Here is a 98,604-nt window from a genome sequence, read left to right as displayed (position 1 = left end):
CGAGCCGCTGTCCAACCTGGACGCCAAGCTCCGCGTGCAGACCCGCGCCCAGATCGCCCAGCTCACCCGCCGCCTCGGCACCACCACCGTGTACGTGACCCACGACCAGACCGAGGCCATGACCATGGGCGACCGCGTGGCCGTGCTCAAGGACGGCCTGCTGCAGCAGGTGGACACCCCGCGCAACCTCTACGAGAAGCCGAGGAACGTGTTCGTCGCCGGGTTCATCGGCTCCCCGGCCATGAACATCTTCCGCGTGAAGACCTCCGCCGACGGCCTGCACGTGGGCAACACCGTGCTGCCCGTGGAGCGCGACGTGCTGGCGAAGGTGGGCGAGAGCCTGGACCTCGGCGTGCGCCCCGAGAACCTCGAGATCACCGACGGCGCGGGCCTCGAGGTCGAGGTGGACACCGTGGAGGAGCTCGGCGCCGACGCCTACGTCTACGGCCACACGGACATCGACGGCGAGGAGCGCATCATCACCCTGCGCACCGTCGGCTACACCGCCCCGGAGAAGGGCGCCCGCATCCGCGTGGCCCCGCAGATGGAGCGCGTGCACCTGTTCCACGCCGAGACGGGCGATCGCCTCAACGGCTGACACGCCGGCGGCGGTGCGCAGGCGCCGCATGCCGACGCAGGGCGAGGGCGGGCGTCCCGAGGATCCATGGGGATCGTCGGGGCGCCCGCCCTCCTGTGTGGTGGGGGGGTGGTGTTCGCCGGGTTCCGGGCCGCAGGCCTCAGATGGTCGAGCCGGTGGGGTCTGAGGTGGTCCCCTCGCGGGGCGCGTCCTCACCGGCGCCGTCGCCGTCGGCCGAGTCCTCGGACTCCTGCCCGGCCAGGGCCCGCTGGATGCCGCGCTCGAACACCTCCGCCGGCTGGTCGCCGAGCAGCGGCTTGCGGTCCAGCATGAAGGCGGGGGTGGAGGAGGCGCCGAGGGCGTAGCCGAGCTGCTGGTTCTGGGCGATGGCCTCCTTCGCGTCCGCGGAGTCCATGTCCGCGGAGAACCGCTCGGTGTCCAGGCCGAGCTCGTCGGCGAGGTCCACGAGTGCCTCCTCGCTGAGCTGATCGGCAGAGCGCGCGTGGCCGTCCGCGAACAGGGCGTGGTGGTAGTCCAGGAACCGGTCCTGCCGGCCTGCGGCCCAGGCGGCGCGAGCGGCGCGGGCGGAGTCCTTCCCGAAGATGTTGAGGTCACGCCACTCGATGCGCAGGGTGCCGTCCTCCACGTGCTTCTGCAGCGCCGTCATGGTGTCCGTGGACCACGAGGCGCAGTGGCCGCACTGGTAGTCGCCGAACGCCACGAGCACCACGGGGGCGTCCACGCGGCCCAGGGCGAGCGGGTCCTTCGGGTCCCGGCGCTCGATGAAGTTCGGGGAGGTGTCCTCCGTGGCGCCGACGGCGGCCCGCACCGAGCCCGGGTTGCCCTGCAGGTCCGAGGTCACCGAGTGGAGGCCGAGTCCGATCCCGACGGCGGCGAGCAGTGCGGCGGCGGTGCCGGCCAGGGCGCGGTGTGACAGGGAGACGGGCATCGGTGGACCCTTTCGGATGGACGGTGAAGGACGGGTCCAGTCTTCCACTCGCCCGGTGGTGGCGGCGGACGTGTCAGCCCACCCCCGAGTGCCGAGCCAGAGACTTCGGCCCCTTCAGGGGTGTGCGAAGGGGCCGATTCTTCTGGTTCGGCGCGCGGGGGGCGCGTGGGGCGCATGGATCGGCGCAAGGGGGAGGCACGCGCGAGGGCGGTCCGTGCAGGGAGGCAGGGCCATTGAGCAGCCGAGGTTGACAACTCGCCCGCACGTCAACCATAGTTGACGCATGACCACCTCGGGACACCCTGACCCCACACCGGCGGACCCCGCCAGCAGGACGGACCTGGCCGCCGTGGCCGCCGATGTGGCCGACCCGCAGCGGGGACTGCGGGCAGTGGCCGCCCTGCGCCGCCTCGCAGACGAGCTCGAACTCAAGCAGGTCGAGGCGGCGCTCGCCGCCGGCCTCGGCTGGCCCGAGATCGCCGCCGCGCTCGGGGTCACCCGCCAGGCAGCCCACAAGAAGTTCAGCCGCCGCGTCAGCACCGAGCTGCGCCGACCCCGAAGGACGGAGACCCGATGACCCGTGTGACCGACGCCGTCAGCACCCTGACCGAACACCTCGCCGCGAAGCCCGCCGCAATCGCCCGCACCCTTGCGGCCGCGCAGGACATCGCCGGCTCCGCCCACCTCGAGGCCGACGCCGCCGGCCGGGGCGCCGTCTCCCTGGACGACCTGCTCGTGGCCTTCGCGCAGATCGGCGGGCCCGTGGGGCAGGCGCTCGCCGCCCAGGGGCTGACCGCCGAGTCCCTGCGTGCCGGCATCCGCGACCGCGACGCCGCGGACCTGTCTGCCTTGGGCATCACCCTGCCGCCGGCCGGTGAACCGGTGGCCGTCCCCGGCCGCCTGGACCCGAAGCGCTCCTTCCGGCTGGACGCGGAGGCCGCACGCTTCCTGGAGAAGGCCGCCGGCACCCCGGCCGGGATGTTCGCCGACCTCATGGACCACCCCTCACGCCGCCCGGCCGCAGCCCTGCGCGCTGCCGGGGCGGACCTGCACGCCCTGCGTGCCGCGCTCCCGCCGGTCGGCGAGGACCAGGCCGAGGACAACTCCCCGGCCGCCCCGATCCCGGGCCTGCTCGACGGCCTGGCGGAGACCACCCGCCGAGCCGAGCGCTGGGTGCCGCTGTCCCCGGAGCGGGTGCGGGACGTCGTCGTGGCAGAGGAGTCCATGAAGCCGCTGCTGATGCCGGGGATGGACGATGTCCTCGTGGCGCCGGGGCTGCTCAACGTCACGCGCAAGGGGCGTGAACACGAGTACCGCCGCGTCCGCGACGCACAGGTCGGTGAGGCCCGGGAGGTCGCCTGGCAGATGTTCTGGCCCGGTGGCGCCAAGCCCGACCAGGGGGACACGGACGAGCGCGGCTCCTACCTGCACGTGCTCATCACCCCGGCCGACGGGGGCACCCTGCTCACCCTGACCCGCGGCGTGCGCGGCATCGGGCGTCTGGGCAGGATCGCCGGCGCGGCCGCCACGGTCTTCTCCGGCAGCGCGAACCGCAGCCTGCTGCGCGGGATCGTGGAGCAGGCCCGCGCCCGGGACTGACCTGCGGCCCGTGGACGCCGCCTGACAGCTCGTGGCGGAGGGTCCTACCCTGTGACCCATGACCCGCCCGACCCCCGCCGCGCGACTGGCGCTGTTCTTCGCGACGGCGGTCGTGGCCGGGGCGACGATGCCCGTGCAGGGGCGGCTCAACGCGCAGTTCGCGGCGGAGTCGGGGGAGCCGGTGCTGGCCTCCTTCGCCTCCTTCACCGCAGGCTTCCTGGTGATCCTGGCCGTCACCGTCCTCACCGGACGGGGCCGGCGCGCTCTGGCCCGGGTGCCTGCGGCGCTGTGGTCCGGGCAGGTGCGCCCCTGGCACTTCGTGGCCGGGACGGCAGGCGCCTGCGTGGTGCTGGCACAGTCCGGGTCCATCGGGACCATCGGCGTCGCCGTGTTCACGGTCGCCCTGGTCACCGGCCAGCTGATCGGCGGGATCCTCGTGGACCGGCTGGGGTGGAGCCCTGCCGGCGTCCGGCCGCTCACCGCCCGCCGGGTGCTGGGGGCGGCGCTGGCCGTGGCCGCCGTTGTGCTGGTGGTCTGGCCCCGGCTGGGGGAGGCCGGCAGGCTCGGCCCCGGCTGGCTCCTGCTCGCTGCGATCCCCCTGCTGATCGGCCTCGCCACCAGCGGGCAGCAGGTCCTCAACGCCTGGCAGGCCGCCGCCTACGGATCCGTGCTGCCGGCCACACTGATCAACTTCCTGGTCGGCGCGGGCGTGATCGGCCTGGTGCTCGTTGTGCAGGCGGCGGCCGCCGGCGTCCAGGGCGGGTTGGTCCCCCAGTGGTGGCTCTACCTCGGCGGGCCGCTGGGGTGCGTGTTCATCGGCTTCAGTGCGATCCTCGTGCCCCGCGTCGGTGTCTTCACCGCCACCCTCGGGCTGGTCTCCGGCAATCTGCTCGGCTCTGTGGTGGTGGACGCCCTCGCCCCGACCGGCGGGGCGCAGATCACCGTCCTCACCGTGGTCGGCACGTGCGGTGCCGTGGCCGCCGCCGCGCTCGCCGGACCCGGGAGGACCCGCGCGCCGCAGGCAGATCCGCTGCAGGAGCGTCCGACGGGCCGAGACCGTCCCGCCGTCCCTGCCGGACCGGACGACGGCCCTGGCAGGTGAGCGCATGCCGGCCGTCGGCACGCTGAACCCTTGCGCCGGGGGCGCGGGTTCCCGACGACGGCCGCGCACCATGCGGCGGCCGACTCTCCGTCCGCCTCGCTCAGGGGAGCAGGAAGTCCACGGCTGCCGCCAGGGCCTGCCGCACGTCCTCCGGCTGCAGGCTGTCCGGCGCGAGACGGCGCTCCACCGTCAGGGTGTGCATGAGCATCAGCAGCAGGCCCGCCGAGTGCGTGATCTGGGCGGCGGGGACGTTCTCGAGGGCGCGGTGCCTGCGGATCAGGTCGGCGAGGAAGTCACGGCGCCGGGTGGTCAGGTCCCGGTAGGCGGCGCCCACCGTGGGTTCCCGCAGACCCGCCGCCTGGAACTCGTGCAGGAGCGAGGCCCAGGCTCCGGAGGTCGTCAGCACGATGTCCGTCAGGGCGTCCGCCATGCGCTCCACCAGCGCGTCACGAGGCATGCCGGGGTCGTCCAGGGCGTCGGCCATTCCCGCCATGGCCTTCACCGTGACATTCTCGAACTGGGATGCACATGCCGAGGCGAACAGGTCCGGCTTCCCTGTGAAGCTGGAGTACACGGCCCCCTTGGTGTACCCGGCCTGCGCGGCGATGCGGGCGAGGGAGGACCGGGCGTAGCCGTCCTGCTCGAACGACCGTGCAGCCTGCTCCAGGATGGCCGCGCGGACGTCTTCACGGCGGGGTCGGGTGGCCATGCTAGCCTTTCGATTCCGATGGTATTGAATACCGTTGGTACTGAATGCCGATGGTATTGAATCTGCCTCGACCTGGCAAAGAGGATCCCGTCCCCATGCACACTGACACCGAGACAGCCGCCGGCTCCCCGCCCTCCGACTCCTCTCGAGACGATCTGCCCCTGTCCACCCTGGTGGCCCAGGAGCTGACCCTGCGCACCGTCCGGGGGCCCGTCTTCGGCCCGGTGGACCTGGTGCTGCCGCCGCAGACCCATCTGGCCGTGCTCGGCTCACAGGGCACCGGCCGCTCGGCCCTGCTGCTGGCCCTGACCGGCCGACTCGACGGCGTGAGCGGGGACCTCGTCCTCACCGGAGGTCCCGTGGACGTCGCGCTGGACAGCGCGGAGCGTCCCGCCTCACGGGCCTACCGGCCGGAGATCGACGCGTCCCGGCATCCCCACGCGCTGCGCTCCCTCACCGCCGTCGCCCGTGTCACGGACCTGGTGGAGCTCGAGCCGGCACTCACCGTGCGCGAGGCGGTGGACGAGCGCTGCCTGCTGGACGGCGTCCGGCGTCGGGCAGGCAGGGAGCGTTTCGCCCTCCTCGCCGAGGCCGTCGGCCTGGGAGTGGACTCGGATGCGGAGGTGGGGGAGCTCTCTGCGCTGACCCGGGCGCTGATCGCCGCGCTGCTGGCCTGTCTGCGCCCGTCCCGGCTCGTCACCTTCGACGACGTGGACGCGTCTCTGACCGTGGACGAGCTGACCCACCTCTACTCCGCCATGGACATCCTCAAGGACCACGGGCACTCGTTCGCCGTGAGTGCCGTGGCCTCCGCGCCCACCCCGCGCGACGCCGTGATCCTCACCCTGCACTCTTTCCGGGAGAACTGATGCTGTTCCGCTACGAACTCCGTCGATTCCGCCGCGGCCTGCCGCTGCTCGCCCTGATCTTCGTCGTCCTCGTGCCCGCGCTCTACGGCGCCCTCTACCTGTCCGCGAACTGGGACCCCTACGGGAAGCTGGACCGTCTTCCGGTGGCCATCGTGAACGAGGACAAGCCGGTCAAGCACGAGGACACCACCCTCACCACCGGCGCGGACATGACCGAGAAGCTGGTGGAGGACAACGACTTCGACTGGCATGAGACCACCCGTGAGGACGCCGAGGAGGGCCTGCGCGACGGGCGCTACTACCTCATCCTCGAGATCCCCTCCGATCTCAGCAGCAACCTCATCAGCCCTGACGGGGGCGGGACGCCGCAGCAGGCCGAGATCACCCTGCGCCGTGACGATGCGAACGGCTTCGTGATCGGCTCCGTCACCGCGTCGAGTGAGGCGAAGGTGGAGGCGGCGGTGAACCGGTCCGCGATCGAGGCGTACTTCGAAGCCGTGTTCGACAACCTGAACGAGCTGCGCGGCGGCATGTCCGAGGCCGCCGACGGTGCCGCGGAGCTGAAGGAGGGCACCACCTCGGCACGGCAGGGTGCCGCCCAGCTCGATGAAGGCCTCGCCGACGCCAAGGACGGCTCGTCCCAGCTGGTCTCGGGTGCCGGAGAGCTGGCCACGGGCGCCGGGGAGCTCGCCGACGGTGCCGACCAGGCCTCCGCCGGCGCGGTCCAGCTCTCGGACGGAGTCTCCCAGGCCCAGGACGGTGCCACGCAGCTGAGCTCCGGTCTGGGCGAGGCCCGGGAAGGCTCCCAGAAGCTGGCCTCCGGTGCCGGTGAGCTCGCCGAGAAGGCCCCCACCCTGCGGTCGGGAGCCCAGGACCTGTCTGACGGCCTGGGCCAGCTGCAGACCGGTTCGGCCGAGCTCGCCGACGGCGCCTCCCAGGTGGCCGACGGCACCCAGAAGCTCCATGACACCGTGGTGCCCCGCCTGAACACCGTGATCGAGCGCCAGGAGGCCGTGGCCGCCGATGTCGCGGCCGTGGACGAGGGCGTGCAGCGCGTGGGCGCTGCGTCCGGGAAGGGCGAGGAGGGCGCGTCGGCGCGCATCGCCGAGGCCCAGGCCGCCCTGGCCGAGCTCGGCGAGGAGGACCCCGACCTCGCGGAGTCGGAGCAGTACGCCGCGCTGCAGAAGGCGCTCGTGGGCGCAGACGAGCGCGTCACCGAGGTCAATGACAGGGTGCAGGAGGTCGCGGGCCTGTCCGCGGCCGCCGACGAGCGCGTGCAGACCCTCGTCGGCGAGAACGCGGCCGCGCAGGCCAAGAAGGACCTCACGGACCTCAACAACGGTGCCCACGCCGTGGCCGACGGTGCACAGACCCTGCAGGGCGGCATCGGAGAGGCCAAGACCGGCGCCGACACCCTGGCGGACGGGGCTGGACGGTTCGCGGACGGCCTCGAGCAGCTCGGCGCGGGTGCCACCGAGCTCGACCAGGGCCTGGGGGCCCTCCAGGACGGTGCCGGGTCGCTGCAGAGTGGGCTCGGCGAGCTCAAGGACGGTGCGGACGAACTCGTCGAGGGCAACGCCTCGTTGGCCGACGGCGCCCATCAGCTGGAGGACGGCGCCACGCAGCTGCAGTCCGGAGCCACGGAGCTGGACAGCGGCATCGGCGAGCTCAAGGACGGCTCCTCGTCACTGCGTTCGGGGCTGAACGAGCTCGAGGACGGTGCCGGTCAGCTGGCCACAGAGCTCAAGGACGGCGTCGAGCAGATCCCTGCGCTGACCGAGGCCGAGCGGGACGAGGCGTCGCTCGTGATGTCCCGTCCGGTCAAGGCGAACATGGATGTGGAGCACTCCGCCGAGGTGTACGGCCGCGGCATGGCGCCGATGTTCTTCTCCATCGCCCTGTGGGTGTTCGGCATCGCCGCCTTCAACATCATGCGTCCGGTGAGCGCCCGGCTGCTGGCCGGACGCCGGAACCCGCTGGCCCTGACGCTCGCGGCGTGGCTGCCGGTGGGCCTGGTGGCGATGGCCGGCAGCCTGGTGATGCTGGGTGCCACGGTGCCCCTGGGCCTGGAGCCGGTGCATCCCGTGCGGGCGGTGGCGCTCACGCTCCTGGTGGCCGCGACGTTCTCCCTCATCGCGCATCTGATCCAGAACGCGCTGGGCACGCCCGGTTCCGCTGTGCTGCTGGTCCTGCTGATCCTGCAGCTGGCCTCCACCGGCGGAACCTATCCGTCCGCGGTGCTGCCGGGCTTCTTCCAGGCGCTGCACCCGTTCATGCCCATGACCTACTCGATCGAGGCGTTCCGGGTCGCGATCTCCGGCGGATCCGATCAGCACTTCTGGACGGCGTGGACCGTGCTGCTGGTGATCGGTGCCGCCGCCCTGGCCCTGGACATGCTGGTGGTCCACCGGCGCCGCAGGTTCCGCATGAAGGACCTGCACCCGGCGCTCCAGCACTGACGCCAGGGCGGCCGGGCCCTCAGCCCGGGTCCCCGGTGGGCGCCGCCAGCGTCAGCCACCGCTCGTCCACCACGAACCCGAGCCGCTCGGAGGCGCGCCGGATCGCGGCGTTCTCGGCTGCCCCTCCGGTGCGGAAGACGGTCACGGCAGGCGAGGGGCCCTCGTCGGGGGACGCGGGGAAGGCGAGGGCGAGCATCGAGGCGGCCTTGAGGGCCGTGCCGAGCCCGTGCCCGCGCAGGTCCGCACGGACCACGGTGAAGTCGACCTCCGCCACCGGTCCCTCGAGGTCCACGTAGGTCATGGCCGTCAGCGCCCCGTCCGCGGCGAAGAGCCCGAACGCGCGGCGGACATCGGTCGGCCGGGCCGACTCGGCGGTCATGGGGGCATGCGCGGTGGCCGGCCCGCCCGGGTAGTCACCGGCGGTGGCGGCGTCCAGGGCCAGGGCCGCGGGGACGTCGTCCGAGGTCAGCTGCCGGAACGCGCCCAACTCCTTCACGACGGCGGCCGCCTCCTCCCAGCGTCGCCGCGCCTCGTCCGTGGCCTCCGCCCGGGCGGCCCAGGACTCCTGCGCCACCGTCCAGCCCTCGGCGGTCAGGGCGGCGACGTCGGGATGGTCGGCAGGCAGGATCCGCGGAGAGGTCATGGCTCGAGCGTACGGGGGCGCCGCCAGGGCGACGTCCCAGGCTGCGGTGCGCGGCCGTCGTCGGGAAGCGGCCGACGCGGGCCGGGAGGCGTGGCACGCACGCATGGGGGACACTGGTGGCTCACCCGACAGCACGGACACGGAAGGGACCGCCGAGGCATGCAGCTGGACCTGATCGTGGAGAACGCCCGGATCATCACCGGCGACTTCCACCGCCCCACCGCCACGAGGCTCGGCGTGTGGAACGGCGTGTTCGTGGGCGTGGACGAGCGCATCGAGGGCCTGGACGCGGCGGTCCGCGTGGACGCCGGCGGACAGGTCATCACCCCCGGGTTCAACGACGCCCACGCACACTCCGTCTGGTTCGGCCAGTCCCTGCTGGAGCTGGACCTCGAGGGCCTTCAGAGCGCGGACGCCGTCTACGCGGCCATCGAGGAGCGGGCCGCGCAGCTGGATCCCGGCCTGTGGGTGGTGTGCACCGGCTACAACCCGGACGAGCTGACCGGTCCCGAGCCGGAACGCGACGGCCTGGACGCGGCGGCGAAGGGCCGTCCGGTGCTGCTGCGCCACAGCCACGGCCACGCCTACACCGTCAACTCCGCCGTGCTGTTCATGGCCGGCATCCCCGAGGGGATCCATCGGCAGCCCGAGGGCGGCGAGATCGTCACGGACGCGGGCGGACGGCCCACCGGCGTGCTCAAGGAGACCGCCATGTCCTCCGTGAACCGGCTGCTCCAGCCGGAGTCGGACACGTCGATCGCCGACGCGCTCGAACGGGCGTCCGCGGCGTATGCGGCCGACGGGCTCACGTCCGTCACGGACGCCGGTGTGGCCGGCGGCTGGATCGGCCACAGCCCCCTGGAGTTCGGGGCCTACCAGCGGGCCAGGGACGCCGGCATGCTCAAGACCCGCTTCCAGGCCATGGTCACGCTGGACGCCCTGCACCCGGTGGCCGGCCATGCCGACGACGGCGAACGCGTCACCCTGGACGCCGGCCTGCGCACGGGCCTGGGCGACGAGTGGCTGCAGGTCGGCCCGGCGAAGGTCTTCGCGGACGGCTCGATCATGAGCCGCACCGCCGCCATGACGCAGGAGTACGAGCACTGCCACCACGTGTACGGCTACCTGCAGCAGGACGCCGCGCACATGCGCGCTTCCACACTGGCGGCCGCCGCGGCCGGCTGGTCCCTGGCGCTGCACGCCCTGGGGGACGCCGCCGTGGACTTCGCGATCGAGACGATCGAGGAGGCGCAGCTGTCCTACGGCCGTCCCCGCATACCGCACCGGATCGAGCACGGCGGCGTGGTCCGGGACGACCAGATCCGGGACATGGCCCGGCTGGGGATCGTGCTGGCCACCCAGCCGAACTTCATCGCCGCATTCGGCGAGGGCGAGGAGGAGCGACTCGGCGCGGAGCGGGCGAGGCTGTCCTACCCGGCCAAGCGCCTGCTGGACGCCGGCATGGTCCTGCCCGGCTCCTCCGACCGCCCCGTCACCCACGGTGCCCCGCTGCGCGTGATGCAGGACTTCGTGCTCCGCCGGTCCTTCGCAGGCCGTGAGTTCTCCCCGGCCGACCGCATCACCGCCGCCGAGGCCCTGCACGCCTACACCGTGGGCTCGGCCGTGGCCACCGGGTGGGGCGGCCGCAAGGGCCAGATCCGCCCCGGCCAGCTCGCCGACTTCGTGGTGCTCGGCGCCAGCCCCATGGAGGTGCCGGCCGAGCAGATCGGGGACATCGAGGTCGTCGCCACCGCCGTCGGCGGGGTCTGGGTGCACGGCGGGCTCTGAGCCGCCGGCCCGCCCGACCGGGCCGCCGGGGTCACGCCTGAGGGAACCAGGCCCGTCCGACCGTCACCTGCGTGCCGCGCGGCAGGTCGGGCTCCTCGCCGCGGGCGATCCGCTCGCACGCCGCGTTCATCCGCCGCCAGGCGTCCCTGTCCCGCTGGTGCCGGCGCAGGCCGCGTCCGCCCGGAAACGTCCCGGACCCCTGGGTGTTGCCGTCCGCGTGCCAGGTCAGCGACCACTGCCGCTGCGCGCTCCGCCCCGGCCCGCGCCTGACGCCGACCAGCCGCACGGTGTCCACCAGCGCGCTTCGGACGGTGTCGTCCACGGCCTCCAGCAGGTCGGCCGAGCCGCTGTCGCAGGCATCGCACCCGCAGTCCGGCTGCACGTCAAGCACCACGTCCGTCGTCCCCCAGGCGATCCGCAGGGACGGCGGGACGGCAGTGTCCGGTGAGCGGCCGTCGTCGTCCCCCTGCTGATTCCCGACGCCGGCACTCGCCTCCGCCTCGGACCCGTCCGTCTCGCAGAGGTACAGGGGGAGGGCGCCGGCGGCGCCCGACGGGGGATCGACGCGCATGAGGCGGTCCACCGGGGCGGGCGGGCCCTCTGGCCAGTCGGGGACCGGCCGGGGCGTGAGCTGCTCGGCTCGGGCCCCGTGCTCCACCAGCACCTGCGCCCAGAGGCGGGCGCGCGCGTGGACGATCCCGTAGCGCTCAGGGTCCGTCACCTGCGAGTACTCGCCGGGCGCAGGCTCCCGTGCGCCGGGGTGCGGGTCCGGCCAGGACGGCATGTCCATGCCGGACCAGCGCCGGTCCACCTCGGCCTGCACCTGCTCGATCTGTGCCATGGGCCGAGCATAGACCTGCTGACACGCCTCGGGGCTGAGCCGTGCGCGGTCCGCGTCCGGCCGGCATGCGTATACAGTGTTCGGCGTCACGTTTCTCCGCCCGGCCTTTCCGGGGCGGCGGGTCCTGCACAGGCCCGGGCCGTGAGCACCGCCCCCGGCCCGCTGCGTGCGGGCGGGGAGGGCGTGACCACCACTCGTATCCCGTCCGCACGGACGTCCGGCGCCTTCCGAGGAGGAAGGGCGGCCGGACCGTGCGGCTGTCACCTAGGAGGCCCCCGTGATCACCGACGGGCTGCTCATGATCGGCGTGGTCGCCGGCGTCGCCGGACTGCTGATCGTCCTCGAGAAGACCACCGGCTGGAAGTTCTTCAAGTACGTCCCGGCCATGGTCCTGATGTACCTGACCATCACCCTGCTCAACACGCTCGGCGTGTTCGGCGAAGCGGACAACGAGGCGCGCGACGCGCTCAAGGAGCTGCGCGTCTTCCTGCTGCCGGCGATGGTCTTCCTGTTCCTGCTGCAGTGCGACATCAAGAAGATCATCCAGCTCGGCCCGAAGCTGCTGATCACCTTCTTCGTCACCGCGGTGTCCATCTTCGCGGCGTTCATCCTGTCCTTCCTGATCTTCCAGCCGCTGCTGCCGGAGGGCTCGGACAAGGCGCTCGGCGCCCTGCTGGGCTCCTGGACCGGCGGCTCGGCGAACATGGCCGCCGTGCAGGGGATGGTCGGCGTGCCGGAGTCCGCGTTCGGCATCGCGCTGATCACGGACACCGTCATGTACTCGGTCTGGCTGATGCTGATGTTCTCCGCCGTGGTGTTCTCCGGCGCGTTCAACCGCTTCACCAAGGCGGACACCGCCTACCTGGACCGGCACATCCAGAACGCCCAGGTGGAGAAGGGCGCCATCAACCTCACCAACCTGGCGGGCCTGACCTTCGGCAGCCTCCTGGTGTCCGCGGTGGCCCTGCGCCTGGGCTCCTGGCTCGAGGAGGCCATCCCCTCCATCGCCGACGCCGTGAACGCGACCTCGTGGACCATCATCATCGTCTCGGTGCTGGGCCTGATCATCGCCCAGACCAGGCTGGGCAAGGTCGCCGGCTCGCATGAGGTCGGCACCCTGATGCTGTTCATGGTGATCGGCCAGCTCGCCTCGGGCTCCGACTTCGCCGCGATCGCCGAGGGCGGCTGGTTCCTGCTGGCCGGCGCCGTGGTCCTGCTGATCCACGCCGTGCTCATGCTGATCTACGCGAAGCTCACCAAGACCGACCTGTTCTCCGTGGTCGTCGCCTCCGTGGCGAACGTGGGCGGCATGGCCTCGGCCCCGGTGGTCGCCGGCACGTTCTCCCGTCACCTGGTCCCGGTCGGTGTGCTCTTCGCACTGCTCGGCTCGATCCTGGGCACCTGGATCGGCTACGGCGGCGCCCAGGTCATGATGGGGCTCTGACCATGGCGACGACGGGTTCCCACAGGATCGTCCGGGTCACCGCCCGGCTGCACGCCTGCCCCCTGCTGCGTCCGTTCGTGACGGCACAGCGTCGCACCGAGGCCGTGGCCTACGCGGTCTGCGAGGTCCAGCTCGCGGACGGCACCGTGGGCCAGGGCACCGCCGCGGAGACGGTGGCGGTCACCGGCGAGAGTGCGGAGTCCGTCGTCGCGAACCTCACCGGCCCGCTGCGTGCGGCGGTGGAGGGCGTCACCGGCACGCCGGACGAGTTCGCGCAGCTCGCCCGGCGGGCCGTGGACGGTGCGTCCTCGGCCCGCGGGGCCCTGGACGTGGCCGTCTGGGACGCGATCGGCAAGGCCGAGGGCCGTGCCGTGGTGGAGCTGCTCGGCGGCTCGTTCGACCCGGAGGCCGCGTTCGACTCGGACATGACCGTGTCCCTGGAGGACCCGGAGACCATGGCCCGCCACGCCCGCGAGGCCGTGGCGGACGGCTACCGGATCCTGAAGGTCAAGCTCGGCGGGGACACCGCCGAGGACGTGGAGCGCCTGCACGCGGTGGTCGCCGCGGAGCCGGGGGTGCGGCTGCGCGTCGACGCCAACCAGGGGTGGTCCCCGGAGGGTGCCGTCACCATGCTCCAGACCATGCACGACGAGGGGCTGCCGATCGAGGTCGTGGAGCAGCCGGTGGCGAAGGCGGACCTTCAGGGCATGGCCCTGGTGCGCCGCGAGTCGCCGTTCCCGATCATGGCGGACGAGTCCGTGTGGACCGCCGCGGACGCGCAGCGCGTCCTGGCCGCCGAGGCCGCGGACATGCTGAACATCAAGCTCGCCAAGACCGGCTCCCTCGGCGCGGGGCTGAAGATCGCGCAGCTGGCGCAGGACGCAGGCGTCACCTGCATGGTGGGCGCCATGATGGAGCCGAAGATCGGCATCACCGCCGCCGCTCACCTGGCGTTCGCCAGCCCGTCCATCACCATGGTGGACCTGGACCCGCCGGCCTGGTTCGCCTCCGAGCTGCCGGCCGGCGGCATGGTGGACGACGGCCGCCTGCGCCTGCTCGGCGGCCCCGGCCTCGGCCTGGACATGCTGCGCCCGGAGGACGACCCGCACCGCGGCTGAGCGGCGGCCGGTTGGGGTCTGCTGATAATCGACGGTTCGTCACCGGATCGCGGAGAATCTCGCAGGTCTGGTGACGAACCGTCGATGATCCGGGGTCACGGTGTTCGCGTTCGGCGCGGGCGAGGGCGATGAGCACGGTGGCGTCGAGGAGGACGGCCGTGCGGACCCGGGAAGTCCGCAGGTGGAGTCAGCGCACGACCTCGTCCGCATCCCCGGTGATGCCGAGCTTCTCGGCCACGTAGTCCACGTCCTTGTCTCCACGGCCGGAGAGGTTGACCAGGAGCATCTGGTCCTTCGGCAGCCGCGGGGCGATGCGCAGGGCGTGCGCCACGGCGTGCGAGGACTCCAGGGCCGGGACGATCCCCTCGGTGCGGGACAGGCGCTGGAAGGCATCGAGCACGGCGGCGTCGTCCTCGGCCACGTACTCCACGCGGCCGAGCTCCTTGAAGCGGGCGTGCTGCGGGCCTACGCCCGGGTAGTCCAGGCCGGAGGCGATCGAGTGCACCGGGTCCGGGGTGCCCTCCTCGTCCTGGAGCACCAGGGTGGACATGCCGTGGAGCATGCCGGGCACGCCCTTGCCCATGGTCATGGCGTGCTCGCCCTTGGCCTGGGAGCGGCCGCCGGGCTCGACGCCGATCAGGCGGACGTCTGAGTCGTCCAGGTAGGCGGTGAAGGCGCCCATGGCGTTGGAGCCGCCGCCCACGCAGGCGATCACGGCGTCCGGCAGGCGGCCGTAGCGCTCGACGATCTGGCGGCGGGACTCCCGGCCCACCACGGCCTGGAAGTCCCGGACGATGGTCGGGAAGGGGTGCGGTCCCACCACGGAGCCGATGGCGAACAGGTACTTCTCCGGGTTTGCGGCGTAGACGGCGAAGGCCGAGTCCACGGCCTCCTTCAGAGAGCGGCCCTCCCGCTCCACGGAGACCACCTTCGTGCCCAGCAGGCGCATGCGCACCACGTTCGGGTGCTGCTTGGCGATGTCGACGGCGCCCATGTGGATCTCACAGTCCAGGCCCACGAGCGCGGCGGCGGTGGCCAGGGCGACGCCGTGCTGGCCGGCGCCGGTCTCCGCGATCAGGGACGTCTTGCCCATGCGCTTGGCCAGCAGCGCCTCGCCCACGCAGTGGTTGATCTTGTGCGCCCCGGTGTGGTTCAGGTCCTCGCGCTTGAGCACGATCCGTGCGCCGCCCAGCTCGTCCGAGAGGCGCTCGAGCGGGGTGAGGGGCGAGGGGCGGCCGACGAAGTCGCGCAGCAGGCGGGCGTACTCGGCGTAGAACTCCGGGTCCTGGCGGGCCTCGGCGTAGGCCTCGGCGACCTCGCGCATGGGGCCGGCCAGTTGCGGCGGCAGGTGGGCGCCGCCGTAGGTGCCGAACATCCCGTCTTCCGAGATGTCGAGGTCCGGGGTGTGGACGAGGTCGCAGGCCTCGGCGAGGGTGGTGGGCTCGGGCTGCTGGTCGGCAGTGCAGGGATCGGTGACGGTCATCGTCGGTGCTCCTTCGTGTGCGGTCCACCCGGGCCGGACATGGAAGAAGCCGCCCGAGGGGACGGGCGGCTTCGGTGCTTGCGCAGGGGAGAGTGCCGCCCTCAGGCGGTCCACCACTGCTGCTGCGTCTGCATGGCAGTGAATCTACTCCTGACCCGGCGGCTGCGCGGAATATGGGACGAATGTGTCTCACAGGGTGGCCCGGGACGTTCGGGTGTCCGGGGTGCCGGGTGGGCCGGGGGCTGCGCGGCGACGCGTAGCCTGAGCGAACGGGTATCGAGAGGAGAGCGTCATGTCAGGGCATGAGCCGCCGTCGAGCACCGGCAGGCAGCAGCCGGAGCCGGGGTCGCCGTCGGAGTCGGGGTCACCGTCGGAGCCTGTCGCCGGCCCTGCCGGCCCTGCCGGCCCCGCTGGCCCTGTCGATTCCGAAGGCCCCGGGACCCGCCGCCCTGCGCGGCCGGTGGCCTGGGTGTGGCTGGCGGCCCTGCTGGTCTTCGCCGGCGCGCTGGGCTCCATGTTCGTCGGCACCGCCGCCCCGCCACCCGAACCTGGTCAGCCGGGCACCAACGGTCCGCCCGCGCTGTGGATCGGAGTGTTCCTGGTCCCGGTGGCCGCACTCCTCGCCGCAGCCGCCACGCTCGTCAGCCTGCTCCGACCGGGACTGCGGTGGTCCGGGGCGGCGGGCGTGCTCGGCTTCGCGCTCATGGCGTGGGTGATGAGCATGGACCTCGTCGCGGACTCGCGCACGCTCGGCCAGGTCCTGGTGCTGACGGCGGTCGCCTGCTTCATCGCCGCGACCGTCCTGGCGTTCCGTGCCCGGCCGCTGCCGGTGCGGGGCCGGCGGCGGGGCTGAGACGTCCTGCGCTGTGGCCTGCGCTGTGGCCAAGTGGTGAGAACACACCGTCATGAGCCGCGAGATGCGGGGGTGAGGGGGTGTGTCCTCACCAGTAAACGAGGTGATGGGGGTGTGTCCTCACCAGTAAACGAGGGGCTTGCCTCAACGAGGGGCTCGGGGCCTGACGACGACGGCCCCCGCCTCCGCCGGTCGGCTCAGCCCTCTGAGACGGTCGCCTCGCGCGTGGACTGCAGCCGCGACTGGCGGGCGGCGAGGCGCTCCTGGCGCTCGCCGAGGCCCTCGCGGATCGCCATGAACAGGGCGATCAGGCCGACGGTGAGCAGGATGTGGCCCAGGCCGGCGATGCCCGGAATGGCGGCGGAGGTGTCCGCCGGGGACTTGCCGTCCAGAGTCAGCAGGCCGCGGATGAGCATCATGACGATCGTGACCGCCAGGCCGGCGTTGTACACCCAGAAGAAGACGGTGAAGGACCGGCGCGTGTGGAGCGTCAACACGGCGTCCAGGGCCAGGACGATCAGGAACATCATCATGCCCAGGGCCAGGATGTGGGTGTGCATCAGGCTCAGCTCGGACTCCACGCCGAGGTTGCCGGTCAGCTTGGTGAACTCGCGGTAGAAGACGCCCGCAGCCAGCCCCAGCGTCAGCCAGGTGGCGGCGGCGTAGAAGGACTTCATCATGCCTCCCACGCTAGGCCGCGGCCTGCCCGCGGACATCAACCGTTCGATGGGTGCCCGCGCACGTCAACCGTTCGATGGGTGCTGTACGGCCCTTCCCGCCGGCCCCCCTGTTGGCGGCCCTCACTGCCGTGGCCCTTCTCTCCGTGCCGGTCCGACTGCCTGCCACAGCGCAGGCGGGCCGCACGCCGCTCAGCGCAGCCGGATGACCATCTTGCCGGTGTTGCCACCCTCCAGCAGGTCGATGAACGCCTGCGGGGCGTTCTCGAGGCCCTCGCGGACGGTCTCGTCGAACCGCAGGGTGCCGTCCTGCAGCCAGCCGACGGCCTGGCCGAGCCACTCCTCGGTCACGTCCAGGTGGTCGGCCACGATGAACCCTTGCAGCCGCAGCCGCTTGCCCACCGCCTGCACGAGGTTCCGCGGTCCCGGAGCCGCTTCGGTGGCGTTGTACTGGGAGACGGCGCCGCACATGGCGACGCGGCCACCCACCGTGAGCGCGCCGATCGCGGCCTCGAGGTGGTCTCCGCCGACGTTGTCGAAGTACACGTCGATGCCCTCCGGCGCCGCCTCCTGCAGCATTTGCCGAACGTTTCCGGACTTGTAGTCGAACGCCGCGTCGAAGCCCAGTTCGTTCAGGCGCTCCACCTTCTCGGCGGAGCCTGCGGAGCCGATGACCCGCTCGGCGCCGAGGGCCTTCGCGATCTGCCCGACGGCCGAGCCCACGGCCCCGGCGGCACCGGAGACGAACACGGTGTCCCCGGGCTGGAACTGCGCGATCTTTGTCAGGCCCACGTAGGCGGTCAGGCCGGGCATGCCGAGCACGCCGAGGTAGGCCGAGTCCGGGACGTCCCGGGTGTCCACGGCCTGCACGCGCTCGGCCTCCACCACCGCGTGCTCGCGCCAGCCGAGCTGGTGCAGCACCCGGGTGCCCACCGGCACGTCGTCGCTCCGGGAGTCCACCACGGTGCCCACGGCGCCGCCGTCGAGCGGGTCGTCGATCTGAAAGGGCGGCACATAGGACTTCACGTCGTCCATGCGGCCGCGCATGTACGGGTCCACGGACATCACGTCGTTGGCCACGAGAACCTGGCCGTCCTCGAGGGCCGGCACGTCCACGGTCTCGAGCCGGAAGTCCTCAGGCGTCGGGGCGCCGTGCGGGCGGGAGGCCAGCACGATCTGCCGGGTCTGCGTCGGGATCTGCGCGGTGAGGTCCTTGTCGGAAGTCATCCTCTGACTCTGTCAGGCGTGGGGCGGGCTCGTCGACCCTCGCGAGGCAGACGTCAACGGGAACCTCGGCATCGCCGACGCCGAGGACATCGCGGCCGTCGTCGTTGTGGGACGCTGCGAGACGTTGCGGGAACTGGTGAGGACACACCCTCACCGGCGCCGGATCAGGGGACGCAGAGGGTGTGTTCTCACCACAAAGCTGAGGGACAGGGCGGCGGATGCCTCGAGGGACAGGGCGGGCACCTCAGCGGCCGCAGGCTCAACGGCCGCAGCCCTCAGCGGCCGGTGGGCGGCGGCGGGCGCCAGTCCATGATCCTGTGCAGCGGCTCCTCCACGCGGGAATCGGGGAGCATGCGCAACGTCAGGTTCCTCAGGGCCGCGGCGCCGGGCATGCGCAGGTGCGCGACGGTCCCGAGGGTGCGGGCCAGGCGCGCCATCTCGCGGATGCGGGGCTGGCGCAGGGTGTCGTACCGGTCGAGGGCGCGGCGCAGTCGATCCGAGTTCACCAGGCCGGGCGGGTCGGTGAGCAGGTGGTCCAGGCAGATCGCGAGGGTCGCGGCGTCCTCGAGGGCCTGCGCGCCGCCCTGGCCGAGGTTCGGGGTCATGGCGTGCGCGGCGTCCCCGATCAAAACGAGGCGGCCCTGGGAGAAGGTCGGCAGGTCCGCGGCCAGCTCGGTGGCGCGCGTGAAGTGCATGTCCTCCGGGTCGGTGGCGGAGATCAGCTGCGGGATGGGCGCGTGCCAGTGCGCGAAGCGGTCGGCCAGGCGGGACAGCAGCTGGGTCGAGGGCAGGTGCCGTTCGTCGTCATGGCGGTGCACCACCGAGTTGGTCTGCACGGCGAACCAGTAGGCGCGGCCGTCCGCGAGCGGGGCGAAGCCGAACCGGGTGCCGTCACCCCAGGTCTCGCCGGCCGCCGCGAGGCCGTCCGGGCCGGTGAGGTCCACCGGCTCGCGGGTGATGGCACGCCAGGCGGAGTAGCCGGCGTCCTGCAGGCCGGGATCGTTGGGCCAGGCCCGGCGCACGGCGGAACGGGACCCGTCCGCGCCGACCACCAGGTCGAACGCCCAGGTGCGGGCCGCCCCGTTCCCGTCGGTGAAGCGGACGGTGCCCGCCGTGGACACGGAATCCACCCGGCAGCCCAGGCGGATCCGCCCGGCGGTCACCTGGGAGGCGAGCATCAGGTGCAGCTCCTCGCGCGGCATCACGCGGACGCGGGACACGATCTCGGAAGGCAGCAGCGTCAGGGTCCGGCCGTCCGGGGAACGCTGTGCCGCCACGTCCGAGCTCACGGTGTAGGGGTGCTGGGCGAGGGCGTCTGCGTAGCCGAGGGACTCGAGGGCGCGCAGGGCGTTCGGGGCCATGGTGATGGCGGTGCCGCCCGAGCGCAGCGTGGGGGAGGACTCGAGGACGACCACGTCCGCGCCACGTGCCTGCAGGCCGGCCGCCAGGGCCAGGCCCCCGATGCCGGCCCCCACCACTGCGATCCTCATGGCATGCCCTCCCCTCGTCGTCTCCGGTTGGCGACCGTCTCTGCGCTGACCGGGGCGTCGTCGTCCGGCGGGGCGGGGTCCCCGTCTGGGATGGACTCTACCGCCGCCGGCTGGGACGGGCGGCCACGCGGCGCGCACGTGGGCGCATAGCCTGGGCGCATGAGCCCCCTGCGCTTCCCCGCCCCGCTGCGTCCCGGTGACCGGATCGGCGTCACGGCGCCTTCGGCCGGCGTGGGAGAGGGCGCCCGGCGGCGGTTCGAGGTGGCCGTCTCCTGGCTCACCGCCCGGGGCTTCGAGGTGGTCCTCGGCGACTGCCTCGGCGTGGACCGGTGGGTCTCCGCCCCCAGGCGGCAACGGGCCGCCGAGTTCACGGCCATGCTCTGCGACCCGCAGATCCGGGCCGTCGTCCCGCCGTGGGGCGGTCCCGGCACCGCGCTCGACCTGCTGGACGAGCTCGACTGGGACGCGATCGGCGCCGCCGAGCCCACCTGGGTGGTCGGCTCCTCGGACTGCGTGGCGCTCATGGTGCCGCTGACCCTGTACGCCGGACTGCCCACCCTCCACGGGGACAACCTCATGGACACCCCCTACGAGGTCCCCGCCGGCCTGGCGCACTGGACACGGCTGGCCACGGCCGAGGGCGGCCCGGGTGGGCGGCGGATCGTCCAGCGCGACAGCGGCGTCCAGGGCTTCTGGGCGCCCCTGGAGGACGCCCACGCCCACGTGTGGCGGGACCAGCGGGCGGCGTCCTGGGAGCTGTGGGCACCGTGTGCCGCGTCCGGGGAACGGCTTCCCGACGACGGCACCCGCCCCCGCCTGGACGTCACCGGCACGCTGGTCGGCGGGTGCATCGAGGTGCTCTCCGCCATCGCCGGGACGCCGTACGCGGACGTGCGCGCCTTCGCCCGGGAGCACGGTCCGCTGGTGGTCTACGTGGAGGCCGCCGAGGCGGACGCCTTCACCGTGTGCCGGCAGCTGCACACCCTGCGCCTGCACGGCTGGTTCGAGCAGGCCGCGGCCGTGCTGGTGGGCAGGACCCTGGCCCCGGACTCCGGCTCGGGGACGGAGCGGATGACCCAGCGGGAGGCGGTCCTGGACGCGCTCGCCGGGGTGGCCAGCGCGGACGGCGGGCCTGTGCCGGTCGTGTTCGACGTGGAGATCGGCCACGTGCCCCCGCACCTGCCGCTGCTCAACGGAGCCCGCGCCCGGGTCCAGGTGGATGAGATGCGGCACGTGATCACCCAGTTCTGGTGAGGGCCCGCCGCGCGGCACTGCTCTGCCCTGGTGCGTGCCGGGCCGGTTCCCCGCATGCTCGCCGCCGCGCTCGGAACCTCATGGACCGCCACAGCTAACCTGGTGGCATGAGCGAGAAGACCGCCCTCACCGTGTACGGCGCCGACTGGTGCCGTGACTGCCTCCGCACCAAGCGCCAGCTGGATGAGCTCGGGGTGTCCTACGAGTACATCGACCTCGTGGCCGACCCGTCCCGCGCCGACGAGGCCCATCGGATCTCCGGCCGCACCAACATCCCGGTGGTCGTCTTCCCGGACGGCACCCACCAGGTGGAGCCGCGCAATGAGGAGACCGCCGCCAAGCTCGAGGAGCTCGGCCTGATCTGAGCAGGCTCCGCCTCGGCCCGGCCGCGCGCCACACACCGGACGCTTCGTACCCGACGCGGTGCAGCCGTTGCTGCCTCCGACGTGCTCGGACCACAGCCGCGGCACCCTCGTCTGCATCGGCGGACCGACCCGCCACTCATCCTCTGGTCTGATCCGGGCCCACCGAGGTTCGCCCCTGGTGCCGATGCCGCCGCGTTCCCCGGTGAGGATGCTGGAGGCATGACTTCGACGCACTCCCGCACCAGTCCGACCATCACCCCCTCCACGTCCACGGCGCCGGTCCTCACCGCCCGCGGTCTGACGAAGTCCTACGGCTCCGTCCACGCCCTGGCCGGCGTGGACTTGGAGATCGGCCGTGGCGAGTCCGTGGCCGTCATGGGGCCCTCGGGCTCCGGCAAGACCACCCTGCTCCATGTGCTGTCCGGCATCATCGCGCCGGACGCCGGCAGCGTCCGCCTGCACGGCGGCGATCCGCTGGAGATCACCTCCCTCGGCGAGGGCGAGCGGGCCCGTCTGCGCCGCGAGCGCCTGGGCTTCGTGTTCCAGGACGGCCTCCTGCTGCCCGAGCTCACCGCCGTCGAGAACGTGGCCATGCCGCTGATGCTGCGCGGCACCGCCCGTGCCGAGGCCCAGCAGGTGGCCGCGTCCTGGCTGTCCGCACTGGGTCTGGCCGGCATGGAGGAGCGCCGCCCCGGCGAGCTCTCCGGCGGGCAGCGGCAGCGGGTGGCGATCGCCCGCGCCCAGGCCGGCGAACCGGACGTGGTCTTCGCAGACGAGCCGACCGGCGCCCTGGACTCGGACACCTCGTCCTCCGTGATGGACGCCCTGATCGACTCCACCGTCTCCCGCGGCCGCACGCTCGTGGTGGTCACCCATGACGACGACGTCGCGGCCCGCTGCGGCCGCCTCGTCCGCGTCCGGGACGGCCGGATCCTCGACGACGTCCGCCGCCCGGACGCCGCCGCCCACGGGGAGGTCACCCGATGAACCGCGCCGTGCTGTCCCTGTTCCTGTCCCGCCTCTTCGCCGACCGCAGCGTCTGGGCCCTGCCGGTGGCCGCGTTCGCGGTGGTCACGGCCCTGACCCTGGGCGTGGCCGGCGGCGTCCACTTCTTCTTCACCCTCCAGCTGCCCGAGGACGGGGTCGCCGGCATATACCGGATGCTCTCCGGGTTCGCGCTCGTGCTGCTGCTGTTCCCCCTGACCTCCCTGGCCGGCTCCGCCGCCCGACTGCTGGCCCGGCGCAGGGATGAGCGACTGTCCTCCCTGCGCCTGCTCGGCGCGTCGAGCGCCACCATCACGGGCCTGGCCGTCGCGGAGGCGACGGTCCTGGCGGCGGCCGGTGCCGTCGTCGGGCTGGCCGGGTGGGCGGTGCTGGTGCCGCTGATCGCCCTGCTGCCGTTCGCCGGCGGTCAGGTGGGGATGGCGAGCCAGTGGATCGGCGTCCCGCTCACCCTGCTGGTGCTGGCCGGCGTGGTCCTGCTCGGCGCGCTCTCCGCACTGCTCGGCCTGCGCCGGGTGGCCGTCACCCCGCTGGGCGTGCGCACCCGGCAGCGCCCGCGCCGGGTGGTGTGGGTGCGCGTGCTGGTGGCGGTCGGCGTACTGGTCGCCGCGCAGGTCGCCGCCACGGTGATGGGCGCCGCGCAGGAGGTCGCCGTCGCGGTGGCGCTGGCGATCGCCGCGATGGCGGCACCGATGCTGGCCGTCCATGCGATCGGACCGTGGGTGCTGGGCGTGACCGCCCGCCGTCGCGTGCGCCGCGCGAAGAGCGCCGAACGCCTGGTGGCCGCCCGGCTGGTGCTGGAGGACCCGCGCCTGGCCTGGCGTCAGGTGGGTGGCGTGGCGCTCACGGTCTACATCGGCACGGTGGGTGCCGCCGGCTTCGGCATGGCGAATGCGTTCCAGGCTGACGGCGCCGCGTTGACCGCGAGCGAGCGGCACCTGACCGCAGACCTGGGCACCGGTGTGCTCGTGACCATGGTGGTCTCCTTCCTGCTGGCCGCCTGCTCGGTGGCGATCTCGCAGGCGGCCCAGCTGCTGGACCGCGCGGACCTGCACAGCGGCCTGGTGATGGCCGGAATGGACGTGCACACCGTCCATGCGATGCGCCGCCGCGCCGTGATGTCCGCCCTCGGCACGGTGCTGGTGTTCAGCCTGGCTGCGGCGCTCATCTCGGCGGCTCCGGTGATCGGTGCGGCCGCGGTGTTCGCTCCGGTGTCCCTGGTCACCGCCGTCGCCTGCCTGGTGGCCGGCGTGCTGCTGGTCCGCGGCGGCGTGGAGGTCACCCGTCCGGCGTTGCGCCGCAGCCTGACGGCGCACGGGCTGGCGGCCTGACCGGCACATTGCGTCGAGTGGGCAGACATTCCACGTTTCCGCGGCGAAAGGTGGAATACCTGCCCACTCGACGTCGAAGCAGAGGTGCACGCCGCTGCAGCGGGCGGGGTCCAGGCGTCAGGCCCGCGGCACCCTCTTCACCCCTCCACTCCAGGACGCGAGCACCACGGCGGCCAGCGCGCCGAGCGTGCCCACCACGGTCCACGCGGACACCGCCGCGCCGTCCACGGGGGCCACGGTGTCCAGCAGCAGCGAGCCGAGCAGCTGCCCGGCCACCAGGCCCAGCGTGGTGAGGAACGCGCCGATCCGCGGGACCAGCAGTGCCGAAACCCCGATGAACACGCACCCCAGCGGGCCGCCCATGTACATCCACCACACCGCCGGCAGCGGCCCGGACGCTCCGGCCACCACGGCCTTGCCCAGGTAGATCAGCCCCAGCAGCGCAGTGCCGGCCAGGAAGTTGATCAGGGTGACCGGAATCGGCGAGCCGTAGGCGGCGGACTGCCGGCCGTTGAACACCTGCTGCACGCTCGTGCCGAAGCCGGCCACCACCGGGATCGCGGCCATGAGCAGCCACAGGAGGCCGGCTCCCTCCGCGGCACCTGCGTCCGCACCCGCTCCGCCCGTGTTCGCTGCGCCGCCGAGCGCCTCACCGAGCTGCGGCCACACCACCACCAGCACGGCCGCCAGCGCCAGGGCCGCACCCATCAGCCGGCGCGGACCGATCCGCTGCACACCCGCCGGGGTCAGGCCGAGCCGGTCCACGCCCATGCCGCCGACCACCTGCCCGGTCACCATCGCCACCGTGAACACCGCCACCCCGATCACCGGGATCGTCAGCGACTGTGTGAAGACCAGACACGCACCGATGAACCCCGCGGAGTAGTACCACCACTTCACCTGCCCGCGGCGCAGGGCCGGCAGCACCTCGCTCGCCGCCCGCCGCCCGGAGGGCACCAGCAGGGTCACCAGCACCATGGCCGCCAAGCCGGAGGAGAAGGACATCAGCGCGGCCAGGATCGGGTCCTCCACGGCGCTGGAGAGGGCCGAGTTCACCCGCCCCTGCAGCGGAGTGACGGCGCCGGCCACCAGGGAGAGGGCGAACAGGACAGCCATGAGGGTGCGGGGCGAGGCGGAGGCGCGCGCCGTCGTCGTGGTCTGCTCAGGCAAGGCCGATCCTCCTCACCAGGCCGGCGGTCCCCGCCGGATCCAGCACGGCCACCGGGTGCGGTCCGGCGGCGGTGAGCCGCCCGGTCAGCTCCCGGCTCTCGACGACGGCCCCCTCCCAGGTGCGTCCGTCGGGGCTGAGGCGTCCCCCGAGCAGGCCGCCGGCGGCGAGGACCGCGTTGCCGTAGGACAGCCGTTCGAGCATGGTCGCGTCGGCGAGGGTCCATACGCCGGTGAGCCGGGCGTCCAGGCAGGCGGCCTCGAGCTCGCGGGCCTGGTCGGCGAGGAGGTGCAGGCCGGTCTCGTCCCCGATGTTGACCAGCAGGACGCCGGCGGGGGAGAGCAGGCCCAGCAGGTCGGTGTAGAAGCCGCGGCCGGCCCGGTGGGGTGCGGTGTCGGCGCCGGCGTCGATGTCCAGGACCACGGCGTCGAAGCTGCGGCCGGCCAGGGACGGTGCGGCGTCGCGGGCGTCGGCCACCAGGGAGGTCAGCGCGGTGCCCTCGGGCAGGGGCAGTTCGGCGGTGACGAAGGAGACGAGCTCGCGGTCGATGTCCACCACGGTCTGGGCGGAGCCCGGGCGGGTGGTCTGCACGTAGCGGGGGAGTGTGAGGGCGCCGGCGCCCAGGTGAAGGATGTCGATCGGTTCCCCGGGCGGGGCCAGGACGTCCAGCACGTTGGCCATGCGCCGCAGGTACTCGTACCGGATGTGGCCGGGGCGGGCGAGGTCCACGTGGGACTGGATGTGCCCGCCGATCTGAAGGACGTGGCCGCTGCCGTGCTCGTCCGGGCGGATGCGCGCGAGCTCCCCGGAGACACCGAGATGGACCGAGCGCGGCGCGGAGGACCCGGGCGGCGGCGCGGAGGGGCTGGAACTGGGGGCCATGCGGACCAGTATGGACCTGCGGCGGGCACGGCGACCATCTCACCATGCGGCCATGATGTCCATAATATGGACTCGCGTGCGGGTGGGAAGGTCGCCCGTCCCACTATGGGAGGCATGAACACCGCAGCAACCGCCACCATGACCCCGCAGGCCACGGATGCCGCCGCCGCGCTCACCGCGGCTGGGGTGTCCTATGAGGAGTACCTGACCGGCGTGGACGCCGTCCCGGGCATCTTCGCCGTGGCCGCTGACGACGCCGCGATCGCCCAGCTCGGCCTGGACGCCGTGGCCTTCGAGGACAACCTCCTCTACGTGGGCGCCGCCCCGACGTCCCTGCTCGGACGTGACGTCCGCGGGCACTTCCACTCGGGCCGCACGGAGAGCTCGACCCTGCGCCGCAGCCTTGCCGCGCTGCTCTTCGACGAGCTGGACCTGGCCTTGGTCCCGCGGTCGCCGGGCTCCCGCACCGTGAAGTTCGCCCTGACCCCGGACGCCGAGGACCGGCTCACCGCCTGGATGAAGGAGCACCTGACCGTCTCCACCGTGGCCGTCGACGCCGGGGATGTGCACGCGGTCGTCGGCGAGGTGGTCGATGAGCTGGAGCCGCCGCTGAACCTCAAGGGCGTCGCCCATCCGTGGGAGGCCCTGATCGAGAAGCGCCGTCGTCTGACCGCTGAGGCCCGTCCCTCCGCGACCCTCTGACGTCCTCGGCCCCTTCCGCCTCGCTCCTGGAGTCGTTGCAGGGCAGGCGGGAGGGGCCGGTCGCCGTCGTGGGCCGGGTCAGCGCCTGAGGCGTCGCTTCGGCGTGGTGAGCAGACCGAGCCCCACTCCGAGGAGGATGGTCGCCGCCCCGAGCGCCTGCACGGGCGAGAGCAGCTCACCGGCCACGAGGGCTCCGAGGATCGTTCCGGCCAGCGGGTTGAGCAGGCCGAGGATGCCCACGGTCCGGGCCGGCAGCCCGGCGAGGCCGCGGAACCACAGCACGTAGGCCAGGCCGGTGCAGATGAGCCCGAGGTAGGCGAAGCCGAGGATCGCGGGCAGGTCCAGCGCCGGAGGAGGCCCCTCGACGAGCAGGGCGGTCGGCGTGAGCATCACCCCGGCGATCGTCAGCTGCCAGGCCGTGAACGTCAGGGAGCTCACCGGGGGCTTCCACTTCTTCGCGAGCACGTAGCCGAGCGAGGAGATCAGCACGGCCACCAGCGCGGCCACCACGCCGATCACGTCCAGCGTGGCGATCGCCGAGCCCGCCAGCAACGCCACCCCCAGGATCCCGACGACGGCCCCCACGTACGCCATGACCGGCGCCTTCTCCTTCAGCAGCAGCCGTCCGAGCACCACCATCACGAGCGGGCCCGAGGCCATGAGGGTCGCCGCCACACCGGAGGGCAGGCGTGCCCCGGAGGTGTAGACGAGCACGAAGAACAGGGCCATCGTGATGAAGGACAGGACCGTGGACCGCCACCACCACTGGCCCTTCGGAAGCTGCCGGGTGAACGCCAGCAGGAGCAGCCCGGCCGGCAGGGAACGGATCGCAGCGCCGGTCAGCGGCATGTCCGCGGGCAGCCACTGGCGCGTCACCACATAGGTGGAGCCCCACAGCACCGGCACGATCGCGGTCATGAGGATCAGGCCCAGCGGGCTGCGGGTGGTGGACATGGGCGCCAGATTATCCGGGACGGCTCTCCGGGCGCTGTGCCGGAGACTTTCGTGAGACCGTCGTACTCCGTCGCCCTACGCTGGGCGGATGGAGACCGACTGCGTGTTCTGCGCGATCGCGGCCGGCGAGGCCCCGGCCCATGTGGTGGCCGAGGCCGACCACGCGATCGCCTTCCTGGACCTCAACCCCGCCGCCGACGGTCACACCCTCGTGGTGCCACGGCGCCACGTCAGCGAGCTGTCCCACGTGCGAGCCGAGGAGGGCGCGGAGATGTTCGCGCTCGCCGCACGGATCTCCGGCGCGATGCGCGGCACCCTTGCCCCGGCGGTGAACCTGCACCTGGCCGACGGCGCCGAGGCCGGCCAGGACGTCCTCCACACGCATCTCCACGTGATCCCGCGGTCCTTCGGGGACGGTGTGGTGCTCCGCTTCCCGCTGGACCGTGACGCTGCGGCCCTCGAGGCGTCGGCTCAGCGGCTGCGGGACCTGCTCGGCTGACGCCAGCCCGCGGCCGCGGGCTCAATCCCCACCGGCGTCGCCCAGCTCTGCCACCGGTAGTCCTGGCTCACCCCGCCTGCTCCTCCGAGTACTGCCCGGCTCGCACGCCGGCGTAGACGGACTCGGGGGACTCGTCGAGTTCGACGGCCACGGAGTACACGAGGTAGTCGATCGCGCTGGAGAACCCGCGCGCCGCATAGGGGCCGGGGAACGCGTCGAGCCGGGACCGGAAGTACGCGGATCCGGCGCCCTCGCTCAGGGCGTGCAGGCACTGGTAGGTCAGCAGCTCGAGCTGGCCGGGCTGCCCGTCCTCGCCCTTGGGTGCCACCTGCAGGAACCGCTCCTTCACGCCGGGCCACACCTCTTCGGGGCCGAGGTGGATGCCGGCGCCGATCGCCGCCACCAGCCCGTCGGCCACCTTCGCCATCTCCGGGTATACCGGGTCGTCGGCAGTCAGCGCGGAGGCCTGCTCGGCCAGGTCCTCCGGCCACTGGTCCTGCTCGGCGAGGTCGGCGATGAGCGAGCGCAGCTTCTGCTTCTGGAACGGCGTGGTCATGCCCTCGAGCCTATCCGCGGCCCCTCCCGACGACGGCACGCATCCCCGCCTCCGCTGTCACCTTCCGGCGGAGGTCGCCTTGCTGGGTCCTTCTCACTGCCTGAGAATGCCCTCGGCATCCGTTTCCGGGCACCCCTCACCCCTTCCCTGCACAGCGCTGACATGGGAAGAGTGGGGCACCCCAGGCGACGTCGGGCACCCGGCCCGGGTGCCGTCGTCGGGAAGAACCGAAGGAAGGATCCTCACACCATGACCTCTGTCCTCTTCGTCGTCTCCGCCGCGGACGGCTGGACCCTGAAGGACGGCTCCGTCCACCCGACCGGCTACTGGGCGGACGAGCTCGCCACCCCGCACCGCCTGTTCCGCGAGGCCGGCTGGGACGTCTCGATCGCCACGCCGGGCGGCGTCACCCCCACCGTGGACGAGGCGTCCCTGGGCGTCATGGGCGGCACACCGTCCCAGCGTGAGCAGACGAAGGCGTATCTGGAGCAGATCGGCGCCGAGGTCGACCGACCGTTGCGCCTGGAGGACGTGGACGAGGCGGAGTACGACCTCGTCTTCTACACCGGCGGCCACGGCCCCATGGAGGATCTCGCGCACGATCCCGCCTCCGGCCTGCTGATCGCCCGACGCATGGACGCCGGCGCCCCGATCGCCTTCCTCTGCCACGGCCCGGCCGCCGTGTTCGCGTCCAAGGCCCAGGACGGGACCATCGCCGTGCGCGGCCGCACCATGACCGGCTTCTCGGACGCCGAGGAGAAGCTCGTGCCCGCCGCCCGCAAGGCCAAGTGGACCCTCGAGTCCCAGCTGAAGCACAACGGCGTCGTCTATGAGAAGGCCGCCATCCCCATGCGTCCGCACGTGGTGGTGGACGGGAACCTCTACACCGGCCAGAACCCGGCCTCGGCGCAGCCGCTCGCCGAGCAGCTGATCGAGGACCTGGACGCGGTCGGTCGCTGAGCCGCGCCCACGGTGCGGGGGCGGTCAGACGACCGTGTAGCCGCCGTCCACGAGGTAGTAGCCGCCGGTGATGAAGGAGGCCGCGTCCGAGAGGAGGAAGCAGGTCAGGGCGGAGACCTCCGCGGAGGTGCCCAGGCGCTGCATCGGGTGCTTGGCGGCGATGGCCTCCATGGCCTCGGCGTCCAGGTTGGCCTCGAGCAGGGGAGTGCGGATGTAGCCCGGTCCCACAGCGTTGATGCGCAGCTGCTGCGGGCCGTACTCGGCGGCGGCGTTGCGGGTCATGCCGACCACGCCGTGCTTGGCCGCGGTATAGGCGGCACTGTTCGGTGCGGCGACCATGCCGTGCACGGAGGCCATGTTCACGATGCCCGACTCCTCGGCGCCGGCCTCCAGCATGGCGGGGATCTGGTAGCGCATGCCGTACAGGACGCCGTTGAGGTTGATGCCGATGACCTTGTCCCAGGCGTCCAGCTCGGTCTCTCCCACCGGTGCCGGCGGGCCGCCGACGCCCGCGTTGTTCACGGCGTAGTTCAGCTTGCCGTAGGTGTGCACGGCGAACCGGACGAGGTTCTCATTGTCCTCACGGGAGGACACGTCCGCCACGAAAGCGACCGCGGTGCCGCGGGCGTCCGTGATCTCCTGGACGACCTTCTGTGCGTTCTTCTCGTCGATGTCCGACACCACGACCTTCGCGCCCTTGACGGCCAGCTCGTGGGCGATCGCGGCGCCGATGCCGGAACCGGCTCCCGTCACGAGGGCGACGCGGTCTGCGAACGGCATGTGGGTCATGGAAGATCACTCCTGTCCTGCCCGGCGCGGGCAGCTGTTCGGGGATGGTGGTGCGGGCCTGGATCGGCACCCGTGCCGCCCACACTGGCCGTTCACCGGGGCGCAGGCCAGCAAGGACCGGCGGACGGGGGAGATCGTCACCGGACCGTCACCTGCGAGGCAGGTCGGCGGGCTGTGGATGAGGGCATGGGCTTATCGTGTCCGGCCTCGTCTGTACTGTGCGCGGCATGGACACAAACCCTGTGTTCGTTGACTCACCAGCATCCTGGTGTGCTTCCCGTCCTGGAGTGACAATGACCGTTTCCCGTTCGCCCCTCTTCGTCCTGACCGGCGGCCTGGCCGCCCTCGCCCTGCTGGCCGGCTGCGCCGATGCGGACACCACCGCCGCCGCGGATTCCACCCCGACGGCGGCCGCCTCCTCCTCGTCCCAGCCCGCCTCCGCCTCTGCCTCCGAGTCCTCGGACGATGCAGAGAAGACCAAGGCCGACACGTCGAAGGAGGCCGACGGGTCGAAGAAGGCCGCGGCCAGCGAATCGGCCGCAAGCGAGTCTGCGGCGGAGGAGTCCCGCCGTGCCGAGAAGGAGGCGGAGGAGAAGGCCGCCGCCGAGTCCAGCGCCGCCGCCGAGGCGTCGCGCCAGGCGGAGGAGTCCGCCGCCGCCCAGAAGGCCGCCGAGGAGGAGGCTGCGAAGAAGAAGGCCGAGGAGGAGGCTGCTGCCAAGGCAGCGGCTGAGGAGCAGGCCAAGAAGGAGGCGGAGGAGCAGGCCGCCGCTGAGGCCGAGGCCGCCGCGGAGAAGGCCGCTGCCGAGAAGGCTGAGCAGGAGCAGGCGGCGGCCGAGAAGGCTGCTGCGCCGGCTGCTCAGGCCCCGGCACAGTCCGTCTCCGGAACGCAGGCGGCCCGGAAGGCACAGTCCTATCTGGAGTTCATTGCGTTCTCTCGTCAGGGTCTGATCGAGCAGCTGGCGTACGACGGGTTCACCACGGCCGAGGCCACCCACGGTGTGGACAGCCTGACCGTGGACTACACGGCGCAGGCTGCGAAGAAGGCCAAGAGCTACCTGGAGTTCATGGCCTTCTCCCGCTCGGAGCTGATCGATCAGCTGATGTTCGACGGCTTCTCCGCTGAGCAGGCCGCTGCCGGCGCCAGCGCAGTCGGCCTCTGACGTCCAGGTCTGCACAATGTCCGAGGGTGGGTCTCCGTGAGGGGCCTGCCCTCGGCCGGGCCCAGGCGGGGTGCGGCGTCTGGTGCTGGGAGAGAGCCGGTCCTACATTGAGCGCATGGAGACAACGCAGAACACCACCCCAGCGCCCCAGGGTGAGCAGAAGGTCGTGCGGGCCGAGCGGGAGGTCGCCGCGCCGGCGGCCGACGTCTTCGGTCTGATCGCGGACCCGGCAAAGCAGCCGGAGTGGGACGGGAACGACAACCTGCAGGAGGCCGCCCCGGACCAGCGGGTCCACGAGGTCGGCGATGTGTTCGTCATGACACTCACGAACGGGCAGGACCGTGCCAACGAGGTGGTGGAGTTCGAGGAGGGCCGGCTGATCGCCTGGAAGCCCTCTCTCGTGGGAGAGCCTCAGCTGGGCCACCTGTGGCGCTGGGAGGTCATCGCGGAGGGCGACGACCGGTGCCGCGTGATCCATACCTATGACTGGACCGGGCTGGTGGACGACCCGAAGCGTCAGGCGCGTGCCCGTGCCACGACCTCTGACAAACTCATGGCCTCCGTGGAGCGGCTGGCCGCAGTGGCCGAGTCGTTGCGGGCGTGAGCTTTCGATCCGGCGTGTGTGCGTCGGACGGCGGAAGGCCCCGTCACCGAGAGCGGCTCGGTGACGGGGCCTTCGGCTGTCACGGGTTTCGGCGAAAGGTCAAGGGACAGCGCGGACGCCGGTCAGCCGGCGGGGTCGCTGTCCTCGCCAGGGGCTCCGCAGCCCCAGGCGCTGGGGTTCTCCACGCAGTCGTCGGCGACGTTCCGGGTGACGGTGCGGAAGATGTCGGCCTGAAGCGGGTCCGACTCGCGGGTGATCGTCCCATCGATCGGTATCCATGTTTGGCCACCGTCCAGGGAGTATTCGCCCATGTACACGGTGCTGAGGGTCACCGTGTAGGTGCCGGTCTCCTCGAACTGGTGGCTAGTCGCCGTCTCTACGTTGAACTCGGACTGGCTCGACCCGGCCACCTCGGTCGTGCGGGTCGTTCCGTCGCCGTAGTCCCAGTGGTACTCGATGGGCGTGGCACGAATCAGTGCAGGCTCACCGTTCAAGGTCGAGTTCTGCAGGATGTAGATCGCATCCGTGTAGAAGTTCGTGTGGGCGTGACGGATGCCGCGCCCGCCGTTGTCGGCGTGCAGGCGGGGCGGCACGGTGATCAGCCCCGCGACGTCGTTCAGGTCGAAGGACTCCTGCCCCGCACTGGGGACCACGTTGCCGTCTTCGTCGACACAGACGCGGGGTCCGTAGACGATCGACCCTGCCTTGTTCTCCTCGATCCTGGTGTTCACCTCCATGCGTCGGATCCAGCGCCGGCCTTCGCCACAGAACGTCTTCAACTGGTAGTTGCAGTCCCGGAGGTCAGGTGTCATCAGCTGGTCCTGGTAGCACCCGTCGACGTAGGAGACCTGGATGTGACTGGGCTTCTTCTTGCTCTGAGACTTCTTGGCGTAGCCGTTTCGAGCTGGTCCGTTCGAAAAATCGGCTCGACCGTCGCTCTTGCAGTCTTGTCCCACGAGGAACTTCTTGTTGTGGACCTTTGCGTCAATCTCTCCCTTCTGGCACTTCGGAAAATTGGTCTCGGCGAACGCAGAGGGGGCGGCCGTCATCAATGCCATGGATGCGGTCAGTGCGACGAGAGTGAGAGTCGTAGCAGCGAAGGGTTTACTCATTTTCTGGACCGCCCGGCGCAGTGTAGGTCACATCCCAGTGCCCCTTCTCTGGGTTGAAGCGAACATCGTTGTACCAGGGGTCATCTTTGAACTCCGGCGTGGACCCTTCCTTGACGATCCCACCATTCTCATCGAAGTGAGTGCTCTCTCCCAGGGTGATCAAGGAGGTAAGCGCCAAGGCGCGTTTCTGTGGATTGTCACCGCCAACCTGCGAGGAGACCACTTGCGGCTTAGACCCTGTATGCCACTGACCTTCTGCGTAGAGCGCCTCAAGCTCCGACGCGTACCGGTGGCAGTATGCGCAGTCCTCAGACGAGACTTCGAGCATTGGGCCCGCATCACCAGTTTGCTGCAGGTAGTAGAGGGTGTCCCACCAATAGGCAACGGCAGCAGTGCCTCCTTCGTGGGTCTCCTCCTTCATCTCCTCCGGCATCTGCGGCTTCGGCACGTTCTGCGCCGGGCCGTCCTCGGAAGCGGGGACGTACTCACCGTCGTCGGAGCCGCCGCCGCTGCCGCCGGCCTCGGTCGAGTCTGCATCGCTGGACGTGGCGTCGCTCGCCTCGCCGGACTCGGGCCCACTCGGCTCTGCGGGGCCCTCCTCAGGCACGTCGGACTCGGACCCCTCTGAACTCGACCCCTCCGAGTCGGTGCCGTCCGAGGCGGAGGCGGGTGCCGTCGTCGTGAGTGAGGAGGTGGCCTCCTCCTCCGGGTCACCGCCGGCGCAGGCCGTCAGGCCGAGCAGAAGCGCCGCGGACAGGGCGAGCCCGCGGGAAGGTGCGCGAAAGCGCATGAGAAACCCCTCCAGATGTCTCATTCAACAGTTGACGCCACCTGCAGGTCCGCTGATCCCCAACGTCCCCCGACCCCCTGGTCGGCGGTGACTCGGCTCACAGTGTAGGCAGACCCGCCAGGACACCTGCGAGTCGTCCACAGGCCGCGTCGGCATACTTCACCCCATGGACCTGCTGCATGCCCTGATCGCCCTGGGCTTCATCGCTCTCGGCGCCGTGCTGCAGCGGGTCGCCGGCATGGGCGTCGGCATGATCGCCGCGCCCACGCTGTCCCTGCTCGTCGGCCCGATCGCCGGCGTCACACTCTCCAACGTGGCCGCCTCAGTCGCCGCACTGATCCTGTTCCTCATGCTCCGCCGGCACGTGGACTGGCCCAGGTTCCTGCGGCTGGCGCCGCTGCTGATCGCCGGCTCCTTCCTCGGCGCCTGGGCGGTGGCCTCCCTGGACCACGGATGGCTCGAGATCCTGCTCGGCACCTGCATCCTCATCGCCATCGCCGCCGCCCTCGGTCTGCAGCAGCGGTTCACCCTCACCGGCAACAGTGCGGTCTACGGGTCCGGAGCGGTCGCCGGGTTCATGAACACCACCGCCGGGGTCGCCGGGCCCGCGCTCGCCGTCTATGCGGTGGCCGCCAAGTGGGAGCAGCGGTCCTGGGCAGCCACCCTCCAGCCGACCTTCCTGCTCGCCAACCTCACCTCGATCGGCACCAAGGCCCTCTTCGGCGCCGCCGTCCCCGGGGACGTGCACGTTCCCTGGCCGGTCTGGGGCGCCGTCCTCCTCGGCGCGCCGCTCGGCATCCTCATCGGCTCGCGCGTCGCCCGACGGGTGGACCCGGCCAAGGCACGTGTCCTGGCGCTCTGCATCGCCTCCGCCGGCGGTGTGCTGGCGGTCGTTCGGGGTGTGGGAGAACTCGTCGGCTGAACACGGCCCGGGAGTGATCGTCGCGCTCGGCCCGTCCGTTTCGTCTGGCACGCCGCGCCCTCGAGACGCCCCGGCCCTGGTCCTCACAGGTGTATCCGGCTCATCCGAATCCAGGGTGTAGTCGGGGTCTGAACCCGCCGGTCTCGAGCAGGGATCTGGCGATGTAGTTGGTCAGGTTGCGGAACCCCAGCGCCGAGCCGCGCAGGTGCTCGAGCCTGCCGTTGATCGCCTCGGTGGGCCCGTTGGAGGTGCTGGGCCGGTCGAAGTAGGCCAGGACGTCGGCGGCGCGCTTCTTCAGCGTCCTGCCGAGCTTGGTGATCTCGACCAGGGCCTTGGGGACGCCGGTGCTGATCGAGTCGATGAGCCGGGCCATCAGCTCGCGGCCGTGGCGCCGGTTCTCGTGGCGGTAGGCGGCGATCATGCGCTGGTAGACGCTCCAGGTGACCTCGACCTCGACGTGGGCGTCGTCGGCGAACAGGGTGTCCAGTCGGTCCTTCTGCTTGTCGTTGAGCAGGTCGGCGCCGGTGGACAGGGTCCGGCGGGCGGCATAGAGCGGGTCGCCCTTGCGGCCGCGGTGCCCACAGATGGCCTGCTGAACTCGCCGTCGGCACTCATCGAGCGCCTCGCGAGCGAGGCGCGTGACGTGGAAGGGATCTAGCACGGTCACCACGTCGGGCAGTTCCTCGACGGCGGCGGTCTTGAACCCGGTGAAGCCGTCCATCGCGACCACCTCCACGCCGTCGCGCCACTCCTGCGGGCGGTCGACCAGCCAGGTCTTGAACGCCTGCTTGGAGCGTCCTTCGACCATGTCCAGCAGCCGTGCCGGGCCGGTGCCATCTCGCACTGGGGTGAGGTCGATGATCACGGTGACGTACCTGTCGCCGCGACGGGTGTGCCTCCACACGTGCTCATCGACCCCGACGACCTTCACCCCCTCGAAGCGGTGCTCCTCGTCGATCAGCACCCGCTTGCCCTCGACCAGAACGGCGTCGTTGGCGGTGTCCCAGGCCACCCCGAGCCCCTCGGCGACCCGAGCCACGGTCAGGTGCTGGACCACGATCCCTTCCAGCGCCCACCGCAGAGCGCGCCGAGACAACTTGGCCCGGGGCTCGGCCGCGGCGGTGGTGTCCTGGCGCCACACATACCCGCAGCCGCTGCAGCGGTAACGGCGCACGACGACCTCCAGCGTCGTGGGCCGCCAGCCCAGTGGTTCGTGGGCAAGCCGTCGGACCACGGTGTCACGTGGTCTCCCTTCGCAGCCGCAGCGCCGGCACCACTGGTCGGGCTCGACCACCTGACAGGCCAATACGGCACGATCCGGCTCGAGTCGCTGCCCGGTGACAACGAGGCCGAGTTCGTCGAGGCGGCAGAAGGCAGTCAGGTCGGGGCTGGCGAAAGCATCAGCGCGCCCGCCGACGGTAGCGTCGTGCACGTCGAGGTCTTTCGGGCTGAGTGTGCAGGAGCTCTCATCCTCGGGAGACCTCGACCCTCACCCCGACACCGACGCGCCGGCCCGCCGCGCGACGTGCGCTACGCCCTCATCTGGGAAGAGCCTCCGAACCTACCGGAGTCCGAAAGTACCGCGGTCCGAAACTATCTGATGCGCATCTTCTACAATGAGGATGCGCGTATGCACATGCATTCGCACACGCACACTCCTTGGACGCCGTAGCGAGCTTCCGGGCAGACGGTCGCAGACGTCGCCCCCCCTGGCTCGTTTCCCCGCCCATCAAAAAATGAACGACCGCGGACTAGCTCGGATCAAGGCGACATCCCCTCAGCGTCATGACGCGCTTGTGATGCAACTGAATATAGGAAGCTTAGAGATGACGCGACCAGGACAGACCACCACGACTTCGCACGAAGCGATCGATGCGTTCAAGAGAATCGTCGGCGACGAACATGTACTGACCTCTGAGCGTGCCACGATGCCATTCAGCAAAGGCTATCGATTCGGCGGGGGACCAGTCTTCGCCGTGGTGCGCCCCGGCACGCTGGTCGAGATGTGGCGGGCGCTGCAGGTATCCGTCGACAACAACCTCATCGTCATCCCGCAGGCATCGAACACGGGCCTGACTGGTGGATCCGGCCCCGGCTTCCAAGACTACGATCGCCCCATTGTGATCATCTCGACTCACCGCATCGATGAGGTGCACCTCATCAACGACGCGCGCGAGGCGATCTCGCTCGCGGGCACCCCGCTGACACACCTGACCGACGCGCTCGCCAAGCACCAGCGCGAGCCGCACTCGGTGATCGGGTCGACATCAATCGGCGCCTCGGTCATCGGCGGCATCGCGAACAACTCGGGCGGCAGCCAGATTCGCAAGGGTCCGGCATTCACGCGCGAAGCGATCTTCGCCCGCGTCAACGACGACGGCAAGGTCGAGCTGGTCAATCACCTCGGCATCTCGCTCGGAGACGACCCTGAGGTCGCACTCGACCGTCTACAGCGTGGCGAGTGGTCTCCCGAGGATGTCACCCCAGCTCCCGAAGACTCGAACGAGACCGAGTACGCCGAGCACTTGCGCAAGATCGTGCCTTCGCCTGCTCGCTACAATGCGAACCCCGAGTACCTGTTCGAGGCTTCCGGCTCGGCCGGCAAGCTGATGGTGTTCGCGGTGCGCACCCGCACCTTCCCTCGCGAAGTGCACCCGACCGTGTTTTACATCGGCACGAACAACACGCACGAGCTCGAAGAGATCCGTCGGTTGTTCCTCGAAGCCGACATGCCGCTGCCTATCTCTGGTGAGTACATGGGCCGCAGTGCCTTCGACTTGGCCGAGAAGTACGGCAAAGACACCTTCGTCTTCCTGAAGTTCATGAGTCCAGCGCTGCAGACGCGCATGTTCTCGTTCAAGACGTGGGCCAACGGCTTGTTCTCGAAGATTCCCGGCATTGGTCCGACCTTCGCCGACACGGTATCGCAAGCCATGTTCAGCGTGCTGCCCAACCAGCTGCCCAAGCGCATGATGGAGTACCGCAACCGTTTCGAGCATCACCTGCTGCTCACCGTCAGCGAGTCGCAGAAGGCCGCGAGCGAGAAGATGCTCAAGGAGTTCTTCGCAGAGCCCGAGCACACTGGTGAGTTCTTCATCTGCACGTCTGATGAAGAAAAGAGCGCGTCGCTCAACCGGTTCGGCGCGGCCAGTGCCGCCACTCGCTACGCCGCGTTGAAGCGCCGGCACATCGCAGGGCTCATCCCCATCGATGTGGCCCTGCGTCGCGACGATTGGAACTGGCTCGAGGTGCTGCCGGAGGAGATCGACGACCAGCTTGAGGTCAAGGCGTACTACGGGCACTTCTTCTGCCATGTGATGCACCAGGACTATGTCGCCAAGCAGGGCGTGGATCTCGAGGCGCTGCACGACCGCATCCAGCACCTGCTGGAGGAGCGCGGCGCGAAGCTGCCCGCCGAGCACAACTACGGTCGCATCTACAAGCTGCCGGAGTCCATGGAAGAGCACTTCAAGGAGCTCGATCCGACGAATACGTTCAACGCCGGTATCGGCGGCACGTCGCCGCACAAGGACTGGGCCTAAGTCCCCAAGGTAGCGCGACGCCGTGAGAGCCTGAGCGATGTCTTATCCATCTCGGGTGGACCTAGGTGTAAGAGGTCATGACGTTGTTGACTCGGGCCGGGACCAACGAGGCCGGCGGGGCGTTCCCGCAGGAGGTATGAGGCCGATGGACTCTTCTATGTCTGTCAAGCCGTCGTCGGCGCCGCGTGGAGCGCCTCGAGAGTTCGATAGATCCGACGGGCGAGGTAGCGCTTCAGGCAGCGTCGGATCTCTTTTGTCGTGCGCCCCTCAGCTCGCCGTCTGTCAACGTAGGCGCGTGTCTCGGGGTCGTGAACCATCCGGGTGACCGTGGCCATGTGGAGCGCGCGATTGAGCCTTCGATCGCCTCCACGATTCAGCCTGTGGCGAGTCGTGTTTCCCGACGATGCAGGGATGGGACTCACGCCGGCCAACGCCGCGAAGGCAGCTTCGTCACGCAAGCGCCCACGGTGTGACCATGCTGAATAGGCGACTGCGACGGTCACGGGCCCGACGCCGATCACGTCCAGCAATGGGGCAGCTTTGCTCTGCCGCAAAAGCTCCTCGAGCTGCGAGCGGTTGTCAGCGAGCTCAATGTCGAGAGCACGAACTCGCTTGGCCAGCCGGTGGGCCTCGGCTCGTGCAGCCGCGAGCTCGAGGTCCTCAACTCGAGTGCGCCAAGACGCGACCTCGGTGATCTGCCCGTTTGTCAGCGGCTTCCGCGCATCGAGGCCAAGATCTGCGGTGCGCAACAGGGCGGCGAGAGCGTTGACGCTGGCCGTGCGCTCCGAGCTCATGTTCTCCCGCGCGCTCGTCAGGACGCGTAACGCGGGACGCAAGCCGGCATCGGCGCGGGGATGGCGTAGCCGGTCGTCTTCCAGCGGCAGGACAGAACCGCCGATGCGGTACGCATCGAGGGGATCCGACTTACCAATGCGATGATGTGTCCGGGCATCCATCCGGGCTGCCTCGGCGACTTCGTAGCCAGCGTCGGTCACGACTCGTGCGAGCCGTGCGCCATAGGTAGCGGCGCCTTCGATCACCCATAGAGCGGTCAGGTCCGCGCCAATGAGACGAGAGACCCAGGCCACGGCGCGCTTCAGGCCCGCGGACGTCGTCGGGAACTGCTTGGCAGCGATTTGCTCGCCGGTGGCTGCAGTCAGGACCGCGAAACTGTGGTTGCGGGCATGGGTATCCACCCCGATGACGAACGGGCGGGTATGCGCGACGATGGCCATGGCGGTTCGTATTTCCTTCCAAGTACAGGACTGATGACGCGGCCGCTACGGGCTGGCGCGAGCATGGATGGAAGTCACTTCGGGGCAATACTGTGATGAGTCACGACCTCGCCGAGAGGACGAGGACGGACAGTCTTCTGATCAAGCCATCGGAGTGGGCCGGGCGAGCGCCGGCCACCCCACGCCGGAGCCGGACATGTCCATCGAAACGCACCCGATAGAGGCGAATAGTTGTAAGAGCCACGGCCTCGGCGCGGAAGCAGCACGACGCTCACCTTGCCAGCCAGTTCCAGACCAGCCGCCCCAAGACTCACAGTAGTTGTAGTGGTTCACCCACACGGCCAGCGCCTCACGCCGTCAGCTGACCCGCGACGGCCGGCACACCGGCGAAATCCTCGCCACCGGCCACATCGACGAGCCGGCCCGCCGCGCGACGTGCGCTACACCCTCATCTGGGAAGAGCCGTGTATCCGGCTAGCGTGAGAGGTGGATCACAGTCACCGCGGATCATGGAGGAGAAGCCGATGCGTGCGTCCAGGACCACATCACTGACCGCCCTGCTCGCCGCCGGAGCCCTCGCGCTCACCGCTTGTGGCGGAGCCGACGAGTCGGACCCGGATGAGGGAACCGCCACCGAGGCCTCGCCGTCTGCCGCCTCGCCCAGCCAGAGCGAAGGAGAATCCGCAGGGGACGAGTCCGACGGGACCGAGCCCACCGGGGACGAGTCCGCCTCGGCCACCGAGGCGTCCGAATCGGCCGACGACGCCTCTGAATCCGCCTCGCCGTCCACCTCGGAGACAGGCTCCGCCGACGCTTCGTCTACCGACGCCTCCTCTACCGAGGCCGGTCCGAGCCTTTCGGAGGATCCTCCGCGCTGGTCCTTCCCCCTGAACGTGGAGGGCTGGGAGACCTCCGTGATCGACAAGAACGGCATCAACCAGCTGCAGAACTCCCAGGGCTGCCGGTTCACGTCCTCCCAGAACCGCGTGCAGCCGGACCCGGACCAGAGCCCACGGGACGCCAGCCAGGACCTTGCCGAGGAGTTCGAGCAGGGGCTGTCCAGGCAGGCCGCCGAGACCGACTTCACCTATGGCGAGGCAGAGATCCACCTGTTCATGGACGCCGGCACCACGGACGCGGTCAGCCTGTCCGGCACCTACGCCAACTCCCAGGGCCAGGAGTTCGAGACCACCTTCCTCGCCCGCGTCATCCCGGAGCAGCAGTCCTGGGTCTCGCTCCAGTACGCCTGCCCCGCGGACGCCTACGACGAGGACGAGATGGCCGAGCTGTTCCGGTCCACCCAGCTGGACAGCACAGACCCTGCCCCGTTCAAGGACTGACTCGCGGACCAGGGGAGGGCGCCGGGCCGCTAGGTTGATTCCGCCCCACACCTGCTGCGAGAGAGGTCCGCGGAGTGAGCGACGTCCCAGAGCCTGCCCCCGAGCTCCGCCAGTCCGTGCTGGCCACCCTGCGCCGCCCCGGCTGGCTGCGCACGGAGGTCCTCGCGGGTCTCATCGTGGCGCTGGCCCTCATCCCGGAGGCGCTCGCCTTCGCGGTGATCGCCGGTGTCGACCCTCGCTACGGACTGTTCGCGAGCTTCATCATGGCGGTCACCACGTCCGTGCTGGGCGGGCGCCCGGCCATGGTCTCCGCGGCCACCGGTGCCACCGCGCTGGTCCTGGCCCCGCTCGTGGCCTCCCACGGCGTGGAGTACATGCTCGCCGCGGTGGTCCTGGCCGGCGTCTTCCAGATCCTCTTCGCCCTCGCGGGCATCGCGAAGCTGATGCGCTTCATCCCCCGGTCTGTGATGGTCGGGTTCGTCAACGCGCTGGCGATCTTCGTGTTCTCCGCCCAGCTCCCGGAGCTCATCGGCGTCCCCTGGGCGGTCTATCCGCTCACCGCGCTCGGCTTGGCGGTGGTCGTCGGGCTTTCCCGCCTCGGCCCGAACGTCCCGGCGCCGCTCATCGCGATCGTGGTAGTCACGGCCGTCGCGGTGCTCGGCGGCATCCAGATCCCGGCGGTCGGCGACAAGGGCGAGCTGCCGCGGTCCTTGCCGTTCTTCGTCCTCCCGGACGTTCCGCTCACCGCGGAGACGCTGCGGACCATCGCCCCGTCTGCCCTCACGATGGCCCTGGTCGGGCTGATCGAGTCGCTGCTGAGCGCCAAGCTGGTGGACGACATCACAGACACCCGCTCGGACAAGACCCGCGAGTCCTGGGCGCAGGGTGTGGCCAACGGCATCTCAGGCCTGTTCGGTGCGATGGGCGGCTGCGCCGTCGTCGGGCAGACCCTCATGAACGTGAAGGCCTCCGGTGCCCGCACGCGTGTGTCCACGTTCCTGGCCGGGGTCTTCCTGCTCGCGCTGATCCTGCTGCTCGGGGAGTGGGTGGCCCGCATGCCCATGGCCGCGCTGGTGGCCGTGATGGTCTACGTGTCCGTCACCGCCTTCGACTGGCACTCCGTCCGCCCATCCACGCTGCGCCGCATGCCGCTGTCCGAGACGGTCGTCATGGTCACCACGGTGGTCGTCACGGTGGCCACCCACAACCTCGCCCTCGGCGTGGGCGCCGGCGTGCTCGTGGCCATGGTCGCCTTCGCCCGCCGTGTGGCCCACCTCGTCCGAGTGGAGCGGGTCCTGAAGGACGACGACGGCCGCACCACCGCCGCCTACACCGTCACCGGGCAGCTGTTCTTCGCCTCCTCCAACGACCTCTACACGCAGTTCCACTACGCAGAAGACCCGGCGCACGTGCAGATCGACCTCACCGGCGCGCAGCTCTGGGACGCCTCCACCGTGGCCGCCCTGGACTCGGTGCTGGAGAAGTACGACCGACGCGGGACCGCCGTCGAGATCGTCGGCATGGACCCGGCGAGCCGTCGCCTGCGGGAGCGGTTCGGGGACCTGCTGCGCTGAGCCGGGTCCCGGCACGGGAGGGCGCGCTTCCTCCCTGCAGCGAGGCGGCGATGTGACGATTCGCCCCGTCGTTCCCTATGGCGAACCGGGCACTGACCGGGGAGAATGGCTCCATGACCGCACAGACCGACATCGAGGCGCGCTGGACCGCGTACGCCAAGGACTTCACCGCCGTGGTGGACCAGGTGACCGACTGGCACGCGCAGACGCCCTGCGCCGAGTGGGACGCCGCGCAGCTGCTGGAGCACATGGTGACCGCGCAGCGCGACTTCGCGGCCCGCAACGGCCGTGAGGTGCCGATCTTCGACGGCTCCCGCTCCATGGACCGCCGCGTCCAGTGGATCAAGCACTCCGCCGCCATTCAGGCCCTGGCGGGGGACAAGAGCTTCGTCAACCAGACCATGTCCACGGCCCTGGGCCAGTCCACGGTGGGCGACGCCCTGCTGCGCTTCCACGGCTTCGACCTGGTGGTGCACCGCTGGGACCTGGGCCGCTCCCAGGGCATCGACGTGCAGTTCACGGACGTCGAGATGGACCGACTCGAGGCCACCCTGGACGCGTTCGGGGACCGCGCCTACACGCCCGGCATTCTCGCGGAGCCGGTGCCGGTGGCTGAGGACGCCTCCCGGCAGCAGAGGCTTCTGGCCCGCATGGGCCGCAAGGGCTGACCTCGCTCCCTTCACGACGACGGCCGCTCGCCTCCCGGCGGGCGGCCTCCGTGCGTCTGAGGGCCGGTCCCGCCCGGTGCGGGGAGACCTCGAGGGCAGGTCAGCGGCGGATGCGGTCCCAGAAGTCCGCGACGCGGCGCTCGATGTCCTCGACGATCCGCTCGAGGGCCTGCCAGTCCGCCTCGTCCGGGTCTCCCACGGGCCAGTCCTCGTAGTGCACGTGCTCGAACACGGGGCAGTCGTCCCCGCAGCCCATGGTGATCACGTAGTCGGCACTGCGGACCTTCTCGTCCGTGAGCGCACGGGGCTTCAGGCCCTCGACCTCGGCGCCGTGTTCGGTCATCACCTGCGCGACGTTCTCGTGGACGGCCTCGGCCGGGCGGGACCCGGCGGAGTCGACGTGCACCAGGCGGCCGCCGAGCTGCTGGAGGAACATGGCGGCCAGCTGGGAGCGGCCGGCGTTCTGGACGCACACGAACAGCACGCGCGGCACTCGGGCCGTCGCGCTCGGCGCGGTCGCCTGCTTCTGCCTGTCCATGTGCCCTCCCGCCTGTCGGTCCGGCGCCGGTTGTCCTGCCCGTCGGTCCGGAGCCGAGGGGCCGTCCTCAGGCTATCCAGAGCATGCGGAGCCCGCGGCCGTTCGAGCCGACCGCGTCCGGCCGGTGGTCCGGGGCGGGCGTCAGGCGCCGGGGAGCAGCTCCTGCACCAGGGCCTCCACGCGCCGGCGGATCTCGTCCCGGATCGGACGGACGGCCTCGACGCCGAGGCCGGCCGGGTCCTCCAGCACCCAGTCCTCGTAGCGCTTGCCCGGGAAGAACGGGCAGGTGTCCCCGCAGCCCATGGTGACCACCACGTCCGAGGCCTGCACGGCCTCCGGGGTGAGGACCTTCGGGGTGTTCGCGGAGATGTCGATGCCCTCCTCGGCCATGGCCTCCACGGCCGCGGGGTTCACGCTGTCCCTCGGCGCGGAGCCGGCGGAGCGGACCTCGATCCGGCCCCGGGACAGGTGCTCGAGCCAGGCGGCGGCCATCTGGGAGCGGCCGGCGTTGTGGACGCAGACGAAGAGGACGGACGGGCGGGCGGTGTCGGCGGTCATCGGGAGACCCTCCTGGGGACGGTGGGATCGGCGGGGAAGAGGCAGCGCCCCGCCCACATCGAGACGTACACCAGGGCCACCAGCACGGGGACCTCGATGAGCGGGCCGACCACGCCGGCCAGCGCCTGACCGGAGGTCACGCCGAAGGTGCCGATCGCCACGGCGATCGCCAGCTCGAAGTTGTTGCCGGCGGCGGTGAAGGCCACCGTGGCCGAGCGGGCGTAGTCGAAGCCGGCCGCCTTGGCGGCCAGCAGCGAGCCGCCGAACATCACCACGAAGTACGCGAGCAGCGGCAGGGCGATCCGGGCGACGTCCCACGGGCGCGTGGTGATGGCCTCGCCCTGGAGGGCGAACAGCAGCACGATCGTGAACAGCAGGCCGTAGAGCGCCCAGGGGCCGATCTTCGGCAGGAACGTGTCCTCGTACCACTGGCGGCCGCGGGCGCGCTCGCCGATCAGCCGGGTGAGGAAGCCGGCCAGCAGGGGGATGCCCAGGAACACCAGGACGGAGGCGACGATCGCCCAGAAGGAGAACCCGGCCGTCGTCGTCTCCAGGCCCAGCCAGCCGGGCAGGACCTGCAGGTAGAACCAGCCCAGCAGGCCGAAGGCGAGCACCTGGAACACCGAGTTCACGGCCACCAGCACGGCGGCGGCCTCGCGGTCGCCGCACGCGAGGTCGTTCCAGATCAGCACCATGGCGATGCAGCGGGCCAGGCCCACGATGATCAGGCCCGTCCGGTACTCCGGCAGGTCCGCCAGGAAGATCCAGGCCAGCACGAACATCAGCGCCGGACCGACCACCCAGTTCAACAGGATCGACAGCCCCATGAGCCTGCGGTCCGCGGTGATGCGGGCGGTCTCGTCATACCGGACCTTGGCCAGCACCGGGTACATCATCACGAGCAGGCCGAGGGCGATCGGCAGGGACACGTTGCCGACCTTCAGGGAGTCCAGGGCCTCGTCCAGGCCCGGGACGAGCCGGCCCAGCAGCAGCCCGGCGGCCATGGCCAGCAGGATCCAGGCGGGCAGCCAGCGGTCGAGGAAGGACAGGCGCGGGACCTCGGCGGCCGCACTCGGCGTGCCGCCGGAGTGCCGGAGCGGGGCCCGGTCCGGCGCGGAGCGATCCGGAGTGGAGGTCATCGGGGATCCTTCGGTGACGGGGCGGTGGTGACGCACCCACAGTACACATCGATGAGCGTCGATGTATTGTGGCCCGCATGACCTGCTGCCGACCCGCCGTCCGTGAGCTCTCGGCCGAGCAGGCCGAGGCGCACGCCGCCGTGCTCAAGGCCCTGGCTGACCCCATGCGCCTGCGCCTGCTCTCCCACCTCGCCGCCCAGGACTGCGCCGCCGTCTGCTCCTGCGACCTCGTGGACCGGCTGGGCATCTCCCAGCCCACGGTCAGCCACCACATCAAGCGCCTGGTGGACGCCGGCCTGGTCACGCGCGAGAAGCGGGGGCGCTGGGCGCACTACACCGTGGTGCCGGAGGCCTTCGCACCCCTGCGCGAGGTGCTCTCCTTCGGCTGAGGGGTCGCGCATCCTCCGGCCCGACGGACACAATGGCGTCCATGAGCGAGAACTCCGCCGCAGACCTGAACGCCCTGCTGTCCGCCCCGGCCAAGGAGGTCCACGCCGAGGACGCCGTGGCCGCCGCCCTGTCCCAGGACGAGTCCCTGGCCGGCTGGACCGTCCGCGAGGGTCGCCTGCACACCGCCTGCCAGACCCCGGACTTCGCCTCCGCACTGATGACCGTGAACCAGATCGCCGCCGCCGAGGCCGCGGACCACCACCCTGACCTCGAGTTCGGCTGGGGCCGCGTGGCCGTGTCCCTGGTCAGCCACGACGTCTCCGGCCTCACCTCCCGCGACCTGCGCATGGCCCGCACCGTCTCCCAGATCCTCGCCGGGGAGGGCCTGACCGCGGAGGACCACGCGTGAGCGTCCCACCGCAGGACCACCTGCTCGCCGCCTACGGCACGCTCCGCCCCGGCGAGCCGAACGAGCACATCATGGAGGGCATGGACGGCACCTGGACGCCGGCGCTGATCCGTGCCCGGCTCTACCCCTCGGGCGTCGGCCGTGCCGAGGGCTACCCCGGCGTCGTGCTCGACCCCGCCGCGGACCCGGTGCCCGTGCAGCTGTTCGCCTCCGCGGACCTGCCGGAGCAGTGGGACCGCCTCGACGACTTCGAGGGCCCCGGCTACCGCCGCGTCCCCGTGCAGGTCGAGGTGCCGGTGGAGGAGGAGACCGTCACCGCCTGGATCTACGAGCTCGTCCCGGAGGCCGTCCCCGCCGAGGGCTGACGTCCGGCGGAGTCTCAGCCGTCCCCGTCGGCCGACCCAGCCGGACGGGACGGCGAGGAGCCCTCGGAGGGTGAGCGGCCGTCGTCGTGCCCCTCGCGGGCCTCGTCCCGCTGCCGCTTCCAGCGGCGTGCGGACCACCAGGTCAGCGCGAGGACGGCGACCCAGGCCAGGGCCACGATCACGCCGTTGACCACGCCCGGCTTCGCGATGAACGCGCCGATCGACACCAGAGACACCTGACCGGGGATCGAGCCGAGCGTGGAGGCGAGTGCGAACGTGCCCAAGGGAACGCCCACGGCGCCCGCACCGTAGTTCACCGGCCAGTAGGGCAGGCCGGGTGCGCAGCGCAGGGCCATGATCGCCAGGAACCCGCGCTCTTCGAGGGCCTTGTCGATCCGGTGCGCGTGCCGACCCAGACCCTTCATGACCACCTGGTGGCCGGCGAGCCGGGCGATGCCGTACGCCCCGACCGCCCCTGCGGAGGCCCCCGCCACGGACAGCAGCGACCCTGCGAGGGGACCGAAGAGCAGGCCGCCGGCCACGGCCATGATCGTCACCGGGATGGGCGTCAGCGCCACCACGGCGTAGGCCCCGACGAACACGAGCCCGGACCACGCCCCGTAACCGTCGAGGGTCTCGCGCAGCTCGTCCAGCTCCGGCAGGCGCACCGTCAGGGCCAGCCACAGGAACACGGCCGCCACCGCCACGAGCAGGACGGCACGCAGCACCGACTGTACGTCGGGGCCGGAGGAGGGGTGCGGGGTGCTCACAGCACGTCATCCTCCCCCATCCGGGCCCGGTTCTACTCCTCCTCGGACGGTGTGAACAGCATGTCGGCCGGGAAGAGCCCCTCGTCCTCCGCGTCCGCCTCGTGCATCCGGACCTGCCGGTGCAGGTGCTCCATGCGGGCATCGAGCTCGTTGGCGACGTCCGCGGCCGCCGTGAGCTCGGTGACGATGTGCGGCGGGATGTCCCCGTCGAACTTGTAGTTGATCTTGTGCTCCAAGGACGCCCAGAAGTCCATGGCGCTCGTGCGGAACTGCACCTCCACCACCACGAGCTTCACCCCCGTGGAGAAGTGCACCGGCACGTGCACGATGCAGTGCAGGGAGCGGTAGCCGTTCGCCTTGGGCTCGGCGATGTAGTCCTTCACCTGCAGCAGCTCGATGTCCGGCTGGGCGGTGAACAGCTCGAACACCCGGTAGACGTCCGCGCTGAAGGAGACGACCACGCGGGCGCCGGCGATGTCCGTGATCTCCGTGCGCAGCTCGTCCAGGTCGAAGGTCAGCCCGCGGGCCGTGGCCTTGCGCAGGATCGACTGGGCCGACTTCACCCGGGTGGCGATGTGCTCGATCGGGTTGTAGTCGTGCAGGTGTGTGAACTCGTCCTGCAGCACCTCCAGGCGGGACTCCACCTGGTTCAGGGCGGAGCGGTACTCGAGGTCGAAGCGCTCGAACTCGGAACGCATCGTGTCCAGCGCCTGGGCCACCGCCGGCGGCAGCCGCGTCAGATCCGAGACCGGCGTGCCGCTCAGCGGCACCAGGGTGGAGCCGGGGGCAGCGGCGTCGCCGGCCGGGGGCTCGTCCGGCTGCGGTACGGGAGAGGGCATGGTCTCGAGGGTACTGATCGAGTCTGCGCTGTCGCTGGAGGTGGGCGTCGCCTGTGGAGAACCGGGGCGGTCCACGACGACGGCGGCTCGCCCTCCGCGTCCGGCCCGCCGTGGGCGCTCGGCCGGCTCAGACGAAGACCTTGCCGGGGTTCATGATCCCGTGCGGGTCGAACACGGCCTTGATGCGGCGCTGCAGCCCGTCCTGGACCTCGCCGAGCTCGGCGGCGAGGAAGTCGCGCTTGAGCAGGCCGACGCCGTGCTCGCCGGTGAGGGTGCCGCCCAGGTCCAGGGCGGCCCGGAAGACCTCGCCGGCGGCGTCCCACACGTGCTGCGGGATCTCGCCGGAGCCGCCCACCCCATCGGCCTCGCCGAACACGAGGATCGGATGCAGGTTGCCGTCCCCGGCGTGGGCCGCAGTGGGGATCCGGACGCCGGTGCGGGCCTCGATCTCACGGATCTGCGCGAACATCTCGACCATCGTGGTGCGCGGCACCGCCACGTCCTCCACCAGCGGGGTCCCGAGCCGCTCCAGGGCGGGGAAGGCGCTGCGGCGCAGGGCGACCAGGCGCTCGGCCTCCTCGGGGGTCTCGGCGATGCGTCCGGTGCCGCCGTTGGCCACAACCAACTCGAGCATGCGCGCGCCCTCGGCCGCTGCGCCGGGGCCGTCGGCCTGGATCAGCAGGAACGCGCCCTCCTCGGGCAGGTCGGCGCCGTCCGGGCCGGCGTAGTCCTTGATCGCGGCGAGGGTGGCCTCGTCCGCGAGCTCCATGATCGCCGGCACCAGGCCTGCCGTGGTGATCGCGGCGGCGGTGGCGGCGCCGGCCACGACGTCCGGGAAGAACGCGCCGAGTGTGACCACCTCGCCGGGGACCGCCGGGCGCAGTGCAAGGGTGGCCTCGACGATCACGCCGAGCGTTCCCTCCGAGCCGATCATCAGGGCCGTCAGGTCATAGCCCGTGACGCCCTTGACGCTGCGGTGGCCCATCTCGATCAGCGAACCGTCCGCCAGGACCACCTTCAGGCCCAGCACGGCCTCGCGGGTCACGCCGTACTTGGCGCAGAGCAGGCCGCCGGCGTTCATCGCGATGTTGCCGCCCACCGTGGAGATGTCCTTGGAGGCCGGGTCCGGGGCCCACCACAGGCCGTGCTCGGCCAGCGCGCGGTTGAGGTCGCCGTTGAGGATGCCCGGCTCGACCACGGCCAGACGGTCCGCGGGGGACACCTCGAGGATCCGGTCCATGCCGGTCAGGTCCAGCACGAGCTCGCCGGCGCCGGCCACGGCCCCGCCGGCCAGCCCGGACCCCGCTGCACGGACGACCAGCGGGGTCCGGGTCTCGTCCGCGATGCGGCACACCGCCTGCACGTCCTCCACGGACTGCGCGTGCACCACGGCCAGCGGGTCCGCGCCGGAGCGGTGGCCGGAGCGGTCGGTCCGCGCGGCGGCGAGGACCTCGGCGGCCGTGTCCACGCGGCCGGGCAGGGACTCGGAGAGGCGGGTCAGGACGTCGTCGGGGGAGCGGCGGTCGGTCTGCATGGGTCCAGTGTGACCCATGACATGGCTTTGACTTGCGCGGGCGAGGGCTCCGACACCGAGTCGTCGGCTGGGGGGTATTGCGCAGGTCACAGTGTTCGCCTTGAATGGCGGCTACATGTCAGGCCGTCGAGGAGCACCCCGCCCCGACGCCCGAGCACCGACCACTGATCCGAGGGAGCCGCTCTTGCCCACGCTGCGCACCACCGACCTCTCCGCAGACCTCCGCGCCGACCACCTCGCCCGCCTGAAGGGCGCCGGTCCGGACGCGCCGCTGGACGTGCTGATCGTCGGCGGCGGGTCCTCCGGAGTCGGCGCGGCGTTCGACGCCGCCACCCGCGGCCTGGACGTGGGCATCGTGGAGGCCCGCGACTGGGCGTCCGGCACCTCCTCGCGCTCCTCCCGCCTCATGCACGGCGGCCTGCGCTACCTCGAGATGCTGGACGTGAAGCTCGTCTACGAGGCGCTGCGCGAGCGGGACCTGCTGCTGACCAAGACGGCCCCGCACCTGGTGCGGCCGCTGCGCTTCGTCTTCCCGTTCTTCCACAAGGTGATCGACCGCGGCTTCATCGGCGCCGGCGTCACGATGTACGACGCGATGCAATCCCTGGGCCGCAAGCGCGCGGTGGCCGGCCACCGCCACCTCACCCGCCGCTCCATGGCGGCCACCATCCCCGCGCTGGACGATCAGAAGATCGTCGGTGCCGTCGAGTACGCCGATGCGCAGTTCGACGACGCCCGCCTGGCGATGATGCTCGTCCGCTCGGCCGTGGACCACGGGGCGCTCGCCGCGAACTACACGAAGGTCGTCTCCTACCTCCGGGACGGGGACGGCCGCGTCTGCGGCGCCCGCCTGCGCGAGGAGATCACGGGCGAGGAGTTCGACGTCCACGCCCGCGCCACGGTCCTGGCCGGTGGTGTCTGGACCCAGGAGCAGCAGGATCTGGCCGAGGCCGAGGAGGGACTGGAGGTGCTCGCCTCCAAGGGTGTCCACATCATCGTGCCCAAGGACCGGATCGAGGCCGACCCGCACACCGGCGTCATCACCAAGACGGAGAAGTCCGTGCTCTTCCTGATCCCGTGGGACGAATACTGGGTCATCGGCACCACGGACACCCCGTGGAAGGAGGACGTGCGGCATCCGGCTGCCACTGCGGACGACATCGACTACGTGATCGAGCACGCCAACGAGATCCTCAAGGAGCACCTGACCCGGGAAGACGTGATCGCCACCTACGCCGGGCTGCGGCCGCTGCTGCAGCCGGTGAAGACGGCCGACGACGGCGGCTCCACCAAGATCTCCCGCGAGCACACCGTCACCGAGGTGGCTCCCGGGCTCACCGCGGTGGCCGGCGGCAAGTGGACCACCTACCGCGCCATGGCCGAGGACGTCATGGACTTCGTCACCCGCGAGACCCATCCGACGCGCCCCAGCCTCACCGAGCACATTCCGGTGCTGGGCGGCCTCGGCTACGCCGAGATCGCCGAGCAGGCGGAGCAGATCGCCGAGGACTACGGCTTCGACGAGGTGCGCACGGACCGCCTGCTGTCCCGCTATGGCACCGTCCTGCGGGACGTGCTCGCACTGATCGACGCGGACCCCGATCTGGGCCGGCCGCTCGAGGCGGCGCCGCGCTATCTGCGTGCCGAGATCGTCTACGCGGCCCGCGCGGAGGGCGTGGTCCGACTGGACGACGTGCTCGAGCGCCGCACGCGCCTGTCCACCGAGGTCCCGGACCGCGGCGTGGCCGCCGCCGATGAGGTCGCCGCGATCGTGGCAGCCGAACTCGGCTGGGACGAGGCCCGCCGGGCCGCCGAGGTGGAGCGCTACCGGGGACTCATGGACGCCCGCCGGCGCGGCGAGCAGACGGACTCGGACGCGGCGGCCGCCCAGGCGCTCGCGGCTGCGGACGCGGACCCCACCGACTGACCTCGGCCCGCTCCCTCAAGTGGGGAGGCGGGGCCAGTGGTGCCGCGGCGGACCGCCGCGTCGCCGCAACACTCCCGAACCGACACAAGGACTGAACATATGGGAACGATCTTCCTCCACGAGATCGCGGGCACGGCCATGCTGCTGCTGCTCGGCGTCGGCGTCGTGGCCAATGTGACGCTGACGAAGACGAAGGGTCACGGCGCCGGCTGGCTGCTGATCAACTTCGGCTGGGGCCTCGGTGTCTTCGCCGGTGTCTACGTCGCCTTCTCCACCGGCGCCCACCTGAACCCGGCCGTCACCGTCGGCCTGCTCGCCAGCGGTGCCGCGGAGTACGCCCCCGGCATCGCCGTGACCTTCGGGCACACCGTGGCCTACCTGGTGGCCCAGATGATCGGCGGCTTCCTCGGAGCCGCCCTGGCCTGGCTGGCCTACCGCGACCACTACGCGCAGGAGGAGGACCCGGCCACGATCCTCGGCACCTTCGCCACCGGCCCGGAGATCCGCAACCCCGTGTGGAACATGATCACGGAGGTGATCGCCACCTTCGTGCTGGTGTTCGTGATCCTCATGTTCGGCAACACCCCCTCCGGCCTCGGCCCCCTCGCGGTGGCGCTGCTGGTGCTGAGCATCGGCGCCTCCCTCGGCGGCCCCACCGGCTACGCCATCAACCCGGCCCGTGACCTCGGCCCGCGCATGTTCCATGCCGTCGCACCCATCCCGAACAAGGGCGGCTCGGACTGGGGCTACGCCTGGGTGCCGATCGTCGGCCCCCTCGTCGGCGCCGTTCTGGCCGGCCTGGCCTCCATGGCCTTCGCCGCCTGAGGGCCCCGCACGCCTGAAACCGACCCCGAGCTTCGAAGGAGAAGCCCATGTCCGCTGACAAGACCGACAAGTACGTCCTGGCGATCGACCAGGGGACCACCTCGTCCCGGGCGATCGTGTTCGACCACGACGGCACCATCGTGTCCCTGGGGCAGATGGAGCACAGGCAGATCTTCCCCAGGGCGGGCTGGGTCGAGCATGACCCCATGGAGATCTGGAAGAACACCCGCGAGGTGATCGGCCAGGCCCTGTCCCGCGCGGACATCACCCGCGACGACCTCGCAGCCGTCGGCATCACCAACCAGCGCGAGACCGCGGTGGTGTGGAACAGGAAGACCGGCAAGCCCGTCTACAACGCGATCGTCTGGCAGGACACCCGCACCCAGAAGATCTGCGACCGCCTTGCCGGAGACGACGGCGACGACAAGTACAAGGAGCGGGTCGGCCTGCCTCTGGCCACCTACTTCTCCGGGCCCAAGGTCACCTGGATCCTGGAGAACGTGGACGGTGCGAAGGAGGCCGCGGAGAACGGCGACCTGCTCTTCGGCACCACGGACTCCTGGGTCGTCTGGAACCTCACCGGCGGCAGGAACGGCGGTGAGCACGTCACGGACGTCACCAACGCCTCCCGCACCCTGCTGATGAACATCGACACCCTCGACTGGAACGAGGACATCGCCGCGGACATGGGTATCCCGATGTCCATGCTCCCGAAGATCGTCAGCTCCTCGTCGGACCAGATCGGCACGGGAGGCCCGCACACGCTGATCAAGGGAGTGCCGATCTCCGGCATCCTCGGCGACCAGCAGGCGGCGACCTTCGGTCAGGCCTGCTTCGAGGAGGGCCAGGCGAAGAACACCTACGGCACCGGCAACTTCATGCTGATCAACACGGGCGAGGAGCTCGTGCACTCGGAGAACGGCCTGCTGACCACGGTCTGCTACCGGATCGGGGACCAGAAGCCGGTCTATGCCCTCGAGGGCTCGATCGCGGTCACCGGCTCGCTCGTCCAGTGGCTGCGGGACAACCTCGGCCTCATCAAGGACGGCCCCGAGATCGAGAGGCTCGCCGAGGAGGTCGAGGACAACGGCGGCGTCTACCTGGTCCCCGCCTTCTCCGGCCTGTTCGCCCCGTACTGGGACTCCTCGGCCCGCGGTGCGATGGTCGGCATGACCCGCTACGTGAACAAGGGTCACATCGCCCGCGCCGTGCTCGAGGCCACCGCCTTCCAGACCCGCGAGGTCATGGACGCCATGAACGCGGACTCCGGGGTGGACCTCACCGAGCTCAAGGTGGACGGCGGCATGGTCAAGAACGAGCTGCTGATGCAGTTCCAGGCGGACCTGCTGCGCGTGCCCGTCGTCCGGCCGAAGGTCATCGAGACCACCGCCCTCGGCGCCGCCTACGCCGCCGGCCTGGCCGTCGGATTCTGGGAGTCCCAGGAGGAGCTCGCAGAGAACTGGTCCGAGGACACGCGCTGGGAGCCGCAGATGGACGAGGAGGAGGCCGAGCGGCGCCTGCGCCTCTGGAAGAAGGCCGTCGACCGCACCCGCGGCTGGATCGACGAGGACGTGGACGCTCTCCAGGAGAGCTGACCGACCGGCGCACGGGGCAGGGCCGCCGCCGCGACCCGACCCCGTCCGGAAGGGGCGACGACGGCATGCCCGGTGCGTGCCGTCGTCGCCCCTTCCGCTCTCCGCCTGTGCGGAGGCCCCGCCCCGGGGCGCGGCGGGCGGCTTCGTATGATGGAGACGATGACCCCCACGAACGCCGCCCCGCCCAGCCCTGCCCACCGTTCCTCCTTCGAGATCGAGACGCTCACGGCCCAGGACGCCTCGCGCACCACCGTGGAGCACGTCGCCGGCGTGCTCGCCGAGGCCTTCGCCACGGACCCCTTCACCACGGGGCTGCTGCCCGGCGACTCGGACGGCCATGCGGCCCGCCTGTCCGTGAAGTTCGTCCGGATGATCAGGTCCATGCTCGCCGAAGGCTCTGACGGCCTGCCGTGCGGCGCCGTGGACGTGGCCGTGGATCCGGCCGACGGCTCCGTCCTGGGCGTCGCCCTCTGGGAACGCCCCGGACACTCGGACCCCACCTGGCGCGACCAGCTCAGCCGCGTGCCCACCTACGTGCGCACCCACGGCGCCAAAGCCTGGGACGCGCTGCGCACCACCGCCGCCTGCGACCGCGCCCGCCCGTCCGAGGACCACTGGTACCTGACCGAGCTCGGCACCACCCCGGCCGCCCGGGGCCGCGGGGTCGGTTCCGGGCTGGTCAAGCACCGCCTCGCCCACGCGCGGCGGCAGGGGGTGGGCGTGTACCTCGAGTCCTCCACCCGGGACAACGTGCCCTTCTACGAGAAGCTCGGGTTCGAGGAGGTCGAGACGATCGGGACCAAGGGCACGAACGACCTGACCGCCATGTGGCAGAAGGACTGAGGCGCATGCAGCATCCCGTCCCCGACTACCTGCGTGGGGTCCTGGAGTCCATCCGCCACCTGGAGCACGGAGAGGTCGCGCAGTACATCCCGGAGCTCGCGCAGGCGGACCCCCGTCCCCTGGGTGCGGCCGTGGCCACCGTCACCGGCCGGCTCCACTCCGCCGGTGACGACCGGACCGAGTTCACCATCCAGTCCATCGCGAAGCCGTTCGCCTACGCCGCCGCCCTCGCGGACCGGGGTGTGGAGACCGTGGACCGCTTCGTGGGCCTCAACCCCTCCGGCGAGGCCTTCAACGAGCTGTCCCTGGAGGCGGAGTCCAAGCGGCCGGACAATGCGATGATCAACGCCGGCGCGCTGGCCACCCACCAGCTGCTCGTGGGACCGTACGCCGGGCGTCAGGAGCGCATCGACCGTGTCGTCTCGCTGATGTCCACGCTGGCCGGCCGGCAGCTGAGCATCGACCACGCGACCTTCGAGTCGGAGATGAACTGCGCGGACCGCAACCTGGCGCTGGCCCACATGCTCCGCAGCCACGGCATCCTGCACGACCGCGCCGAGGACATCGTGGCCGGCTATGTGGCGCAGTGCTCCGTGAGGGTCACCGTGCGGGACCTGGCCGTGATGGGTGCCTGCCTCGCCGCCGGCGGTGTGCACCCCCTCACCGGTGAGCGCGTCCTGGGCTCCCTCGTCACGCGTCAGGTGCTCTCCGTGATGTCCGCCTCCGGCATGTACGACGCCGCGGGCGAGTGGCTGACGGACGTGGGCATCCCGGCCAAGTCCGGCGTGGCCGGCGGGGTCATGGGAGCCCTGCCCGGGCAGGTCGGCATCGGCGTGTACTCGCCCCGCCTGGACGAGCACGGCAACTCGGTGCGCGGCATGGAGTTCTTCCGCCGCCTCTCCGAGGACCTGAACCTGCACCTGATGGAGGCCGACCCGCTGGGCGCCACCGTGGTGCGTTTCGTCCGCCGTGAGGACGACGCCGTCCGCCTCCACCTGCAGGGCGTGATCCGCTTCGGCGGTGCCGAGGCCGTGCAGGCGGCGCTCGTGGAGATCAGCCAGGAGCGCCCGGAGCGTGTGGTGGTCAGCTTCGAACGCGTGGACCGTGTGACGGACGTCGGCCGCCGCATGGTGCAGGAGGGCATCCGTCGCCTGCGCGAGGACGGCCTCACCGTGGATGTGGAGGATCCGGACCAGCTCTTCTGAGACCACCCTCACGACCCTCTGTGTTCTCGCACGCGAGGGGTGTTGTTCACCTGCCGTTCATGTCAGGATGGGGGGCCATCGCTGTCCCCGACCCTGCGAGAACCACCATGCAGCTCACCCTGAACCACGCCGTGCCACGCCGCCGTGCCTCGGCCGGGCCCCTGACGCGCTGGTTCGCGCAGCCCACTGTGGCCTCAGGCGTGCGCTGGGCGCGGCCGCCGAAGAGGACGTCCACGGTGAGCCTGCGCGCCCTGCTGCGCGGCCGCCGCAGGGACCCTGCCCCGACCCGTCTGGCGCGCACGGCCTGGCTCGGTGCCGGGCTGCTGCCGCTGGCCGGCTGCGCCAGCTCCTTCGTGATCGGCGCGTCCAAGGGCACCCCGGTGTTCGAGGGGACCTCCTACCGGGGCGGCTTCGAGGCCGGCTGGGGCAACGTCCTCAACCAGCCCGCCTATTTCACGTGGTGCTCGAACGCGGTGGTCGCGGTGACCTCCCTGGTCCTGGCCGCAGCCCGGCGCGCTCCCCGCTCGGACGCCTTCTGGGCCGTCCGCGCCGCCGGACTCGGCTCGGTGATGGTCACGGGGCTGGTCTACAACACGGTGCTGCGCGGCCACGGGCAGGACACCCTGCTCTACCGTGCCAACGACGCCGTCCAGCACGTGGTGAACCCGCTGCTCGCCCCGGTCGTGTGGGCGGCCTTCGACCCCCGTGGCCAGCTCAACCGCCGACGCCGGCTCCTCGCCGCCGCCCTGCCTCTCACCTGGACCGGGGTCACCATGGCCCGTGGCCCGCGCGTGGACTGGTATCCGTATCCGTTCCTGGACGTGAAGCGCTACGGCCTCACGGCCGTCTCCGGCGTGCTCGCCGGCATCCTGACCCTGTTCTCCGGGCTTCTCATGGGCCTCACCGAGGCGGACAGGCTCCTCTCCGCGCACCGCGGGGACCGCTGAACGCCGGCCACGGCCGGGGCGTGCGCACGGGGGTCCGGGCGGAGGTCCGGCCCCTGGCGTGCATGCCGCCGCGGCCGGACCCCCGCCCCGTCAACGTCAGGCCGGGAAGACGTCCTCGATCGGGGTGTCGCCGTCCACGTACTCGACCTGGCGGCCGATGCTCTCGCCCGAGGCGAGGGCCGCCACGATCGTGCGGGCCACATTGCCGCGGGAGGTGGCGGAGGAGTCCGCCACCTGTTCGCGGGAGGGGTTTGCCGCGATCCGGCCGGTCGGCTCGTCCAGCGTGAGGGCTCCCGGGCCGAGGATGGTCCAGTCCAGGCCGGAGCCGCGCAGGTGCTCGTCCGCCTCGGCCTTCGCCTGGGCGTAGGCGTGGAAGTCGTCGTCCTCCGGGACTCCGTGGTCCAGGGAGGCACCCAGGTAGGAGACCATCACGTAGCGGTCCACGCCTGCGGTGCGCGCGGCGTCCATCGAGCGGATCGCGGCGTCCCGGTCCACAGCCGTCGTGCGGGCGGGGTTCCCGCCGCCGGCGCCGGCCGACCAGACGACGGCGTCCTTCCCGTCGAAGGCGGCGGCCAGCTCGGTCTCGTCCGCCTGCTCCACGTCCAGCACCAGCGGCTCGGCGCCGGTTGCCCGGACCTCGTCCACGTGGTCCGGGTTGCGGATCACGGAGGTGACGGTGTGCCCGGCCTCCACGAGCAGGGGTGCGGCGAGCAGGGCCACCTTGCCGTGGCCGCCGATCAGGATGACATCGGCCATGATGAAGCCTCCTTGAGAAGTCGATTGCAGGTGTCCCGCGTGCAACGGGCCTGCCGGTCCCTTCATTCCCCGCCGGCTCAGCTCTCCGCCTGACCGTGCCTCCAGTACCCCATGAAGGAGACGTGGGTCTTGGGGATCCCGCCCTCGCCCACACACAGACGGCGGAGGCCGCGCACCATGGCGGACTCGCCGGCGAGGAAGACGTAGGTGTCCGGGCGCTCGGCACCGGAGACCGGGTCGACCTCCGCGATCGTCCACTCGCGCTGCCGGCCCTCGGCCGGCGGGGCCTCCGGCATGACGGCGGCCGTCTCGCCGTGCCCGTGGCCGCGCAGTCCCAGCAGCGCCGCCACGCGCCCGTGGGCCCAGGACCCCTGGGGCAGGTCCGTGCCGGAGGGGAGGTCCCCCCGCCCGTCGGCGACGCCGCGATGTCCGAGGTGCAGGCGGACCCGGCCGTGTTCGGCGACGGCGAGCGGGCGGGAACGGTCCCAGGGCTCAGGCACGGCCAGGCGCTCGGCGATCAGATCGGTGTGGCCGGTTCCGGCGGGTAGCTCCAGGACAAGGTCGGCCTCGCCGTCGAAGCCGCCGAAGGGGTCGGCGAGCTCCTCGGCCACGGACAGCAGGGCCGGGACCGCGGTCTCGTCTCCCACGGCCAACACACGGCGTGCGCCGGTATCCCGCCACCCGGTCCACGCAGGTGCCTCCGCGCCGGGCACGAGGACATTGACCTCGTCCCCGGCGGAGACGGAGCGCGCCCAGCGCAGTCCGGGCCCCTGGTGGGGGTCGTCGGGGGCGCCGTGCAGGACCACATCCAGGGTGAGCGAGGGGACAAGGCGTCCGTCCAGGCGCACACGCCCGGCCGAGCGCACCGTGTACGTCCGCATCCAGCCGCGCTCGGCTTCGGGGATCGCCAGGAATCCGCTGCGGAACCCGTGGGACAGGTCCGGGTCCGCGGAGACTCCGCCCGGCGGCGGGACGAGGACCTTCACGTAGGCGTCCCGGCGAGGCCGGGAGCCCCGGTAGAGCTGATGGAGGTCCGGCGCCCCCGGGGGCAGGAGCCCGAGCAGCTCGGCGCTCGCCCGTTCCAGGTCCGTCCCTGCGAGGACGATGCGGCGGAAGCCTCGGCAGGGCTGCTCCACGGACACCACGCGGGTGTGGGCGACGGTCATGCCTTCGGTCATCGGTACTCCTGTGCGGTGGGGGAAGCGGGGGCGGTGCGGGGCGGCAGACGGTCTCCGATGCCTCGAGGCAGCACCACCGGGTGTCCGAGCAGCGGGTCCGGCATCACGTCGGCATCCAGCCCGAAGACGTCGGCGAGGACCTCGGGCACGAGCACCTCGGCGGGGCGCCCGGCGGCCACGACCTGCCCCCGGACCATCGCCACGAGGTGGTCGGCGCAGCGGGCGGCGAGATTCAGCTCGTGCAGGACGGCCACCACCGTGGCCCGTGGCGCGGCGGCCGGTGGGGCTCCGGCGGTCTGTGCGGGGCCGTTGTCGGCGGGTCTGCTGGCGTGGGGTCCGGCACTCTCCGGTGGTGCCGCGGATCGCGGGTCCGGCAGGAGCCGGACCAGGTCCAGCACGTCCACCTGGTGGGCGAGGTCGAGGTAGCTCGTCGGCTCGTCGAGCAGCACCACTGGGGTCTGCTGGGCGAGCACGAGGGCGAGCCAGGCGCGCTGGCGCTGCCCGCCGGAGAGGGAGGTGACCTCACGGTCGGCGAGCTCGGTCAGCGCCGTGCTCTCCAGGGCCGCGGCGATCGCCGCATCGTCTCCGTCCCCGCGGCCCCCGAGAAGGCCGCGATGCGGGTGGCGGCCCCGGGCCACGAGTTGGGCGACCGTCATCCCCTCGGGCGCTACCGGATGCTGGGGGAGGAGGGCCACCGTGCGCGCGTACTCCCGTGCTCCGGCCCCGGACAGGTCCTGGCCCAGGACCTCGATGTGTCCGGCCCGCAGCGGCAGCTGCCGGGTGAGGCCCCGCAGCAGCGTGGACTTGCCGCAGCCGTTGGCCCCGATGATCGCGGTGGTCGCCCCGGCAGGCAGGTCCAGGTCGATCGGACCGACGACGGGCGGCGCGGAAGCCGGGCCGTAGCCGAGTTCCACGCCGCGCAGGCGCAGGCCGACCGTCGGGGTGTCCGGGTCGGTGCGGGCGGTGGTCATGCGCGTCCTCCTCTTTCACGGCCCTGGCGCAGCAGCATCCAGAGCATCAGTGGGGCACCGGCGGCACCGGTGAGCACTCCGGTGGGCAGGCGGGCGCCGTCGAACAGCAGGGCGGTCGTCTCCGCGGCCAGAAGGTCGGCCAGGACCACCATGGCGGCACCGGCCAGCGCAGAGCAGGTCAAGGAGGGACGGCCGCCGGTGAGGAACTGAGCCGCCGGGCCGGCGAGCAGCGCCACGAAGGCAAGCGGCCCCACCGCTGCGGTGGCGGCCGCCGCGAGTCCGGCGCCGACGATCAGGGCGGCTGCGCCCGTCCGCCGAGGCCTCGCCCCCAGGGCTGTGGCCGTGGGCAGGCCCAGATCGACCGGAGCGAGGGCGCGGTGCAGCAGACCGGCGGCAGGCAGGAGCAGAGCCGTCGCCGCCGCCAGCAGCGCGATCCTCCCCCAGGTCACACCGTTCAGGGAGCCGGCCAGCCAGACGGTCGCCGCCTGCAGGTCGTGCTGGGACAGGGATAGCATGGTGCCGGCCACGATCGCCTGCCCGGCCGCGCCGACGGCGATGCCGGCCACGATGAAGCGCTCCCCGCCGATCGACCGTGCAGCCAGGAACACCGCTGCTCCCGCTGCCAGGGCCCCGACGAGGGCGGCCGCCGAGCGGGCGAGGTCGGAGCCCCCGCCCATCTGGGCGGCAGTGGCCGCGAGCCAGGCCACGACGGCCGCGGCCGCCCCGGTGGTGACGCCCAGGATGTCCGGGGAGGCCAGCGGGTTGCGCAGGGTTCGGCGGTAGAGCGCCCCCGAGGCGCCGAGGGCCGCACCGGCGAGCATGGCGGCCACGGCGCGAGGGAGCTTCTCCTCGAGCACGATGAAGCTCGCCCCCGCGATCGTCTGGCCGGACAGGATGCGCACGAAGTCGGCGGGGGTCACCTGATAGGCGCCCCAGAGCACTCGCAGAGCGGCGAGGACGAGCAGCGTCACGCTCAGGCCTGCCACGGCCGAGCCGAGCCGGAGCCGGTCCGCCCGCCGCATGCGGGACACGGCACGGTGGGCCGACACGCCGGTTCCGCATGCCGCGGTCACAGAGGAGCGGGGCATCATGCGGCCACCCCGGTCCGACGGAGCAGGACCAGCAACACCGGCACACCGATCAGCACGGTGGTGACGCCCAGATGCACCTCGCCCGGTGCCACGACGGTGCGGCCGAGCAGATCCGCGACGATCACGAGCACGGCGCCCCAGAGGGCGCTGCCGCAGAGGAGCATCCGCGCGCCCTGCGGACGGAGGCGTCGCAGGGCGTGGGGGACCACGAGACCGACGAACGCCACCGGGCCGGCCAGAGCGACGGCGGCGGCGGTCAGCACCACGACGGCGGCGAGCAGCACGGCGCGCACGTGCCCCGGCCGGGAGCCGAGTCCGTGGGCGAGGTCCTCGCCCAGGGCCAAGGCGTCCAGGCCTGACCCCACCGCGATCGCGGCCAGCACGGCGGCGAGGATCACGGGGGCCAGCAGGAGGGCCTCGGACAGCTCGGCCCTGGCAACGGTGCCGATGCTCCAGAACCGGAGTCGGTCCCGCACCGCGGGGGACAGCACCAGCAGGGCGGTCGTCACCGCGGTGGTCCCGGCGGTGACTGCGGCGCCGGCGAGCACCAACGCGATGGGAGACGGTGCCCCCGGCGTGCCGCCGATGCGCGTCGCCGCGGATGCGCAGGCGTAGACGAGGGCGGCGGCGCCGGCCGTCCCCAGCGCGGCGAGACCCAGCGTCGCCGGGGCGGAGGCGGGGACGCCGAGCGCGAGACCGATCGCCATCGCCAAAGAGGCTCCGCCGGACAGGCCGAGCAGCCCCGGGTCCCCGAGCGGGTTGCGAGTGGCGCCCTGCAGGCAGGCACCGGCCACGGCCAGGGAGGACCCGACCAGCGCTGCGGTGACGGTGCGGGGCACCCGGGAGGCGACGGCGGCGGCGTCGATGCCTCCGGGCAGGGGCTGTCCGGAGAGCATCGCCGTCAGGGTGCGCAGGGCCGTCGTCGGGTCCACGGTGCGGGCGCCGAGCGCCAGCCCGGCGACCGCCGCCACCGCCAGCAGGCCGAGCGGGAGCACCACGGGCAGGACGGCGGCAGCCATCGGCACGGCCGAGCGGTTCCGGTGCTCTGTCGTTGGGGCGACGGAAACAGGGGTCATGGGCGGCGTATCAGCCCTTCGAGGCCGCGGCGGCCTCGGCGAGGGGCGGGACGATCTCCTTCAGTGCATACGGGATGGACAGGGGCGAGATCGCGGACACGGAGAGCACCTGCTGCTCGTCCACCTGGAGGACCAGCCCGCCGGACTCCACCGCCGGGATCTTTCCGAGCAGGGGGTCGGACTCGATGTCCTTCCGCACGTCTTCGGACGCGGCCCAGGAGACGAACACGTCCGACTCCAGCTCGTCGGCCCGCTCAGGGGACCAGGTGAAGAAGAACTCCTGGTCCTTCGGCGAGTTCTTTCGCACCACCTCTGCCTGCTCCATGCCCAGCAGTTCCAGGAACTTCGGGCGGTTGTCCACATCCGTGTAGATGCTGATCTGGTCCGCCGCGGCCGGGTCGATCGTGCCGTACACGAACGTGGCGCCCTTCAACGCCTCATGCTCGGCACCGGCCTCGGCGATCTGTCCCTCCAGGTCGGAGACCAGCTCCCTCGCCTGCTCCGCGCGGCCCAGAGCCCGGCCGATGATCTCCGTGGACTGCTGCCACGAGGTGCCGAACGCCGGGACGTCCTTCGGATAGGCCACAGTCCGGGCGATCTTGGACAGACGGTCGTAGTCCTCCTGCGTGATCCCGGAGTAGACCGCCAGGATCAGGTCCGGCTTCACCGCGGCGATCGCCTGCACGTCCAGGCCGTCCGCCTCGGACCAAGTGGTCGGGCGCTCTGCGCCGTCGATCTTCTCCAGGGCGGCGTCGAACCAGTCGGTGGACTTGTTGCTGTTGCCCCCGAACTCCACGGCGGCCATGCCCACCGGCACCACGCCGAGGGCGACGCAGACGTCCTGGTTGACCCAGGAGACCGTGACAACGCGCTGCGGTGCCGCCGGGATCTCGGTGCTGCCGTAGACATGCTCGATCGTCACGGGGAAGGTCTCGGCGTCTGCACCGGACGAGGACGACGCGGAGGTGGTGGAGGAATCCGAGCCGCCGGCCGGGCCCGTGGCGCAGGAGGCCAGGAGCAGTGCCAGGCTGGATCCGCCCGCGCCCAGGAGGGTGCGGCGGGAGAGCTGGGAGGAAGACGGCACGGAGAGAGCCTTTCTCTGGGGCGGTGCCCCGTCGTCGGGCGACGGCGGGGGTGCGGACACGGCGTCGGCACGCCCGGCCCCCTGGGAGTAGGGCCGTGACGTGCCGACGACGCTCACGGGTCGGCTCTGTGCGGCGGCTGGACGAGAGCCCGCCGACGGAGCCAGCGGCACTCGAGTTCGATTACGGAACATCGATATGCCCTAATGCGGGAGGTTAGCCCACCCTAAGTTCTCCGGACAACCAGGACTCACCGCAGATTCTCCTGGCAGTTGCCTGGGAGGGGCTGCGCGGGCCCGGCTGCGCTCGCCGGGCGCCGGGCACCCGGCGCCGGTCCCGGGGGCACGTATGGCAGGCGTCCGGCGTCCGAACGGATACCGTGGACCTGTGAGTCAGCAGAACACCTCCTCCGCCGGCGGCGATCAGCCGCGCCCCGCCGACCACGGTGCGCGGGTCGCCTCCATGTTCAACGGCATCGCAGGCCGCTACGACCTGATGAACCTGGTCATGACGTGGGGGCAGGAGCCGCGCTTCGTCCGCCGCACGGTGGACCACGCGCACATCCCGGCCGGCGGCCGCGTCCTGGACCTGGCGACGGGCACGGGGGACATCGCCCTCGAGGTGCTGCGCCGAGACCCGGACGCCCGGGTGGTCGGCGTGGACTTCGCCCCCGAGATGATGGAGGTCGGCCGCGCCCGGCCGAACGGGGACAGGGTCGAGTGGGTCGAGGCCGACGCCATGGACCTGCCCTTCGAGGACGAATCCTTCGACTCCATCACCCACGGCTACCTGCTGCGGAACGTCGCCGACATCCCGACCACGCTCGCCGAGCAGTTCCGCGTGCTGCGTCCCGGCGGCTGGATGGCGGCGCTCGAGACCTCTCCGGCACCCGACGACGTCTTCAAGCCCTTCTCCACCTTCTACATCCGGAACGTGGTGCCCCGGGTGGCGAAGATGATCACGAAGACCCCGGAGGCCTACGCCTACCTCTCCGAGTCCAGCCGTGCCTTCAAGTCCCCGGCGCAGATCGCCGCGCTGCTGGAGGACGCAGGCTTCGTGAACGTGGGCCACGAGACCTTCCTCTTCGGCACCCTGGCCGTCCACTGGGCCATGAAGCCGGTCGTCTGATGAGATGCACAGGATCCGACTCGGCGATCTCGGTGATCACGGCGTAGGATCGTCGCGACGTGGACAGATAACGGTTTCATCACAGACAATTCCGTCATAGGGTGACCGCACCGTCGAGTCCCCGTTCCCCTCCGCCGAAGGGCGGCCCTCTGCCCCATACGAAGGAGCCTCCAGTGACCGAGCCTCGGACCGTCGGCACCCCCACCTCTGTGGCCGAGCTGCAGGAGATCCTCCCGAAGCTGTCCCACCCGGACGGCTCGCCGGTGCGCGCCCTGGTGGTGGACGACGAGCCGATGATCGCCGACCTCATGTCCATCGGCCTGTCCCTGTGTGGCTGGGAGGTCGTGGTGGCCCATGACGGCGCGACCGCTCTGGAGAAGAGCAAGGAGAAGCAGCCCGACGTCGCCGTGCTGGACATCATGCTCCCGGACTTCGACGGGTTCGAGGTGCTGGACCGCCTGCGCGCGTTCTGGCCGGACCTGCCGGTCATGTTCCTCACCGCGAAGGACTCCACGGACGACCGCATCTCCGGCCTGGCAGCCGGCGGCGACGACTACGTCACCAAGCCGTTCTCCATGGAGGAGGTCCTCATCCGCCTCCACCGCCTCGTGCAGCGCTCCGGTCTGATGGCCGCAGCCAACGAGGTGATCGTGGTCGGCGACCTGGTGATGAACACCCGCACCCACGAGGTGACCCGTGGCGGCGACCTCATCGACCTGACCGCCACCCAGTACAACCTGCTGCAGTACCTGATGCTCAACGTGCGCACCGTGCTCTCCAAGTCCCAGATCCTCGACCACGTCTGGGGCTATGACTTCGGAGGCCGGGCGAACATCGTGGAGCTCTACATCTCCTACCTGCGCAAGAAGATCGACGTCGGCCGTGACCCGATGATCCACACGGTCCGCGGCGCGGGCTATGTCATCCGACCGGCCTGAACCGGTCCCGGGCACACCGACCGCCCCGGCCCCTGAGCGCAGGCGGGAGGCGGGGCGGCCGCAGTCCCTGGCGGTTCGCATCTCGGCAGGGCTCGTCGCCTTCGTCACCCTGGTGTTCTGCCTCTACGCGGTCTTCACGCTGAGCGTCGCCGAGCAGACCATCCGGGACAGGATCGCAGAGGATCTGGGGGCCACGCTGCACCGCGCCTGGGTGCAGCTGGAGCACCGTGGACCCACTGCCGGGTTCAGCGCGCCGCTGTCCGCCATGGGCGCCGGGACGCCCCTTCCCACCGGTGCCGGCCTCGAGTCCGGCACGCTGGTGACGATCGCCGCGGAGGAAAGGCTGTCCGATCGCTCCGGGCGGAGCGTCGACGGCTACATCCTGGATGCGGTGGGCGGCCAGCGTGCGCTCACCTCGAAGGAGAGGCGTGAGCTGATCGATGGCCTCGCAGACGGCCCGGTGGAGGAGGCCACCGAGGTCGACTTCGAAGGGGCGGCCTACATGGTTCAGGGGAAGCGTCTGTCCCCCGCCGTCGCGGCGGCCTCCGGGGGTCGCTTCCTGGTGGTGGGCGTCCCGATCGACAGCCAGCTCAAGGTCCTCAACGACAGCCGCGTCGGCACCCTCGGCAGCATTGCGGTCGTCATCATCGTGGTGGCCATCGGCTCCTGGGCGTGGGTGCGCCGATCCCTGGGGCCGCTGGCGGACATCTCTGCCAGCGCGAACGCGGTCTCCGCGCTGCCGGTGGGCACACCGGGGGTGCATCTGGCGGACTATCGGGTGCCGGAGTCGGCCAGCCGCCGCGAGGACGAGATGGCCGTGGTGGCCTCTGCGTTCAACCACATGCTCACCTCCATGGACGAATCCCTCGACGAGCGCCAGCACCTCGAGGACAAGCTCCGCCGCTTCGTGGCGGACGCCTCCCACGAGCTGCGCACCCCGCTCGCCTCGATCCGCGGCTATTCGGAGATGATCGGCTTCACCGAGCCGCTGTCCGAGCGGGGCCGTGAGTCGCTGAACCGGGTGCTGGCGCAGTCGGACCGCATGACCCGGCTCGTGGACGACCTCCTCTTCCTGGCCCGCATGGACCGAGAGGAACAGCGCCGCCTCGCCTCCGGAGGGCCCGGCGACACCGAACGCCGCCTCGTCTCCGTGGCCGAGCTCGCGGTGGACGCCGTCGCGGATGCCCGGGCCGCTGCGCCGGACCACGAGTGGGACGTGGAGATCTCGGAGGAGAAGCTCTCCCAGGGCCCCAAGGTCTGCGGTGACCTATACCAGCTCGAGCGCGTGGTGGGCAACCTGCTCTCCAATGCCCGCAAGCACACCCCTGCCGGCACCACGGTCTGGGTGTACGTGGACGTGGTCCCGTTCCCGGAGGCCCCGTCCGGCAGGGGCGTGCGTCTGGTGGTGCAGGACGACGGCCCCGGAGTCCCCGAACAGATCATGCCCGTCCTCTTCGACCGCTTCATCCGCGCCTCGGCCGCCCGCGAGCCGGTGGAGGGCTCCACCGGCCTGGGTCTGGCGATCGTCAGGGCCGTGGTGGAGGCCCACGGCGGCACCATCACGGCGGACTCCGAGCCGGGTCGCACCCGCATGGTGGTGACCCTGCCCGCCGTGGACGACGACGGCACTCTCCGCGGCTGACCCGGCCGTGCCGCAGCCGGCCCCGGCTGCCGACCGCATCGGTCAGCGCATGTCCTGGGCCGCTGCGATGACGGCCTCCGTCAACCGGTCCAGCGAGTCCGGTCCGGAGTTCCAGCGCTGCCAGTGCAGCTCCACGTCCATGTCCCCGAGGTCCGGGATGGTCGTCAGTTCCGGGTGGGTGCCCTCGAGCACGCCGGCCGGCATCTGGGAATCCGGGATCATGCCCCAGCCCAGGCCGCCGGTCACGGCGCGATAGTAGGCGGTGACCGAGGGGATCAGATGGTGTGGGGGAGTGCCGAGGCCGGCGCGGACGAGCACCTGGTGCTGGAGCAGATCGCGCACGCCGTAGTCCACCGCCGGGAGCGTGGTGAGGTCAGGGGTGCCGTCCTCCCTCCGGTGCAGGTCCGCGAGGAATCGGGTGGTCACTGCGTGGTACCGCATGGTGCCCAACGGGACCACCACGCAGCCGGAGACCGGCTCCGGGACCGCCGTGACCACCGCCATCACGGTGCCGGAGCGCAGCAGCCGGGCCGTGTGGGCCTGGTCCTCGGCGTGGATGTTGAGGACCACGTCGTCCCAGGTGGCGGCCCGTTTGAGGACCCCCAGGAACCAGGTGTCCAGAGAGTCTGCGTTCACGGCGATCGGCAGACGGGTGCGGCCCTGCTCGCCCACACCGAGGGTGCTGAGGGCGTCGTCCTCCAGCGCCAGGACCTGACGGGCCAGACGCAGCATGTGCTCGCCGGCCGAGGTGGCCTGCACCGGCACGGTGCGCGTCAGCAGGACCTGGCCGACCTGCTTCTCCAGGGCGCGGATGCGCTGAGAGAGGGCGGAGCCGGAGATGCGGAGGGAGGCGGCGGCGGCGTCGAAGGTGCCTTCGTCGACGGCGGCGGCGAGGGCGCGCAGGTGGTCGGAGTTCACACGAGCACAGCCTACGCCAAGGTCTGAAGGACAGCTTCAGAACCTGAAGGATTCTGCGCTGGAGGCGGTTGCCGAGGCGCTCCTACTCTCTTCCCGTGACCATCTTCGCCACCGGGTTCCTGACCAACCTCGCCCTCGTCGTCGCCGTGGGCGCGCAGACTCTGTTCCTGCTGCGCCAGGTCGTCCGACGAGACCGCGTGCTGCTCTCGCTCGGCATCTGCCTGGCCGGTGACATGATCCTGCTCGCCGCCGGAGTCGCCGGCGTGGGAGTCGTCGCCGACGCTGTGCCGTGGCTCATCCCCGCGATGACCGTGGCCGGCATCGCCTACCTGCTCTGGTTCGCCTTCGCCTCCCTGAGGTCGGCCTGGAAGGGACAGACCACCCTCGCCTCCGCGGCCGCCGAGGCCCAGCAGAACGACCCGGAGCACGCGCCCTCCCTCACCGATGTGGTCACCCTGACGGGCCAGCTGCCGGTCATCGACAGCGAGATGCTCGCCGCCCACCGCTCCGGACACCTCACCGAGGACGGCACCGTCCACCGGGCCCCGCGCTCCGGTGAGCCGGCCGAGCCCGCCCGCCCGTCCGTCGTCGTCAAGCCCTCCGGCAGCGGCTCGGTGGCCGTGCAGGCCACGCCGAAGGTCCGGACGGTCGCCCTCGACACCCCGCAGACCCCGCTGGGCAAGGCGATCATGCTCGCCCTGTCCGTGTCCCTGCTGAACCCGCACGCGATCCTGGACATGGTCGTCATGCTCGGCACCGTCTCCCAGGCCTACGGAGACGGCCGCTGGCTGTTCGCCGGCGGTGCCATCCTCGCCTCCACGCTGTGGATCGTCCTGTTGGGCTGGGGCGGCACCAAGATCGCCCCGTTCATGAACTCGCCGAAGATGTGGCGGATCGTGGACTCCGTGGTGGGCGTGCTGATGATCGGCATCGCGGTGAAGATCACCTTCACCCTGTTCTGATCCCCGCGGGTGTTGAATGGACGGCATGCCCGCCGCTGACGTGAACGACGCCCAGGACCCCGCCGGACCGGACGTGCAGACGATCCGCGTCTCCGCCGTGGTGCTGCGACGCCCGGACGGCCGCACCCTGTCGGTCCGCAAGGGCGGCACGAGGATGTACATGTTCCCCGGCGGCAAGCCCGAGCCCGGAGAGACGCCACGGGAGGCCGCCGTGCGCGAGGTGGCCGAGGAGACCGGCATCCGCCTGCGCCCGGACGAGCTGACCTGCCTGGGCGTCCACGAGGCAGCCGCCGCCAACGAGGCCGGCTTCCGCGTGGTGGGTCACGTCTTCGCCCTCGCCCGTCCGCTGGCCGAGCACGAAGCCCCGGTGAAGGCCGCCGAGATCGCGGACCTGACCTGGCTCGACCCCGCCGCCCCCGAGGCTCCGGACGGCCACGGGCTGGCTCCGCTGCTGCAGTCCGTACTGCGCGGCATCGCCGGCTGAGGCCCGGGTCGGCAGCGGAGGGGCCTGCCGCCGGCTCAGTCGCGGGCGCGGCCCTCGGTGAGGGGCTCGTCGTGCTCCATCGGCTTGTCCGAACGGCGGAAGACCATCGCGAGGACGGCGCCGGAGAGGTTGTGCCAGATGGAGAAGACGGCGGCAGGCAGGGCGGCGGCGGGGGAGAGGTACTGGGCGGCCAGGCCGGCGGCGAGGCCGGAGTTCTGCATGCCGACCTCGATGGACACCGTGCGGGCCGAGGGCCGCGGCAGGCCGCAGAGGTGGGCGCCGGCGTAGCCCAGTGCGTAGCCGAGGCCGTTGTGCAGGACCACCGCGAGCAGCACCAGGAAGCCGGCGGAGAGCACCGTCTCGGCCGAGTTGCCCACCACCGCGGCGGCCACCAGGGAGATGAAGAGGACCGAGATCCACGGCAGCGCCGGCAGGACGATCTCCACTGCGCGGCGCAGCAGCATGCGGACGATCAGTCCGCCGAGCACGGGCAGCAGCACGATGTTCACGATCGACATCGCCATGGCGCCGGCGTCCACGTCCATGTACTGGCCGGCCAGCCACAGGGTGAGCAGCGGGGTCAGCAGGGGCGCCAGGAGCGTGGAGACGGAGGTCATGGTCACCGAGAGTGCGGTGTCCGCGCGGGACAGGTAGGCGACCACGTTCGAGGCGGTGCCGCCCGGGGCCGAGCCCACGAGGATCACGCCCGCCGCCAGTTCCGGCGGCAGCTCCAGGATCAGGGCCACGCCCAGGCCCAGCAGCGGCATGATCGCGTACTGCGCCACCACGCCGAGCAGGATCGGCAGCGGGCGCTTGAAGACCAGGGCGAAGTCCGGCCAGGTCAGGGTCAGGCCCATGCCGAACATGATGATCCCCAGGAACAGGTTGACCTGCGGGATCAGCTGCTTGGCGGCCTCCGGTGCCAGGAAGCCGATCACGGCGGCAGCCAGCACGAGCAGGGGGAAGACGCTGACAGCGAGCCGGGCCGAGCGGTCCTCCGCGGCTCGCGAGCGGGTGGCGGTGGCGGTGCTCATGCAGACCACTGTAGGTCCGGGCCGCGCCTCCGGCCGTGCGCGCGGATCGACGGTTCGTCACCGGATCGCGGAGAATCTCTGCGATCCGGTGACGAACCGTCGATTATCAGCGCCGGGGGATCAGTCCTTCTTCGCGCGCAGCGCCTCGGACCACTTCAGGGCCTTGCCGGTGCGCAGGATGGAGCGCTCGTAGATCTTCGCCGCGAACCAGATCGCCAGGGCGGTGGACGCGATCAGGATGCCGAGGGAGAGCAGGTGCTCCCACATCGCCCCCTGGTCCAGGAACACCCGCAGCGGCGTGGCCACCGGGGCGGAGAACGGCACCAGGGCCATGATCCGCAGGGCATCCGGGTTGTCGTTGAAGAAGATCACCGCGAAGTACGGGAGCATGATCAGCATCATCACCGGCATCGAGGTGGAGCCGATGTCCTCCTGGCGGGAGACCAGGGAGGCGGCCGCCGCGTACAGCGAGGCGATCATCACGAACCCGATCGCGAACAGCAGCACGAACCACAGGATCGGTGCGCCCAGGCCGTCCAGCGGCAGGACCGCCTCGTTGACCTGCATGCCCAGCAGGAGCACGCCGGCGATCAGCGCCACCTGGAACAGGGCCATCGCGGAGTTGCCGATCACCTTGCCGGCCATCATGGCCTTCGCCGGGATGGCGGCGAGCAGGATCTCCACCACGCGGGACTGCTTCTCCTCGATCACCGAGACCGCGATCTGCTGGCCGTAGGTGATGGCGATCATGAAGAACACGATGCCGAAGCCGAAGGCGATCAGATACTGCAGACCCGGATTCGGGGCGTTCGGGTCCAGCAGTTCCACGGACGGGGAGACGGAGAGCGCCTCCACCAGGCCGGTCGGCGCGGAGTCCAGGCCGATCACGGCGATGCCCGCCGGACCGGCCTCGTCCGGGATGACAGCGGCCTCGACGTCGCCGGCGCGCACGGCCTGCTTCGCGGCGTCCGGCGAGTCCACGGTCTGCGGGTCGTAGGCGTCGCCGAGGGCACCCACTGCCTGGGAGGTCTCCGCGGTCACGGCCACCTTGTCGCCGCTACCGTCGCCGCCGAAGAGGTCGCCCAGGCGCGGGGCCAGCAGCACGGCAAGCAGGAGCAGGCCGAGCATGATCGCGGTGGTCACCACGAACGCCTTGGACATCATCTTGGCCTTCATCTCGCGGCCGGCCACCAGGCCGACGGCGGTCCAGAAGGGGGTGCGGCCGGCCTGCGTGCCGGCGCCCGAGGTGCCGGTTCCGCCTGCCGCGGGTCGGTCGTCGTGGGTGAGGATCTGGTTCTGGGTCGAGGCGTTCATCGGGTGACCTCCGTGAAGATCTCGTGCAGGGAGTGGCGGACGGTGCCGAAGCGGGTGACGGTGCCGCGGGCGCTCGCCTCGCGCAGCACCGCGTTGGCGGCCTCCGCGTCGTCGGCCCGGAAGCGGACGTGGCCGCCGTCGAAGCTGGTGACCTCCACGCCGGACTGGGAACGGACCCAGCCGGTGTCCGTGCCGGCGATCAGTTCCCATTCGGTCTCGGCGTGCTGCTCGATGAGCTCCTGGCGGGTGCCGTTGGCCACCACGCGGCCGTCGGCGAGGATGACGAGCTCGTCGCAGAGCCGCTCCACCACGTCCAGCTGGTGGGAGGAGAACAGCACCGGGACGCCGGTGTCCGCGGTCTCGCGCAGCACCTGCAGGGTGGTGTCCACCGCGTGCGGGTCCAGGCCGGAGAACGGCTCGTCCAGCACCAGGGCGTTCGGTTCGTGCACCAGGGCGGCGGCCACCTGGGCGCGCTGCTGGTTGCCGAGGGAGAGCTCCTCGAGCTTGTCCTTGGCGCGGTGGTTCAGGTCCAGGCGCTCGAGCAGGTCTGTGGCGCGGGCCTTGGCTGCCTTCGCGGAGGAGCCGTGCAGGCGGGCCAGGTAGACGAGCTGGTCGATCACCGGCATCTTCGGGTAGAGGCCGCGCTCCTCCGGCATGTAGCCGATGCCGGCGCGGTAGGCCGCCGTGATGGGGGCACCGTCCACGAGGATCTCGCCGGAGTCGTGGGAGAGCACGCCCAGCAGGATGCGCATGGTGGTGGTCTTGCCGGCACCGTTGCCGCCCACGAAGCCTGTCATCAGGCCTGGTTTGATGTCGAAGGACAGGTCGTGGAGGACGTGGGTGCCGCCGTAGGACTTGTTGAGGTCTCTGACGCTGATCATGTCCGCCACGTTATGTGCCGCGGACCACCCGGCGGATCCGCCCGGCGGGGGAGATCTGCGACGTCGGCCTGCAGGGGCGGCCTCCTCCTGCTGGGGGAGGAGGCGGGTCGGGGCAGGGCGTCGCCCCGGCGGCGGGAACGGCCCCGGGTCAGTCGGCGAGGCCGTGCTCGAAGGCCCAGATCACCGCATGCACGCGGTCCCGGGCCTGCAGCTTCATCAGCACGTTGGACACGTGGGTCTTCACGGTGGACTCGCCCACGACCAGCTCCTGCGCGATCTCCCCGTTGGACAGCCCGCGCGCCATCAGCCGCAGGATCTCCGTCTCCCGGGCGGTCAGCCCCGCCGTCCCGACGGCGGCACTCGCCTCCGCCTGCCCCGTACCGGGCTCCTCGGCCGGCGCGGGCATGGAGGCCGGCGCGGGCATGGAGGCCGGCTCGGAGGGGGCGGCCGCCCCGTCCTCGGCAGGGACGACGGCGGGGGTGTCCGCTGTCCCCGCGCCCTGGGCGCCGGTGGCGAGGCGGGCGAGCACGCGGCGGGTGACCTGGGGGTCCAGCAGGGCGTCTCCGCGGCCGAGCACGCGGACGGCCTCGATCAGCTCCTCCGGTCCGGCGGACTTCAGCAGGAAGCCGGAGGCGCCGGCGGTGAGGGTGTCGAAGAGGAAGTCGTCCCGGTCGAAGGTCGTGAGGATGAGGATCGCGGCGCGGGCGTCGGACACCGCAAGGGCCCGGGTGGCCTCGATGCCGTCCATCACCGGCATCTGCACGTCCATGCAGACCACGTCCGGGTCCAGCTCTGCGACCTTCTCGAGGGCCTCGCGGCCGTCGCCGGCCTCGCCGACCACCTCGAGGCCGTCCTCCGAGCCGAGGATCGCCGCGAAGCCGAGGCGGATCAGGGGCTGGTCGTCCACCAGCAGGACGCGGATGCTCATCGGGTCTCCTCAGCGGATGCGGCGGGTGCAGCGGATGCGGCGGATGCGGCGGGTGCAGCGGGTGCAGGGGCGGCGGCCCCGACGGTCGGCACGGTGGCGCGCACCAGCCATCCTCCGGTGGGCTTGGGGCCGGCGTCCACCGTGCCGCCCACGGAGTCCATGCGCTCGCGCATGCCGCGCAGACCCAGGTGGGTGCCGGGGACCAGGGGCCGGCCCCGGGTGCCGCGGCCGTCGTCGGACACCTCCAGCTCCACACGGTCCTCCTCCGTGCGCAGGCGGAGCGTCACGGCCGCCCGGGGGCCGGCGTGCTTGCGGGCGTTGGTCAGGCCCTCCTGGGCCACACGGTAGAGGGCCAGCTCGGCTGCCGGCGGCAGCGCCGGGGCCGGCCCGATCCGTTCGAGGACCACCTGCTGCGTGCCCGTGGAGCGGGCCTTCTCGGCGAGCGTGTCGAGGTCGGACAGACGGGGCACCGAGGCGACGGCGCCGTCGTCGTCCCTGAGGGTGTGGACGAGGGACTGGAGCTCCCGCACCGCCTGGCGGGAGGAGTCCTCCACGCCCTTCAGGTGGCCGGCGGCGGCCTCCGGGTCCTTCGCCTGGAGCATGCGGGCGGCGCCGGCCTGCACGCCCATGGCGGTGACGTGGTGGGCCACCACGTCGTGCAGCTCGCGGGCGATGCGCACCCGCTCCAGGGACACCGCCTGCTCGGCCAGCTGCTCCTGCTGGGCGCGGATCTCCGCGTGGGCCCGCTCCAGCTCCTGCCGTTCCATCGCCTGCTGCCAGGCGCGGTCGCCGAACATCCACGCACCGGAGAAGTACGCGGCATTGATCGTCCACTGGATCAGCAGGAACGCGAAGTACGCGTTGACGCCGCGCTCGCCGGCCGTGCCCGAGGAGAAGCCGAGCACGGAGGCGATCAGCAGCCAGGACGCCATCGCCGCCACGATCGCCAGGCGGACCCAGAAGGCGCGGCGCCGGTCCGGGCACCAGGCGCCCACCGTGTAGAAGCTCATGAACAGCAGCACCTGGGAGGCGTACATCTCCACGCCCACCGACGAGGCCAGGGCGATGTAGGCGGCCGCGTAGAGCACGGCCACCGTCATGGGGGCGCGGCGGCGGAACCCCAGCAGCAGCGCGGCGGCGGCGCCGGTGGCAGCCACCACATGGACGGAGGACCGGTACACGGCGTCCATGCCGGCCCACTGGCCCAGGTAGGCCATCTCCACCGAGACGATCGCCAGGACCGCCGCGATGATCATGTCCTTGCGCAGCCAGCGCTCCGGCAGGGTGCGGGTCGGGCGGTCGGGTGCCGGCGCGGCCGCCGGGGACGTGCTGTCCGCGGCGGAGGCGTCGTCCGGTCGCGGGGAGGCTGCGGTGGGGACGGACATGACCTCCACCCTAGGCAGGAGCCGGGCCGAGCACCTCCGCCTGCAGGGGGAGACGTCGCCTGGAAGGACAACGCCCAGCCAGAAGGAGCCCACAGTGCGTCTGCTCGGGAGTCCGCCGTCAGTGCGTGGACCTGCGGACCTGGGAGGATGGTCGCCGTGACCGAGCATCCTCAGCACCCCCTTCCCGACGACGGCCCCCGCCCCTCCGGCTCCCGGCCCGCCCCGTCCTCGCCCCGTCACGCCGCCTCCGGCGGCTCCGCGGCGGCGGGCGGATCGGCGTCGCCCGGGGAGCGGCCGACCGTCGGGGATGGGCCGGCCGCCGGCACGGCGACGGGCACCCTGGTCAGCCTGGGCGTGCTCGTGGACCCGGCGATCCCGGACCTGGGCCTGGAGGTCCTGAAGGCCGACCTGCACGCCACCTACCCGGACCTGGAGTGGCAGGTCTCGGCACTCCCGCACCACCTGGATGACGAGGAAGGCGACTCCCTCGACCTGCTGGAGATCGTCCGCGACCGCATGCTGGACGAGGGCTGGGACCTGGCGGTGGCGGTCCGCAACGAGCCACTGGAGCAGGGCAAGCACACGCTGCGCAGCCAGGTGTCCCCGGCGCACGCGGTGGGCGTGCTGGCACTGGAGCTCGTGGAGGAGCCGGTCGAGGCGGCGGTGGCCCGGGTGGTGGGCAAGATCCTCGGCCTGGACACCGACGAGGACGGCGACGCCCCCACCGAGTCCGAGCGGCGCGCGGCGTCCCGGGCGGCCCGTCAGCTGGCCACGGACGTGGAGGACCGCGGCCGCGAGGTCCCCCTGCTCTACGCCTGGCGCGTGGGCGCGGCGAACCTGAGCCTGCTCTGGCAGACGATCCGCGCGAACCGCCCCTGGATGCTGGCGGCGACGCTCTCGAAGTCCCTGTCCGCCGCGCTCGCCGCGGGCTTGCTGACCCTGATGACCACGGACCTGTGGATGCTGTCCGCGGAGTACAGCGGCATCCAGATGGCGCTGGTCGGCAGCCTCGCAATCCTGTCCGTGACGATCTCGATGATCGTGGGCGCGAAGCTGTGGGAGAAGCCGCGCCGCAAGGGCGAGCGCGAGCAGGTGATGGTCTTCAACATCGCCACGGTCATCACGGTGCTGATCGGCGTCCTCGTCCTGCATGCCGCCTTGACGCTGCTGTCCCTGGTGGGTGCGCTGATGTTCGTGGACGACACGGTCTTCGAGGAGGTCACCGGGGACCCGGCCACGTTCTGGCAGTACTGCAAGCTCGCCTGGTTCATCGGCGGCCTGGCCACGATCGGCTCGGCCCTCGGCGCCGGCCTCGAGGACGACGACGACATCCGCGAGGCCATCTTCACCCGCGGCAGTGCCGGCTGACCCGGGCAGACACGGGCGAGGGGCCGTCGTCGGGAATTCCGCTTCCCGACGACGGCCCCTGCCGTGTGCGCCGACCGGCCGCCCGTCAGACGGAGGCCAGTCCCTCGACCGGCGACATCCGCGTGGCCCGGCGGGACGGCATCACCGAGGCCAGCAGGCCGGCCAGTGCGGCGACGCCGACGATCAGCAGCAGCTCCAGCCACGGCACGGCCGGCGCCACCACGGAGCCGCGGCCGAGGCTGTCCATCAGCTCCCCGAGCAGCAGCTGCGAGCCGGCCCAGCCGTAGAGCACGCCAAGCGCGCAGCCCAGCGCCGCGGCCACGGCCGCGATCAGCACGGCCTCCAGGGCGATCATGGTGCGCAGCCCGCCCTTGGTCAGGCCGAGGGCCCGCAGCAGGGAGTTCTCGCGGGTCCGCTCGATCGCCGAGAGGCTCAGCGTGTTCGCCACGCCGATCAGCGCGATCACCACGGAGACGGCCAGCAGGGCCACCACGATCCACAGCATGGTGTCGATGATCTGGGCGTACAGCGCGCGCATGGGGGCGCCGCCGGTCACCGAGCCCGGGTCCACGTCCGCGGCGCGGGCGACCTCCTGGGTGAGGTCCTGCAGGCCGGTGACCGGGACGTCGTCCGCGGTGGCGACCAGCAGGCGTGGGGCCATCGTGGCCTCGCCGCCGTCCGACGCCTCGCCGGTGACGGCCTTGCCGTCCCAGCCCAGGGACTTCGCCTCGGTGTCGGTCATGTAGACCTCGGACTCCAGGCTGTTGGCGCCCACCGGGTGGAGGGTGGCCTCCTTGCCGGCGACCGTCACGGTGACGTCGTCCTCGACCCAGCTGGGCGCGAGCACGGTGCCCTCGTCTCCGAGGCGGGACATGCCGTCCCCGGGCAGGCCAGAGATCACCTGGCGCAGGCCGTCGGCGTCCACGGCGTAGGCGGGGGAGCCGTTCTCGGTGGTGCCCACCGGGGTGGCCACGGTGACGGCCTGGACGTCGGCGAGGTCCCCGACCCGCTTCGCCACGGCCTCGGCGTCCGCGTCCGCGGCGAGGGTGACGGAGAGGTCCACGGGGTACTCGGTGTCCAGGGCGGCGTCCGTGGACACCTGGGCGGTGCGACCGCCCACCAGGAACAGGGTCACCAGGGTGGTGCCGATCAGCAGGGCCGCGGCCGTGGAGGCCGTCCGGCTGCGGTGGCGGACCGCGTTGACGGCGGCCAGGCGGCCGGGCACGCCGGCCGGGCGGGCCAGCAGGCCTGCGGCGGAGACCGCCGGCGGCACGAACACCGTGGCGAGCATCAGCATGCCGATGAAGGACAGCATGCCGCCGCCGATCGCAGGGACGGGCGACTGGCCGAAGGCGCCCCAGAGCATCAGGGCCGTGCCGCCGAAGAACAGGACCGCGCCGAGGACCGTGCGCACCGCGCCGCCGCGGGAGCGGACGGTGACCTCCGGGACCGGCTGCAGCGCTTGCAGCGGGGAGACCCGGGTGGCCGCGAAGGCCGGGGTCAGGGAGGCCAGCACGGCCACCAGCACGCCCACGCCCGCGGCGATCAGCAGACGGACGGGGTCCGCGCCGAAGGTCAGGGTCGAAAGGTTCAGCGGATCGCGCAGCAGGGGGATCGCCACGGCGGCCAGGCCCACGGCCAGCAGCGTGCCCAGCACGGAGCCGATCAGGCCGACCAGCAGGCCTTCGAGCAGCACGGAGAGGCGGACCTGGCGCGTGGAGGCGCCGAGGGTGCGCAGCAGGGCCAGCTCACGGGTGCGCTGGGCCACCAGCACCTGGAACGTGTTGGCGATGACCAGGGCGGTCACCAGCAGGGCCAGGGCCGCGAAGCCGCCGAGCACCCAGGCGAACACGTCCGTGCCGCCGGAGCTGTCCGCCAGCTGGGCGCGTACGGCCTCGTCCGGGGTGGAGACGGTGGCGTCGACCTTCTGCCCGTCCAGCAGGGACTGCAGGCGCTGCTGGACGGCGCCGGCGTCCGCGCCGTCGTCGAGGCGGAACAGCACGGCGGAGGCGGACGGATCAGGGGAGGTCCCCTCGGCGGCCGTCTGGCGCACCTCCTCCACCAGGGACTGCGGGCCCCAGGTCTGCGGCAGGGCGGACAGGCGCGGGTCGGCCGAGGGCTCGGCCAGGCCCACCACGGTGACCTGCACGGCCTGCGACTCCGGCCCGTCGGACTCCAGGGAGAACTCGGAGCCGAGCGTCAGGCCGAGGCGGTCCGCCGTGGTGGTGTCCACCACCACCTGGCGCGTGTCGGCCTCTGGGGTGCGGCCCTCGGCCAGAGTCATGCCGGCCAGGTCGGCCTGCTCGGGCAGCGGGGACAGGGCGGAGAACTCCCCGCCGTCCGGCGCGGTGGAGCCGGAGCCGTCGGTCTTCGGGGTGTCGGAGACCTGCACGTAGTCGGTCTCGGCGGCGTAGGCCTCGGCCACGCCGTCGACCTTCGCAAGCTCGCCGGGTTTCGCGGCGGTGCCGGTGAGGCGGGAGAGCGCGACGGCCGGAGAGTCCTGCTGGGAGTCGGCGGTGCCGCCGGGGACGGCCACCAGGTCCGCGTTGGCGTAGGTGGCGCCGAGGCTGGCGCGCAGGGTGGCCTGCGCGGAGGAGGAGACCACGAAGGACGCGGCCAGGAACAGGGTGCCGATCAGGATGGCCAGCACCACGGACACGTAGCGCCGCGGGTGGGTCCGCAGCTGGGAGAGTGCGATCTTCAGCATTGGGGGCACCTCGTCACTGCAGCTGGGCCAGGGCGGTGGCCACGGCATCCGGGGTCGGCTCGAGCAGCTCGCCGGCGAGGCGGCCGTCGGCCAGCAGGACCACGCGGTCCGCGGAGGAGGCGGCCACGGGGTCGTGGGTGACCATGATGACGGTCTGTCCCATCTGCCTCACGGACCGCCGGAGCAGGGCGAGGACCTCGGTGCCGGTGGCGGTGTCCAGGTTGCCGGTCGGCTCGTCGCCGAACACCACGTCCGGGCGGGTGAGCAGGGCACGGGCCACGGCTACGCGCTGCTGCTGGCCGCCGGAGAGCTCGGAGGGTCGGTGCTTGAGGCGTTCGGTGAGGCCGAGGGTGTCCACGATCTCCTCCATCCACGCCCGGTCCGGGGAGGTCCCGGCGAGTTCGAGCGGAAGCAGGATGTTCTGTTCCGCGGTGAGGGTGGGGACGAGGTTGAAGGCCTGGAACACGAAGCCCACCCGGTCGCGGCGCAGGCGGGTGAGCTGGCCGTCGTCGAGGCCGGTGATCACGGTGTCCCCGATGGCGATGGTGCCGGAGGTCGGCACGTCCAGGCCGGCGAGGCAGTGCATGAGGGTGGACTTGCCGGACCCGGAGGGGCCCATGATGGCGGTGAACTGGCCGGCGGCGAACTCGACGTCCACACCGCGCAGGGCGTGGACCTCGGTGTCTCCGCGGCCGTAGGTCTTGGTCAGGCCGTGTGCGGAGACGGCGGTGCGGGCAGGTGCGTCGGCGGGTCGGGGGAGAGTGCTTGAGTGGCTCATGGTGTCCACTGTGCCGCCCCGGCCCCGGTGGGTGGATCCCCCGGGAGGAGGCATTCCGGACCGGTTCGGGTCATCCCCTGGGATGACCCCGCACGGAACCGGGGCAGGAGCGCGGAGTCTGGGAGAATCGTGGGCATGAGATCCGATGCCCGCGCGAACCGTCAGGACCTGTTGGAGGCGGCCGAGGCGCTGTTGAACGTGCACGGCCCCACGGTGTCCCTGCGTGAGGTGGCCCAGGAGGCCGGACTGGGCGTGGGCACCCTGTACCGGCACTTCCCCACCCGCCGGCACCTGCTGACGGCGCTGCTGGGGCGGATCATCGAGCAGGTGGACGCGATCGTGGCGGACTACCTGGAGGAGCCGGGGCGTCCCGACGACGGCCCGGTCGCCTCGGACCCCGACCGCGCCACGACGCGGTGGCACCGCTTCGCCACCGAGCTGGTGAAGGTGAACCTGTCGGTGGCGGCCGCCTCCCTGGACTCGCTGAACTGCAAGGACCTTCCCAGCGAGGAGATGATCGACGCCGCCGAGCGGACCCTGACACAGCGAATGGAGGACGCTCTCGTCCGGGCGAGGACGGACCGGCAGGTCTCCGAGGACCTCACCGGGGAGCGGTTCTTCCTCGGCCTGCTCACGGTGTCCCGGCCGCTGGTGTCCCAGGAGCGCTGGCTGCTGCCGGGCCAGGAAGACTGGATGCTCAGGACCTACCTGCGCGGGCTGCGGCCGCCGGCCTGACGCGCATCGAGCCGGGCGGAGATGCGGGCGGTGACCGCCCCGACGCCCACGGCCAGCACGATGGCCACCACCATGCGAGCCGTTGACGGCACCGGGACCACGAAGGTCAGCACCATCAACGCGACCGCCGCCGCGACCAGGCCCGAGAAGCACGCGATGGTGCCGTGGTCTGCCGCATCGGCCGGTGCCGTCGTCGTGGGCCGCTGCGCGGTGCTCCTCATGGGTCCTCCTTCGGGTCTGCCGGCGCGGTGCCGGACTCACGGCGTGGTGCCGGGCTCGTGCAGACCAGTCTGCTCCGCTGCGCCGGCAGCGCGGCACCCTCGTCAGGATGAACTCTGCGCGCCGGGGGTCGTTCTGAAGTAGGAAGCCGGGACGCGGCGAGGAGGCGGCGCCGGCTGCGGCTGACGGACGGGGCGGCCGCCGCGCTCAGGGGCGCACGAGCCCGGCGCGGTAGGCGCTGACCACGGCCTGTACGCGGTCCCGGGCCTGCAGCTTCGCGAGCACACGGCCCACGTGGGTCTTCACGGTGGCCTCGGAGAGCACCAGCTCCGCGGCGATCTCCATGTTGGACGCCCCCTGCGCCATGAGCACGAGAACCTCGCGCTCGCGCGGGGTGAGGGTCTCGATCGCCTGCCGCTCCACGGCCCCGTGCTCGTCCACCGCGTGCTCGGCCTGCAGCCGCGGTGCCATGTGCTCCAGCAGCCGGCGGGTGGTGGACGGAGCGATCACGGCGTCGCCCCGGTGCACGGTCCGGATCGCGGCGAGTAGTTCCTCCGGCGGCGCGTCTTTGAGCAGGAATCCGGAGGCGCCGGCCTGGATGGCGTCCAGGGCGTACTCGTCCAGGTCGAAGGTCGTCAGCACCACCACCCGTGGGGCGTCCGGCTTGGCCAGCAGCGCCTCGGTGGCCGCGATGCCGTCCATCTGCGGCATACGCACGTCCATGAGCACCACATCCGCCCGGGCGACGGCCGGCGAGCCCACGGCCTCCCGGCCGGTGGAGGCTTCGGCCACCACCTCCAGGTCCGGCTGCGAGCCGATGAGCATGGCCAGCCCGGAGCGGATCAGCTGCTGGTCGTCCACGAGAGCCACATGGATCGGTGGGAGGGGTGTTGGGGCGGCCATGGTCCCCTCTTTGCTGCTCATAGTGCCGAGTATCTCAGGGGCGTCGGACGGCGTCGTCGAGGAAGCCCTTGGTGGACGTCGGGGAGGGCGTGGGGGCGTCGGGGTCGTGGGGCTCTTCCGCGGTGACGCCTTCGGGTCCGGTGGGCGCCGGGGTCTGGGTGGACTCCGGCAGTGGGACTGGGCCCTGTTGCGCGTCGGGGACCTGGTGGGTGTCGACTCCGTCGCCGTCGGCGTGGACGATAGCCCGGCGGTCCAGGCGGGAGACGGTCATCAGGTGTCCCTTCGGCATCTCCAAGCACTGGCCGGTCGCGTGCAAGATTGTGCGCGGGCGTTCACCGTCGTCGCGATACGTGAGGGTCAAGGTGAGTTCGAGGTCGGGGTGGTAGCCCTGGTAGAAGGCGGGGCCGGCTCCGCTGCCCCAGTCTTCTTCGGGGCGGGTGATCCAGCCTTGTCTTTCGGCCTGGGTGCGGACGGAGGCGCCTACCTTGCGCGCGACCTCCTCGTCACGGACGTCCACCTCGACGATGCCCTTGATTCTGGTCAGTCGTGGCCGTTGGAGCGGGCCGGCGGTGAGCTGGCACGTCTCTTCGCGCAAGGTGTAGATCGTCTTGGCTCCCATGGAACGGGCCAGGTCGGGCAGGTCCTTCTCCACCGTCTGCAGCTGCCGGGCGGAGAACTTTTCATTCTCCTGCTCGGAGCGGTCCGCCTCAGGCGGGGGCCAGGGGGCCGGAGTCTGCGACGATGCCGGCGCGGACCCGTCGGTGTCGGCTGGAGTAGGCGGTTCTGTTGAGCTGCAGCCCATGGCGAGTCCTCCGATGAGTGTGATGCTGCCGATCCAGGCTAAGGGTTTCTCAGTGGAAAACGCGGTCATAGGGAACCTTTTTGAAGTCACTCTGGTTTTTGATGCCCTGGTCCTCGAGGGCATCGTGGAAGAGGCCGTTGTCCCCGGCGTAGAGGGTGACATCCTCGCCGTAGATGAAAGCAGTCGCATTCTTCACTGCGGTTGATTCTTTGGCGAGAACCGCATTGTGCCCCCAGGTCTCTTGGTATTGGACTCGTCGTCCGTCCTCCATGAGTCCGGCCTCGAGTCGGACGGCACCCATCAATCGGTCAGGGTGCCCGCCGGTGAAGAGTCCACCGCCGTTGGCTCCTCCGCCCAGGTCCTGGGCGATGGCGATCTTGTCTGTACGAGACTGAATCATGGCACGGTGGGCGTGGGGGCTGGCTACATCCGCCGTGGAGGCAACGTCGTGGCCGGTCCCCGCCGGTGCCATGTAGAGGACCTTGTCCGCCGTCAGACCTTCTCGCTCCGCGGTGCCCTGCTTGGACGCGCCAGCCGAGTGCGCAACCCACGTCTGCGTCGCATTGACGGCCTCGCGGTCGATAGCACGGTCGAAGGCCGACTGGCTTGCCGCGTCCCGCTCCGCGAAGTCCGGGGTGGCGTTGTCCGAGATGAGGGAGCCGAAGGTGTCCTCTCCGGTGTGAGGATCCGTTTTCCCGGGGAACTGGCCATCCGCCCAGTAGATTTCCACCGTGTCTGGACGGCCCTGACCCATGGCGTTGACGACCTCGTTGTAGTTGCCGACGGAGCCCATATCGGTGTGGGTTCCCGGGGTGAACGCCACGACGTTTTTGGTCTCTGCGGAGAGTCTGCCGCGGATCGTGGAGATCTGCCCCTCACCCTCCAGCGAGGCGCTCAGCACGCGATATTCATCGCCCGTGGTTCGGCGGTCGTCTGCGTAACGGTCGCGGTCGTTCTGATACGCCCTCCACGCATCGTCGAGGCCATCCTTCTGAGCTTCGAGCCGGAGGCGTTCGGTGTGCCACTCACTTTTGTGCGATTGAAGCTTGTGGACGTTTCCGGGGCCGGGATACAGCTCCGACCACGAGGGCTCATGCTTATATGGTTCGAGCTGGTCTTCGACTTTATGTCGAAGACCAGCCACGGTGATCTCGTTGACGATTGCCCGCTCTTCGATGGAGACCCCGTTGAGATTGCCGAACACGTAGGGGTACGTCAGCAGCAGTCGTTGCCGGTCGGCCGCCAAGAGGGACTCCCAAGCGCCTGCCACCTCGTCAACGCCCTGTCGCAAGTGGTGGGGATCATGGGCTTCGATGGCCTGTTTCATCCGTGCCTCGGGCGAACCGGGAGCGGGGTGCTCGGGGAGGCGGTTGTCCACGAGTTTTTCGGCCAGGTCGGGATTCTCAGTGAGCCACCTGCGGAGCTGCGCTGCATTCATCGCGGCCAATTCCGCGGCGATCCACGCGGGATCCCGCGTTCGCATCGCGACGTCGACAGAATCGGCGAGTCCGGACCAGTTCAGACATTGGCGGAAGCCCCCCCTGCCGGCAGGCAGGTCCGCGTTCTCTCCACCGGAGATGCCCTGCAGAGTGGCGGCGTAGTCCTGCTGGACTGCGGTCCAGTCGGTCTCCAGGACGATGACATCCTCGTTGTAGTCCGTGACCCTGGCCGTCACGGAGGAGATCTGCTCTGGATCGCCGGAGCTCAGTGCCGCGGTGCGTGCCAACTCGAGTGGGCCTGCCTGCAGAAGGAGGAAGGTGCGGCGCACCAGGAGCCCGTCCACGGCGTCGGCAAGTGTCGTGGTGGCGATTGCTGCATCCTTCAGGGCGGCATGCCATTCATCGAGCGGTGCCTCGAGGAGGTCCAGTCCTACCCAGACCTGTTCCTGCGTACCTTCGTGGTGATAGGAACTGTGCAAGCCCTTCCAGGAATCCTGTGCCTCCTCGAACCGTTCCTTCACGTGGCGGCTCTCGGTGTCCATGGCATCGGCACCGTTGCGGAGGGCGGAGGTCTCGACGTCGATCTCGGGCAGTGTGTGCAGCGGCGGGATGCTCATCGTCGCGCCCAGCTGTCGGTGATCGAGGCGGCTTCAGCAGTGCTGACGGTCTGCTCGGCCTTCGTGGACATGTCCTGATCCATCGAGATGAACGAGGCAGCTGCCCGCGAGACCTGGTCGATCTGGTGGTAGATCGTCTCCGCAGCAAAGGACCCCAATCGGTCGCGCGCGGCCCAGAACTCGGCGAAAGCCGCCTGCGCTGCAGCGGCCGTCCCGAAGGCCCCGGCCACGTCCTCACCGCCGTCGACGGCGGCGGCGGCTGCCTCGTCGAGGCTCCGCCCGGCCTCCACCGCACCCGTCAGGGCCTCATGGACGTCCCAAGGGACGATCTCCACCTTGAGCACGGCAAACTCCCCTCTGTCGTCTCAGCGGGACTTCCCGTGGGCCCCTCTGTCGTCGATGCCAGTTTTACACACTTCTCACGGTGTGCGCCGTCCTCGCGGTCATCTTCGTAGAGCGGCCAGACGCCGACGTCACTGCGCCTCGTAGGGCAGGCGCGCGGTGACCCGCCAGCCCACGCCGGTGGAGGGCGGGCCGGCCTCGAGGGTGCCGCCGAAGAGGCGGGCCCGTTCGGCCATGCCGCGCAGGCCGTTGGCCGTGCCGGCGGTGCCGGGTGAGGCGGCGGCGCCGTGGCCGTCGTCGTCCACCACAAGCTCGAGGCCGTCCGCGGTCCAGGTCTGGGTGATCCGGGCCCGGACGCCCGGTCCGCCGTGGCGGAGGGTGTTGGTCAGGGCCTCCTGCGCGATGCGGTAGGCCGCCAGTTCGCCGCCGGCCGGCAGGTTCCTCCGGCGCTCGCCGACCGACTGCATCGTCACCTCGAGCCCGGACAGGCGCATCGTCTCGGCCAGCGTGTCCAGGTCCGCCAGGGTGGGCTGGGGCCGCAGCGGCGCGGCCTGGCTCTGCCCGCTTCCCGGCGACGGCCCCGCCCCCTGCGCGGCCGCACCCGGCGCCGCCGTGGGGTCGGGGCCGGGGGCGGAGGCGTCCGACCCTGCGGGCACGTCCGTGTCGGTGGCGGGGCGGAGCACGCCGAGCAGGGCGCGCATCTCGGCCAGGGCGGAGCGGCCGGTGCCGGAGATGGTCTCCAGGGTCTGCACGGCGATCTCGGGCCGGGCGGCGGCGGCGTAGCGGGCGCCGTCGGCCTGGGAGATCATCACCTGCAGGGAGTGGGAGACGATGTCATGCATCTCCCGGGCGATGCGGTTGCGCTCGTCCGCGGCGGCGAGCTCACGCTCCTGCTGGGCCTGCACCTCCAGCCGGTGGGCCCGGTCCTCCGTGGCGCGCACGGCGATCAGGCGTGTGCGGACCACGTCGCCGTAGGCCCAGGCCGCCAGGACCACGGCCGCGCAGGGGATGGCGATGGCCAGGGCGATCAGCGGCGCCTCGCTGCTGGCCGGGACCCCAGCGATCATCGTCATCCGGGGGAACCAGCCGGTCTTCACGCCGCGGGCCACGGCGCCGGCCAGGGCGATGGCCAGGACGATGAGGGAGCCGCGGCGGCTGAAGGTGGCGGCGGCGTGGTGCACGTACATGGGCACCACGATCAAGGAGAGGCTGAAGTCGGGGCCGATCAGCAGCATCACCAGACACAGGGCGACGGCGCAGCGGACCGCCGCCACCGGGGCGCGGCGGCGGAACGCCCAGGTGCTCACGAGCGCGGCGTCTACGACGGCATCGATCATCACCAGCGGACCGGGGGTGTCCGGCACGCCGAACATGCCGCCGCCGGGGGCGAACATCAGGTAGGGCATGGCCACCTGGAACACCAGCATCGTGCACGCCACGATCACATCCGAGGCGAACGGGTGCTCGCGGTGGAATGCGTCGATGCGGCGCAGCGGGTTCATGGTGTCCAGCGTAGGAGCGACGGCGGGGCCGGCACGTCAGACCACGGTCTGATCCCACCCCCACTGCGCTTTCGTTCGCGAAACCGTCGAGTTCCGAAGCGCTTTCGTTCGGGAGACCGTCGAGTTCTGGAGCGCTTTCGTTCGGGAAACCGTCGGAATACTGGCCCCTCGCCGGCAGAACGGGTCCGCCCGCGGTGACCGGCCCGTCCCCACTGCGTTCAGGGCGCGAGCGACCGCACCACCTCGGCGGCCGGGACCTGCCGTGCCTTCTGTGCGCCGGTGCCGGCCCAGAGGTGCACGGCGTCCAGGTCCATCGCCGCTGCGGCGGCCTTGCGCAGGGCGCCGGTGAGGACGTTGACCTCCGGGTAGGCCGCCGGTGCGTCCGCGAACTCGGCCATGAAGGGCACGGTCAGCCCGCGGGCCCACCGGCCGGTGAACGCCCGGGTCACGGTGGTGTCCGCCCACCCCGGAGCGCTTTCGTTCGGGAAAGAGTCGGGTTCTGGAGCGCTTTCGTTCGGGAGACCGTCGGGTCCCGAGGTGGTTCCGTGCAGGAGACCGTCGCGTTCCGCAGCCCGTGCCAGCCCCGCCCGGTGCGCCGCCGACGTCCCCGCCTCCGGGGTGCGCAGGAACGCCGTGCCGGCCTGCACGGCATCCGCCCCGGCCTCCAGAGCCGCCCGTGCCTGGTCTGCGGCGGCGATCCCTCCGCCCGCGATGAGCGGCACCGACGGGCACGCCGTCCGAACCTTACGGACCACCTCCTCCAGGGGCGCGGTCCCCGGCTCGGCTGCCGGGTCGAGCGTGCCTCGGTGCCCGCCGGCGTCCGGCCCCTGCACCACCAGCAGCCGCGCCCCGTTCCCGACGGCGGCCCGCGCCTCCGCCTCGTCCGTCACCGTGACGCCGGGGGCCACTCCGGCGTCGACGAGCCGCGCGAAGACCTCCGGGCCGGGCAGACCGAAGGTGAAGGTCACCCACGGCCAGGCCTGCTCCTCGGCCAGCGCCAGGAACTGCTCGAACTGCGCCTGCTCCGACTCCGGGTCCGGGGTCGCCTCCTCCGCGGTGGGCACCGCAGCGCCGAGCCTCGCCGCCACCGGACGCAGCCGCTTGGCAAAGGCCGTCACCTCGCGCCGCCGGGCCGCGGCGGCGCGCCCGTCCCGGGCGGGCACACGGGTGTTCACGGCGTCCGGGACGAAGAGGTTCACGCCGAGGCGGAGGTCGGCGCCGTCGTCGGGACGCATGTCAGGGGAGGAAGGGCCCGCCCCAGACCGCCCTGCTGACGACGGCTGCGCCGCCTGTCCGAGCAGCGCCCGCGCCTGTTCCACCTCGGCGCGGACGGCGTCCGGCGTCTTCATGCCGCCGGCGAGCATGCCGGAACCGCCGGCACGGATCACGGCCGCGACCAGCTCGGGCGTGGACGGCCCGCCGGCCATCGGTGCGGCCACCACCGGGACCGGCGCCGCGGCGAGGGCGGCCAGGGCGGGGAGACCGGAGTCCGGTGCAGGGAAAGTCTGAGGCTCGCGCATGCCGCCACGGTAGGCCGCCGTCGACAGCAGGGTCCAGGGACCGAGACGGAGAGCGGGACACCCGCGCCCGTGTTGCAGTTACAAGTGAAAACCCGTTAGGGTGGTGCGCCGACAGCAGGAAGGAGGTCTCGCATGACCGGCATGCTGACGCGAGACAACATCACCATTGACGACGTGGACGTCCAGCTGGCGGTGGAGACTCCTCGACCCCAAGGGGCCACTCTGGTCCTCCGTGGGCCGGACGGCAGCGAGATCGAACTTCCGGACCGCATCCAGAAGATGTTGCTGGGGACGCTCGCCGCCGTGGCCGAGACCGGTGAAGCGTCGGTCGGACGCGTCCCGGAAGAGCTGACCAGCACTGTTGCCGCGGAGATGTTGGGCGTATCTCGCCCGACCCTCATGAAGTGGGTCGGCGAAGGGCGCATCGCCAGCTTCAAGGTGGGGAGCCATACCCGTTTCAAGCGCGGTGACGTCTTCGCTCTGCGAGAGGAACGGGCAAAGGAGCGTCGTGCGGCGTTCACCGCTCTGCGTGAAAGCGACCAGGATTGGAGCTGAGGCGCGAACCTCCTGCAGGGGTGCGGTGCAGGCATCGCACCCCTCAGTGGTGAACACGGACCGCTGGGGATCCACATCATGACGCGCAGAGTACTTGTGGACGCGAATGTGCTGGTCAGCCGCACGACGCTGGACTGGTTGCACTTCTTGCGTGAGTCCAATGAGGGCATGTTCCAACTGCACGTCACGCATGACATCCAGGCGGAGGCGATCCACGCGCTCCGACGCAGCCATCCCCGCAAGGAGGGTGGAGCGATCCGCGATCGTGTGGAGAAGATCAGCGGCATGATGGACGAGGTCCTGGCGGACTTCTCAGGCGTCCTGGACTTCACTGGTACGGATGAGCATGACTACCACGTCCATGCTGCGGCGGTGGCGGGGCGTGCTGATCTGGTGCTCACCTACAACGCGCCGTCCGACATCACGACGACCCCGGACCTGGAGCACTACGACGTCATCTCACCGGACGACTTCTTCATCCTCGTGACCGACTCGAACCCACACTGCCTCCTGCCCCTCGTCAAGATCCAGTTCGACTACTGGTCGAAGAAGCCCGGGCACGCCCAGCTTGACGATGCACTTCGGAAGGCAGGATGCCCAGAATTCGCACAGAGGGTGCGGCAGACCCTCGGCAGACTGGCCTGACGTGGAAGCCGGCGCAGGTCTGCCTATTTCTCGTCGTCATCGTCGCCCGCATCCGCCCCGCAACCTTAGAGGAGGACCACCCATGCTCGCCCTGCTGGCCTGCCTGCCCGTCCTGCTCACGCTGATCCTGCTCACCCGCCCGCTGCCCGGCTGGGTGGCCCCTGCAGCCGGCACGGTCAGCGCGCTCGTCCTCGGCGCCACGGCCCTCGGCACACCCGCCGCCGAGCTCGCCGCCCCGTTCGCCCGCGGTTGGCCGATCCTCGTGGAGGTCCTGGCGATCATGGCCGGCGGCATCACCCTGGCCCGCGTCATGGAGCGCGGAGGCGGGCACGCGGCGCTCGGCCGATGGCTCTCCGGCGGCACCGGGCCCGGCCTGGCCACCGCGCTGATGATGGTCCACGGGGTGGTGCCGTTCCTGGAGTCCGTGACCGGCTTCGGTGTGGGCGTGATCGTGTGCCTCCCGCTGCTGATCACCCTCGGCTTCACGCCGTTCCGTGCCGCGTGCCTGGCCCTGGTCGGCCTGTCCGTGAACCCGTGGGGCTCCATGGCGCCGGGGGCCCTGCTCGGTGCGCAGCTCACGGGCCTGGACTTCCGTCAGTTCGGCATGGCCACGGCGGTCTTCAACGTCATCCCCGCGGTGGCCGCAGGCGTGGTGACGGCGCTGATCGTGCGCGGCTCCCGCGCGGACCGTCACGACGACGGCCCCCTCCTTCCTCTGTCCGCCCTCCTGACGCGGTGGCTCCCCGTGACGGTGGCTTCCGCCCTGGTCTACGCGGGCCTGCTCCTCGGGGCGAACGCCCTGCTGGGCACCCCGCCCGCCGGCGCCACGGCCGGCCTGGTCATGGCGCTGGCCTGGCGGGCCCTGCTCGGGCGGCGGTCTGCCCGCGCCGCGCGGAACGGCGCCTCCACCGCCGCGGGGCACCCGGGCGAGGGCGGCGACGGTGGGGGAGCGGCCGTCGTCGGGACGCCGGGGCTGCCGCTGCGCGAGCTGACTCCCTACCTGGTGCTGATGGCCGGCACGATCGCCGGCACCGCGGCGAAGGCCGCCCTCCCGCTGGGGGCGCTGGGGCCGTTCCTGCGCTCGCCGGCCACGTGGGCGCTGCTGGGCGCGGCGATCGGGGTTGCGGTGCTGCGCCTGGACGCGGACCGGCGACGGCTGGTGGGGCGGGAGACCGTGCGGCTGTGGGTGGCCACCGCCATCCCCACGGCCCTGTACATCGCCTTCGGCTATGCCCTGACCGGCGGTGGGCTCGCGGAGGAGATGGCCCGCGGACTCGGCGCCCTGGGCGGGGTGTTCCTGTGGCTGTCCCCGTTCGTGGCGGGCCTGAGCGGGTACGTGACCGCGTCCGCCACGGGGGCGAACGCGATGTTCGCGCCGCTGCAGGCGAGCACTGCGCAGGCGCTCGGCGTCTCGCCGCTGTGGCTGACGGCCATGCACTGCTCGGCGGCGAGCTGGGCGGTCATCACGTGCCCGGCGCGCATCGAGCTGGCCTCACGCCTGGCGGGCGCCGAGCACCGCGAGGGCACTCCGGGTCTGCTGCCGACGCGCCGGAACCTGGTGGCCGTGGCCGGGCCGACCGTGCTGATCACCCTGGCCGTCATGGCCGCCGCCACCGCGCTGCTGCTGCCGCTGGCCGCGGGGTGAACGGCTCGCGCCACAGAAGGGCGACGGCCCGTGGAGCCGGGCCGCTCCGGCCCACGCCGACTCCCCACTTTCGTCGGTGCCGCGCCCGCCCGCAGCCCACCTAGGCTGGAGCCCATGATCACGGTGATGGTGGTGGACGACCAGGAGCTCATGCGCACGGCCCTGGAGCACTTCGTCTCGCTCGCGGAGGACATGCGGACGGTGCCCGGCGCCGCGGACGGCAAGGCGGGCCTCGAAGCGGCCCGCACCCACCGCCCGGACGTGATCCTCATGGACATGCAGATGCCGGTGATGGACGGCGTGGCCGCCACCGAGGCCGTCACCGCCGAGCTGCCGGACACCAAGGTCCTGGCCATCACCACCTTCTCCTCCGAGCAGTACCTGGTCCCCGCCCTGCGCGCCGGCGCCGCCGGCTACCTGGTGAAGGACGCCCCACCCACCGAGGTGGTGGACGCCGTCCGCAAGGCCCATGCCGGGGACGCCGTGTTCTCCGCCGGGGTGGCACGGGACCTCATCGACGCCGTCACCTCCGCCGGCCCGGAGGCCTCCGCCTCAGCAGACCCGGCCGAGCCGCTGCAGGACTTCGAGCGCCTCACCGCCCGCGAGCTGGACGTGGTCCGCGAGCTCGCCCACGGCTCCTCCAACGCGGAGATCGCCTCCGCCCTGTTCCTCGCCGAGGCCACCGTGAAGTCCCACCTGGGCCATGTGATGGAGAAGTGGGGTGTCCGGGACCGTGTGCAGGTCCTCATCCGCGCCGCCCGCGCCGGCCTGGTCGAGATCGGATGACCGCCCCGCCCGCCCACAGCGGCACGTCCCGGATCCTTCGCATGAGTGCGGATCCGGCCCCGGCGTCCCGGCTGCCCCACTGGCTGCAGGCCGAGCCGGTCCGCCGCTGGATCCGCATCACCGTCATCACGGTGTGCCTGCTGCTGATGGGCGTCGACCTGCTGACCACCGTCCTGGAAGAGGTCTGGGGCATCGGCATGGACAGCACTGACCTGGCGAAGGAACTCGAGGTCGACCCGGCCGATCTGGAGCCGGTGATCAGCCCCTACGCGGACATGGTCGTCAACTGGGCGCCGGCGCTGCTGACCATCCTGGTGATGCTCCAGCCGAGCGTCGGCGCCCTGACGACGCTGCTCTACATGGCGCTGTTCGTCGCACTGTCCACCCGGCTGGACAACAACCTCGTGGACGTCTTCGCCCCCATCGCCGGCGCCGTGTTCGTGGCCCCCGTGGTGGCCCGCTATTCTCGACGGCGCTTCGCCGTGGGCATCGGCATCGCCTACCTGGCCCTGCTGGCGGTCGGCCTCGCGGTGTCCCCGTGGGACCCGGAGGGCGTGGACATGGTGATCCTCACCGGCCTCGCCGCCTGCACCACCGTCCCGGCGCTGATCATCCGCCGGGCTCGCCTGCGCGCCCGCGCACAGCAGGCCGCCCTCGAGACCGCGGCCCAGCGGGAGCGCGAGGCCGCCGAGGCGGAGCGCCAGCGCATCGCCGCGGAGCTGCATGACGTGGTGGCCCACGGCCTCACCATCATCTCCATGCAGGCCGCCATGCTGCAGACCACCGAGGACCCGGACCGCCGCCGCGGCTCGGAGCAGGCGATCGAGAGCGCCGCCCGCCAGTCCCTGGTGGACCTGCGCCGCATGCTCACCGCGCTGCGCGGCACGGACCGCAATGCGGCCACCGTGGGCGCGGACGGCGTCCAGGACCTCTGCGCGCGGATCGAGGAGTTCGCAGGCCGGCTCGAGGACGCCGGCTTCCGGGTGGAGCGGGACCTGCGTGACCTGGAGGACCTGCCGCCGTCCCTGGAGTTCACGGTGCTGCGCCTGCTCCAGGAGGCCACCACCAACATCCTCAAGCACGCCACCGCCGGCGGCCTGGTGGTGCTGCACTCCGCCCTGCACGACGGGCACCTGGACCTGGAGGTCTCCAGCCCGCTGGACCAGTGCGCCGAGTCCGGCGAGAGGACTGAGGGGGAGCCGGAGCGTCGCCGTCGCCGCTGCGTTCCCTCTGGCTTCGGCCTGGCCGGCATGCACGAGCGCGTCGCCGTCTTCGGCGGCCGTCTGACCGCCGGCCCGGACCTGGACTCCGAGCTCGGCCTCCGCTGGGTGGTCAGCGCGGAGCTGCCCACCCGCTGAGGCGAGTTTTTCCGGAAGGCGGGCGGCCGTCGTCGGGAAGCACCACCGGTTTCCCGACGACGGCCCCCACCGGAAGGCTCCCGACGCACCGGGGCGTCGGGAGCCTTCACAGGTCTGCGGTGCGGCTCAGCCGTGGAGCGGGACGGTCACCTCGCCGCCGGGCTGCAGGGTGAGCTCCTCGCCGGCCACGATCATGTCCACCGGGCGGATCATGCCCTGCTGCGCGGTGACCGTGACCTGCTGCTGGGTCATGTGGATCTTGATCGGCTGCTCGCGGTAGCGGATGGTGAACGTGGCGCCCGGCAGCTGACGCGGCAGCACCGGGTTGACCTTGACCACCTCGTCGCGGGTTTCCAGGCCCGCGTAGCAGCGGATCACGGTGTCCACCGTGCCGGCCATCAGCCCCAGGTGGATGCCCTCACGGGTGGTGCCGCCCTGGGTGTCCGAGAGGTCGGACTCCAGCGCCTCGGTGAACAGGTCCCAGGAGGTGTCCGGGTCCGTGCGGGCCGTGACCCAGGCGTGCACCAGGCGGGACAGCGTGGAGCCGTGGGTGGAGCGGGCCGCGTAGTACTCCACCGTTCGGGCGAAGGCCTCCCGCGGCAGCTCGTAGCCCATGGTCTGGAGGATGTCGTCCAGCTCCTCGGGGCTGAACAGGTAGGTCAGCATGAGGGCGTCGGCCTGCTTGGAGAGCTTGTACCGGTTGGTGGCGTCCCCCTCGGCCTGCAGGATCAGGTCCATGCGGCCGATGTTGCCGTACTTGGCGCGGTAGCCGTCCCAGTCGAACTCGAGCAGGTCCTGGTAGCCCTCGAACTGGGCCGGGATGCCGGCCTCCTCGCCCTCCGTGAAGAACGGGACGGTCAGGCGGGAGGCGATGTGCTCCCAGTGCTCGATCTCCTCCTCGGTGATCTCCATCATCTCGGTGAGCGGCTCGTCCAGGGTGTCCAGCCAGCGCACGAGCTCCGCGGTGCGGGTCAGGAGCCAGGAGGTCAGCACGTTGGTGTAGGCGTTGTTGCGCAGGCCGGACCCGGGGGTCTCCGGATAGCCGTCGTGGAACTCGTCCGGGCCCATCACGCCGTGGATCTCATAGCGGCCGGTCTCCTCGTTCTTCAGCGTCATGGACGTGAAGAAGCGGGAGATCTCCACCAGCATCTCCGCGGCGTAGTCCTGGATGAAGGACTGGTCCTGGGTGACCTCGATGTACCTCAGCACCGAGTAGGCCACGTCCAGGGAGACGTGCCGCTGGTTGTGGGAGTTGTCCGGCATCCACATCTGGGACCGGGGGTTCCACAGCTCGGTGGGGGTCTCCTCGCGGCCGTCCGAGCCGCCCTGCCACGGGTACATGGCACCGGCCCAGCCCTCGGCGCGGGCGTTGGCGCGAGCCTCGTTCAGGCGGCGGTAGCGGTACATCAGCAGGCCGCGGGTGATCTCCGGGCGGCGCAGCGTCAGCATGGGGAAGATGTAGATCTCGTCCCAGAAGATGTGGCCCCGGTAGCCCTCGCCGTGCAGGCCACGGGCGCCCACGGTGGCGTCCAGGTCACGGCGCTTGCCGTAGGCGCACTGCAGCACGTGGAAGGTGTGCAGGTTCAGGGCCAGCTGCTGGCGCAGGGAGGCGCCGTCCTTGCCCATCTGCGCGGCGGAGCCGACCGAACGGGAGACGCCGGCGGAGAACTCCGGGTTCACGAACTCCTCGCCCGGGGCCAGCTGCGCGGTGGAACGGCGCTGATGGGAGTACTGCTCCGCCAGGTCGATGCGCACGGCGAAGCGGTCCCAGTTCTGGCCCCAGCGCTGCTCGTGCACCGTCAGCAGGTTCCGGAAGCCCGGGGAGCGCTGCAGGGTCTTGATCGCGGACTCGGAGGCGGAGGACTGCGCGTGGTCATGGGTGTTGGCCACGGAGGCGACCTTCTCCAACACCAGCGGGACGCCCTGCTCCACGTGCAGCTCGATGTCCTGGCCGGCCACCATGTCCGAGCAGTCGTCCAGTGCGCGGCGGATCGGCTGGGTGTGGCCCACCGGGGCCACCTGACGGGTGCGGGTGGCCATGGCGATGCGGATGTCCGACTGGCTGGTGCGGGTCTCCAGCAGGACGGTCTCCCCGTCCACCTCGCGGGCCTGGACAGGGCGCAGGTGGCGGTTGGCCAGGGTGCGGTCGTCCGAGACGTTCAGGTTGGCCACGCGGCCGTCGATCATCGAGCGGACACACACCTCGCCGGACCAGTTCTCCGCGGTCACGGTGAACTCGAGGGCGGCGATGTGGCGGTTGGCCAGGGACTGGAACTGGCGGGTGTGCACGGTGGTGCGGCGGCCCTGCTCGTCCTCGAACACCATGGTCCGGGACAGGACGCCGCGGCGCAGGTCCATCTCCTGGAGGAAGTCCACCATGTTCTCGTCCCCGGGCAGCAGCGGCTTCCCGCCCTCCGGGGTGACCACCAGCGGGGTCCAGTCCTGGATGTTCACCATGTGCTCGGTGTCCACCGACTTGCCCTGCACCTGGGAGGTCAGGCGGTTGAACACGCCGGCCATGTAGGAGCCCGGGTAGTGCACGGAGGAGATGCGGGTCCCCGGGACGGAGCCGCGGGTGCCCCAGTAGCCGTTGGCCAGGGTGCAGAGCACCTCGCGGGTGCCCTCCGACGCCGCGTCGAAGTGGTCCCAGCGCAGCACCCAGGCGGCGTCGAACGGGGCCGCGGTGCGCTTCTCCAGCTCGAGGGCGCCGAAGTCCTCCACCACGATGTGCGCGCCGGCGTCCTTCAGGCGGGCCTTGCCGAGCTCGGGCTCGCGGTCCACACCGACCACCAGGCCGAAGCGGCCGTCCGCGGCGGCCTTCACACCGGAGACCGCGTCCTCGAGCACCATGGCGTCCGCCGGGTCCACGCCGAGGATGCGGGCGGCCTCCCAGAACATCGCCGGGTGGGGCTTGCCGGGTAGGTTCCTCTCCACGGCGGTGTGGCCGTCCACGATCACGGGGAAGTGGTCCAGCACCGCGCCGGCGGTGAGCACGGCGCGGGAGTTCTTCGAGGAGGTCACCAGCGCCACCGGCACACCCTTGCGGTGCAGGTTCTCCAGCAGCTCCACGGCCTCCGGGAACACGCGGGCGCCGTCCCGGGCCAGCACGGCCTCGAAGAAGCCCTGCTTGCGTTCGGCCAGGGCCTGCACGGTCAGGTCCGGGCGGGCGTCCGGGGCGTCGGCCTCCGGCACGGTCAGGCCGCGGGAGGCGAAGAAGGAGCGGACGCCGTCCTCGCGGGGGCGGCCGTCCACGTGGTGCAGGTAGTCGCCGTTGAGGTCGAACTCGCGCAGCGCGCTCGGGTCTGCGGCCACGGCGTCCGCGTTCTCCGGCAGGGCGCCCACGGACGGCAGGGCCTGGTCGAACAGCTCCTTCCACGCCTTCGCGTGGACCGAGGCGGTGTCCGTGATGACGCCGTCCATGTCGAAGATCACCGCGCGGTAGCGGCGCAGTCGATGGCGGCGGGCGTTGCGGTCCTGGATCGGGGCCGGGGTGAGCTTCTGGGTCTGCATGGGCGTCAGGCGTGCCTTCACGTCGGAGGGGAGGGGCCGTCGTCGGGCCCTGCGGTCTGCATCCGCACCAGCGTAGAACGGGGCGACGGGGCGGTGTCACCCCTTTCCCGGCGCGCTGCGGTGAGACGTGTCACCCGAAGGGGGTGGTCGTCCCGTACTGTGGTGGCGATCACCGTTGTCCCCGCATTCCCCACACCAAGAGGAGTCCCCGCCATGAACTCCCTCGTCCTGGCCCTGGTCGGCATCGCGATGATCGTCGCCGGCTACCTGCTCTACTCACGCTTCCTGGCCAAGAAGGTCTACCGGCTCGACCCGGACTACACCATGCCGTCCCACCGCTATGAGGACGGCGTGGACTTCGTCCCCACCAACAAGCTGGTCCTCTGGGGGCACCACTTCACCTCCGTGGCCGGCGCGGCGCCCATCGTCGGACCGGCGGTGGCGGTGATCTGGGGATGGGGTCCGGCCTTCCTCTGGGTCACCCTCGGCACGGTCTTCTTCGCCGGCATGCACGACCTCGGCGCGCTCTGGGCCTCCGGCCGCAACAAGGCGCAGTCGATCGGCACGCTCTCCGGCAAGTACATCGGCAAGCACGGCCGCAACCTGTTCCTGGTCGTGATCTTCCTGCTGCTGCTCATGGTGAACGCCGCGTTCGCCGTGGTGATCTCCGGACTGCTCGTCTCCACCCCGACCGCCGTGATCCCCACCTGGGGCGCGATCGTGGTGGCGCTGCTGATCGGCCAGGCGATCTACCGCTTCAAGTGGAACCTGCCGCTGGTCTCCGTGGTCGGCGTGGTCGCCCTCTACGGCCTCATGCTGCTCGGAGACCGGTTCCCGATCGTGCTGCCCGAGACGATCCTCGGCTTGTCCGCGGGTGCGTTCTGGATCGTCGTCCTCTTCATCTACGCCGGCATCGCCTCGCTCCTGCCGGTGTGGATGCTCCTGCAGCCGCGCGACTACATCAACGGCCTGCAGCTGTTCATCGGTCTGGGCATCCTCTATGCGGCGATCATCGTCTCCTCGCCCACCGTGGTCGCCCCGTTCTACAACGAGAACGTCCCGGAAGGCACCCCCGGCATCCTGCCGCTGCTGTTCGTCACCATCGCGTGCGGCGCGATCTCCGGCTTCCACGGCATCGTCTCCTCCGGCACCTCCTCGAAGCAGATCGACAAGGAGACCGACGCCCGGTTCGTCGGCTACTTCGGCGCCGTGGGCGAAGGACTCCTCTCGCTGGGCACGATCATCGCCGTCACCGCCGGCTTCCGCACCCTCGCCGACTGGGAGGAGGTCTACTCGGCCTTCGGCGAGGGCGGCGTCGGGGCGTTCGTGACCGCCGGCGGCCAGATCCTCAACACGGGCCTGGGCATCCCCACCGGCCTGTCCTCCACGATCCTCGCCACCATGGCCGTCCTCTTCGCCGCGACCACCATGGACACCGGTGTCCGCCTGCAGCGCTTCGTGGTGGCGGAGATCGGCCAGATCGCCGGGGTGAAGCTCGGCACGCTGGCCTCCACCCTGATCGTCATGGCCGTGACCATGGGCCTGGCCTTCGGCGCCGGTGCGGACGGCTCCGGCGGCATGGTGATCTGGCCGCTGTTCGGCACCACCAACCAGCTGATGGCGGCGCTGACCCTGTCCATCGTGTCCGTGATCCTGCTGCGGCTGCGCCGGCCGGTGTGGCCGGTGCTGATCCCGCTGGTGTTCGTGGCGTTCGTGTCCGTGTACGCCCTCTTCGTGCAGATGGTGCAGTTCTGGAACGAGCAGAACTGGCTGCTGCTGGTCCTGGACGTGGTCATCCTCGTCAGCGCCCTCTGGGTGCTGGTGACCGCGTTCGGCGCCATGAACGCCGCCCGCAAGGGCCCGGCGGTCACCCCGGAGGAGGACGAGGCCGTGGACGCCGAGGACGCCTTCGAACCCGCCGGCGCCCGCCGGGACTGACCTGGCAGGCGGAGCACAGGCATGGGGTTCGGGGCACGCCTGAGGGCCCTCGCGGCCGGGCTGGAGGAGTTCTACGCCGGTCCGTACCGGCAGACCTTCGCCCGCGCGAGGAGGGACGAGGAGGACCTGTTCATGATGATGGTCTTCTCGGACGCCCTCGGCGTGCCCAACCCCGCCGCCTACTACACGGTCGAGCTGCTGCCCGTGGTCTACGAGCGCTTCCATGAGTGGCACCGGCGGATGGGCATGGAGCGCTCTCCGCTGGACACCGTGAGCTGCTGCTGACCGGTCCGGGGGCCAGCGGCCGAACCGAGCATCCGCCGAACCGAGCGTCCGCCGAACCGAG

The 98,604-nt window shown here is 71.4% G+C and carries 92 protein-coding genes; 47 read left to right on the top strand and 45 right to left on the bottom strand.

Annotated features, from left to right (window positions below):
- Window positions 1-598: ABC transporter ATP-binding protein (locus HMPREF2863_RS08815; protein ID WP_141756410.1), on the top strand; the 598-nt coding region annotated here is incomplete at its 5' end.
- A 139-nt stretch (window positions 599-737) separates the two neighbouring features.
- Here HMPREF2863_RS08815 and HMPREF2863_RS08810 read toward each other — a convergent pair.
- Window positions 738-1,526 carry a DsbA family protein gene (locus HMPREF2863_RS08810; protein WP_070639519.1) on the bottom strand — a complete coding sequence of 263 codons (789 nt, stop codon included), beginning with the start codon at window positions 1,524-1,526 and terminating at the stop codon, window positions 738-740.
- Between the two features lie 283 nt (window positions 1,527-1,809).
- Here HMPREF2863_RS08810 and HMPREF2863_RS08805 point away from each other — a divergent pair, with 283 nt between their 5' ends.
- From HMPREF2863_RS08805 to HMPREF2863_RS08795, 3 genes are read left to right on the top strand one after another with little or no spacing between them, the layout of a single operon-like run.
- The gene (locus HMPREF2863_RS08805) at window positions 1,810-2,103 is read left to right on the top strand and encodes a hypothetical protein (protein ID WP_174520643.1); all 294 of its coding nucleotides are present in this window, start codon (window positions 1,810-1,812) and stop codon (window positions 2,101-2,103) included.
- Window positions 2,100-3,125, top strand: a complete 1,026-nt coding sequence (locus HMPREF2863_RS08800) for a Clp protease N-terminal domain-containing protein (protein ID WP_070639517.1) — start codon at window positions 2,100-2,102, stop codon at window positions 3,123-3,125. Before HMPREF2863_RS08805 ends, HMPREF2863_RS08800 begins: the two co-directional genes overlap by 4 nt.
- A 58-nt stretch (window positions 3,126-3,183) precedes the next feature.
- Entirely contained in the window at window positions 3,184-4,227 is a 1,044-nt protein-coding gene (locus HMPREF2863_RS08795) for a DMT family transporter (RefSeq protein ID WP_070639515.1), read from the top strand.
- Between the two features lie 100 nt (window positions 4,228-4,327).
- On the opposite strand, the gene HMPREF2863_RS08790 is transcribed toward HMPREF2863_RS08795, so the two are convergent.
- Complete coding sequence (locus HMPREF2863_RS08790) at window positions 4,328-4,936, bottom strand: TetR/AcrR family transcriptional regulator (protein ID WP_067191224.1); 609 nt, start codon at window positions 4,934-4,936, stop codon at window positions 4,328-4,330.
- 95 nt (window positions 4,937-5,031) lie between these two features.
- Here HMPREF2863_RS08790 and HMPREF2863_RS08785 point away from each other — a divergent pair, with 95 nt between their 5' ends.
- Together HMPREF2863_RS08785 and HMPREF2863_RS08780 are read left to right on the top strand one after the other, a co-directional pair.
- On the top strand, window positions 5,032-5,805 hold the full coding sequence (locus HMPREF2863_RS08785) for an ATP-binding cassette domain-containing protein (protein WP_067191222.1): 774 nt from the start codon (window positions 5,032-5,034) through the stop codon (window positions 5,803-5,805).
- A complete protein-coding gene (locus HMPREF2863_RS08780; protein WP_070639513.1) occupies window positions 5,805-8,264 on the top strand; it encodes a YhgE/Pip domain-containing protein in 2,460 nt (819 codons plus the stop codon). The genes HMPREF2863_RS08785 and HMPREF2863_RS08780 overlap by 1 nt, the downstream gene beginning before the upstream one ends.
- Window positions 8,265-8,283: 19 nt before the next feature.
- On the opposite strand, the gene HMPREF2863_RS08775 is transcribed toward HMPREF2863_RS08780, so the two are convergent.
- On the bottom strand, window positions 8,284-8,907 hold the full coding sequence (locus HMPREF2863_RS08775; RefSeq protein ID WP_070639511.1) for a GNAT family N-acetyltransferase: 624 nt from the start codon (window positions 8,905-8,907) through the stop codon (window positions 8,284-8,286).
- 159 nt (window positions 8,908-9,066) lie between these two features.
- Here HMPREF2863_RS08775 and HMPREF2863_RS08770 point away from each other — a divergent pair, with 159 nt between their 5' ends.
- The gene (locus tag HMPREF2863_RS08770; RefSeq protein ID WP_070639509.1) at window positions 9,067-10,695 is read left to right on the top strand and encodes an amidohydrolase; all 1,629 of its coding nucleotides are present in this window, start codon (window positions 9,067-9,069) and stop codon (window positions 10,693-10,695) included.
- 31 nt (window positions 10,696-10,726) lie between these two features.
- On the opposite strand, the gene HMPREF2863_RS08765 is transcribed toward HMPREF2863_RS08770, so the two are convergent.
- Window positions 10,727-11,536, bottom strand: coding sequence for a DUF6226 family protein (locus HMPREF2863_RS08765; RefSeq protein WP_070639507.1), 810 nt, complete (start codon window positions 11,534-11,536; stop codon window positions 10,727-10,729).
- Between the two features lie 277 nt (window positions 11,537-11,813).
- Here HMPREF2863_RS08765 and HMPREF2863_RS08760 point away from each other — a divergent pair, with 277 nt between their 5' ends.
- Both HMPREF2863_RS08760 and HMPREF2863_RS08755 read left to right on the top strand, forming a co-directional pair.
- A complete protein-coding gene (locus HMPREF2863_RS08760; protein WP_070639505.1) occupies window positions 11,814-12,980 on the top strand; it encodes a DUF819 family protein in 1,167 nt (388 codons plus the stop codon).
- Window positions 12,981-12,982: 2 nt separating this feature from the next.
- The gene (locus tag HMPREF2863_RS08755) at window positions 12,983-14,098 is read left to right on the top strand and encodes a dipeptide epimerase (RefSeq protein ID WP_070639503.1); all 1,116 of its coding nucleotides are present in this window, start codon (window positions 12,983-12,985) and stop codon (window positions 14,096-14,098) included.
- Between the two features lie 187 nt (window positions 14,099-14,285).
- On the opposite strand, the gene trpB is transcribed toward HMPREF2863_RS08755, so the two are convergent.
- On the bottom strand, window positions 14,286-15,581 hold the full coding sequence (trpB, locus tag HMPREF2863_RS08750) for a tryptophan synthase subunit beta (RefSeq protein ID WP_083315340.1): 1,296 nt from the start codon (window positions 15,579-15,581) through the stop codon (window positions 14,286-14,288).
- Between the two features lie 460 nt (window positions 15,582-16,041).
- On the opposite strand from trpB, the gene HMPREF2863_RS08745 reads away from it, so the two are divergent.
- The gene (locus HMPREF2863_RS08745; protein ID WP_067191208.1) at window positions 16,042-16,434 is read left to right on the top strand and encodes a hypothetical protein; all 393 of its coding nucleotides are present in this window, start codon (window positions 16,042-16,044) and stop codon (window positions 16,432-16,434) included.
- 197 nt (window positions 16,435-16,631) lie between these two features.
- Here HMPREF2863_RS08745 and HMPREF2863_RS08740 read toward each other — a convergent pair whose 3' ends face one another.
- The 3 genes from HMPREF2863_RS08740 to HMPREF2863_RS08730 form a co-directional block, all read right to left on the bottom strand.
- A complete protein-coding gene (locus HMPREF2863_RS08740; protein WP_067191206.1) occupies window positions 16,632-17,114 on the bottom strand; it encodes a DUF2871 domain-containing protein in 483 nt (160 codons plus the stop codon).
- Window positions 17,115-17,303: 189 nt separating this feature from the next.
- Window positions 17,304-18,338, bottom strand: a complete 1,035-nt coding sequence (locus tag HMPREF2863_RS08735) for an NADP-dependent oxidoreductase (protein WP_067191204.1) — start codon at window positions 18,336-18,338, stop codon at window positions 17,304-17,306.
- A 275-nt stretch (window positions 18,339-18,613) separates the two neighbouring features.
- Window positions 18,614-19,828: an FAD-dependent monooxygenase gene (locus HMPREF2863_RS08730; protein ID WP_070639501.1), complete on the bottom strand. Its 1,215-nt coding sequence runs from the start codon at window positions 19,826-19,828 to the stop codon at window positions 18,614-18,616.
- Window positions 19,829-19,987: 159 nt separating this feature from the next.
- Here HMPREF2863_RS08730 and HMPREF2863_RS08725 point away from each other — a divergent pair, with 159 nt between their 5' ends.
- From HMPREF2863_RS08725 to HMPREF2863_RS08710, 4 genes are all read left to right on the top strand, one after another.
- The gene (locus tag HMPREF2863_RS08725) at window positions 19,988-21,082 is read left to right on the top strand and encodes an LD-carboxypeptidase (RefSeq protein WP_070639499.1); all 1,095 of its coding nucleotides are present in this window, start codon (window positions 19,988-19,990) and stop codon (window positions 21,080-21,082) included.
- A gap of 107 nt (window positions 21,083-21,189) precedes the next feature.
- The gene (locus HMPREF2863_RS08720) at window positions 21,190-21,447 is read left to right on the top strand and encodes a glutaredoxin family protein (RefSeq protein ID WP_070639497.1); all 258 of its coding nucleotides are present in this window, start codon (window positions 21,190-21,192) and stop codon (window positions 21,445-21,447) included.
- A 219-nt stretch (window positions 21,448-21,666) separates the two neighbouring features.
- The gene (locus HMPREF2863_RS08715) at window positions 21,667-22,434 is read left to right on the top strand and encodes an ABC transporter ATP-binding protein (RefSeq protein ID WP_070639495.1); all 768 of its coding nucleotides are present in this window, start codon (window positions 21,667-21,669) and stop codon (window positions 22,432-22,434) included.
- Window positions 22,431-23,780 carry a hypothetical protein gene (locus HMPREF2863_RS08710; protein ID WP_083315339.1) on the top strand — a complete coding sequence of 450 codons (1,350 nt, stop codon included), beginning with the start codon at window positions 22,431-22,433 and terminating at the stop codon, window positions 23,778-23,780. The genes HMPREF2863_RS08715 and HMPREF2863_RS08710 overlap by 4 nt, the downstream gene beginning before the upstream one ends.
- Before the next feature lie 117 nt (window positions 23,781-23,897).
- On the opposite strand, the gene HMPREF2863_RS12440 is transcribed toward HMPREF2863_RS08710, so the two are convergent.
- Complete coding sequence (locus HMPREF2863_RS12440; RefSeq protein WP_305791290.1) at window positions 23,898-24,950, bottom strand: DMT family transporter; 1,053 nt, start codon at window positions 24,948-24,950, stop codon at window positions 23,898-23,900.
- Window positions 24,943-25,830, bottom strand: coding sequence for a spermidine synthase (locus HMPREF2863_RS08700; protein WP_070639493.1), 888 nt, complete (start codon window positions 25,828-25,830; stop codon window positions 24,943-24,945). Before HMPREF2863_RS08700 ends, HMPREF2863_RS12440 begins: the two co-directional genes overlap by 8 nt.
- A gap of 114 nt (window positions 25,831-25,944) precedes the next feature.
- On the opposite strand from HMPREF2863_RS08700, the gene HMPREF2863_RS08695 reads away from it, so the two are divergent.
- Entirely contained in the window at window positions 25,945-26,532 is a 588-nt protein-coding gene (locus HMPREF2863_RS08695) for a GIY-YIG nuclease family protein (protein WP_070639655.1), read from the top strand.
- Window positions 26,533-26,610: 78 nt separating this feature from the next.
- Here the strand turns inward: HMPREF2863_RS08695 and HMPREF2863_RS08690 are convergent, their stop codons facing one another.
- Entirely contained in the window at window positions 26,611-27,486 is an 876-nt protein-coding gene (locus HMPREF2863_RS08690) for an EamA family transporter (RefSeq protein ID WP_246828863.1), read from the bottom strand.
- An 88-nt stretch (window positions 27,487-27,574) separates the two neighbouring features.
- On the opposite strand from HMPREF2863_RS08690, the gene HMPREF2863_RS08685 reads away from it, so the two are divergent.
- A complete protein-coding gene (locus tag HMPREF2863_RS08685; protein ID WP_070639491.1) occupies window positions 27,575-27,985 on the top strand; it encodes an HIT family protein in 411 nt (136 codons plus the stop codon).
- A 67-nt stretch (window positions 27,986-28,052) separates the two neighbouring features.
- On the opposite strand, the gene HMPREF2863_RS08680 is transcribed toward HMPREF2863_RS08685, so the two are convergent.
- Window positions 28,053-28,541, bottom strand: a complete 489-nt coding sequence (locus HMPREF2863_RS08680) for a hypothetical protein (RefSeq protein ID WP_070639489.1) — start codon at window positions 28,539-28,541, stop codon at window positions 28,053-28,055.
- A 249-nt stretch (window positions 28,542-28,790) separates the two neighbouring features.
- Here HMPREF2863_RS08680 and HMPREF2863_RS08675 point away from each other — a divergent pair, with 249 nt between their 5' ends.
- On the top strand, window positions 28,791-29,501 hold the full coding sequence (locus HMPREF2863_RS08675; protein WP_070639488.1) for a type 1 glutamine amidotransferase domain-containing protein: 711 nt from the start codon (window positions 28,791-28,793) through the stop codon (window positions 29,499-29,501).
- Window positions 29,502-29,525: 24 nt separating this feature from the next.
- Here the strand turns inward: HMPREF2863_RS08675 and HMPREF2863_RS08670 are convergent, their stop codons facing one another.
- The gene (locus tag HMPREF2863_RS08670) at window positions 29,526-30,281 is read right to left on the bottom strand and encodes an SDR family NAD(P)-dependent oxidoreductase (protein ID WP_067190032.1); all 756 of its coding nucleotides are present in this window, start codon (window positions 30,279-30,281) and stop codon (window positions 29,526-29,528) included.
- A 302-nt stretch (window positions 30,282-30,583) separates the two neighbouring features.
- Here HMPREF2863_RS08670 and HMPREF2863_RS12195 point away from each other — a divergent pair, with 302 nt between their 5' ends.
- Window positions 30,584-31,450 carry an Ltp family lipoprotein gene (locus HMPREF2863_RS12195; protein WP_070639486.1) on the top strand — a complete coding sequence of 289 codons (867 nt, stop codon included), beginning with the start codon at window positions 30,584-30,586 and terminating at the stop codon, window positions 31,448-31,450.
- Window positions 31,451-31,565: 115 nt separating this feature from the next.
- Window positions 31,566-32,054 carry an SRPBCC family protein gene (locus HMPREF2863_RS08660; RefSeq protein WP_070639484.1) on the top strand — a complete coding sequence of 163 codons (489 nt, stop codon included), beginning with the start codon at window positions 31,566-31,568 and terminating at the stop codon, window positions 32,052-32,054.
- A gap of 122 nt (window positions 32,055-32,176) precedes the next feature.
- Here the strand turns inward: HMPREF2863_RS08660 and HMPREF2863_RS08655 are convergent, their stop codons facing one another.
- On the bottom strand, window positions 32,177-33,103 hold the full coding sequence (locus HMPREF2863_RS08655) for a PKD domain-containing protein (RefSeq protein ID WP_246828862.1): 927 nt from the start codon (window positions 33,101-33,103) through the stop codon (window positions 32,177-32,179).
- Between the two features lie 55 nt (window positions 33,104-33,158).
- The gene (locus HMPREF2863_RS08650) at window positions 33,159-33,980 is read right to left on the bottom strand and encodes a DUF6318 family protein (RefSeq protein WP_141756402.1); all 822 of its coding nucleotides are present in this window, start codon (window positions 33,978-33,980) and stop codon (window positions 33,159-33,161) included.
- Window positions 33,981-34,122: 142 nt separating this feature from the next.
- Between HMPREF2863_RS08650 and HMPREF2863_RS08645 the strand changes: the two genes are divergently transcribed.
- Window positions 34,123-34,878, top strand: coding sequence for a sulfite exporter TauE/SafE family protein (locus tag HMPREF2863_RS08645; RefSeq protein ID WP_070639480.1), 756 nt, complete (start codon window positions 34,123-34,125; stop codon window positions 34,876-34,878).
- A 100-nt stretch (window positions 34,879-34,978) separates the two neighbouring features.
- On the opposite strand, the gene HMPREF2863_RS08640 is transcribed toward HMPREF2863_RS08645, so the two are convergent.
- Window positions 34,979-36,310, bottom strand: a complete 1,332-nt coding sequence (locus HMPREF2863_RS08640; RefSeq protein WP_067189967.1) for an ISL3-like element ISPfr3 family transposase — start codon at window positions 36,308-36,310, stop codon at window positions 34,979-34,981.
- A gap of 394 nt (window positions 36,311-36,704) precedes the next feature.
- Here HMPREF2863_RS08640 and dld point away from each other — a divergent pair, with 394 nt between their 5' ends.
- Window positions 36,705-38,420, top strand: coding sequence for a D-lactate dehydrogenase (gene dld / locus HMPREF2863_RS08635; RefSeq protein WP_070639477.1), 1,716 nt, complete (start codon window positions 36,705-36,707; stop codon window positions 38,418-38,420).
- A 164-nt stretch (window positions 38,421-38,584) separates the two neighbouring features.
- Here dld and HMPREF2863_RS08630 read toward each other — a convergent pair whose 3' ends face one another.
- On the bottom strand, window positions 38,585-39,655 hold the full coding sequence (locus HMPREF2863_RS08630; protein WP_070639475.1) for an IS110 family RNA-guided transposase: 1,071 nt from the start codon (window positions 39,653-39,655) through the stop codon (window positions 38,585-38,587).
- Between the two features lie 524 nt (window positions 39,656-40,179).
- On the opposite strand from HMPREF2863_RS08630, the gene HMPREF2863_RS08625 reads away from it, so the two are divergent.
- From HMPREF2863_RS08625 to HMPREF2863_RS08615, 3 genes are all read left to right on the top strand, one after another.
- Window positions 40,180-40,995: a hypothetical protein gene (locus tag HMPREF2863_RS08625; protein ID WP_141756401.1), complete on the top strand. Its 816-nt coding sequence runs from the start codon at window positions 40,180-40,182 to the stop codon at window positions 40,993-40,995.
- A gap of 74 nt (window positions 40,996-41,069) precedes the next feature.
- The gene (locus HMPREF2863_RS08620) at window positions 41,070-42,569 is read left to right on the top strand and encodes a SulP family inorganic anion transporter (protein WP_070639471.1); all 1,500 of its coding nucleotides are present in this window, start codon (window positions 41,070-41,072) and stop codon (window positions 42,567-42,569) included.
- Between the two features lie 113 nt (window positions 42,570-42,682).
- Entirely contained in the window at window positions 42,683-43,237 is a 555-nt protein-coding gene (locus HMPREF2863_RS08615) for a maleylpyruvate isomerase N-terminal domain-containing protein (RefSeq protein ID WP_070639469.1), read from the top strand.
- Window positions 43,238-43,337: 100 nt separating this feature from the next.
- On the opposite strand, the gene HMPREF2863_RS08610 is transcribed toward HMPREF2863_RS08615, so the two are convergent.
- The 3 genes from HMPREF2863_RS08610 to arsB form a co-directional block, all read right to left on the bottom strand.
- Entirely contained in the window at window positions 43,338-43,775 is a 438-nt protein-coding gene (locus HMPREF2863_RS08610) for an arsenate-mycothiol transferase ArsC (protein WP_067189978.1), read from the bottom strand.
- A gap of 141 nt (window positions 43,776-43,916) precedes the next feature.
- A complete protein-coding gene (locus HMPREF2863_RS08605) occupies window positions 43,917-44,333 on the bottom strand; it encodes an arsenate reductase ArsC (protein WP_067189979.1) in 417 nt (138 codons plus the stop codon).
- Window positions 44,330-45,472 carry an ACR3 family arsenite efflux transporter gene (arsB, locus tag HMPREF2863_RS08600; protein ID WP_082739736.1) on the bottom strand — a complete coding sequence of 381 codons (1,143 nt, stop codon included), beginning with the start codon at window positions 45,470-45,472 and terminating at the stop codon, window positions 44,330-44,332. Before arsB ends, HMPREF2863_RS08605 begins: the two co-directional genes overlap by 4 nt.
- A gap of 77 nt (window positions 45,473-45,549) precedes the next feature.
- Between arsB and HMPREF2863_RS08595 the strand changes: the two genes are divergently transcribed.
- From HMPREF2863_RS08595 to HMPREF2863_RS08585, 3 genes are read left to right on the top strand one after another with little or no spacing between them, the layout of a single operon-like run.
- Window positions 45,550-45,861, top strand: a complete 312-nt coding sequence (locus tag HMPREF2863_RS08595; RefSeq protein ID WP_070639651.1) for an ArsR/SmtB family transcription factor — start codon at window positions 45,550-45,552, stop codon at window positions 45,859-45,861.
- A 41-nt stretch (window positions 45,862-45,902) separates the two neighbouring features.
- On the top strand, window positions 45,903-46,271 hold the full coding sequence (locus tag HMPREF2863_RS08590; RefSeq protein ID WP_168165775.1) for a 4a-hydroxytetrahydrobiopterin dehydratase: 369 nt from the start codon (window positions 45,903-45,905) through the stop codon (window positions 46,269-46,271).
- Window positions 46,268-46,636 (top strand): gamma-glutamylcyclotransferase family protein, encoded by a 369-nt coding sequence (locus HMPREF2863_RS08585; RefSeq protein WP_210386727.1) that lies wholly within the window; start codon window positions 46,268-46,270, stop codon window positions 46,634-46,636. Before HMPREF2863_RS08590 ends, HMPREF2863_RS08585 begins: the two co-directional genes overlap by 4 nt.
- 14 nt (window positions 46,637-46,650) lie before the next feature.
- Here HMPREF2863_RS08585 and HMPREF2863_RS08580 read toward each other — a convergent pair whose 3' ends face one another.
- The 3 genes from HMPREF2863_RS08580 to HMPREF2863_RS08570 all read right to left on the bottom strand — a co-directional run bounded on the left by HMPREF2863_RS08580 (window position 46,651) and on the right by HMPREF2863_RS08570 (window position 49,779).
- Window positions 46,651-47,406 (bottom strand): TVP38/TMEM64 family protein, encoded by a 756-nt coding sequence (locus HMPREF2863_RS08580; protein ID WP_070639467.1) that lies wholly within the window; start codon window positions 47,404-47,406, stop codon window positions 46,651-46,653.
- A 32-nt stretch (window positions 47,407-47,438) separates the two neighbouring features.
- A complete protein-coding gene (locus HMPREF2863_RS08575; RefSeq protein ID WP_083315336.1) occupies window positions 47,439-48,245 on the bottom strand; it encodes a GTP pyrophosphokinase in 807 nt (268 codons plus the stop codon).
- 127 nt (window positions 48,246-48,372) lie between these two features.
- Complete coding sequence (locus HMPREF2863_RS08570; protein ID WP_070639465.1) at window positions 48,373-49,779, bottom strand: FAD-binding oxidoreductase; 1,407 nt, start codon at window positions 49,777-49,779, stop codon at window positions 48,373-48,375.
- A gap of 184 nt (window positions 49,780-49,963) precedes the next feature.
- Between HMPREF2863_RS08570 and HMPREF2863_RS08565 the strand changes: the two genes are divergently transcribed.
- From HMPREF2863_RS08565 to HMPREF2863_RS08540, 6 genes are all read left to right on the top strand, one after another.
- Entirely contained in the window at window positions 49,964-51,706 is a 1,743-nt protein-coding gene (locus HMPREF2863_RS08565) for a glycerol-3-phosphate dehydrogenase/oxidase (RefSeq protein WP_070639463.1), read from the top strand.
- A gap of 99 nt (window positions 51,707-51,805) precedes the next feature.
- A complete protein-coding gene (locus tag HMPREF2863_RS08560; protein ID WP_070639461.1) occupies window positions 51,806-52,531 on the top strand; it encodes an MIP/aquaporin family protein in 726 nt (241 codons plus the stop codon).
- Between the two features lie 47 nt (window positions 52,532-52,578).
- A complete protein-coding gene (gene glpK / locus HMPREF2863_RS08555) occupies window positions 52,579-54,126 on the top strand; it encodes a glycerol kinase GlpK (RefSeq protein ID WP_070639459.1) in 1,548 nt (515 codons plus the stop codon).
- Window positions 54,127-54,285: 159 nt separating this feature from the next.
- The gene (locus HMPREF2863_RS08550) at window positions 54,286-54,969 is read left to right on the top strand and encodes a GNAT family N-acetyltransferase (RefSeq protein ID WP_070639456.1); all 684 of its coding nucleotides are present in this window, start codon (window positions 54,286-54,288) and stop codon (window positions 54,967-54,969) included.
- Between the two features lie 5 nt (window positions 54,970-54,974).
- Window positions 54,975-56,174, top strand: a complete 1,200-nt coding sequence (locus HMPREF2863_RS08545; protein WP_067189994.1) for a glutaminase — start codon at window positions 54,975-54,977, stop codon at window positions 56,172-56,174.
- A gap of 107 nt (window positions 56,175-56,281) precedes the next feature.
- A complete protein-coding gene (locus HMPREF2863_RS08540; RefSeq protein WP_067189995.1) occupies window positions 56,282-57,121 on the top strand; it encodes a Pr6Pr family membrane protein in 840 nt (279 codons plus the stop codon).
- Window positions 57,122-57,217: 96 nt separating this feature from the next.
- On the opposite strand, the gene HMPREF2863_RS08535 is transcribed toward HMPREF2863_RS08540, so the two are convergent.
- The 6 genes from HMPREF2863_RS08535 to HMPREF2863_RS08510 all read right to left on the bottom strand — a co-directional run bounded on the left by HMPREF2863_RS08535 (window position 57,218) and on the right by HMPREF2863_RS08510 (window position 63,277).
- Window positions 57,218-57,877, bottom strand: a complete 660-nt coding sequence (locus HMPREF2863_RS08535; RefSeq protein WP_067189997.1) for an SDR family oxidoreductase — start codon at window positions 57,875-57,877, stop codon at window positions 57,218-57,220.
- 77 nt (window positions 57,878-57,954) lie between these two features.
- A complete protein-coding gene (locus HMPREF2863_RS08530; RefSeq protein WP_067189999.1) occupies window positions 57,955-59,055 on the bottom strand; it encodes a siderophore-interacting protein in 1,101 nt (366 codons plus the stop codon).
- Window positions 59,052-60,026, bottom strand: a complete 975-nt coding sequence (locus HMPREF2863_RS08525; RefSeq protein ID WP_070639454.1) for an ABC transporter ATP-binding protein — start codon at window positions 60,024-60,026, stop codon at window positions 59,052-59,054. Before HMPREF2863_RS08525 ends, HMPREF2863_RS08530 begins: the two co-directional genes overlap by 4 nt.
- Entirely contained in the window at window positions 60,023-60,997 is a 975-nt protein-coding gene (locus tag HMPREF2863_RS08520; protein WP_246828861.1) for an iron chelate uptake ABC transporter family permease subunit, read from the bottom strand. The genes HMPREF2863_RS08525 and HMPREF2863_RS08520 overlap by 4 nt, the downstream gene beginning before the upstream one ends.
- A gap of 116 nt (window positions 60,998-61,113) precedes the next feature.
- Entirely contained in the window at window positions 61,114-62,136 is a 1,023-nt protein-coding gene (locus tag HMPREF2863_RS08515) for a FecCD family ABC transporter permease (protein WP_087134434.1), read from the bottom strand.
- Between the two features lie 67 nt (window positions 62,137-62,203).
- Window positions 62,204-63,277, bottom strand: a complete 1,074-nt coding sequence (locus tag HMPREF2863_RS08510; protein ID WP_067190007.1) for an iron-siderophore ABC transporter substrate-binding protein — start codon at window positions 63,275-63,277, stop codon at window positions 62,204-62,206.
- Between the two features lie 385 nt (window positions 63,278-63,662).
- Here HMPREF2863_RS08510 and HMPREF2863_RS08505 point away from each other — a divergent pair, with 385 nt between their 5' ends.
- The 3 genes from HMPREF2863_RS08505 to HMPREF2863_RS08495 all read left to right on the top strand — a co-directional run bounded on the left by HMPREF2863_RS08505 (window position 63,663) and on the right by HMPREF2863_RS08495 (window position 66,983).
- Window positions 63,663-64,403: a ubiquinone/menaquinone biosynthesis methyltransferase gene (locus HMPREF2863_RS08505; RefSeq protein WP_070639452.1), complete on the top strand. Its 741-nt coding sequence runs from the start codon at window positions 63,663-63,665 to the stop codon at window positions 64,401-64,403.
- Between the two features lie 173 nt (window positions 64,404-64,576).
- On the top strand, window positions 64,577-65,341 hold the full coding sequence (locus HMPREF2863_RS08500) for a response regulator transcription factor (protein ID WP_067190011.1): 765 nt from the start codon (window positions 64,577-64,579) through the stop codon (window positions 65,339-65,341).
- Window positions 65,322-66,983, top strand: a complete 1,662-nt coding sequence (locus tag HMPREF2863_RS08495) for a sensor histidine kinase (protein ID WP_070639450.1) — start codon at window positions 65,322-65,324, stop codon at window positions 66,981-66,983. The genes HMPREF2863_RS08500 and HMPREF2863_RS08495 overlap by 20 nt, the downstream gene beginning before the upstream one ends.
- A gap of 42 nt (window positions 66,984-67,025) precedes the next feature.
- On the opposite strand, the gene HMPREF2863_RS08490 is transcribed toward HMPREF2863_RS08495, so the two are convergent.
- Complete coding sequence (locus tag HMPREF2863_RS08490) at window positions 67,026-67,901, bottom strand: ArgP/LysG family DNA-binding transcriptional regulator (RefSeq protein ID WP_067190015.1); 876 nt, start codon at window positions 67,899-67,901, stop codon at window positions 67,026-67,028.
- A 95-nt stretch (window positions 67,902-67,996) separates the two neighbouring features.
- Between HMPREF2863_RS08490 and HMPREF2863_RS08485 the strand changes: the two genes are divergently transcribed.
- Both HMPREF2863_RS08485 and HMPREF2863_RS08480 read left to right on the top strand, forming a co-directional pair.
- A complete protein-coding gene (locus tag HMPREF2863_RS08485; RefSeq protein ID WP_083315334.1) occupies window positions 67,997-68,863 on the top strand; it encodes a LysE/ArgO family amino acid transporter in 867 nt (288 codons plus the stop codon).
- Window positions 68,864-68,888: 25 nt separating this feature from the next.
- A complete protein-coding gene (locus HMPREF2863_RS08480; RefSeq protein WP_070639446.1) occupies window positions 68,889-69,347 on the top strand; it encodes an NUDIX hydrolase in 459 nt (152 codons plus the stop codon).
- A 35-nt stretch (window positions 69,348-69,382) separates the two neighbouring features.
- On the opposite strand, the gene HMPREF2863_RS08475 is transcribed toward HMPREF2863_RS08480, so the two are convergent.
- The 5 genes from HMPREF2863_RS08475 to HMPREF2863_RS08455 form a co-directional block, all read right to left on the bottom strand.
- Window positions 69,383-70,381, bottom strand: coding sequence for a bile acid:sodium symporter family protein (locus HMPREF2863_RS08475; RefSeq protein ID WP_070639444.1), 999 nt, complete (start codon window positions 70,379-70,381; stop codon window positions 69,383-69,385).
- 120 nt (window positions 70,382-70,501) lie between these two features.
- Window positions 70,502-71,695, bottom strand: a complete 1,194-nt coding sequence (locus HMPREF2863_RS08470; RefSeq protein ID WP_083315333.1) for an ABC transporter permease — start codon at window positions 71,693-71,695, stop codon at window positions 70,502-70,504.
- Window positions 71,692-72,576: an ABC transporter ATP-binding protein gene (locus HMPREF2863_RS08465; RefSeq protein ID WP_070639442.1), complete on the bottom strand. Its 885-nt coding sequence runs from the start codon at window positions 72,574-72,576 to the stop codon at window positions 71,692-71,694. Before HMPREF2863_RS08465 ends, HMPREF2863_RS08470 begins: the two co-directional genes overlap by 4 nt.
- Window positions 72,577-72,724: 148 nt before the next feature.
- Entirely contained in the window at window positions 72,725-73,504 is a 780-nt protein-coding gene (locus HMPREF2863_RS08460) for a response regulator (RefSeq protein ID WP_070639440.1), read from the bottom strand.
- Window positions 73,501-74,889 carry a sensor histidine kinase gene (locus tag HMPREF2863_RS08455; protein ID WP_083315332.1) on the bottom strand — a complete coding sequence of 463 codons (1,389 nt, stop codon included), beginning with the start codon at window positions 74,887-74,889 and terminating at the stop codon, window positions 73,501-73,503. Before HMPREF2863_RS08455 ends, HMPREF2863_RS08460 begins: the two co-directional genes overlap by 4 nt.
- A gap of 156 nt (window positions 74,890-75,045) precedes the next feature.
- Here HMPREF2863_RS08455 and HMPREF2863_RS12435 point away from each other — a divergent pair, with 156 nt between their 5' ends.
- Window positions 75,046-76,257 (top strand): hypothetical protein, encoded by a 1,212-nt coding sequence (locus HMPREF2863_RS12435; protein ID WP_305791289.1) that lies wholly within the window; start codon window positions 75,046-75,048, stop codon window positions 76,255-76,257.
- Window positions 76,258-76,342: 85 nt separating this feature from the next.
- On the opposite strand, the gene HMPREF2863_RS08445 is transcribed toward HMPREF2863_RS12435, so the two are convergent.
- Entirely contained in the window at window positions 76,343-78,964 is a 2,622-nt protein-coding gene (locus HMPREF2863_RS08445; protein ID WP_070639438.1) for an ABC transporter permease, read from the bottom strand.
- A gap of 13 nt (window positions 78,965-78,977) precedes the next feature.
- Window positions 78,978-79,742, bottom strand: coding sequence for an ABC transporter ATP-binding protein (locus HMPREF2863_RS08440; protein ID WP_070639435.1), 765 nt, complete (start codon window positions 79,740-79,742; stop codon window positions 78,978-78,980).
- A gap of 135 nt (window positions 79,743-79,877) precedes the next feature.
- Here HMPREF2863_RS08440 and HMPREF2863_RS08435 point away from each other — a divergent pair, with 135 nt between their 5' ends.
- Window positions 79,878-80,477: a TetR/AcrR family transcriptional regulator gene (locus HMPREF2863_RS08435; RefSeq protein ID WP_070639433.1), complete on the top strand. Its 600-nt coding sequence runs from the start codon at window positions 79,878-79,880 to the stop codon at window positions 80,475-80,477.
- On the opposite strand, the gene HMPREF2863_RS08430 is transcribed toward HMPREF2863_RS08435, so the two are convergent.
- The 7 genes from HMPREF2863_RS08430 to HMPREF2863_RS08400 all read right to left on the bottom strand — a co-directional run bounded on the left by HMPREF2863_RS08430 (window position 80,447) and on the right by HMPREF2863_RS08400 (window position 87,821).
- Entirely contained in the window at window positions 80,447-80,698 is a 252-nt protein-coding gene (locus HMPREF2863_RS08430) for a hypothetical protein (protein ID WP_070639431.1), read from the bottom strand. The two genes, HMPREF2863_RS08435 and HMPREF2863_RS08430, sit on opposite strands and share 31 nt — an antisense overlap.
- Window positions 80,699-80,903: 205 nt before the next feature.
- A complete protein-coding gene (locus HMPREF2863_RS08425) occupies window positions 80,904-81,620 on the bottom strand; it encodes a response regulator (RefSeq protein ID WP_070639428.1) in 717 nt (238 codons plus the stop codon).
- Between the two features lie 13 nt (window positions 81,621-81,633).
- Window positions 81,634-82,401 carry a hypothetical protein gene (locus HMPREF2863_RS08420; protein ID WP_067190421.1) on the bottom strand — a complete coding sequence of 256 codons (768 nt, stop codon included), beginning with the start codon at window positions 82,399-82,401 and terminating at the stop codon, window positions 81,634-81,636.
- Between the two features lie 49 nt (window positions 82,402-82,450).
- Window positions 82,451-84,457, bottom strand: coding sequence for a hypothetical protein (locus HMPREF2863_RS08415; protein ID WP_070639426.1), 2,007 nt, complete (start codon window positions 84,455-84,457; stop codon window positions 82,451-82,453).
- Complete coding sequence (locus HMPREF2863_RS08410; protein WP_067190417.1) at window positions 84,454-84,801, bottom strand: hypothetical protein; 348 nt, start codon at window positions 84,799-84,801, stop codon at window positions 84,454-84,456. Before HMPREF2863_RS08410 ends, HMPREF2863_RS08415 begins: the two co-directional genes overlap by 4 nt.
- Window positions 84,802-84,930: 129 nt before the next feature.
- Complete coding sequence (locus tag HMPREF2863_RS08405; protein ID WP_070639424.1) at window positions 84,931-86,301, bottom strand: sensor histidine kinase; 1,371 nt, start codon at window positions 86,299-86,301, stop codon at window positions 84,931-84,933.
- A 218-nt stretch (window positions 86,302-86,519) separates the two neighbouring features.
- On the bottom strand, window positions 86,520-87,821 hold the full coding sequence (locus tag HMPREF2863_RS08400) for an NAD(P)H-dependent flavin oxidoreductase (protein WP_083315329.1): 1,302 nt from the start codon (window positions 87,819-87,821) through the stop codon (window positions 86,520-86,522).
- Between the two features lie 132 nt (window positions 87,822-87,953).
- Here HMPREF2863_RS08400 and HMPREF2863_RS08395 point away from each other — a divergent pair, with 132 nt between their 5' ends.
- The 5 genes from HMPREF2863_RS08395 to HMPREF2863_RS08375 all read left to right on the top strand — a co-directional run bounded on the left by HMPREF2863_RS08395 (window position 87,954) and on the right by HMPREF2863_RS08375 (window position 92,810).
- Window positions 87,954-88,376 carry a helix-turn-helix domain-containing protein gene (locus HMPREF2863_RS08395; RefSeq protein WP_067190413.1) on the top strand — a complete coding sequence of 141 codons (423 nt, stop codon included), beginning with the start codon at window positions 87,954-87,956 and terminating at the stop codon, window positions 88,374-88,376.
- 96 nt (window positions 88,377-88,472) lie between these two features.
- Entirely contained in the window at window positions 88,473-89,021 is a 549-nt protein-coding gene (locus HMPREF2863_RS08390) for a PIN domain-containing protein (protein WP_245232131.1), read from the top strand.
- Window positions 89,022-89,103: 82 nt separating this feature from the next.
- The gene (locus HMPREF2863_RS08385) at window positions 89,104-90,666 is read left to right on the top strand and encodes an L-lactate permease (protein WP_070639422.1); all 1,563 of its coding nucleotides are present in this window, start codon (window positions 89,104-89,106) and stop codon (window positions 90,664-90,666) included.
- Window positions 90,667-90,780: 114 nt separating this feature from the next.
- On the top strand, window positions 90,781-91,452 hold the full coding sequence (locus HMPREF2863_RS08380) for a response regulator (protein WP_070639420.1): 672 nt from the start codon (window positions 90,781-90,783) through the stop codon (window positions 91,450-91,452).
- Between the two features lie 41 nt (window positions 91,453-91,493).
- Window positions 91,494-92,810 carry a sensor histidine kinase gene (locus HMPREF2863_RS08375; RefSeq protein ID WP_070639418.1) on the top strand — a complete coding sequence of 439 codons (1,317 nt, stop codon included), beginning with the start codon at window positions 91,494-91,496 and terminating at the stop codon, window positions 92,808-92,810.
- A 126-nt stretch (window positions 92,811-92,936) separates the two neighbouring features.
- On the opposite strand, the gene HMPREF2863_RS08370 is transcribed toward HMPREF2863_RS08375, so the two are convergent.
- A complete protein-coding gene (locus tag HMPREF2863_RS08370; RefSeq protein WP_070639416.1) occupies window positions 92,937-96,320 on the bottom strand; it encodes a beta-phosphoglucomutase family hydrolase in 3,384 nt (1,127 codons plus the stop codon).
- Between the two features lie 213 nt (window positions 96,321-96,533).
- On the opposite strand from HMPREF2863_RS08370, the gene HMPREF2863_RS08365 reads away from it, so the two are divergent.
- Together HMPREF2863_RS08365 and HMPREF2863_RS08360 are read left to right on the top strand one after the other, a co-directional pair.
- Window positions 96,534-98,258 (top strand): carbon starvation CstA family protein, encoded by a 1,725-nt coding sequence (locus HMPREF2863_RS08365; RefSeq protein ID WP_070639414.1) that lies wholly within the window; start codon window positions 96,534-96,536, stop codon window positions 98,256-98,258.
- Window positions 98,259-98,279: 21 nt separating this feature from the next.
- Complete coding sequence (locus tag HMPREF2863_RS08360) at window positions 98,280-98,543, top strand: cory-CC-star protein (RefSeq protein WP_070639412.1); 264 nt, start codon at window positions 98,280-98,282, stop codon at window positions 98,541-98,543.
- The last annotated feature ends 61 nt before the right edge of the window (window positions 98,544-98,604 follow it).

The sequence above is a fragment of the Micrococcus sp. HMSC067E09 genome, from assembly GCF_001812555.1.
GTDB lineage: Bacteria > Actinomycetota > Actinomycetes > Actinomycetales > Micrococcaceae > Micrococcus > Micrococcus lylae.
The sequence above is the reverse complement of the archived record's forward strand: the minus strand, read 5'-3'. Positions and strand labels throughout refer to the sequence as shown.

Excerpts from the sequence above, each read along its gene's own strand:
- HMPREF2863_RS08810 (WP_070639519.1), bottom strand. The coding sequence starts at position 1,526 with ATGCCCGTCTCCCTGTCACACCGCGCCCTGGCCGGCACCGCCGCCGCA.
- HMPREF2863_RS08805 (WP_174520643.1), top strand. The coding sequence starts at position 1,810 with ATGACCACCTCGGGACACCCTGACCCCACACCGGCGGACCCCGCCAGC.
- HMPREF2863_RS08800 (WP_070639517.1), top strand. The coding sequence starts at position 2,100 with ATGACCCGTGTGACCGACGCCGTCAGCACCCTGACCGAACACCTCGCC.
- HMPREF2863_RS08795 (WP_070639515.1), top strand. The coding sequence starts at position 3,184 with ATGACCCGCCCGACCCCCGCCGCGCGACTGGCGCTGTTCTTCGCGACG.
- HMPREF2863_RS08790 (WP_067191224.1), bottom strand. The coding sequence starts at position 4,936 with ATGGCCACCCGACCCCGCCGTGAAGACGTCCGCGCGGCCATCCTGGAG.
- HMPREF2863_RS08785 (WP_067191222.1), top strand. The coding sequence starts at position 5,032 with ATGCACACTGACACCGAGACAGCCGCCGGCTCCCCGCCCTCCGACTCC.
- HMPREF2863_RS08780 (WP_070639513.1), top strand. The coding sequence starts at position 5,805 with ATGCTGTTCCGCTACGAACTCCGTCGATTCCGCCGCGGCCTGCCGCTG.
- HMPREF2863_RS08775 (WP_070639511.1), bottom strand. The coding sequence starts at position 8,907 with ATGACCTCTCCGCGGATCCTGCCTGCCGACCATCCCGACGTCGCCGCC.
- HMPREF2863_RS08770 (WP_070639509.1), top strand. The coding sequence starts at position 9,067 with ATGCAGCTGGACCTGATCGTGGAGAACGCCCGGATCATCACCGGCGAC.
- HMPREF2863_RS08765 (WP_070639507.1), bottom strand. The coding sequence starts at position 11,536 with ATGGCACAGATCGAGCAGGTGCAGGCCGAGGTGGACCGGCGCTGGTCC.
- HMPREF2863_RS08755 (WP_070639503.1), top strand. The coding sequence starts at position 12,983 with ATGGCGACGACGGGTTCCCACAGGATCGTCCGGGTCACCGCCCGGCTG.
- trpB (WP_083315340.1), bottom strand. The coding sequence starts at position 15,581 with ATGACCGTCACCGATCCCTGCACTGCCGACCAGCAGCCCGAGCCCACC.
- HMPREF2863_RS08740 (WP_067191206.1), bottom strand. The coding sequence starts at position 17,114 with ATGATGAAGTCCTTCTACGCCGCCGCCACCTGGCTGACGCTGGGGCTG.
- HMPREF2863_RS08735 (WP_067191204.1), bottom strand. The coding sequence starts at position 18,338 with ATGACTTCCGACAAGGACCTCACCGCGCAGATCCCGACGCAGACCCGG.
- HMPREF2863_RS08730 (WP_070639501.1), bottom strand. The coding sequence starts at position 19,828 with ATGAGGATCGCAGTGGTGGGGGCCGGCATCGGGGGCCTGGCCCTGGCG.
- HMPREF2863_RS08725 (WP_070639499.1), top strand. The coding sequence starts at position 19,988 with ATGAGCCCCCTGCGCTTCCCCGCCCCGCTGCGTCCCGGTGACCGGATC.
- HMPREF2863_RS08720 (WP_070639497.1), top strand. The coding sequence starts at position 21,190 with ATGAGCGAGAAGACCGCCCTCACCGTGTACGGCGCCGACTGGTGCCGT.
- HMPREF2863_RS08715 (WP_070639495.1), top strand. The coding sequence starts at position 21,667 with ATGACTTCGACGCACTCCCGCACCAGTCCGACCATCACCCCCTCCACG.
- HMPREF2863_RS08710 (WP_083315339.1), top strand. The coding sequence starts at position 22,431 with ATGAACCGCGCCGTGCTGTCCCTGTTCCTGTCCCGCCTCTTCGCCGAC.
- HMPREF2863_RS08700 (WP_070639493.1), bottom strand. The coding sequence starts at position 25,830 with ATGGCCCCCAGTTCCAGCCCCTCCGCGCCGCCGCCCGGGTCCTCCGCG.
- HMPREF2863_RS08695 (WP_070639655.1), top strand. The coding sequence starts at position 25,945 with ATGAACACCGCAGCAACCGCCACCATGACCCCGCAGGCCACGGATGCC.
- HMPREF2863_RS08690 (WP_246828863.1), bottom strand. The coding sequence starts at position 27,486 with ATGTCCACCACCCGCAGCCCGCTGGGCCTGATCCTCATGACCGCGATC.
- HMPREF2863_RS08685 (WP_070639491.1), top strand. The coding sequence starts at position 27,575 with ATGGAGACCGACTGCGTGTTCTGCGCGATCGCGGCCGGCGAGGCCCCG.
- HMPREF2863_RS08680 (WP_070639489.1), bottom strand. The coding sequence starts at position 28,541 with ATGACCACGCCGTTCCAGAAGCAGAAGCTGCGCTCGCTCATCGCCGAC.
- HMPREF2863_RS08675 (WP_070639488.1), top strand. The coding sequence starts at position 28,791 with ATGACCTCTGTCCTCTTCGTCGTCTCCGCCGCGGACGGCTGGACCCTG.
- HMPREF2863_RS08670 (WP_067190032.1), bottom strand. The coding sequence starts at position 30,281 with ATGCCGTTCGCAGACCGCGTCGCCCTCGTGACGGGAGCCGGTTCCGGC.
- HMPREF2863_RS12195 (WP_070639486.1), top strand. The coding sequence starts at position 30,584 with ATGACCGTTTCCCGTTCGCCCCTCTTCGTCCTGACCGGCGGCCTGGCC.
- HMPREF2863_RS08660 (WP_070639484.1), top strand. The coding sequence starts at position 31,566 with ATGGAGACAACGCAGAACACCACCCCAGCGCCCCAGGGTGAGCAGAAG.
- HMPREF2863_RS08655 (WP_246828862.1), bottom strand. The coding sequence starts at position 33,103 with ATGACGGCCGCCCCCTCTGCGTTCGCCGAGACCAATTTTCCGAAGTGC.
- HMPREF2863_RS08650 (WP_141756402.1), bottom strand. The coding sequence starts at position 33,980 with ATGAGACATCTGGAGGGGTTTCTCATGCGCTTTCGCGCACCTTCCCGC.
- HMPREF2863_RS08645 (WP_070639480.1), top strand. The coding sequence starts at position 34,123 with ATGGACCTGCTGCATGCCCTGATCGCCCTGGGCTTCATCGCTCTCGGC.
- dld (WP_070639477.1), top strand. The coding sequence starts at position 36,705 with ATGACGCGACCAGGACAGACCACCACGACTTCGCACGAAGCGATCGAT.
- HMPREF2863_RS08630 (WP_070639475.1), bottom strand. The coding sequence starts at position 39,655 with ATGGCCATCGTCGCGCATACCCGCCCGTTCGTCATCGGGGTGGATACC.
- HMPREF2863_RS08625 (WP_141756401.1), top strand. The coding sequence starts at position 40,180 with ATGCGTGCGTCCAGGACCACATCACTGACCGCCCTGCTCGCCGCCGGA.
- HMPREF2863_RS08615 (WP_070639469.1), top strand. The coding sequence starts at position 42,683 with ATGACCGCACAGACCGACATCGAGGCGCGCTGGACCGCGTACGCCAAG.
- HMPREF2863_RS08610 (WP_067189978.1), bottom strand. The coding sequence starts at position 43,775 with ATGGACAGGCAGAAGCAGGCGACCGCGCCGAGCGCGACGGCCCGAGTG.
- HMPREF2863_RS08605 (WP_067189979.1), bottom strand. The coding sequence starts at position 44,333 with ATGACCGCCGACACCGCCCGCCCGTCCGTCCTCTTCGTCTGCGTCCAC.
- arsB (WP_082739736.1), bottom strand. The coding sequence starts at position 45,472 with ATGACCTCCACTCCGGATCGCTCCGCGCCGGACCGGGCCCCGCTCCGG.
- HMPREF2863_RS08595 (WP_070639651.1), top strand. The coding sequence starts at position 45,550 with ATGACCTGCTGCCGACCCGCCGTCCGTGAGCTCTCGGCCGAGCAGGCC.
- HMPREF2863_RS08590 (WP_168165775.1), top strand. The coding sequence starts at position 45,903 with ATGAGCGAGAACTCCGCCGCAGACCTGAACGCCCTGCTGTCCGCCCCG.
- HMPREF2863_RS08575 (WP_083315336.1), bottom strand. The coding sequence starts at position 48,245 with ATGCCCTCTCCCGTACCGCAGCCGGACGAGCCCCCGGCCGGCGACGCC.
- HMPREF2863_RS08570 (WP_070639465.1), bottom strand. The coding sequence starts at position 49,779 with ATGCAGACCGACCGCCGCTCCCCCGACGACGTCCTGACCCGCCTCTCC.
- HMPREF2863_RS08560 (WP_070639461.1), top strand. The coding sequence starts at position 51,806 with ATGGGAACGATCTTCCTCCACGAGATCGCGGGCACGGCCATGCTGCTG.
- glpK (WP_070639459.1), top strand. The coding sequence starts at position 52,579 with ATGTCCGCTGACAAGACCGACAAGTACGTCCTGGCGATCGACCAGGGG.
- HMPREF2863_RS08550 (WP_070639456.1), top strand. The coding sequence starts at position 54,286 with ATGACCCCCACGAACGCCGCCCCGCCCAGCCCTGCCCACCGTTCCTCC.
- HMPREF2863_RS08545 (WP_067189994.1), top strand. The coding sequence starts at position 54,975 with ATGCAGCATCCCGTCCCCGACTACCTGCGTGGGGTCCTGGAGTCCATC.
- HMPREF2863_RS08540 (WP_067189995.1), top strand. The coding sequence starts at position 56,282 with ATGCAGCTCACCCTGAACCACGCCGTGCCACGCCGCCGTGCCTCGGCC.
- HMPREF2863_RS08535 (WP_067189997.1), bottom strand. The coding sequence starts at position 57,877 with ATGGCCGATGTCATCCTGATCGGCGGCCACGGCAAGGTGGCCCTGCTC.
- HMPREF2863_RS08530 (WP_067189999.1), bottom strand. The coding sequence starts at position 59,055 with ATGACCGAAGGCATGACCGTCGCCCACACCCGCGTGGTGTCCGTGGAG.
- HMPREF2863_RS08525 (WP_070639454.1), bottom strand. The coding sequence starts at position 60,026 with ATGACCACCGCCCGCACCGACCCGGACACCCCGACGGTCGGCCTGCGC.
- HMPREF2863_RS08515 (WP_087134434.1), bottom strand. The coding sequence starts at position 62,136 with ATGGCTGCCGCCGTCCTGCCCGTGGTGCTCCCGCTCGGCCTGCTGGCG.
- HMPREF2863_RS08495 (WP_070639450.1), top strand. The coding sequence starts at position 65,322 with ATGTCATCCGACCGGCCTGAACCGGTCCCGGGCACACCGACCGCCCCG.
- HMPREF2863_RS08480 (WP_070639446.1), top strand. The coding sequence starts at position 68,889 with ATGCCCGCCGCTGACGTGAACGACGCCCAGGACCCCGCCGGACCGGAC.
- HMPREF2863_RS08475 (WP_070639444.1), bottom strand. The coding sequence starts at position 70,381 with ATGAGCACCGCCACCGCCACCCGCTCGCGAGCCGCGGAGGACCGCTCG.
- HMPREF2863_RS08470 (WP_083315333.1), bottom strand. The coding sequence starts at position 71,695 with ATGAACGCCTCGACCCAGAACCAGATCCTCACCCACGACGACCGACCC.
- HMPREF2863_RS08465 (WP_070639442.1), bottom strand. The coding sequence starts at position 72,576 with ATGATCAGCGTCAGAGACCTCAACAAGTCCTACGGCGGCACCCACGTC.
- HMPREF2863_RS08460 (WP_070639440.1), bottom strand. The coding sequence starts at position 73,504 with ATGAGCATCCGCGTCCTGCTGGTGGACGACCAGCCCCTGATCCGCCTC.
- HMPREF2863_RS08455 (WP_083315332.1), bottom strand. The coding sequence starts at position 74,889 with ATGTCCGTCCCCACCGCAGCCTCCCCGCGACCGGACGACGCCTCCGCC.
- HMPREF2863_RS08445 (WP_070639438.1), bottom strand. The coding sequence starts at position 78,964 with ATGCTGAAGATCGCACTCTCCCAGCTGCGGACCCACCCGCGGCGCTAC.
- HMPREF2863_RS08440 (WP_070639435.1), bottom strand. The coding sequence starts at position 79,742 with ATGAGCCACTCAAGCACTCTCCCCCGACCCGCCGACGCACCTGCCCGC.
- HMPREF2863_RS08435 (WP_070639433.1), top strand. The coding sequence starts at position 79,878 with ATGAGATCCGATGCCCGCGCGAACCGTCAGGACCTGTTGGAGGCGGCC.
- HMPREF2863_RS08430 (WP_070639431.1), bottom strand. The coding sequence starts at position 80,698 with ATGAGGAGCACCGCGCAGCGGCCCACGACGACGGCACCGGCCGATGCG.
- HMPREF2863_RS08425 (WP_070639428.1), bottom strand. The coding sequence starts at position 81,620 with ATGAGCAGCAAAGAGGGGACCATGGCCGCCCCAACACCCCTCCCACCG.
- HMPREF2863_RS08420 (WP_067190421.1), bottom strand. The coding sequence starts at position 82,401 with ATGGGCTGCAGCTCAACAGAACCGCCTACTCCAGCCGACACCGACGGG.
- HMPREF2863_RS08415 (WP_070639426.1), bottom strand. The coding sequence starts at position 84,457 with ATGAGCATCCCGCCGCTGCACACACTGCCCGAGATCGACGTCGAGACC.
- HMPREF2863_RS08405 (WP_070639424.1), bottom strand. The coding sequence starts at position 86,301 with ATGAACCCGCTGCGCCGCATCGACGCATTCCACCGCGAGCACCCGTTC.
- HMPREF2863_RS08400 (WP_083315329.1), bottom strand. The coding sequence starts at position 87,821 with ATGCGCGAGCCTCAGACTTTCCCTGCACCGGACTCCGGTCTCCCCGCC.
- HMPREF2863_RS08395 (WP_067190413.1), top strand. The coding sequence starts at position 87,954 with ATGACCGGCATGCTGACGCGAGACAACATCACCATTGACGACGTGGAC.
- HMPREF2863_RS08385 (WP_070639422.1), top strand. The coding sequence starts at position 89,104 with ATGCTCGCCCTGCTGGCCTGCCTGCCCGTCCTGCTCACGCTGATCCTG.
- HMPREF2863_RS08380 (WP_070639420.1), top strand. The coding sequence starts at position 90,781 with ATGATCACGGTGATGGTGGTGGACGACCAGGAGCTCATGCGCACGGCC.
- HMPREF2863_RS08375 (WP_070639418.1), top strand. The coding sequence starts at position 91,494 with ATGAGTGCGGATCCGGCCCCGGCGTCCCGGCTGCCCCACTGGCTGCAG.
- HMPREF2863_RS08370 (WP_070639416.1), bottom strand. The coding sequence starts at position 96,320 with ATGCAGACCCAGAAGCTCACCCCGGCCCCGATCCAGGACCGCAACGCC.
- HMPREF2863_RS08365 (WP_070639414.1), top strand. The coding sequence starts at position 96,534 with ATGAACTCCCTCGTCCTGGCCCTGGTCGGCATCGCGATGATCGTCGCC.
- HMPREF2863_RS08360 (WP_070639412.1), top strand. The coding sequence starts at position 98,280 with ATGGGGTTCGGGGCACGCCTGAGGGCCCTCGCGGCCGGGCTGGAGGAG.